Origin of the sequence: Chryseobacterium vaccae (assembly GCF_009602705.1) — a bacterium.
GTDB lineage: Bacteria > Bacteroidota > Bacteroidia > Flavobacteriales > Weeksellaceae > Chryseobacterium > Chryseobacterium vaccae.
Genome location: NZ_VSWH01000001.1, coordinates 2,364,530 through 2,479,872 on the forward strand (window position 1 = coordinate 2,364,530; position 115,343 = coordinate 2,479,872).

At 38.0% G+C, this 115,343-nt stretch carries 97 protein-coding genes and 1 tRNA gene (2 of these 98 running past the window's edge); 63 read left to right on the forward strand and 35 right to left on the reverse strand.

What is annotated here, in order from left to right; translation table 11 throughout:
* The 4 genes from FW768_RS10775 to katG form a co-directional block, all read right to left on the reverse strand.
* Nucleotides 1-1,987, reverse strand: the 5' portion of a protein-coding gene (locus FW768_RS10775) for a DUF6443 domain-containing protein (protein WP_153395301.1). The gene continues 1,493 nt to the left of window position 1, outside the view; 1,987 of the gene's 3,480 nt are visible here — the first part of the coding sequence; it begins with the start codon at nucleotides 1,985-1,987; its stop codon lies beyond the left edge, outside the window.
* A 5-nt stretch (nucleotides 1,988-1,992) separates the two neighbouring features.
* A complete protein-coding gene (locus FW768_RS10780) occupies nucleotides 1,993-5,292 on the reverse strand; it encodes an RHS repeat domain-containing protein (RefSeq protein ID WP_153395303.1) in 3,300 nt (1,099 codons plus the stop codon).
* 27 nt (nucleotides 5,293-5,319) lie between these two features.
* Complete coding sequence (locus tag FW768_RS10785) at nucleotides 5,320-6,864, reverse strand: T9SS type A sorting domain-containing protein (protein ID WP_153395305.1); 1,545 nt, start codon at nucleotides 6,862-6,864, stop codon at nucleotides 5,320-5,322.
* A gap of 322 nt (nucleotides 6,865-7,186) precedes the next feature.
* Nucleotides 7,187-9,463 (reverse strand): catalase/peroxidase HPI, encoded by a 2,277-nt coding sequence (gene katG / locus FW768_RS10790; protein ID WP_153395307.1) that lies wholly within the window; start codon nucleotides 9,461-9,463, stop codon nucleotides 7,187-7,189.
* Between the two features lie 348 nt (nucleotides 9,464-9,811).
* Between katG and FW768_RS10795 the strand changes: the two genes are divergently transcribed.
* Both FW768_RS10795 and FW768_RS10800 read left to right on the forward strand, forming a co-directional pair.
* Nucleotides 9,812-10,273 carry a heme-binding domain-containing protein gene (locus tag FW768_RS10795; protein WP_153395309.1) on the forward strand — a complete coding sequence of 154 codons (462 nt, stop codon included), beginning with the start codon at nucleotides 9,812-9,814 and terminating at the stop codon, nucleotides 10,271-10,273.
* 11 nt (nucleotides 10,274-10,284) lie between these two features.
* Nucleotides 10,285-10,698: a thiol-disulfide oxidoreductase DCC family protein gene (locus tag FW768_RS10800; RefSeq protein WP_153395310.1), complete on the forward strand. Its 414-nt coding sequence runs from the start codon at nucleotides 10,285-10,287 to the stop codon at nucleotides 10,696-10,698.
* 186 nt (nucleotides 10,699-10,884) lie between these two features.
* Here the strand turns inward: FW768_RS10800 and FW768_RS10805 are convergent, their stop codons facing one another.
* On the reverse strand, nucleotides 10,885-12,318 hold the full coding sequence (locus FW768_RS10805; protein WP_153395312.1) for an alpha-amylase: 1,434 nt from the start codon (nucleotides 12,316-12,318) through the stop codon (nucleotides 10,885-10,887).
* Nucleotides 12,319-12,496: 178 nt separating this feature from the next.
* On the opposite strand from FW768_RS10805, the gene FW768_RS10810 reads away from it, so the two are divergent.
* Together FW768_RS10810 and murA are read left to right on the forward strand one after the other, a co-directional pair.
* Entirely contained in the window at nucleotides 12,497-13,162 is a 666-nt protein-coding gene (locus FW768_RS10810) for a DUF4290 domain-containing protein (protein ID WP_153395314.1), read from the forward strand.
* On the forward strand, nucleotides 13,162-14,469 hold the full coding sequence (gene murA / locus FW768_RS10815) for a UDP-N-acetylglucosamine 1-carboxyvinyltransferase (RefSeq protein ID WP_153395316.1): 1,308 nt from the start codon (nucleotides 13,162-13,164) through the stop codon (nucleotides 14,467-14,469). Before FW768_RS10810 ends, murA begins: the two co-directional genes overlap by 1 nt.
* A 74-nt stretch (nucleotides 14,470-14,543) precedes the next feature.
* On the opposite strand, the gene FW768_RS23520 is transcribed toward murA, so the two are convergent.
* The 4 genes from FW768_RS23520 to FW768_RS10835 form a co-directional block, all read right to left on the reverse strand.
* On the reverse strand, nucleotides 14,544-16,463 hold the full coding sequence (locus tag FW768_RS23520; protein ID WP_185151966.1) for a DUF2207 domain-containing protein: 1,920 nt from the start codon (nucleotides 16,461-16,463) through the stop codon (nucleotides 14,544-14,546).
* Between the two features lie 3 nt (nucleotides 16,464-16,466).
* A complete protein-coding gene (locus tag FW768_RS10825) occupies nucleotides 16,467-17,021 on the reverse strand; it encodes a LemA family protein (RefSeq protein WP_153395318.1) in 555 nt (184 codons plus the stop codon).
* A gap of 140 nt (nucleotides 17,022-17,161) precedes the next feature.
* Nucleotides 17,162-17,473 carry an NIL domain-containing protein gene (locus FW768_RS10830; protein ID WP_153395320.1) on the reverse strand — a complete coding sequence of 104 codons (312 nt, stop codon included), beginning with the start codon at nucleotides 17,471-17,473 and terminating at the stop codon, nucleotides 17,162-17,164.
* Between the two features lie 505 nt (nucleotides 17,474-17,978).
* Nucleotides 17,979-18,638: a YiiX/YebB-like N1pC/P60 family cysteine hydrolase gene (locus FW768_RS10835; RefSeq protein WP_153395322.1), complete on the reverse strand. Its 660-nt coding sequence runs from the start codon at nucleotides 18,636-18,638 to the stop codon at nucleotides 17,979-17,981.
* A gap of 101 nt (nucleotides 18,639-18,739) precedes the next feature.
* Between FW768_RS10835 and FW768_RS10840 the strand changes: the two genes are divergently transcribed.
* A complete protein-coding gene (locus FW768_RS10840) occupies nucleotides 18,740-19,444 on the forward strand; it encodes a response regulator transcription factor (protein WP_153395324.1) in 705 nt (234 codons plus the stop codon).
* Nucleotides 19,445-19,496: 52 nt separating this feature from the next.
* On the forward strand, nucleotides 19,497-20,858 hold the full coding sequence (locus FW768_RS10845; protein WP_153395326.1) for a sensor histidine kinase: 1,362 nt from the start codon (nucleotides 19,497-19,499) through the stop codon (nucleotides 20,856-20,858).
* 22 nt (nucleotides 20,859-20,880) lie between these two features.
* Here the strand turns inward: FW768_RS10845 and FW768_RS10850 are convergent, their stop codons facing one another.
* Nucleotides 20,881-21,726 (reverse strand): EamA family transporter, encoded by an 846-nt coding sequence (locus FW768_RS10850; protein ID WP_153395328.1) that lies wholly within the window; start codon nucleotides 21,724-21,726, stop codon nucleotides 20,881-20,883.
* A gap of 415 nt (nucleotides 21,727-22,141) precedes the next feature.
* Here FW768_RS10850 and FW768_RS10855 point away from each other — a divergent pair, with 415 nt between their 5' ends.
* From FW768_RS10855 to FW768_RS10870, 4 genes are read left to right on the forward strand one after another with little or no spacing between them, the layout of a single operon-like run.
* Nucleotides 22,142-22,624, forward strand: coding sequence for an MgtC/SapB family protein (locus FW768_RS10855; RefSeq protein ID WP_153395330.1), 483 nt, complete (start codon nucleotides 22,142-22,144; stop codon nucleotides 22,622-22,624).
* 4 nt (nucleotides 22,625-22,628) lie between these two features.
* Entirely contained in the window at nucleotides 22,629-23,729 is a 1,101-nt protein-coding gene (locus FW768_RS10860) for an efflux RND transporter periplasmic adaptor subunit (protein WP_153395332.1), read from the forward strand.
* A gap of 26 nt (nucleotides 23,730-23,755) precedes the next feature.
* Entirely contained in the window at nucleotides 23,756-26,851 is a 3,096-nt protein-coding gene (locus FW768_RS10865; RefSeq protein WP_153395334.1) for an efflux RND transporter permease subunit, read from the forward strand.
* The gene (locus tag FW768_RS10870; protein WP_153395336.1) at nucleotides 26,841-28,109 is read left to right on the forward strand and encodes a TolC family protein; all 1,269 of its coding nucleotides are present in this window, start codon (nucleotides 26,841-26,843) and stop codon (nucleotides 28,107-28,109) included. The genes FW768_RS10865 and FW768_RS10870 overlap by 11 nt, the downstream gene beginning before the upstream one ends.
* A gap of 318 nt (nucleotides 28,110-28,427) precedes the next feature.
* On the opposite strand, the gene FW768_RS10875 is transcribed toward FW768_RS10870, so the two are convergent.
* Nucleotides 28,428-28,886: a DUF1801 domain-containing protein gene (locus tag FW768_RS10875; RefSeq protein ID WP_153395338.1), complete on the reverse strand. Its 459-nt coding sequence runs from the start codon at nucleotides 28,884-28,886 to the stop codon at nucleotides 28,428-28,430.
* A 486-nt stretch (nucleotides 28,887-29,372) separates the two neighbouring features.
* Here FW768_RS10875 and FW768_RS10880 point away from each other — a divergent pair, with 486 nt between their 5' ends.
* The 8 genes from FW768_RS10880 to proC all read left to right on the forward strand — a co-directional run bounded on the left by FW768_RS10880 (nucleotide 29,373) and on the right by proC (nucleotide 40,165).
* On the forward strand, nucleotides 29,373-30,578 hold the full coding sequence (locus FW768_RS10880) for a pyridoxal phosphate-dependent aminotransferase (RefSeq protein WP_153395340.1): 1,206 nt from the start codon (nucleotides 29,373-29,375) through the stop codon (nucleotides 30,576-30,578).
* A 27-nt stretch (nucleotides 30,579-30,605) separates the two neighbouring features.
* Nucleotides 30,606-31,082, forward strand: a complete 477-nt coding sequence (locus FW768_RS10885) for a hypothetical protein (protein ID WP_153395342.1) — start codon at nucleotides 30,606-30,608, stop codon at nucleotides 31,080-31,082.
* A 4-nt stretch (nucleotides 31,083-31,086) separates the two neighbouring features.
* The gene (gene murB / locus FW768_RS10890; RefSeq protein ID WP_153395344.1) at nucleotides 31,087-32,100 is read left to right on the forward strand and encodes a UDP-N-acetylmuramate dehydrogenase; all 1,014 of its coding nucleotides are present in this window, start codon (nucleotides 31,087-31,089) and stop codon (nucleotides 32,098-32,100) included.
* A gap of 137 nt (nucleotides 32,101-32,237) precedes the next feature.
* Nucleotides 32,238-34,988 carry a TonB-dependent receptor gene (locus FW768_RS10895; RefSeq protein WP_153395346.1) on the forward strand — a complete coding sequence of 917 codons (2,751 nt, stop codon included), beginning with the start codon at nucleotides 32,238-32,240 and terminating at the stop codon, nucleotides 34,986-34,988.
* A gap of 20 nt (nucleotides 34,989-35,008) precedes the next feature.
* Nucleotides 35,009-36,232, forward strand: coding sequence for a DUF4876 domain-containing protein (locus tag FW768_RS10900; RefSeq protein WP_153395348.1), 1,224 nt, complete (start codon nucleotides 35,009-35,011; stop codon nucleotides 36,230-36,232).
* Between the two features lie 27 nt (nucleotides 36,233-36,259).
* Nucleotides 36,260-37,780 (forward strand): DUF6850 family outer membrane beta-barrel protein, encoded by a 1,521-nt coding sequence (locus FW768_RS10905; protein ID WP_153395350.1) that lies wholly within the window; start codon nucleotides 36,260-36,262, stop codon nucleotides 37,778-37,780.
* Nucleotides 37,781-37,864: 84 nt separating this feature from the next.
* Complete coding sequence (locus tag FW768_RS10910; RefSeq protein ID WP_394349974.1) at nucleotides 37,865-38,932, forward strand: cytochrome-c peroxidase; 1,068 nt, start codon at nucleotides 37,865-37,867, stop codon at nucleotides 38,930-38,932.
* Nucleotides 38,933-39,361: 429 nt separating this feature from the next.
* A complete protein-coding gene (proC, locus tag FW768_RS10915; protein ID WP_153395354.1) occupies nucleotides 39,362-40,165 on the forward strand; it encodes a pyrroline-5-carboxylate reductase in 804 nt (267 codons plus the stop codon).
* Here proC and FW768_RS10920 read toward each other — a convergent pair.
* The gene (locus FW768_RS10920; RefSeq protein WP_153395355.1) at nucleotides 40,146-40,568 is read right to left on the reverse strand and encodes a VanZ family protein; all 423 of its coding nucleotides are present in this window, start codon (nucleotides 40,566-40,568) and stop codon (nucleotides 40,146-40,148) included. The two genes, proC and FW768_RS10920, sit on opposite strands and share 20 nt — an antisense overlap.
* 55 nt (nucleotides 40,569-40,623) lie before the next feature.
* Between FW768_RS10920 and lnt the strand changes: the two genes are divergently transcribed.
* Entirely contained in the window at nucleotides 40,624-42,255 is a 1,632-nt protein-coding gene (gene lnt, locus FW768_RS10925; RefSeq protein WP_153395357.1) for an apolipoprotein N-acyltransferase, read from the forward strand.
* Between the two features lie 455 nt (nucleotides 42,256-42,710).
* Here lnt and FW768_RS10930 read toward each other — a convergent pair whose 3' ends face one another.
* The gene (locus FW768_RS10930) at nucleotides 42,711-44,423 is read right to left on the reverse strand and encodes a T9SS type A sorting domain-containing protein (RefSeq protein WP_185151967.1); all 1,713 of its coding nucleotides are present in this window, start codon (nucleotides 44,421-44,423) and stop codon (nucleotides 42,711-42,713) included.
* Nucleotides 44,424-44,662: 239 nt separating this feature from the next.
* Here FW768_RS10930 and rpmB point away from each other — a divergent pair, with 239 nt between their 5' ends.
* The 6 genes from rpmB to FW768_RS10960 all read left to right on the forward strand — a co-directional run bounded on the left by rpmB (nucleotide 44,663) and on the right by FW768_RS10960 (nucleotide 47,116).
* Nucleotides 44,663-44,905, forward strand: a complete 243-nt coding sequence (rpmB, locus tag FW768_RS10935; RefSeq protein WP_002976757.1) for a 50S ribosomal protein L28 — start codon at nucleotides 44,663-44,665, stop codon at nucleotides 44,903-44,905.
* A 6-nt stretch (nucleotides 44,906-44,911) separates the two neighbouring features.
* Nucleotides 44,912-45,094, forward strand: a complete 183-nt coding sequence (gene rpmG / locus FW768_RS10940) for a 50S ribosomal protein L33 (protein ID WP_027373683.1) — start codon at nucleotides 44,912-44,914, stop codon at nucleotides 45,092-45,094.
* A gap of 20 nt (nucleotides 45,095-45,114) precedes the next feature.
* The gene (locus FW768_RS10945; protein WP_065722020.1) at nucleotides 45,115-45,264 is read left to right on the forward strand and encodes a DUF4295 family protein; all 150 of its coding nucleotides are present in this window, start codon (nucleotides 45,115-45,117) and stop codon (nucleotides 45,262-45,264) included.
* Between the two features lie 90 nt (nucleotides 45,265-45,354).
* Complete coding sequence (locus tag FW768_RS10950) at nucleotides 45,355-45,822, forward strand: RidA family protein (RefSeq protein WP_153395359.1); 468 nt, start codon at nucleotides 45,355-45,357, stop codon at nucleotides 45,820-45,822.
* Between the two features lie 9 nt (nucleotides 45,823-45,831).
* The gene (gene ftsY, locus FW768_RS10955; RefSeq protein ID WP_153395361.1) at nucleotides 45,832-46,785 is read left to right on the forward strand and encodes a signal recognition particle-docking protein FtsY; all 954 of its coding nucleotides are present in this window, start codon (nucleotides 45,832-45,834) and stop codon (nucleotides 46,783-46,785) included.
* A 70-nt stretch (nucleotides 46,786-46,855) separates the two neighbouring features.
* Nucleotides 46,856-47,116: a GlsB/YeaQ/YmgE family stress response membrane protein gene (locus FW768_RS10960; RefSeq protein WP_047386491.1), complete on the forward strand. Its 261-nt coding sequence runs from the start codon at nucleotides 46,856-46,858 to the stop codon at nucleotides 47,114-47,116.
* A 69-nt stretch (nucleotides 47,117-47,185) separates the two neighbouring features.
* Here the strand turns inward: FW768_RS10960 and sppA are convergent, their stop codons facing one another.
* Nucleotides 47,186-48,943 (reverse strand): signal peptide peptidase SppA, encoded by a 1,758-nt coding sequence (gene sppA, locus FW768_RS10965; RefSeq protein WP_153395363.1) that lies wholly within the window; start codon nucleotides 48,941-48,943, stop codon nucleotides 47,186-47,188.
* A 20-nt stretch (nucleotides 48,944-48,963) separates the two neighbouring features.
* Between sppA and folK the strand changes: the two genes are divergently transcribed.
* From folK to fmt, 5 genes are all read left to right on the forward strand, one after another.
* On the forward strand, nucleotides 48,964-49,380 hold the full coding sequence (gene folK, locus FW768_RS10970; protein WP_153395364.1) for a 2-amino-4-hydroxy-6-hydroxymethyldihydropteridine diphosphokinase: 417 nt from the start codon (nucleotides 48,964-48,966) through the stop codon (nucleotides 49,378-49,380).
* A 21-nt stretch (nucleotides 49,381-49,401) separates the two neighbouring features.
* A complete protein-coding gene (locus FW768_RS10975) occupies nucleotides 49,402-50,514 on the forward strand; it encodes an outer membrane beta-barrel protein (RefSeq protein WP_153395366.1) in 1,113 nt (370 codons plus the stop codon).
* A gap of 53 nt (nucleotides 50,515-50,567) precedes the next feature.
* Nucleotides 50,568-52,016 carry an OmpA family protein gene (locus FW768_RS10980; protein ID WP_153395368.1) on the forward strand — a complete coding sequence of 483 codons (1,449 nt, stop codon included), beginning with the start codon at nucleotides 50,568-50,570 and terminating at the stop codon, nucleotides 52,014-52,016.
* Between the two features lie 76 nt (nucleotides 52,017-52,092).
* Nucleotides 52,093-54,000: a RecQ family ATP-dependent DNA helicase gene (locus tag FW768_RS10985; RefSeq protein ID WP_153395370.1), complete on the forward strand. Its 1,908-nt coding sequence runs from the start codon at nucleotides 52,093-52,095 to the stop codon at nucleotides 53,998-54,000.
* Between the two features lie 176 nt (nucleotides 54,001-54,176).
* Nucleotides 54,177-55,121 (forward strand): methionyl-tRNA formyltransferase, encoded by a 945-nt coding sequence (fmt, locus tag FW768_RS10990; RefSeq protein WP_153395372.1) that lies wholly within the window; start codon nucleotides 54,177-54,179, stop codon nucleotides 55,119-55,121.
* Between the two features lie 81 nt (nucleotides 55,122-55,202).
* On the opposite strand, the gene FW768_RS10995 is transcribed toward fmt, so the two are convergent.
* The 4 genes from FW768_RS10995 to FW768_RS11010 all read right to left on the reverse strand — a co-directional run bounded on the left by FW768_RS10995 (nucleotide 55,203) and on the right by FW768_RS11010 (nucleotide 58,830).
* On the reverse strand, nucleotides 55,203-55,784 hold the full coding sequence (locus FW768_RS10995; RefSeq protein ID WP_153395374.1) for a Crp/Fnr family transcriptional regulator: 582 nt from the start codon (nucleotides 55,782-55,784) through the stop codon (nucleotides 55,203-55,205).
* 51 nt (nucleotides 55,785-55,835) lie between these two features.
* Nucleotides 55,836-56,390: a hypothetical protein gene (locus tag FW768_RS11000; protein ID WP_153395376.1), complete on the reverse strand. Its 555-nt coding sequence runs from the start codon at nucleotides 56,388-56,390 to the stop codon at nucleotides 55,836-55,838.
* A 246-nt stretch (nucleotides 56,391-56,636) separates the two neighbouring features.
* Nucleotides 56,637-57,758 (reverse strand): 3,4-dihydroxy-2-butanone-4-phosphate synthase, encoded by a 1,122-nt coding sequence (gene ribB, locus FW768_RS11005; protein WP_153395378.1) that lies wholly within the window; start codon nucleotides 57,756-57,758, stop codon nucleotides 56,637-56,639.
* A 67-nt stretch (nucleotides 57,759-57,825) separates the two neighbouring features.
* Nucleotides 57,826-58,830 carry an LLM class flavin-dependent oxidoreductase gene (locus tag FW768_RS11010; RefSeq protein WP_153395380.1) on the reverse strand — a complete coding sequence of 335 codons (1,005 nt, stop codon included), beginning with the start codon at nucleotides 58,828-58,830 and terminating at the stop codon, nucleotides 57,826-57,828.
* A 405-nt stretch (nucleotides 58,831-59,235) separates the two neighbouring features.
* On the opposite strand from FW768_RS11010, the gene FW768_RS11015 reads away from it, so the two are divergent.
* Nucleotides 59,236-59,676: a hypothetical protein gene (locus FW768_RS11015; RefSeq protein WP_153395382.1), complete on the forward strand. Its 441-nt coding sequence runs from the start codon at nucleotides 59,236-59,238 to the stop codon at nucleotides 59,674-59,676.
* Between the two features lie 45 nt (nucleotides 59,677-59,721).
* Here FW768_RS11015 and FW768_RS11020 read toward each other — a convergent pair whose 3' ends face one another.
* On the reverse strand, nucleotides 59,722-61,851 hold the full coding sequence (locus FW768_RS11020; RefSeq protein ID WP_153395384.1) for a helix-turn-helix domain-containing protein: 2,130 nt from the start codon (nucleotides 61,849-61,851) through the stop codon (nucleotides 59,722-59,724).
* An 82-nt stretch (nucleotides 61,852-61,933) separates the two neighbouring features.
* On the opposite strand from FW768_RS11020, the gene FW768_RS11025 reads away from it, so the two are divergent.
* On the forward strand, nucleotides 61,934-62,380 hold the full coding sequence (locus FW768_RS11025) for a hypothetical protein (RefSeq protein ID WP_153395386.1): 447 nt from the start codon (nucleotides 61,934-61,936) through the stop codon (nucleotides 62,378-62,380).
* Between the two features lie 155 nt (nucleotides 62,381-62,535).
* Here FW768_RS11025 and FW768_RS11030 read toward each other — a convergent pair whose 3' ends face one another.
* The gene (locus FW768_RS11030; RefSeq protein WP_153395388.1) at nucleotides 62,536-63,072 is read right to left on the reverse strand and encodes a gamma carbonic anhydrase family protein; all 537 of its coding nucleotides are present in this window, start codon (nucleotides 63,070-63,072) and stop codon (nucleotides 62,536-62,538) included.
* Between the two features lie 220 nt (nucleotides 63,073-63,292).
* Here FW768_RS11030 and FW768_RS11035 point away from each other — a divergent pair, with 220 nt between their 5' ends.
* Nucleotides 63,293-64,171 carry a NifU family protein gene (locus FW768_RS11035; protein ID WP_153395390.1) on the forward strand — a complete coding sequence of 293 codons (879 nt, stop codon included), beginning with the start codon at nucleotides 63,293-63,295 and terminating at the stop codon, nucleotides 64,169-64,171.
* 74 nt (nucleotides 64,172-64,245) lie between these two features.
* Nucleotides 64,246-65,298: a ferrochelatase gene (hemH, locus tag FW768_RS11040; RefSeq protein WP_153395392.1), complete on the forward strand. Its 1,053-nt coding sequence runs from the start codon at nucleotides 64,246-64,248 to the stop codon at nucleotides 65,296-65,298.
* A gap of 109 nt (nucleotides 65,299-65,407) precedes the next feature.
* On the opposite strand, the gene FW768_RS11045 is transcribed toward hemH, so the two are convergent.
* Entirely contained in the window at nucleotides 65,408-66,625 is a 1,218-nt protein-coding gene (locus tag FW768_RS11045) for a type IX secretion system plug protein (protein ID WP_153395394.1), read from the reverse strand.
* A 69-nt stretch (nucleotides 66,626-66,694) separates the two neighbouring features.
* Between FW768_RS11045 and FW768_RS11050 the strand changes: the two genes are divergently transcribed.
* Nucleotides 66,695-67,333: an MBL fold metallo-hydrolase gene (locus FW768_RS11050; RefSeq protein ID WP_153395396.1), complete on the forward strand. Its 639-nt coding sequence runs from the start codon at nucleotides 66,695-66,697 to the stop codon at nucleotides 67,331-67,333.
* 114 nt (nucleotides 67,334-67,447) lie between these two features.
* A complete protein-coding gene (locus tag FW768_RS11055) occupies nucleotides 67,448-68,029 on the forward strand; it encodes a hypothetical protein (protein ID WP_153395398.1) in 582 nt (193 codons plus the stop codon).
* A 73-nt stretch (nucleotides 68,030-68,102) separates the two neighbouring features.
* On the opposite strand, the gene FW768_RS11060 is transcribed toward FW768_RS11055, so the two are convergent.
* The 3 genes from FW768_RS11060 to FW768_RS11070 are packed head-to-tail and all read right to left on the reverse strand — an operon-like array spanning nucleotide 68,103 to nucleotide 73,292.
* Nucleotides 68,103-70,559 (reverse strand): TonB-dependent receptor, encoded by a 2,457-nt coding sequence (locus FW768_RS11060; protein WP_153395400.1) that lies wholly within the window; start codon nucleotides 70,557-70,559, stop codon nucleotides 68,103-68,105.
* 20 nt (nucleotides 70,560-70,579) lie between these two features.
* A complete protein-coding gene (locus tag FW768_RS11065; protein ID WP_153395402.1) occupies nucleotides 70,580-72,061 on the reverse strand; it encodes a trehalase family glycosidase in 1,482 nt (493 codons plus the stop codon).
* A gap of 1 nt (nucleotide 72,062) precedes the next feature.
* Nucleotides 72,063-73,292, reverse strand: a complete 1,230-nt coding sequence (locus FW768_RS11070) for an MFS transporter (protein WP_153395404.1) — start codon at nucleotides 73,290-73,292, stop codon at nucleotides 72,063-72,065.
* Between the two features lie 123 nt (nucleotides 73,293-73,415).
* On the opposite strand from FW768_RS11070, the gene FW768_RS11075 reads away from it, so the two are divergent.
* Entirely contained in the window at nucleotides 73,416-74,279 is an 864-nt protein-coding gene (locus FW768_RS11075) for an AraC family transcriptional regulator (RefSeq protein WP_153395406.1), read from the forward strand.
* Between the two features lie 406 nt (nucleotides 74,280-74,685).
* Here the strand turns inward: FW768_RS11075 and FW768_RS11080 are convergent, their stop codons facing one another.
* Nucleotides 74,686-75,240 (reverse strand): thioredoxin family protein, encoded by a 555-nt coding sequence (locus FW768_RS11080; protein ID WP_153395407.1) that lies wholly within the window; start codon nucleotides 75,238-75,240, stop codon nucleotides 74,686-74,688.
* Nucleotides 75,241-75,395: 155 nt separating this feature from the next.
* On the opposite strand from FW768_RS11080, the gene FW768_RS11085 reads away from it, so the two are divergent.
* The 4 genes from FW768_RS11085 to FW768_RS11100 all read left to right on the forward strand — a co-directional run bounded on the left by FW768_RS11085 (nucleotide 75,396) and on the right by FW768_RS11100 (nucleotide 82,331).
* Nucleotides 75,396-75,992 (forward strand): TetR/AcrR family transcriptional regulator, encoded by a 597-nt coding sequence (locus FW768_RS11085; protein ID WP_153395409.1) that lies wholly within the window; start codon nucleotides 75,396-75,398, stop codon nucleotides 75,990-75,992.
* A gap of 349 nt (nucleotides 75,993-76,341) precedes the next feature.
* Nucleotides 76,342-77,502 (forward strand): efflux RND transporter periplasmic adaptor subunit, encoded by a 1,161-nt coding sequence (locus FW768_RS11090; protein WP_153395411.1) that lies wholly within the window; start codon nucleotides 76,342-76,344, stop codon nucleotides 77,500-77,502.
* Nucleotides 77,503-77,538: 36 nt separating this feature from the next.
* Nucleotides 77,539-80,721: an efflux RND transporter permease subunit gene (locus FW768_RS11095; RefSeq protein ID WP_153395413.1), complete on the forward strand. Its 3,183-nt coding sequence runs from the start codon at nucleotides 77,539-77,541 to the stop codon at nucleotides 80,719-80,721.
* A gap of 197 nt (nucleotides 80,722-80,918) precedes the next feature.
* On the forward strand, nucleotides 80,919-82,331 hold the full coding sequence (locus FW768_RS11100) for an efflux transporter outer membrane subunit (protein WP_153395415.1): 1,413 nt from the start codon (nucleotides 80,919-80,921) through the stop codon (nucleotides 82,329-82,331).
* Nucleotides 82,332-82,377: 46 nt separating this feature from the next.
* Here the strand turns inward: FW768_RS11100 and FW768_RS11105 are convergent, their stop codons facing one another.
* Nucleotides 82,378-83,109: a LytR/AlgR family response regulator transcription factor gene (locus FW768_RS11105; protein ID WP_153395417.1), complete on the reverse strand. Its 732-nt coding sequence runs from the start codon at nucleotides 83,107-83,109 to the stop codon at nucleotides 82,378-82,380.
* A 4-nt stretch (nucleotides 83,110-83,113) separates the two neighbouring features.
* Nucleotides 83,114-84,160 carry a sensor histidine kinase gene (locus FW768_RS11110; RefSeq protein WP_153395419.1) on the reverse strand — a complete coding sequence of 349 codons (1,047 nt, stop codon included), beginning with the start codon at nucleotides 84,158-84,160 and terminating at the stop codon, nucleotides 83,114-83,116.
* A gap of 196 nt (nucleotides 84,161-84,356) precedes the next feature.
* Between FW768_RS11110 and FW768_RS11115 the strand changes: the two genes are divergently transcribed.
* Nucleotides 84,357-85,703 (forward strand): serine hydrolase domain-containing protein, encoded by a 1,347-nt coding sequence (locus FW768_RS11115; RefSeq protein ID WP_153395421.1) that lies wholly within the window; start codon nucleotides 84,357-84,359, stop codon nucleotides 85,701-85,703.
* A gap of 306 nt (nucleotides 85,704-86,009) precedes the next feature.
* On the opposite strand, the gene miaA is transcribed toward FW768_RS11115, so the two are convergent.
* Nucleotides 86,010-86,921 (reverse strand): tRNA (adenosine(37)-N6)-dimethylallyltransferase MiaA, encoded by a 912-nt coding sequence (gene miaA, locus FW768_RS11120; RefSeq protein WP_153395423.1) that lies wholly within the window; start codon nucleotides 86,919-86,921, stop codon nucleotides 86,010-86,012.
* A gap of 106 nt (nucleotides 86,922-87,027) precedes the next feature.
* Here miaA and FW768_RS11125 point away from each other — a divergent pair, with 106 nt between their 5' ends.
* From FW768_RS11125 to FW768_RS11140, 4 genes are all read left to right on the forward strand, one after another.
* Nucleotides 87,028-87,873 (forward strand): YicC family protein, encoded by an 846-nt coding sequence (locus FW768_RS11125; RefSeq protein ID WP_231128672.1) that lies wholly within the window; start codon nucleotides 87,028-87,030, stop codon nucleotides 87,871-87,873.
* 65 nt (nucleotides 87,874-87,938) lie between these two features.
* Nucleotides 87,939-88,502 carry a guanylate kinase gene (gmk, locus tag FW768_RS11130; protein ID WP_153395427.1) on the forward strand — a complete coding sequence of 188 codons (564 nt, stop codon included), beginning with the start codon at nucleotides 87,939-87,941 and terminating at the stop codon, nucleotides 88,500-88,502.
* Between the two features lie 75 nt (nucleotides 88,503-88,577).
* Complete coding sequence (gene nadA / locus FW768_RS11135) at nucleotides 88,578-89,597, forward strand: quinolinate synthase NadA (protein ID WP_153395429.1); 1,020 nt, start codon at nucleotides 88,578-88,580, stop codon at nucleotides 89,595-89,597.
* Nucleotides 89,597-90,097, forward strand: coding sequence for a hypothetical protein (locus FW768_RS11140; protein ID WP_153395431.1), 501 nt, complete (start codon nucleotides 89,597-89,599; stop codon nucleotides 90,095-90,097). Before nadA ends, FW768_RS11140 begins: the two co-directional genes overlap by 1 nt.
* Nucleotides 90,098-90,210: 113 nt before the next feature.
* Here the strand turns inward: FW768_RS11140 and FW768_RS11145 are convergent, their stop codons facing one another.
* From FW768_RS11145 to FW768_RS11155, 3 genes are all read right to left on the reverse strand, one after another.
* Nucleotides 90,211-90,411 carry a hypothetical protein gene (locus FW768_RS11145; RefSeq protein ID WP_153395433.1) on the reverse strand — a complete coding sequence of 67 codons (201 nt, stop codon included), beginning with the start codon at nucleotides 90,409-90,411 and terminating at the stop codon, nucleotides 90,211-90,213.
* Nucleotides 90,412-90,444: 33 nt separating this feature from the next.
* Nucleotides 90,445-90,615 (reverse strand): bacteriocin-like protein, encoded by a 171-nt coding sequence (locus FW768_RS11150; RefSeq protein WP_153395435.1) that lies wholly within the window; start codon nucleotides 90,613-90,615, stop codon nucleotides 90,445-90,447.
* A 187-nt stretch (nucleotides 90,616-90,802) separates the two neighbouring features.
* A complete protein-coding gene (locus FW768_RS11155; protein ID WP_153395437.1) occupies nucleotides 90,803-90,988 on the reverse strand; it encodes a bacteriocin-like protein in 186 nt (61 codons plus the stop codon).
* Between the two features lie 148 nt (nucleotides 90,989-91,136).
* Here FW768_RS11155 and FW768_RS11160 point away from each other — a divergent pair, with 148 nt between their 5' ends.
* The 7 genes from FW768_RS11160 (at nucleotide 91,137) to FW768_RS11190 (ending at nucleotide 96,815) form a co-directional block, all read left to right on the forward strand.
* Entirely contained in the window at nucleotides 91,137-91,493 is a 357-nt protein-coding gene (locus FW768_RS11160; RefSeq protein ID WP_153395439.1) for a hypothetical protein, read from the forward strand.
* Nucleotides 91,494-91,744: 251 nt separating this feature from the next.
* Complete coding sequence (gene folB, locus FW768_RS11165; RefSeq protein WP_153399870.1) at nucleotides 91,745-92,116, forward strand: dihydroneopterin aldolase; 372 nt, start codon at nucleotides 91,745-91,747, stop codon at nucleotides 92,114-92,116.
* A 36-nt stretch (nucleotides 92,117-92,152) separates the two neighbouring features.
* Complete coding sequence (locus tag FW768_RS11170; protein WP_153395441.1) at nucleotides 92,153-93,517, forward strand: DUF4403 family protein; 1,365 nt, start codon at nucleotides 92,153-92,155, stop codon at nucleotides 93,515-93,517.
* Nucleotides 93,518-93,544: 27 nt separating this feature from the next.
* Nucleotides 93,545-94,054: an RDD family protein gene (locus tag FW768_RS11175; RefSeq protein ID WP_153395443.1), complete on the forward strand. Its 510-nt coding sequence runs from the start codon at nucleotides 93,545-93,547 to the stop codon at nucleotides 94,052-94,054.
* Between the two features lie 60 nt (nucleotides 94,055-94,114).
* Nucleotides 94,115-94,185, forward strand: a tRNA-Cys gene (locus tag FW768_RS11180).
* A 1,100-nt stretch (nucleotides 94,186-95,285) separates the two neighbouring features.
* The gene (locus tag FW768_RS11185) at nucleotides 95,286-95,510 is read left to right on the forward strand and encodes a glutathione synthase (protein ID WP_153395445.1); all 225 of its coding nucleotides are present in this window, start codon (nucleotides 95,286-95,288) and stop codon (nucleotides 95,508-95,510) included.
* Between the two features lie 474 nt (nucleotides 95,511-95,984).
* Nucleotides 95,985-96,815: a glycosyltransferase family 2 protein gene (locus FW768_RS11190; RefSeq protein WP_231128673.1), complete on the forward strand. Its 831-nt coding sequence runs from the start codon at nucleotides 95,985-95,987 to the stop codon at nucleotides 96,813-96,815.
* A 504-nt stretch (nucleotides 96,816-97,319) separates the two neighbouring features.
* On the opposite strand, the gene FW768_RS11195 is transcribed toward FW768_RS11190, so the two are convergent.
* Nucleotides 97,320-97,775 (reverse strand): hypothetical protein, encoded by a 456-nt coding sequence (locus FW768_RS11195; RefSeq protein ID WP_153395449.1) that lies wholly within the window; start codon nucleotides 97,773-97,775, stop codon nucleotides 97,320-97,322.
* A gap of 286 nt (nucleotides 97,776-98,061) precedes the next feature.
* Between FW768_RS11195 and FW768_RS11200 the strand changes: the two genes are divergently transcribed.
* The 8 genes from FW768_RS11200 (at nucleotide 98,062) to FW768_RS11235 (ending at nucleotide 107,389) form a co-directional block, all read left to right on the forward strand.
* Nucleotides 98,062-98,613 carry a YMGG-like glycine zipper-containing protein gene (locus tag FW768_RS11200; RefSeq protein WP_153395451.1) on the forward strand — a complete coding sequence of 184 codons (552 nt, stop codon included), beginning with the start codon at nucleotides 98,062-98,064 and terminating at the stop codon, nucleotides 98,611-98,613.
* 52 nt (nucleotides 98,614-98,665) lie between these two features.
* The gene (locus FW768_RS11205) at nucleotides 98,666-100,306 is read left to right on the forward strand and encodes an LIC_10190 family membrane protein (protein ID WP_153395452.1); all 1,641 of its coding nucleotides are present in this window, start codon (nucleotides 98,666-98,668) and stop codon (nucleotides 100,304-100,306) included.
* Nucleotides 100,307-100,350: 44 nt separating this feature from the next.
* A complete protein-coding gene (gene aroC, locus FW768_RS11210; protein WP_153395454.1) occupies nucleotides 100,351-101,421 on the forward strand; it encodes a chorismate synthase in 1,071 nt (356 codons plus the stop codon).
* Nucleotides 101,422-101,437: 16 nt separating this feature from the next.
* Nucleotides 101,438-102,001, forward strand: a complete 564-nt coding sequence (locus tag FW768_RS11215) for a thioredoxin family protein (RefSeq protein WP_153395456.1) — start codon at nucleotides 101,438-101,440, stop codon at nucleotides 101,999-102,001.
* A 37-nt stretch (nucleotides 102,002-102,038) separates the two neighbouring features.
* Complete coding sequence (locus FW768_RS11220) at nucleotides 102,039-102,578, forward strand: TlpA family protein disulfide reductase (protein WP_153395458.1); 540 nt, start codon at nucleotides 102,039-102,041, stop codon at nucleotides 102,576-102,578.
* 87 nt (nucleotides 102,579-102,665) lie between these two features.
* Nucleotides 102,666-103,007, forward strand: a complete 342-nt coding sequence (locus FW768_RS11225; RefSeq protein WP_062697924.1) for a YkvA family protein — start codon at nucleotides 102,666-102,668, stop codon at nucleotides 103,005-103,007.
* A gap of 125 nt (nucleotides 103,008-103,132) precedes the next feature.
* Nucleotides 103,133-104,512, forward strand: a complete 1,380-nt coding sequence (pyrF, locus tag FW768_RS11230) for an orotidine-5'-phosphate decarboxylase (protein WP_153395460.1) — start codon at nucleotides 103,133-103,135, stop codon at nucleotides 104,510-104,512.
* A 54-nt stretch (nucleotides 104,513-104,566) separates the two neighbouring features.
* The gene (locus FW768_RS11235) at nucleotides 104,567-107,389 is read left to right on the forward strand and encodes a gluzincin family metallopeptidase (protein ID WP_231128674.1); all 2,823 of its coding nucleotides are present in this window, start codon (nucleotides 104,567-104,569) and stop codon (nucleotides 107,387-107,389) included.
* Nucleotides 107,390-107,558: 169 nt separating this feature from the next.
* Here the strand turns inward: FW768_RS11235 and FW768_RS11240 are convergent, their stop codons facing one another.
* Both FW768_RS11240 and FW768_RS11245 read right to left on the reverse strand, forming a co-directional pair.
* A complete protein-coding gene (locus FW768_RS11240; RefSeq protein ID WP_153395462.1) occupies nucleotides 107,559-108,329 on the reverse strand; it encodes a T9SS type A sorting domain-containing protein in 771 nt (256 codons plus the stop codon).
* 87 nt (nucleotides 108,330-108,416) lie between these two features.
* A complete protein-coding gene (locus FW768_RS11245; RefSeq protein ID WP_153395464.1) occupies nucleotides 108,417-109,205 on the reverse strand; it encodes a T9SS type A sorting domain-containing protein in 789 nt (262 codons plus the stop codon).
* A 150-nt stretch (nucleotides 109,206-109,355) separates the two neighbouring features.
* On the opposite strand from FW768_RS11245, the gene FW768_RS11250 reads away from it, so the two are divergent.
* Complete coding sequence (locus tag FW768_RS11250; RefSeq protein WP_231128675.1) at nucleotides 109,356-112,583, forward strand: hypothetical protein; 3,228 nt, start codon at nucleotides 109,356-109,358, stop codon at nucleotides 112,581-112,583.
* A gap of 86 nt (nucleotides 112,584-112,669) precedes the next feature.
* On the opposite strand, the gene FW768_RS11255 is transcribed toward FW768_RS11250, so the two are convergent.
* On the reverse strand, nucleotides 112,670-114,445 hold the full coding sequence (locus FW768_RS11255; protein WP_153395466.1) for a T9SS type A sorting domain-containing protein: 1,776 nt from the start codon (nucleotides 114,443-114,445) through the stop codon (nucleotides 112,670-112,672).
* 199 nt (nucleotides 114,446-114,644) lie between these two features.
* On the opposite strand from FW768_RS11255, the gene dusB reads away from it, so the two are divergent.
* Nucleotides 114,645-115,343, forward strand: partial view of a tRNA dihydrouridine synthase DusB gene (gene dusB, locus FW768_RS11260; RefSeq protein ID WP_153395468.1) — the 5' portion only. 297 nt of this gene lie beyond the right edge of the window; 699 of the gene's 996 nt are visible here — the first part of the coding sequence; its start codon is at nucleotides 114,645-114,647; its stop codon lies beyond the right edge, outside the window.

Here is a 115,343-nt window from a genome sequence, read left to right on the forward strand (position 1 = left end):
CTGTACTTCCTGTCTGGAGGGCAGCTGATCTTTTCAGTCTAGTGATATTTCCGTTCAGATCATATTCCGGGATTTCAAAATATTCTTTGGCCGTTTCATTACCCTGCTTCTGGTAAAAACCTGCGGAAAGACGGTTTAATCCGTCATAAACATAGCCATATCTTTTCAATGGTTCGTTTTCTTCGGTTAACGTTTTCCAGGATACTTCTGCGATATTTCCGTTGAATTTAGGCTTTACTTTTAAACTGCTGTAATCATTGTTTGGTGTTTCTTCTCCTTCTACCTGATTGTAGTTAATCTTATAACCAAACAGGTCATTACCTAAGTTACCAGGATCGTTGATCTGGGTCATCCAGCCTCTGATATTATACAGATAATTAATCGTCTGCAATGGTGATCCTGCATTGGTTCCTCCCACCTTCTTGGTTTCCAATTGAGACAGCTCATTGTAGCTGTTCTGGGCCAGAATCTCTTCAGGATTACTGTCCACCTGATGCTTATGAACGAGTAACCTGTTCTGGTGGTCATACGTGAAATTTTCTGTAATTACTCTTTCGGTATCGGTGCTTAGCCTTTTGTGCCGTGTTACACCTTTTTGAACAGCTCCTGCAAAATCAAGCTTAGATTCTGTTTTGGTGTAGCCTCCTAAATGATTAATCGAGTGGGTTCCGATCACTCTTCCTTTGGTATCATAATAAGAGTAATTTGTGGTCCAGTTATCATCTTCAATATTCTTCACCAGGCTCATCACAGCAAGACCTTTGGTACTTCTTCCATCTAAGGAAGGGGTATCAGTCAGAACAGTTTCTCCTTCAATAGATGTTGGAAAAGAAGGATTGAAGCTGTACTGGGGATATGTATCATAATAATTAACACTCAGAACTTTTTTAAGAGCATTAAAATAATCATTGGTATATTGCACCTGCATCCCGTCCTGAGTAAATCCTGTGGTATGCCTCTTTTCCACAATTAAATTAGGACCTGCCTGAGCCTGCATGCTGCTTCTGCTGCCTCCTGCAATAATTGCGGTATAAGCAACCCTGCCATAAGAATCATATTTGGTAAGCAGCCATTCGTTTTTCTGCTCTAAACTCGCATCCTGGGTAAGGACCAGACGGTCTGATTTATCATACACCATGTATTCCCAGCCTTTACCCGGAAGTTTCTTTTCTACCAAACGGTTTCTACCGTCATAACGGTACTGATAGCAAAGATTTTTGAGCGTGGCTTCATCCAGCGATGCCGCTCCGGAAGCTAATGGCGGGAGAACAAAAGCCAACTGATCATATTCATTATAAACATAGTAGGTGTCTGTATTTTTGATTTTGTTGAGTATTTTTCTGACTAAAATAACCTGGCCTTTTCCATTCTTGAATTCGATGGTCTTATTACCGTCTTCATCAATAATTGTGTTTTTATACAGCTGTGCAGCACCATAGCTTTCTACAGAACTAAACTCTGATTGGGTAGCTCCGTTTACCCAGGTCGTGGTGACGGTATATTTCCTTACGTCCCCGTCTTCAGAAGCATCATACTCAAATTTCACAGGTTTTCCTGCCCATGCTGTTCCTACCTGCTTCTGTTCAAGAATACGGTCTAAAGGTGAGTTTTCCAGGACTTTCTCAGCATAGATCTTTTCTGAGCCATAAGGTGTACTTGAAGCATTAGCCAGTGGATTGGGAACAATAGCACCGTTTAAGGTTCCTGCCTGGGGAATGGGAAGGTATTCTTTAATCTGCCTTCCAAACTCATCATACGTGATATGGGTAACCACATCTCTTCCCAGAGGAGAAGCTTTTACATTAACAACCTGTTTGGGCCTTCCAAGACCATCAACATACTGAACGGTTTCTAATGTTTTGGAAGGCTGGGTTCCGTTATAATCAAGGTAGGTCTTGGACTGGACGTAATTTTCTGTATCGGTAAGCTGAGCCTGGGCTATACCTGAGAGCAGCAGGGTACCTATCGGGAATATGTATTTTTTCATCGTTCTTAGTTTTTATAGTGGTATTGGTATTCTTTAATGATTCTGCCGCTCGGGTTGTGTTCTCTTACTTCTTTCAGCCTGTTCGCCGTATCATACAGGTATACTTCCCGGATTCCCGAAGGTGGTGTGATGCTTTTCACCCCGATTAATGGATCGTAGCTGTAAGTGGTGATCTGATAGCCGGATAATGAAGCATGAGTTCTGAAACTGTCCAGTGCCGCCAAGAGGTTCAGCTCAGCCTGTTCTGCCGATACGCCCTGAGGGGGAATATTGTCATTGTCTGACGAGGTGATGATACCGGTCACTAAAGAGGATGGAATATCGGTGTATTTAATGCCTTCTATTTTAGCGATCGGCTGGGTACTGTTATATCCCCAAATGATGGCGGTGGAAATTCCGTCTTTGGTGGTGTACTGTAACGGATTTCCTTTGGTATCATATTTATCATAGCTAGCATCTGTCGCTAAAGTATTAGTCTGAATATCCAGTGACTGCACAGAACTTGGGAATAAATGGGAAGGATCATTATACAGGGTTTCCGCCCTGGAAACGGTTTTATTATTTTTCTTCATTTCGGTTTCCAGAGGAGTACTGATCTGATTCGCTGTAATAAGGCGCTGATTTCCTTTTTCATAGGCATATTTATAGATGCTTTCCTGGGTTGTGCCATCTGCCAGCTGTGTTTTCTGCGAAATCAGATTGATCGGGCTGTTGATATTCGTGTCTGAATAATTGTAATCCGTTACCGTTTCTATGGTTTTATTGTTCTGGAAGTATTCCTTTTCCCGGGTCTGTTTTAATTCAACCTTGCCTCCATAAATTTTTATCGGGTTGTAATTAAACAGCTGCAGAGCCGGCACTGTAACATTAGGTGAATGTGAATGAAACTTCACAATATCAAAATCTGCTCCGAAAGCAATCTCATCAGCGGTTTCCGGAACATATCCTGAAAGGCTGTTCTTAATATTGCTGAAGGCATAGGTACTGGATTGTTCCTTTAAAACAGCGGAACCTTTTCTGATCACTGTTTTAATGGGAAGTCCCATTTTCCATTCATTGTAAGGGTCAGAATTCATGGCAAAGATGCTGGTCCCTCCTTCAGAAGCATTCGTAAAGAAGTGATCTACTTCTCCCAGGTCATTCTGTTCCGTTACTTTGGAATAGGTCACAATATCGGAAGAATTATAACTGATATACGAGTTTCCGGACGATGAAATTCTAAAATTTTCAACAATTACATCGTTTCCGGACATTTCAGGTATTGCCGGATCTGGTCTCAGGATTCTGTAAAAAGGACTGCTGAAATGGAATTTCCTGCGTAATGCTCCTGAGGAATTGTATAAGAACCTTCTGGTATTGCTTACGTTGGAGGCATCCACATCTTCAATCTGTTTTATTCTTAATCCTCCAACCGGTTTTTCTGTATTGTTGGTAATCATCTGATCATACGTCATCGAAATACTTACACTACAGCTGCATTCATTGACTCTTCTTAAAGTGAGTTTAATGGGCGTTAATGTCGGAATGATATCATACTGAACTCCGTTTCGGCTCATTGTCTTACCACCCTGGCCCTGCACAGACCAGCTGCCGGTACAGCTGCCCAGAGGTCCCTCATAATCAGGATCCATCCCGACAGGAGGAAAGCCGCTTGTATCATTAATACCGTTATAACATCCGTTGGCAAAGCCTACTTTGATTTTAACATTCATTTTATCCTGAAAATCAGCAGGAGTGAAGGTATGGAACATCTCCTTCGTTTCGTAATACTGATTAGCAGGGTTCTCAACCTCCATATAATCACTGATTAGGGTGGTAACGTAGCTAATCTGAGGGAATAGTCCTACAGAGGTGGTCACCACAGAGTTGCTTTCATATTCTAGTTTTCTTTCTCCTCCTGTCGGATATTTTATTTTCGTCAGAACCCCCATTTGAGCGTAAAGCGAGTTGGTATACCGGTCTCTCCCCGTAGGAATATTACTGATTGAATAAGCCGAAATCCCGTCTACATACCTTGGAATGCTGGTATTGGAGACCATGGTAGAATTAAAATATCCCCAATAATCATCACTATTGCCGTTTCTTGGCGGAAGGGCATAGCCGTCATTATAGGTGAATTCATAAAAGTTGTTCTCCAGGTTATTTTTTACCCTGTGCAATTTTAAGCGGTAATCTACATGGGTTTTTACATTGCTATCAGATTCAAAATAGCTGTATATAAAGGAAAAATCCCTGATAATCTTCCCGGCTTTATTTTTTACGATGATCCTTTTTAAGGCTACAGCCCCGGTATTGGAGTTCAGGTCTTTCCGGAACTGGCTGTCATCAGTAGTCATTTCTCCCTGATCCCCGCTGTACAGGAAATTAACTTCTCCATCCTGGAAGGTAATTTTGGTAATTAACTGTTCTGCATTATTTTCAGTGCTCTGAACGCTGGGCGGGTTTTCTTCCATAAATCCGTCTTCATAGACATAATAGGGAATAACCACATTCTTCAGCAGGTTCTTCGTCTCGTATTTTGTCTTTTCAATATAGCCCTGATTTTTATTGTACTCAAAACTGATTATATTATTTTTGTAGGTCTTCAGGTTATCTAACAGATAAAGATTGCTGGAGGTTTCTGCAAAGCTTCCGAGGCGGCGTGACATCACCATATTTTTAGGGCTTAATGCGAAAATATTTCCCTTGTTGTCAGTTACATTGATGGAAGAGATATCTGCCGAAATTTTCAGGTCTTCATGAGGAATGGTATAGCCTTTTCCTGCATTGACAATAAAGCTCCCTCCGGCTCCCGGTAAAGAGTAGCTGTACAGATCCGGCTTTGAATCTATGAGGTTATTATAGAACAGATCACTGGCATTATCGCTCAGATCATACGGGCTGTTGGAATAATAATTATGGGCTTCGGTATAATTTTTAAAATAAATCCCGGCTTTTTCATCATCCATTCCTTCAATGGATCTCATCACCCTGTTGGGAATGCTTAAGGACCAGCCCAGACCCGCTGAACTTGCAATTTCATTTTGCTTAACGCCTCCTGTATTGTATTTTAAGCTGATGGGAATACTTAAACCATCTACCTGAATGGTATAGATAGGAATGTCAATATTGACCTGCCCTTTAAAATAATCCACAGGGATGTTATCTACTTTGCCAAATGAATAGGCATCAGGACTTGTTGGGAATGACAGGATCTGTTTAGGTGCCGATCCGGTTGACTGGCCTATTCCGGCCTGTCCATAGAACAGTGCCCCTAAAAAAACAGGGACCAGGCCCAGAGCTTTTATATAATTCGTTTTCTTCATAATCAGTTTTTATTTCTTTATCAGTTTTTATTTCTTTATCAGTTTTGCATTCGCTGTTTTATTAGTATCGGTTTTAATCACTACTAGGTAAGCCCCCTGAACCAGTGGCTGGGTATTAATCTTAGTCACTTTATTCTTAGTTTTCACGTTCTGAAGCTGTCTTCCGCCCATGTCATACACCAGAATATCGGATTCTGAAAAGTCAACACCTATTTCTATGTAAGCATAATCGGAGACCGGATTCGGATAAATTTTGATGTCCTGTTTTTCGATGAGCTTATCCAGCTGACTGTCACCCAGTTTCACAATTTTCCAGTTCTCTTTTCCTAATTCCTCCGCACTGGTGCCGGCAAGAATGATCGAGCCATCTCTGTTCAGTTTAATATCCGAAAGTCTTTCTTCTTTCTTTCGGTTTTCTCCGGTAATATGCTTTCTCCACTGTTCGTTGCCCTCCTGATCCAGATACAGCATCCAGAATGTTTCATCATCTTTTTCTATTCTCCCTTCTGCCTGGGTGTAACCACCGAGTAATATTCCTTTGGAAGTTTTATCATCTGCGGAATGAATCACACTCATCCCCATCAGAATATCACGGTTTTTGAAGTTGTAGGATTTCTGCCATTGTTCTTCTCCTCTTTCGTTTAAAGCAACCAACCATAAATCAGTGCCTTCTTCTATGCCTACGGTTTTGTTGCCGGATCTCTCGGATCGGGATTCTCCGCCAATAAGATAACCTGTGGATGTTAAAGCAAGAGTTCTTAAATGATCATCTCCTTTTCCTCCATAATTCTTTTCCCATTCTACTTTTCCCGTTTTATCAAGCTTTACAATCCAGTAATCGCCTTCGCCGGAATTCTCCGTTTTCTTGTTTCCTCCAATTGAGCTTCGTGAATAAATCCCTATTAGGACACCGCCGTCTTTTGTCGGGATCATTTTCTCTACTTCATCTAATCCTTTTCCGCCTAAGATTACTTGCGAAAGTTCTTTCCCATTTTTATCCAGTCTGATGATCCAGGCATCTTTAGAGCCATAACCTTTGGAAGAGTTCTGAACATTACCTGCCACAAAGAATCCTAAATCTGTAGTCTGAACGACTGCTCTGGCTTCTTCATCGGAAGCGGTTCCTAATGTTTTCTGCCATAATTCATCCCCGAATTCATTCAGTCTTACCAGCCAGAGATCTGATCCGCCTTTGGATTCTTCTTTTTTGTCCAGTCCCTTACCTGAAAACGAGGTGCCTGCTATAAGGAATCCTCCTTCCTGCGTAGAAACAGAAGCGGAAAGATAGTCGTGATTTTGTCCTGAAAGGTATTTTTCCCAGACCTGTTCTCCCTGTTGGTTGAGTTTAACAAGGTGGAAATCGTAGCCATTGTTCTGCTTGTTAGCAGCTGGTTGTTGGCTTTTTGTTTGAATTGAGCTTCCAGTAATCAGGTATTGCTGATCGATGGTGGTGGTAATCTGGCTTAGGAAATCCTGAGTGGAGGATTTGAGGTCTTTCTGCCATAAGACTTCCTGCGCAGAAAAAGTAAAGACGCTACATACAGTCAGAGCGCCTGCATACATTTTTCTCATGTATTCATGTTTTTAAGTTAATATTAGTCTTTATTATTTCCCGCCGCAAATTTAACATTTTTTTAAGACAGCAGAATTCTTTAAACGAGACTTTATATCATTTATTTTGTTTTTCTTTTTATTTTTTTCATAAGAGAATCTAGATTATTCTCTTTCAGGCAAAGCTATAGCCTCAAAGCGACAGAACTTGTCGTATTATATTTCATTTTGATAAAAAAACAGTTTCTCAAAATACGTTCATTTTCCTATTCTATTTTAACAAAAATACCCCTGACCGAATGGCCAGGGGCATTGTATAACATCATCTCCGGTAGACAGATCTTTATTTCAGATCAAATCTGTCCAGATTCATTATTTTAGTCCATGCAGCGACGAAATCTTTTACAAATTTTTCCTGAGCATCTGCACTTCCATATACTTCAGCAATAGCTCTCAGTTCGGAATTGGAACCGAAAACCAAATCTGCACGGGTAGCTGTCCATCTTTTCTCTCCAGTAGACCGGTCGCTTCCTTCATAAAGTTCATTATCCGTGGAAACTGATTTCCACTGCGTTTTCATATCCAAAAGATTCACAAAGAAATCGTTGGTCAGTACACCTGGTCTGTTGGTGAAAATTCCGTGTTTTGATCCGTCAAAATTGGTATCTAAAGCACGCATACCTCCGATTAGTACGGTAAGTTCCGGAGCGGTAAGCGTCAAGAGCTGTGCTTTGTCTATCAGTAAAGACTCCGTAGGTACTGAGAATTTTCTTTTCAGATAATTACGGAAACCATCAGCGGCTGGCTCCAAATAGCCCATGGATTCTACATCCGTCTGTTCCTGTGAAGCATCTGCTCTTCCCGGAGCAAACGGAACTTTAAAATTATATCCGGCTGCCTTCACTGCTTTTTCTACCGCAGCACTTCCTGCTAAAACAATAAGGTCAGCAATTGATATTTTTTTCCCTCCGTTTTGAGCGTCATTGAATTCTTTCTGAATATTTTCCAATCCACTTAAAACATGTTGCAGCTGGGAAGGATTATTAGCTGCCCAATATCTTTGAGGTGCTAATCTTATTCTTGCTCCATTGGCTCCGCCACGTTTGTCGCTTCCTCTGAAGGTAGATGCAGATGCCCAGGCTGTAGATACCAGCTCAGAAACATTCAGTCCGGAATTTAAAATCTTTTCTTTCAAATTTTCAACATCTGATTCATTAACCAGTTCATGATCTACATCCGGAAGAGGGTCCTGCCAGATCAGTTCTTCAGCAGGTACATCCGGTCCCAGGTATCTTGATTTGGGTCCCATATCTCTATGGGTAAGTTTAAACCATGCTCTTGCAAAAGCATCTGCAAAAGCGTCTGGATTTTCATAAAAATGTCTTGAAATTTTTTCATAAACAGGATCAAGTCTTAATGAAAGATCCGTTGTCAGCATGGTTGGTCTGTGTTTTTTAGAAGGATCGAATGCATCAGGAATAATCTCAGCTCCGTTTTTGGCTACCCATTGATGGGCTCCTGCAGGGCTCTTAGTTAGTTCCCATTCATTTTCAAACAGATTTTTAAAGAAGTAATTGCTCCATTCGGTAGGAGTTTCGGTCCAGGTAACTTCCAGACCACTGGAAATTGCATCTCTTCCGCTTCCTGATTTATAGTTACTGCTCCACCCCAATCCCTGAAGTTCAATTCCGGCAGCTTCCGGTTCTTTTCCTACATGATCTGCGGGGCCTGCCCCGTGCGTTTTTCCAAAGGTATGTCCGCCTGCAATCAAAGCAACGGTTTCTTCATCATTCATCGCCATACGTCCGAAAGTATCACGAATATCTTTAGCTGCGGCAATCGGATCAGGATTACCGTCCGGTCCTTCAGGATTTACATAGATAAGCCCCATTTGTACGGCAGCTAATGGTTTTTCAAGATTACGGGAATGAAGATCACCATCTGCGTTGTCGTCCGTAGGAAGAACACCGTGATGCTCTACGACTCCTTCAGAACCGTGGGCATAACGAAGATCACCTCCCAGCCATGTTTTTTCCGATCCCCAATATACATCAGCATCCGGCTCCCATACATCTTCACGGCCTCCTGCAAATCCGAATGTTTTAAAGCCCATGGATTCCAGAGCTACATTTCCGGTAAGGATCAGAAGATCCGCCCAGGAAATATTTTTCCCGTATTTCTGCTTAATCGGCCATAAAAGTCTTCTGGCTTTATCCAGACTTACATTATCCGGCCAGCTGTTTAACGGAGCAAAACGCTGCTGTCCGGCACCGGCACCACCTCTTCCGTCTCCTACACGATACGTTCCCGCACTATGCCAGGCCATACGGATGAATAAAGGCCCGTAATGTCCAAAATCTGCCGGCCACCAATCCTGAGAATCAGTCATTAAGGCATGAAGGTCGTTTTTTACCGCTTCCAGATCAAGGTTTTTAAATGCTTCTGCATAATCAAAATCATTTTCCATAGGGTTTGACAGGGATGAATGCTGGCGCAGAAGATCTACTCTCAACTGGTTAGGCCACCAATCCTGATTCTGGGTTCCGCCACCGGCTACACTCTGTTTCATGGTTCCGTTATGGAACGGGCATTTACTGATGTCATTCAAATCTTTTTCCATTGTCGTTTAAATTTTATGTTGATTAATACCGTTTAATATTCTATATTCTCTGTTGTAAGAACATGACAAACTTACAACGCTTATTCAATAAACACAATCTATTAATTTTAATTTAAATGATAGTTAAAAACTATAATAATTCAGAAATTACTGATTCATCAACTGCTCTTCCTGCAAAAGACATAATCATGCAATTAAGTTAGTTAATTTTTAAAAACATCTGTATAAAAAGCAACAGTGAATTATCATATTTAGAATGATTCAAATGAATTTTTCTTATTTAAATTAAAAATAAAGACTGTTTCATAAAATTTGATTATTTTTATAGGAAACAAGCATGAAATTGATATGAAAAAAATACTTGTTATCTTACTCGTTGCCTTTATCATGATCCAGTTTTTTCCGATTGATAAAACCAATCCGCCACCCACTCCCGGCATGGATTTTCTGAATATCAAAAAAACACCGGAAGCTACTGCAAAGATCATCAGAACGTCCTGTTATGACTGCCATTCCAATGAAACACAATACCCTTGGTATTCCAGTATTTCTCCGGTCTCATGGTTTGTTAAAAATCATATTGATGAGGGCCGGAAACATCTTAATTTTTCTACCTTTGCAGTATATGAATCCAAGCAGCAGCTTCACAAACTGGAAGAATGCATAGAAATGGTTGAGAAAAAGGAAATGCCACTGGAATCTTATTACATAGGCCATCAGAATGCAAAGCTAACGGATGAACAGCGCAGGCAGTTGGCTGAATATTTCAAAAAAACAAAAGAAGACACAGAAATTAAGACTTCATTTTAAAATCAATCATCATGCAGGAGATCTGGGAAGATAAACATATTGTATTTTTTGACGGAGATTGCGGTGTCTGCAATTTCTGGGTACAATGGATCCTGGAAAGAGACCGGAAAGACCAGTTTATGTTTGCGTCCCTGCAGTCTGATTTCGGACAGAAATTCTTATCTGAACGAGGATTGAAGACGAAAGTGTTCAATACTTTATACCTATGGAAACCCAAACAGTATTATCTTATCAAATCCCGTGCAGTACTGAAGATAGCCAATATATTGGGGGGAATATACAAGCTGTCTGCTATCGGAAAAATATTCCCTGCATTTCTAAGTGATAAAGCCTATGATCTGGTATCCAGAAACAGAATGAAGCTCGCCAATCAAAAGTGTTTTCTTCCGGATGCGCATCAGAAGAAAAAATTTATTGAGGTGTGATAGTATTTTTCGCAGCATAGATTATTACTTTTTGTTTCCCACAGATCTCACGGATTTCACAGATCTTGGTGGATATTTTTTCTCGCAGATTTCGCGGATTTTTTGTTTGAAATTCAATATTAGATATAAAAAAGGATAAAGTAATTGACCTTATCCCTTTTTAATTTTACGATATTTGGATTGTTATTATTGATTCAGTGACCACACTGAATAACTATTCGGAGGGCATTGGATTTTCACCCATTTATCGCCCTGTGTAGTCGGATACCAGCTTGAATGGCCGGTAAAGTCTTTGATCTGCTGGCTGCTCCAGTTGGTTTCCACCCATCTTTCCTGCCAGCTTGATGAACTGTTGATATAAACAACCAGCCCGGGATTTCCATTGTAACCGTTTCGCCTGGCAATGTATTCATCATTATCTGTGTACAGGATGGATGTGGTTCCGGTTGCTTTGTTATTGTGGATCCAGATCAGGTTATTGAGCCTTTCCTTATTCAGCCATTCTTCATAATCCCTGTAGAAAACAGTCGGATAGCCTTCATGAGTGAGAATATAGGCATAGGCAGGCATTTTGTTATAAATAATGTCTGTATCGTGATTGGCGACAAAGGTTACTGCTTTGTACGGGTTTCTTTTCCACATCATATCATCGTTCAGCACGTTTAAGTTGCCGTTGTCGAAGGCTTCATCCATTTTATAATAGGCCGCGAAATCAAACACGGAACTGTTGGCATTATTCGCCCACCATTCTAAGGTATTAACATTGGAATCCCAAAGCTCTCCTACCGAAAATCCGCCTACATTTGTATTCCAGCTATTGACCACCCAAGGTCCGAAGCCTTTCACATAATCAAACCTCCAACCATCAAATTTCATTACATTTTTATAATATTTCCCTACAGAATCGTCTCTTCCCCACAGCCAGTCCTGTACATAAGGATTGGCATGGCACAGATCCGGAAATCCCCCGAAAGCACCTTCATCATTATTTCCATATGAATTTTTGTAGAAATCGTTATAGCTTCTTTTAAATTTTCCGGAGGAAATTCCTGAAAAATCAGTCCAGGTATTGGTTCCGGTAAACGGATTGGCTTCAGACTGACCGCCGCTGTTGTGGTTGATTACGATATCTGCATATACCTGCATATTTTCAGCGTGAGCTTTTGTAATCAATGCTTCCAGTTCTGTTCTTGATCCGAAACGGGTTTCTACACTTCCATTCTGACTGAAATTTCCAAAATCATAATAATCTGTAGGATCATAGCCCATAGAATAGGCTCCATTCTGAGCTTTTGATGCAGGAGGAAGCCATACGGCACCGATACCGGCATTGGACCAGTCGGTAAGTTTATTTTTAACCGTATCCCACCAAGTACCTCCGGCAGGAACATCCCAATAGAATCCCTGCATCAGTACGCTGCCTCCCGGACCCGCTATAAATTTTCCTGCTGTGGAACTGCTGCCTGTGCTGAAAGGCCTTCCGTCGTGATTAGTTACATTAACTGTTTTATCGTGTACTTCTGCTTTACGCAGATCTTCACCAACAGGTTCATCAATGGTCTGACAGGAATTGATCAACGTCAAAGCCAGTACAGAAAGGAAGAAATGTGTTTTTTTCATACTTATATTTTGTTTAATAATCTGATAACTAAATTACAATTTTATTAAACAAAATCTATGAAATGTGAAATATTTTCGAATTCATTCAAGAAAAGCGAGGCTACAATTTTCATTAAAAAATCATAAACTTTTAAGATTTTCAAAGCAATTTTTCTTTTAATCCATATATTTGCATACTATGGAATACAATACCCAAAAAACCCAGCTTCATATGCCGGAATATGGCAGAATTATACAACAGCTGGTTGAACGCTGCAAAGAACTCCCTACCAAAGAGGAAAGGAGCGAAATGGCAATGGCCATCATTGATTTTATGGGTCAGAGAAACCCTCAACTCCGTGACGAAGAAAATTATAAACATAAACTTTGGGATCATCTTTTTATTTTGGCAGAATATGATCTGGATGTAGAATCGCCTTATCCGTTTCCTACCAGGGAACAGCTTGCTGAAAAACCTAAAAGAATGGAGTATCCTAAACTTCAGGGAGATTTCAAATTTTATGGAAAAAGTATCCTTCAACTGATTGATAAAGCCATTGAACTGGAAGCAGGTGATGAGAAAGAAGCCCTGATTGAAGTGATTGCCAACAATATGAAGAAGTCCTATAACGTCTATAATAAGGAACACGTAACGGACGATGTTATTTTCCGCCACCTGAAAGAGCTGTCTGAAAACAGGCTGGACCTTACCGGAATAGAATCTCTTGAGAAAAGTAAGATCTATTATACCAATAACAACAGCAGGAACAACAAAAACAGCAATAGCAATAACAACAACAACAATAATAAAAACCAGACCAATAAAAGAAGGCATAACAATAACAATCATAAAAACAGAAAGTAATGAGTGGGACATTTCAGATACGAGGAGGAAAAAGACTGCAGGGAGAAATAACTCCACAAGGAGCCAAAAACGAAGCTCTACAGATTTTATGTGCGGTTCTGTTAACTGATGAAGAAGTAAGAATCAAAAATATTCCGGACATTCATGATGTCAACAGGCTGATCGAAATTTTGGGAGATTTTGGAGTAAAAGTGACTAAAAATGGCCACGGTGACTATACTTTCAAAGCAGATCAGGTTAATTTTGATTACATTAAATCTAATGAATTCAAAAAAGACGGAGCCAAACTGAGAGGGTCTATCATGCTGATGGGGCCTATGCTTGCCCGTTATGGTGAAGCTTATATGCCAACCCCCGGAGGAGACAAAATCGGAAGAAGAAGACTGGATACCCATTTTCAGGGGCTGGTAGAACTGGGTGCTGAATTCAGCTATGATGAGGAAGAATATTTCTACTCATTAAAAGCTAAAGAATTAAGAGGAAAGTTCATCCTTCTGGAAGAGGCTTCTGTAACAGGAACTGCCAATATTGTAATGGCTGCAGCTCTTGCCAAAGGAAAAACAAGAATCTATAATGCCGCCTGTGAGCCCTATCTTCAGCAGTTGTGTAAAATGCTGAACAGAATGGGTGCTAATATTTCGGGAATCGGCTCTAACCTTCTTACTATTGAAGGTGTGGATTACCTGCGTGGAACGGAACACACGATGCTTCCGGATATGGTGGAGATCGGATCATGGATTGGCCTTGCTGCCATGACTAAATCTGAAATCACGATTAAAAATGTAAACTGGAACCAGCTCGGTGTTATTCCGAATACCTTCAGAAAATTGGGAATTCAGCTTGAACAAAGCAACGACGATATTTATATTCCGGCTCAGGAAAATTATAAAATTCAGAAATTTATTGACGGATCTATCCTTACTATTTCGGATGCTCCATGGCCGGGATTTACGCCTGACCTGCTGTCCATTATTCTGGTTGTTGCTACCCAGGCCAAAGGAAGTATTCTGGTGCACCAGAAAATGTTCGAATCAAGATTATTCTTTGTGGATAAACTGATTGATATGGGAGCACAAATTATTTTATGTGATCCGCACAGAGCTACTGTTATCGGATTGAACCAGGAAACTCCGTTAAGAGGAACAACCATGGTTTCCCCGGATATCAGAGCAGGAAACGCCCTTCTTATCGCAGCTCTTTCTGCAGAAGGAAAATCTATCATCCACAATATTGAGCAAATCGACAGAGGTTACGAAAATATCGACGGAAGATTGAAAGCCATTGGTGCTGATATCGAAAGAATCTAATTGCCTTTAAGTAAGCATAAAAAAAGCGTTCAAAATTAATTTTTGAACGCTTTTTATTTTATAGTAACCCCGGCTTACCAGCCGCCGCCACCTCCTCCGCCGCCACCGCCACCGGAGAATCCTCCGCCACCGGAACCGCTTCCTGAACTGGAAGGCTGGGTAGAGGTAGATTGTATAGACTGAGTAAGGCTTGAATTCAAAGTGCTGGCAAAAGCATAATGGTTCATCGTTCCGCCATAATACCAGTTATTGTGGTATTCTGTAGATGTATTTTTTAAAACGTCATCAAATTTTTCACCCCAGATCTCATCAACGCCTAATACCATTGCAAATGGAAGAAGGGTTTCAAAAACCTGTGGAGTCATCTGAGGAGGATTATGGAATTTCAGCTGTTCATTTTCCGCGGCACCCATATACATTTTGAACCCATCGATCAGCGATTTTTTTCTCAGCTTTTCTTCTGAAGGTCTTTTTATCAGATACTGATAGATCAGTAAAGCAACAAATGTGAGGGTCAGGAACAGGTAGCATACATTGAAATTATTGCTTTCTACGGCATCATGCCCCTTATAAATCATAAATAAAGCTCCGAGGAATATATTAAACGGAATCGGTACCAGAAAGATCCAGTAAAGTCTTTTCGCTGTAAAAGCCGCAATAATGAATACGACTAAAAGAACAATATAAACAACTCCTCCAATCAGTAATTTTTCAATTTCAGGATAAATCATATAGCTCAGAACTAATCCAATACCATATACTATAGAACTTATAATCCATGGCAGAATTAACTTTGAAGTATTATTTCCCTCTTTCAGAAAGTTATCATTCTGAAATTTAAGGGTTTCTTTAAAATTACGAACCGCTTTTTCAATTTTAGAATTGTATTTTCCATCGAATGTAACCGAATTTTTATACTCTGAAAAAAGACTGTTCATCAGGTTGATCTCCTCTTTCGGAAGCGTTTCATCCGGCTCTTTTAATTTATCTAAAGTAAATTTTTTCGTTTTGAACATCCCTAATATTCCGGAATCCTCTTCTTCCACAATCTTAATATATCCTTTTACTGCAAGGCTGACAATAGCCGCTGTAAGGTATTTATTACTGAAACTTTCAGATTTGATATAGCCCATTGTAGCGGGAGACATATTTTCAGGAACGTTGAATTGCGGATACACGGTAGGTTTTTCAGGATCAATCCCATACTTCCTCCAGGTGGTATAATAATAAAAGATCAATCCGATAAATACGATAAAACCACCAATCAGAATGCCGTATACTTCAAGGAAAGTAGGTGGCGGAGGCGGAATCATCACTCCTTTTTTAAATCCGACCGCTACGGTAAGTCCTTCATTGGCCTTCAAACCGGAAGCACTCCATTCTATTGAATTTTCCGAAAGAACTTTAGCGGTACAGTTTTGGGAAGTACTGCCATAGGCTCCCGTATAACAGGAATTCTGAATAATTCCGGCCCCCTCGGGAAGCGTAACTTTAGCAGAGATTGAATCTACGTCAAAATCCCAATAAGTCCCGTTTACATTCCAGTAAAGCTCGTCATAACGGTCAAAGAAGCCAATCTGGTTCTTTACTTTATATTTTATTTCATAATCATAGGTTCCGGGATCAAGAATGACATCCTTGTTTCCAAAATATATTTCCAGATAATCATTTGAAATTTTCTCATGGTAATTTTCATCTGCTCCATTCTTTTTGACAGAGACAATATCATATTGTACCTTATGCCTTCTGTTATTGAGATGTCTGGATAAAGGCAAAGAACGGAATATCCCTCTTTTGATTTTGTCTCCCAGACTATATGCTTTGATATGTTCTGTAACGGTAACTCCAGACTTTTTATCCACTTCAATATCCGAGTGGAATGAAATAATCTTCTCCGGTCCGGCAATGGCCATCTGATCTTCCCTACCCATTTCATTCTGGGCAAAAGCGATGAAAAAAAACGAAATAAAGAAAAGCTGTAACAACTTTTTCATTTCCTAGAATTTTACAGTTGGAACTTCTCTATCGGCGATATTCTGCAGCTCAAAGAACGGATATTTTTCAAATTTGTATATATTCGCAACGATATTACTTGGAAAAGATTCTACCAGCGTATTATTTTCACGAACGGTTCCGTTATAATATCTTCTTGATTTTTCAATATCATTTTCAATGGAAGTCAATTCACTCTGAAGCTGCTGGAAATTGGCATTGGCTTTCAGATCCGGATATTGTTCTGCAACAGCGAAAAGGTTCATCATCGCCTGATTCAGATTTTTCTCTGCGGCTTCTTTTGCCTGAACAGAATCGGCTCCCACAGCCTGCGTTCTTGCCCTTGTAACACTATCAAGCGTTTCACGTTCATGGGTAGCGTATCCCTTTACAGTTTCTACAAGATTCGGAATAAGGTCGTGACGCTTTTTAAGCATAACATCAATACTGCTCCAGGCTTCCTGAACCAGATTTCTCAGTTTCACCAAACGGTTGTAAATAGAAACACCGTAAAGTAAAAATAATACGACTAATGCGGCAATAACAAAAATTGTGATCATAGATTTCATGTTTATAGAGTTTAAAAATACAGTTTTTTCCTATCATTAAGAAAAAACTAAAGGTACTTCTCCTTATCACACAAAAAGCATCCGGCAGAAAACCACCGGATACTTATGTAATTAAAACTATATGAATCTCCCTAAGAATACGTTCTGCAGAGATACTCTACCGTTGTACTCAAAAGTTTATTTTTATTCAGATAAGATTCCAACAACTGGTAATCTTCTGAACTCACATTAATATACAGCTGCACAGATCCGAAACTATATCCGTTTACATACTCTACGTTCGCAGACAAAACCCTGTGGCATATCCCAAATTGATGATAGATAACATTCATTAAATGTTCAAATTTCATTTTACCATTTAATTCTATTTCCAGGATCAATTCTTTTTTAGGCAGGTTGATTGTATTCTGTAAAACCTGCAGGTTAGCATTGGGTAGTCTCATCACTAAAGATTTTTGTGGATTAATATTATCAGATCATAGTGCTCTTTTGCGTTAAATCTGTGACAAAAATATAAAAAAATATTAGTCTACCAAATTAGTAGACTAATATTTTTTGAAAATTTTCCGATTTTATTTCTATAGTCAACAAAATCAAAGTTTTTATTCGTGTATTGATGGCAGATATAAATTACGTTATTTACCTATTAGCTGCATAGGTTTTGGCTAAAGCCAATGGACATTTTTTATTATTTTGGCGGACTAAAGTCCGCCTCTGTTGAATAAATTTGGCAAAATACATTAAACGATTTTTTAGGAGAGATTTTTGTTGATGTTTTTTATGATCCTCGTAGATTTTGTGGATTGAGCAGATCTATTTTTATCTCAATAAAAATCGTAGATTTTTTTAACTTATGTGAACTTCTATACTCAAAGCATTTAAACTTATTGATCTTAAGTGTTAAAATACTTTTATGCCTTTTGTAGTGAAAATTAAGAGCTATTGTTTTTATAATTCACCAATCCTAACCAGTTTTTCCGAAGCAGCCAGTCCGTTTGGATTACAGCCAGGTTCACCTTCCGGAACTTTCAGGTTTTTCTTCTGATAAAAATTTTCCCAGAATTCATTGGTTTTCCCTGTTTTCGGATCTTTAAACGTCATAGGCTCCAGTTTAAAAATATGATCATCCCTGAACGCCCGTTCAATATAATCAGAACAGTAGTAGGAATTTTCGTTCAGAATATAATCGAAATTATATGGCTTCCCCAACATAGCTTCTGCTTTTGTGAGGGCTGCGGGAATGGTTTTCTTATATTCAGGTTTCAGGCGGTAAATAATTACCCTCTGTCCGTCATCGGATTGATCTTTCAGAAAATATTTCAGTTTCTGTTTCTGAGAACCTCCTTTAGGGGCGGCATGAAGAACATACCAATGTCCGTTTTCATTTTCAGCGATTCCGATATGATCAAAAGAGGCTTCTTTTTGCTTTTGGGTAACATTATTGATGGCTCCGGAAAGTCCGGTTTCTTTGGCGGTGACAAAAAGTAAATCTCCGTTTTCAAGTTGTGTTTTCTTATAAGAACTACAGTTTATGAACAGCAAAATCAATAAGAACAGACTTCCTGTACTTACAATTATGTTCTTAAAAGATAATTTCAATCCCGGCATCAGCTTATTATTTCTTCGCCAAAATTACAAAATAGAATTCATTACATTTGTTGTAAATATTGATCTGCTCTTCAATTCAACCCAACATTCCCACGATTCTTATGCCACATATTTTATTAGTAGAAGATGACGACAGACTTTCCAGACTTATCACAAAAGGGCTTCAGGAAGCTGAATTTGAAGTAAGTATGGCTTATGACGGAATGACAGGTCTAAAACTAGCATTGCAAAAGGATTTTGACCTGGTTGTAACCGATATTGTCCTTCCCAAAAAAAGCGGTCTTGAATTCTGTAATGAACTTAAGGCTTTGAAACCTGATCTTCCAGTAGTTATGCTTACCGCACTGGGCACCACGGATGACAAGCTTGAAGGGTTTGATGCCGGAGCGGATGATTATATGACCAAACCTTTTGAAATGCGTGAGCTTGTTGCAAGAATCAGAGTTCTCTTAAAGCGCTTTTCACAACAGAAATACCAAAAAGTTTCTGTACTAAAGTATGAAGGTATTGAAATGAATCTGGAACAAAAAACAGTCAGCCGGAATCAGATCCCTATAAAACTGACCCCGAAAGAGTTCAATCTCCTGAAATTTATGCTGGAAAATTCCGAAAAAGTTCTTTCTCGCGGTGAAATTGCTGAAAAGGTATGGGAAACCCACTTTGATACCGGAACGAACTTTATTGACGTATATATTAACTATCTGCGAAAGAAAATTGATAAAGATTTTGAAATTAAACTGATCCACACCAAAGCCGGTATGGGATTTATCCTGAAGAAAGATTATGAAACAGGGGTTATCTCTTAAAAAAATCTGTCATAAAATATAAACTGCAAACAGTAAACCAACCCGATCAAAGATGAAAATAAGAACCAGACTTACCCTGCTTTTTACCCTGATCACGGCGATGCTTCTGGGTATTTACAGTTTTTCTATTTATTATTCATCGAAAGATGCCCGGGAAAAATCTTTTTACGGTGAACTGCAAAATGAAGCGATTGCCAAGGCCGATCTGTTTTTCCAAAGTTCACTGCCCGAACAGGAAATGCATCAACTTTACAAAAACAACAACAGAACCCTTAATGAAGTTCAGGTGGCTATCTATGACATCAACAATCAGCTTGTTTATCATGATGATGCCAAAGTAGATTATGTAAAAGAAAATCCGGAGATGCTCTCACAGATATTCCGGAAAAATACCATCACGTTCTTCTTGGATGACTTACAGGTTATCGGAATGGTTTATCGTTATCAGGGAAAATCATATGCCGTGACAGCTGCTGCTTATGATCAATACGGCTATGAATACCTCACCCATCTGTTGACCATCAGCATTATTTCTTTCATCAGCATTCTGATCCTGATTTATCTGGCCGGAATATTTCTTTCCAAAAAGACCTTAAGCCCTCTGAGTGGAATGGTAAATCAGATTAAAAAAATTACGGCAGGAAAGTTACAGTTAAGGCTGAAGACCACTCAGGAAAAGGATGAACTTAACGAACTGGCTCTGAGTTTCAACGGAATGCTGGAACGTTTGGAAAATTCATTTGATGCCCAGAAATATTTCGTTTCCAATATTTCGCACGAACTCAGAACTCCATTATCCGCTATTATTACCGAACTGGAACTGGCTTCCCAAAAAGACCAGACCAAAGAAGAATATCAGCAAACCATTCAATATGCATTGGAAGACGCCCGTAATATGGCTAAGCTGTCCAACAGCTTAATGGATCTTGCCAAAGCAAGCTACGATCCCAATGAAATCAGTTTTTCTGAAGTAAGACTTGATGAAGTTCTTCTGGAATCATACTCCAGAATAATAAAGGAAAATTTCCAATATAAAGTTTCATTGAATATTGAGGATACTGTAGAAGAACACCAGTTAATTATTCAGGGAAATGAATATCTTCTGCAGGTGGCTTTCAATAACCTCATCGACAATGCCTGCAAATATTCACCGGAACATACATGTTTTATTAATGTAATGACCAATAATAAAAAGCTTTATATCCGTTTTGTCAACACAGGAATTATCATCGCTCCGGAGGATTTGAAGCATATTTTTGAACCTTTTTACAGAAGTGAAACCTCCAGGAAAGAAAAGGGTCATGGGATTGGGCTTTTCCTTACTGAAAAGATTATTAACCTTCATGAAGCCCATATTTCCGTAACCTCTGATGCTGATAAAACGGTTTTCACAACCGTATTTGAAACTAGTTGAATGCAATCTTTTATTCTCCTACCTAATGTTTGGCCGCCTTGCCAAAAACTGTAGTTCCTATACTCGCCGTTATAACACAGGCAATAGAAACCCATTGTAAAAAAGTTAAATTTTCACTCAGGAATATGAATCCTGAAAGTGCTGCAAATGCAGGCTCCAGACTCATAAGGATACTGAAAGTCTTTGCCGGAAGCTTTTTTAACGCCATCATCTCCAAAGAAAAAGGCAATGCACTCGACAGGATGGCTACTCCCAGACCTTTTAAGAAAATCGTTGGTGTAATATTGAAAACAGCACCATCCCATAATGTAAAAGGAATGATGACAAGACTTGCAAATAACATCCCTGTAGTCACTGCGTCTTTTCCATCCATTATTTTAGCGACTTTTCCGCCCATGACAATATAACCTGCCCAGAATAATCCTGCAAGAAAGGCAAGTCCAAGGCCTAGCAAATCAATATGATTACTTTTCCAGGGAACAATGAGTAAAATACCGACACAAGCCAGTAATGCCCACACTACATCCAGCAGCTTCCGGGACAGTGCAATGGCAAGGAACAAAGGCCCGGCAAATTCTACCGTAACAGCTAATCCTAGCGGAATTCTTTGGATAGCCATATAAAAGATAAGATTCATCGCAGCCAGTCCTATTCCGTACATCGCACAATACAGCCATTTTTGTCTGGTAAATTCTGAAAATTTCGGACGGTTAATGATCATCAGCAAAACAGCCGAAAGTACAATCCTTAAAGTCACAGTTCCAATCGCTCCTATTGCAGGGAAAAGCTGTTTGGCAATGGAAGCTCCGCCCTGCACGCAGATAATGGCTAAAAGTGTGGCAGATATGGCTGTGTTTGTCTTCTTCATGGGTAAAATATATCTCTCTTTGAAAAATGAACCTCCGAAATTTACTGACTACTTTTCTTAAAAACATATCAGTGTCCAGAACCATTCCATATGAAATGATGATCGTTCAAAATTATTGAAAATTTAATTGTATAAATAATTTTTAATCCGAATTAGGAACAAAAACAATCAGAAGCCGGCATCATTCTTCAGCCCCGGAAACCTTTAAGATATGAAAAAAAACATTTTCCTAATGATTTTCTAATACTATTCTAAAGGTTTTCTAACTGTAAAAAAAAGATTTCATTTCTACTTTTGCGCAGTAAAAAATAAAGCATATGGACCCAGATCCTTACCGTCATTATCAATCTTTAAAGCTTTAGTTGTACCCACTTTTCCCGTACAGCTGAAAGGCTTTGTAAAAACAGGAAAAGTTATGAATACATTTGAATTTACCCTTCGTTTATTAGTTGCATTCTGCTTAGGAGCTGGCATAGGTTTCGAAAGACAGTGGCGTAAAAAAAACGCAGGTCTCCGTACCAATACCTTAGTTTGCATAGGCTCAGCAGCATTTGTATTAATTGCCGTCAGAATCGGTGGTGACGCTGCCGGGAGAATTACCTCCTATATTGTCAGCGGCGTCGGATTTCTAGGCGGCGGTGTGATTATGAAAGATGGTCTCACCGTCCGGGGTCTCAATACCGCAGCTACTTTATGGTGTTCCGCAGCTATAGGCGCTTTGTGCGCATTAGGATATTCTAAAGAGGCACTTATTACCGTTTTCTTCATTGTCTCTACGAATATATTTCTCAGACCTTCTTTATCCGGTCAGAAGAAAACCCGAAGTAAAAAACTGGTCATCATGAAGAAAAAGAACCATACAAAAGAAAAAATAAGCAACAGCACTCAATTTAATTAGCATCATGAAAAAAATAATCTTATGCAGCAGCATTCTCTTTACGATCTCCTGTAAGGACAGTCTTTCCCATAAAAATACAGATCAGGAACTCACTATCAAAAACGGGCAGATCACTGTTCCTGAGAACAACCCGGTTTTCAAAAAAATAAAAACTGAAACCGTTACGGAACAGGAACATAGCGATGGTATTGTTTCAGCAGGAACTATTCAGGCCATTCCTAATCGTTATGCGGAAATTGCCAGTCCTTTTTCCGGAAGAATTACAAAATCCTATATCCGTCTCGGTCAAAATGTTTCAGCCAACAGTCCACTTTTTGAAATTCTTTCCTCGGATTACTTTTCCGTTCAGAAAGACTATACAGATGCTTTGAATGAGGTACAGCTTGCAGAAAAAAACTACAGACGCCAGCAGGATCTGGTAAAACATGGAGTGGGTATCCAAAAAGAACTAGACGAAGCTGAAACTGATTTTAAAAATAAAAAAAACTCTCTTTCCAACGCTTCTTCTGCCCTGAAAGTATATAACAGCAAAGGCGGCGGCTTAGGAAGTCCTCTTACCGTAAGAGCTCCAATCAACGGAGAAATTATCTCCAACACTATTGTGAACGGACAATACCTGAAAAGTGACGCTGAGCCTGTCATTATTATTGCAGAACTCTCCAAAGTCTGGATTTCCGGAGATGTGAAAGAAAAAGACATTCGCTTTGTCAATACCGGAGATCATGTTTCGGTAAAAGTAAGCGCTTATCCGGGCAGGAATATTACCGGAACAGTGTATCATATCAATGAAATCGTAGACGAAAATACCCGGAGCATAAAAGTCCTCATCGAATGTGACAATCCAGACAGAAGCTTAAAACCAGGCATGTACGCCACTGTTAATTTCTCCACAACTCCGGAAAAAGCAGTGATGATTCCAGTTACTGCCTTAATGCAGAATGACCGTTCACAATATGTATGGGTAAAAACAGGTAAAAATCAATTTACCAAACGTTCCGTTACGACAGGGGAAACTGATCAGAAAACCACGAGAGTGATCTCAGGCCTGAAAGCAGGTGAAACCATCATGACCGAAGGCGCAATCTATATGCTGGATGCAAAATAATGTGAAACCCTACGAAATCAAGAACAATGAAGAAATTACTTACAATCTCTATGCAGAAAAGATGGCTGATGCTAGCCCTCTTCCTTTTACTCGGGTTCTTCGGTTACTATTCCTGGACCAGATTATCGGTGGAAGCTTACCCTGATATCGCCGACGTTACTTCACAAGTGGTCACTCAGGTTCCGGGATTGGCTGCTGAAGAAGTGGAACAGCAAATCACCATACCTTTGGAGCGTTCTCTTAACGGACTTCCGGGAATGCATGTGATGCGAAGCAAAAGTACATTTGGACTATCCATCATTACAATGGTTTTTGATGATGGGATTGATGACTATTGGGCAAGACAGCGCATCCAGGAGAGATTATCGGATGTAACACTTCCTTATGATGCCCAGCCGGGGCTCGACCCTCTTACTTCTCCTATCGGCGAAGTCTATCGATATATTATCGAAAGCAACAATCACAGTCTCCGGGAATTAACCGATTTACAGAAATTCGTGATTATTCCACGTATCAAGCAGGTTTCCGGAATTGCAGATGTCACCAACTTTGGTGGGATTACGACTCAGTTTCAGATTGAAGTGGATCCCCATAAACTCGAACAGTACGGGCTCTCTTTATCTGAAGTTACAGAGACCATTTCCAAAAACAATGTCAGTGCCGGAGGAAGTATGCTTCCCCGCGGAAATCTGGCCTATGTCATCCGGGGGATAGGTCTTGTCAAGGATTTAAATGATCTTGGTAAAATTGTGGTAAAAACCGAAAATGGCGTTCCTGTCTTTCTCAACGATGTAGGAACATTAAAATACGGAAACCTGGAAAGAAAAGGCATTCTCGGTTATACCGACAGAAAGAGAAACTATTCCGAAAGTGTAGAAGGTATTGTACTTTTATTAAGAGGACAAAACCCGTCACAGGTTCTGGAAGGAGTACATCTGGCGGTAGACGAATTAAATAATGAAATTCTTCCGGCAGGAGTAAAAATTCATCCTTTTTTAGACAGAACTGATCTTGTAGAAACAACCCTTCATACCGTTTCCCATACCCTTACCGAAGGAATTGTATTGGTCATCATCGTACTGATTGTATTCCTGGGAAGCTGGAGAGGGGCATTGCTGGTCGCTATTACGATTCCTATTTCTCTGTTGTTTGCTTTTATTCTGATGCATTTCACCAATATTCCTGCCAATCTTCTTTCCCTCGGAGCTATTGATTTTGGAATTATTGTAGACGGAGCCATCGTGATGCTGGAAACCATCCTGAAAAAAAGAGAAGAAAACCAGCAAGAATCATTGGAAGAAAAAAGCATTACCCAAAGGGTGATTGAAGTCGCTAAACCTATTTTCTTTTCCACCATCATTATTATTACCGCCTATCTTCCGCTGTTTGCCTTTGAAAGAGTAGAGAAAAAACTATTTACTCCAATGGCTTTCACCATAGGTTATGCCCTTTTGGGAGCGCTTGCAGTCGCATTACTTTTAATTCCGGGACTGGCCTATGTTATTTACCGTAAACCAAGAAAAATATACCATAACAGATGGCTGGAAAAAATAGCTGCTGCCTATGGAAACAGAATAGATCACATTATGCTTACACCCAAAAAAGTGATTTTGCCAATAAGCATTGTTCTGCTGTCCGCAGGAATTCTGTCTTATACTGTGGGAAAAGATTTTCTTCCTGAGCTGGATGAAGGTTCCATATGGCTGCAGGTACAGCTTCCTCCCGGTATTTCTTTAGTCAAATCAAAGGAAATGAGCGATACACTGCGTGCAAGAACCCTGAAGCATCCGGAGATTACGTATATGATGATTCAGGCAGGACGTAATGATGATGGAACAGACCCGTGGACAGCTTCCCATTTTGAAGTTTCCATCGGCATAAAGCCATACAGTGAGTGGCCTTCCGGAAAAACAAAAGCAGACCTGATTAAAGAACTGGCTGAAGATTATAAAGAAATACCCGGATTCACCGTAGGGTTCTCACAGCCGATGATTGACGGGGTCATGGATAAAATATCAGGAGCTCACAGCGAGCTGGTCGTAAAAGTATATGGTGAGGACTTCAAAGAAACCAGAAGAATTGCCGAAAACGTGCTATCCACCTTAAATAAAGTTCCTGGTTCTGCCGATCTGGCCATTGATCAGGAGCCTCCACTCCCCCAGTTACAAATCATTGCCGACCGGGATAAGATCGCACAATATGGATTGAATGTAGCGGATGTGGCAGACCTCATCGAAGTAGCTTTAGGTGGAAAAGCGATCTCCCAGATCTTTATCGGTAATAAAGTCTATGACATTTCCTGCAGATATACTGAAGACAGCCGTGATACTCCTGATAAAATCGGAAACCTGATGCTGACCTCAGCTTCCGGAGCAAAAATTCCGTTATCTCAGGTAGCAGAAGTAAAATTAAGTACCGGAGAAAGCACCATTACCCGGGAAATGAATAAGCGGCATCTTACCGTAAAGCTCAATTTAAGGGGAACCGATCTTTCTTCCTTCCTGAAAAAAGCTCAGGATAAGATTGAAAAAGACATTCAATATAATCATGATAAATACCAGATCAAATGGGGAGGACAATTTGAAAACCAGAACAGGGCTTATTCAAGACTCGCCTTTATTGTTCCTTTGGCACTGGCTATTATGTTTCTGTTGCTGTATGGTGCATTTGGGGATTTCAGACAGGCCTTGGTACTGATGTCGATTGTTCCTTTAGCTTTATTCGGGGGAATGCTGGCACTTAATATAAGGGGAATGTCTCTGAACGTGTCTTCTGCGGTAGGGTTTATCGCATTATTTGGGGTTGCCATCCAAAATGGGGTGATCATGATTTCTCACATTAACGATCTCCGTAAGAAAGGATATGCTCTGAAGCTCGCGGTAACTCAGGGAGCAAAAGACCGTTTCAGACCGGTATTAATGACCGCTACTGTTGCAGTCATTGGATTATTCCCCGCATCAATGGCTACAGGTATTGGCTCGGATGTGCAGCGTCCTCTGGCTACCGTAATCGTTTACGGATTGATGTTCTCTACTATTTTAACCCTCTTCGTGCTGCCTGCTATTTATTTTATAGCTGAACGCAGCAATGAAAAACAAAATCTGACATCACATGAAAATTAGAACTCATTTTATCATACTATCTCTCGCATTATCTAACATAGCAGGGATGGTAAAGGCGCAGGAAAAAGAACTTTTACGTTTCGATGAATTTCTGGGACTTGTCGGAAAGAGAAATCTGAGCTATGCCGCTCAAAAATACAATGTAAATATAACTGAGGCTTCTGTTCAAACTGCGGGGATGTTTCCGGATCCTCAACTGGAAGCAGAAACAGTCAATAACGGAGTGAATAAAAACATGGGTTATGTTTATGGGACATCCATTGGTTGGACCCTGGAACTGGGAGGTAAAAGAAAAGCGCGAATAAACCTCGCCAAAAATCAGTCAGAGCTGAGTAAAATACAGTTACAGGATTTTTTCCGAAATCTCCGGGCAGATGCCACTTTAGGATATATTGAAGCGCTGAAGTCTAAGGCTTTGCTCGAAGTACAGCAGGATTCTTATGAGAATATTTTGCAGCTGGCCAAGTCTGACAGTATCCGGTTCCGACTGGGAACCATATCACTGATTACTTCAAAGCAAAGTAAATTAGAAGCAGCCTCTTTGCTCAACGAAGTGTATCAGGCTGAAAGTTCCGAACAGCAGGCGTTGACAGGCTTATCTGTATTTCTTAGTGATAATGCAGTAACAGAAAGAGAAGTTTCCGGGGACTTTAATGCTTTCAACAGAAATTTCAGTGTTGACGACCTTTTGATCAAAGCATTGAATGAAAGAGCTGATTTACTGGCTGCCAGACAAAATACCCAGGTGGCCAAAAGCCAGATAAGCCTTGAAAAAGCCAACCGTAAAATAGATCTGGGCATTAACGCCGGTGCAGAACATCACACCGAAGCGACGAATGAAATTGCACCTTCACCCACAGTCAATGCGGTAAAACTAGGCCTTAGTATTCCCTTAAAATTTTCCAACAGAAGAAATGCAGGATTAAAAATTGCTGAAATGGTCCATTCTCAGGCAGAGGTTGAATATCAGCAGATTGAACAGGAAATACGGACAGAAGTCATACAGGCTTATCAACAGTATAGGGCTACTCAAAAACAACTGAAACAATTCCACAACGGAATGCTTACTGAAGCCAAAAGTATTCTGGATGGTATTACCTACAGCTATAAAAGAGGGGAAAGTTCCATCCTGGAAGTCCTTAACGCCCAAAGAACCTACAACGGAATAAGAAAAGATTATTATCAGGCGCTTACAGATAACGCCGTCGCCCTGATAGAACTGGAACGGAAAGCCGGAATCTGGGACATTGATTTCTAAAAACACAGATCAAAAAAAGTTCTGAAACATATTGCTTCAGAACTTTTAAAGTTTGTTTAAAATTATCCTGAATTCGGGTGAAGGAGTTTAAATATAAAAGGCTGGAAGATGGAGGAAGATGGAGGAAGAAGGCTGGAAGTTACTTTTAGTTATAGATACTGAAAAAAACCTGTAAAATCAAATTAGCTAAAAAAGAGGGCAAATTATTATTGATGGCCTTCAGAACCTCTCTCTTCCAGCTCCCAGCTTCCAAGCTCTGTTTTTATTCCGAACTGAGGTTAAAATTAAGATCCTTTTCTTTGAGGATATATCCGGGAATTATTTTTTTTTCAACCGGTCTTCATAAATACCAATCCATTCTTTCACCGTCATTTTTTTACTAACCTCAGCAATCAGTTCAAACGGAATATCATCCATTTTTTTGAACCGTACACAGGATTTCCCCATATCCAGTTTTCTTTTGGAATATTTAGGATATTCAGCGACAAACCAGTTCAGAAGTTCAGGTTCGGCATAGATTCCCATATGATAAAACGCGATAAAATTTTTCTGAGAGGCCAATCCCATAAAAGGTAAAGGTGCCCCGGGTGTACAGTGGTAACCCTCGGGATACGTTTCAAGAGGAACATCCCATCCTACCATCCCATAGCTAACACCTTCTTTAAATCCTTCCGGAAGATTGTCACTGATGGTATCGAATAATTTTCGGAAGACTTCCTGTCTTTCTTCAGGAATCTTTGAGATATAATCTTCTACGGAGCTGGCGGCGATCTGCATATTCAGTTTGTTTTTTTAGTTCCTCTAAAATAATAAAATTTATATTCTGATCTGAAAAATGATTCACAAAAAAGCAGCAGTACATTACATACTGCCACCAGACATTATTTACATTAAAAAAACTTATTTTTTGACTGCTTTTACAGCAGATTGAAACATGTTTCTGAATACATAACAGCAAAATATAATCCTGAATTCAACGCTTTCACAGCAGGTTAACTGCCTGCCTTTTCAAAAAAATATCAGAATAATTTGATTTTTACATTTTATATCAGCACTGTAAATTAAGAAAAAAATTTAACATAAAGTCAAAATAATTGAAATACAATTATTTATTTCATAATAAAATTCTCATATCTCCATTAAAAAAGCACAACAAGAGTTCTATTAAAGGAAAGAAGAATAAACTGATACAGCAGGTCACCACCTCTTAATTTTATTATTGAGAAATTAAATCCTATTTTTGTCATACAAATTTTTTGAACAATGCCGAATATTTCAAACAGAGCACAGCATATGCCGCCATCGCCGGTAAGAAAACTGGTTCCTTTTGCGTTAAGAGCTAAGCAGCAGGGAACTAAAGTCTATCACCTTAATATCGGGCAGCCTGATATTGAAACTCCGGAAACAGCCTTAAATGCTTTAAAGAATATTGATCTTAAAGTATTGGAATATGCGCTTTCTGAAGGTAATTTAGAATACAGAAAAGCCCTTACCGATTATTATCATACCTTAGGTTTTGAAGACCTTACACCTGATAATTTCATTGTAACCAACGGTGGTTCGGAGGCGCTTAACTTTGCTATTTCTACTTTATGTGATGACGGTGACGAAGTGATCATTCCTGAACCTTATTATGCCAACTATAACGGTTTCACCAGCACATTCAACGTGAATGTAGTAGCAGTACCGTCTACCATTGATACAGGTTTTGCTCTTCCTCCGATCGAAGAATTTGAAAAAAAGATTACTGAAAGAACAAGAGCCATCGTTATCTGTAATCCGGGTAACCCTACAGGATATCTGTATACCCGTGAAGAACTTCAGAAACTGGCGGAAATTGCTTTGAAATATGACATCGTTGTGATCTCTGACGAAGTATACAGAGAATATGTTTACGATGGAAAACAGCAGATTTCAATTCTTGATTTCCCTGAACTGAGTGAAAACTGTATCGTGATTGACTCTGAATCCAAGCGTTATTCTATGTGCGGGGTAAGAATTGGATGCATGGTAACCCGTTCTAAAAAAATACATGATGCCGCGATGCTTTTTGCACAGGCAAGATTAAGCCCGGTACTTCTGGGACAGATCGCAGCTACTGCAGCCCATCAGAATGACGGCGCTTACATCCGTTCCGTAAGGGAAGAATATACCCACAGAAGAAATATTCTGGTAGACCTTCTGAATGCTATTCCGGGAGTAATCTGCCCTAAGCCGAGAGGTGCTTTCTATTGTGTTGCTGAACTTCCGGTAGATGATACTGAAAAATTCGCGCAATGGCTTCTTGAAAAATACACCAACAAAGGTGAAACCATCATGGTAGCACCTGCAGGAGGATTCTACAGCGATCCTGAATTAGGTAAAAAGCAGGTAAGAATTGCTTATGTACTAAAAGAAGAAGATCTGAAGAGAAGTGCAGAAATCCTGAAAGATTCCTTAACTCAATACAGAAAGGAATTCAATCTATAAACCTATTTACAATATACAATACCGGCAATGAAAAATACGAGTCTGAACATCTTCTTCTCATGTCTTTTATTGCCGGTATTTTTTTCCTGTGATAAGAAGGTTCCTGAAAAGAAAACAGCAGTCCATCGTCCAGACGATATTGTTTTCATCAGTATGTCTCATATCGGTGGACATTTGGGCAACTACAACATTATAAAAGTGACCAGAGATTCTGTAAAAGCAGAACAAGGAATGACAGCCAACCAGACCCATAAGGAATGGAGCACTCCCATTCAGGCAGATACCTGGAAAAAGCTGACCGCTTCCATCAATGTGAAAGATCTGGATTATATCAAAAGTTCTCCAAGCCAACAGTCTGTGGACGGCATTGATGAAACCTTTCAGATCCGTACCCCGAAAAAATCCCATATTTATGTTAATTCTTTTGCAGATACAGTTCATTACAAACAGTTTCAGCAGCTGAAAGAACAATTAAATACCATTCTTCCTAAAGAATATCAATAAAAACATGCAAGAAAATTTTTCCTTAAAGCCTTACAATACTTTCGGCGTTGAAGCCAAAGCTCAATACTTTACAGAGATCACCAATCTTGAAGAACTGAAAGAAGCGATTACTTTTTCAAAAAAACACAATCTGAAACTTTTGTTTTTGGGTGGAGGAAGCAATATTCTGCTGACCAAAGACTTTGATGGTCTTGCCGTAAAAATTAGTTTAAAGGGAATTTCAGAAGAAGCCCTGAATGAAAATGAAGTTCTGGTAACGGCAAAAGCAGGAGAAAACTGGCATGAATTTGTGATGTACTGTCTGGAAAAAAATTACGGCGGACTGGAAAACCTTTCCCTGATTCCGGGAAACGTAGGAACCTCACCGATGCAGAATATCGGAGCTTACGGTACGGAAATAAAGGATGTATTTGTAAGCTGTAAAGTTTTGGATCTTGAAAACCTGGAAGTAAAAACCTTTGATCTTGAAGAGTGCAGATTCGGATATAGGGATTCTATTTTTAAGCAGGAAGGAAAAGGAAAATATGTTATCCTGGAGGTTACTTTTAAATTAACCATCAAAGAACATCATCTTAAGACGGAATACGGAGCTATCCGGTCTGAACTGGAACGTGAAGGAGTAGGAAACCCTACGATTCAGGACATATCCAGAGCGGTAATTCATATCAGACAAAGCAAACTTCCTGATCCGAAAGAAACAGGTAACGCAGGAAGCTTCTTTAAAAATCCAACAATTCCCCTTTCTCAGTTTGAAGAGCTGAAACAGAAATTCGAAAATATCCAAGGGTATCCGAACGGTGATGTGGTAAAAGTACCCGCCGGATGGCTGATTGAGCAATGCGGATGGAAAGGAAAACAGATAGGCAATGCCGCTTCTCACAAACTTCAGTCACTGGTGATTATCAACGCGACAGGAAATGCTTCGGGAAAAGAAATTTTTGATTTTTCCGGTGAGATCATCCATTCTGTGAAAGAAAAATTTGGTATAGAACTCGAACGGGAGGTGAATATTATATAACAACATCTGGATATTATATAAAATTTTACAGTCTACATTTCTGACTTTTGTCAATTATTTTAATTTATTCTAAATAAATTTTCTTCGCATTGGTATATTTTATACTTTTGCGCTCTGCTTATTTAGAATAAATAAAAATGGGAAGATTTTTACCTTTTGCTTTCTTTTTCGTATTAAGCTCACCGCTTATCTATGCTCAAAGTGAAAAACAGCAACTGAACATTACCGTTTTCAATGAAAATAATAAAGAACTTAACGGAGCCTCAGTTACAGTAGATGGTATTTCTGCTACCACAGACAAAAACGGAACGGCTTCTGTGTCAGTCTCAGATGGTAAACATCATATAAGGATCATTCATTCCGATTACCAGGAAAAGGAACTCAGCGTTACAATTACTTCAGGACAGAATATTACAGTACAGCTTTTACCTGTTAACAAACTGGAAGAAGTAGTGGTATTTTCCAAGGAAGGAAAAGGTCTTACCACAAAGTCTATCATTAACAGACAGGCTATGGAGCATCTTCAGCCATCGAGTTTCAGTGACCTGATGGAGCTTCTTCCCGGAGGGCTGGCAAAAACACCCACCCTAAATGTTACCAACAGGGCTACACTCCGCGAAAATACAAGCGGTTACTCAGGAAGTGAATACAAAACCTCATCTTTAGGCATTCAGTTTATGATTGATGACAACATCATCAATTCCAATGCAGACATGCAGGTTTCTGTGGATACCCAGCAGTTCGGCAAAGCCGGGGAATATCGTGAAACGGCTTATTCCGGGATAGATATGAGAACCATTTCTACCAATGACATCGAAAAAGTAGAGGTTATCCGGGGAATTCCTTCTGCGGCATATGGGGATCTTACTTCAGGATTAATCAAAATAGAACGTAAGATAGGCAGCTCTCCCCTTCAGGCCAGATTCAAGGCAGACGGATTCAGCAAGCAGTATTATGTAGGAAAAGGATTTAAGATCACGGACAACTGGCAATTAAGCGCCAGTGCAGATTTCCTGGATTCCAAGTCTGATCCAACGGACGAGTTTGAGAACTATCAGCGTATCACAGCTTCCATTCGTTCAAAAAAAACATCTACCCTTTGGTCAAGGCCTTTGGAATGGAGATCCAACATTGATTTTTCTTCCAATATTGATCATAAAAAATATGATCCGGATAACGGATATCCTTCAACGGATAAGTTTGAATCCAATAATCAGAAGATCAGCCTTACCAATAATTTTATCTATCAGCTGGATAAAAATGCTTTCTTCAATAAATTAACTCTGAACACGGCTATCCGCCAGGGGTTTGAAAAGATCGAGCAGAGAAAACTGATTCAGCTTTCCGGTCCGAGATCATTCTCATTAGCTACAGAACAGGGTGAAAACGTGGGATATTTTCCTGATTTGCGTTACATAACTGAATTTTCTACAGAAGGAAAACCGTTGGACATTACTGCTTTCTTCCAGGCAAACGGTACTAAAAAAACGGTGGGAATTACCCATCAGTACGAAGCCGGTCTGGACTGGAGATATTCAAAAAACAACGGAAGAGGACTTGTTTATGATATGAAAACTCCTCCGTCTGCAAATTCAGGAATAGAAAGACCCAGACCTTATAACGATATTCCGGCTTCAAGCCTGTTATCTGCTTTTGTAGGAGATCAGATGAGCTATTCCTTAGACCGTCATAAATTCACTTTATACGCAGGGTTGAGATTTTCAAAAAACATGGGCATCGATCCTTCTTTTGCCATCAGCAAAAAAGTTTTCACAGAACCCAGACTGAATTTCCAGTACAGCCTGCCTCACCTTACCATCAACAATTATCCTTTGAAAACGGATATTACATTGGGTTACGGACAGTTCTACAAACGTCCTACCATGATGATGCTCTATCCCAACAAAGAGTATTGGGACTATACACAGCTGAATTATTACCACAATGATTCGCAGTACCGCTATGTGAACTTCATGACATATGTACAGTCAAGAGAGAACAAAGACCTGGAAGCGGCAAAAAGTGTAAAAAAGGAAATCAGACTTGATCTGAGCTACAGAAACCATGATTTCTTTATGGCTTACTTTAAGGAAGATATGGACAATGGTTTCCGTAAAATGAAACACACTGCTGTACATACTTACAAACAATATGATGCGACGCAGGTGGATCTTTCCCAATGGGCCAACGGGCCGGATCTTACCAACGTACCTTATGAGCAGAAAAGCATCTTCGGGGAATATTTTGTGGATGAGAACGGAAGCCAGATTGTAAAGCAGGGAATTGAATTCGGATATACTTCACCAAGAATTAAGGCCATCAATACTAGGTTTACCCTTACCGGAGCCTGGTTTAAATCCCAATACAGAAATTCCGTTCCGCTTACTTTCAAACCTAATGCTTCCATTGGACTGGGCCCATTCCCTTATTATGGAATTTATAAAAATGATGACGGTTATAATAATTCCAATATCAACTATAATCTTTTAATAGATACTTACCTGCCAAGCCTGGATCTGATTGTTTCCGCTTCTTTACAGGGAAGTATTTATGATCACAGCAGAAATGACCGGAGAATTGCAGAACCTATCGCCTATTACGGAATGGACGGTGTAGTTCATCCTTTCACCGATGCAGACAGAACAGATATCTATAAACAATGGCTGGTAAGAAATGTCTCGGTTACCGATAACATGGACAAACTGATGACGTTTACCATCACAGGAAATATAAAGGTGACCAAAAGTATTTATAAAGCTTTAAGGACTTCATTATTTGTCAACAGGCTCTTCAACTACAGCTCGCCTTATGTTTTCAACAATGTAACGGTTTACAGAAAAGGAGCCAATACCCCGTATTTCGGGATGGAACTGAACTACAATTTTTAATACAAAAAAAAATAAATAAAATGAAAAAAAGAGTTTTACTACTAAGCTTAGCCGCTATGATGGCCACGACATTTACGGTAACATCGTGCTCAAGTGATGATTTCGGAACCTCCACTACTCAAACCGGGGTTTTAACATTATCTTTCTCGGGTGAAAATATTTCATCTTATACAAGTTTAGATCTTGAGATCAAAGAAGTAAATACAGGAGCCGTAAAAAGAGAAAATATTAAAAATCTTAGTTCCTACTCTCTTCCTTTACCATATGGTTCTTATAAAATTACGGTAAACGGTGCTGTGATCTCCGGCAACGAAGAAGTATCGGTGGGTGCTATGGCACAGACTGATATTGCCCTGCCTGCAACCAATCTTAATATTCCTCTGATCATCAAGAAATTCCACGATGACTTTATCATTGAAGAAGTTTTCTTTACAGGAATTAAAACGGCTGACGGGAAAAACTACAATTCAGGGCGTTATTTTAAATTAACCAATAATACCAAAGAGGTACTGTACGCTGACAAACTGATCCTCGGACAGTCTGAATTCCTTACTACAGAGGATAAAAACCCAACTCCATACAATGCGAACCTGTCATTCCCTGTAAAAGCGGTGATGGTACTTCCCGGTTCAGGTACTGAATATCCTGTACAGCCCGGAGATTTCATCGTTATTGCAGATAACGCCATCAATCACAAGGCACAGACGAGTACCGCGTATGACCTTCATAATGCCAACTTTGAGTATCCTTCTACTAACCCGGCATTAGGACAGGTAGATAACCCTTCTGTTCCGAATGCAAAAGTGATCTACTCACAGATGAATTTCAATATGTTCTTCTTACATGACCGTGGTTTTGAAAGTTATGTAATCGCCCGTTTCCCGTTCGGTGAGACTGAAGACAGCTTCTTACAGAAAAATAAATACGATTATACTTACCAAAACAGCGCTGGTGGAGTGACTTCAAAAAGTGCTTACTCTATTCCAAACTCATGGATTATTGACGGAGTAAACAACAGTGTTTCCGCAAAATTTGCCCACACCCTTACTTCTGCAAGCATCGATGGTGGATGGACTTCCGTAGGAACGATTGATAAAGATCCTACCCGTTTCGGAAAATCGGTAAGACGTAAGGTAACCGGGCAGATGTCTAACGGTAAAAACCTTTACATGGATACCAACAATTCCACGAATGACTTTGTGAAGGATTCTCAACCAAGTTTAAGAGACGGTATCGTTCACTAAGACACCGTCTGATATTAACAGCTAATTATGTTATATACCAAAACATCTTTCTGCCTTTTATTGATCGGGATTTCTTTTAATATGAAGGCTCAGGACAGTCTCAACCTTTTTAAAACCCTCAGTAACCAGTACAGTCAGGAGAGAGCTTTTAGAAATAATTACTACTGTAACCCGGCATCAATGTCGGGTTACAGTTCCTCCTCATTCTCAGAATTCGGGGTCGGTTACCACGACAATAAGGATAAAGCTTACCGCCAGCAGCTTGGAAACGGCAGTAAAGGACTAACAGTAGAAGCCCAATCTTTTCAAAAGCTGAAACCTAACCGTTTTGTCTGGGGAAGTGCAAAGTATCAAAATTTAAAAACAGGTTCTGTAAAATGGAACGAAACTTTAGATTACGAACGCATCGCTCCTTACATTACCGCAGATTCCGTAGGAGGAAAATTAAATCTTGAACGCTATCAGTTTGCCGGTGGCTACCTGCAGAACATGAACAGATGGACTGTGGCCGGGCAGGTAAGTTACTCAGCACAGATGGGCTACCGCTCAAAAGATCCGCGAATGAAAAGCACGACTTCTGATCTCCGGGTGAATGCCGGAGTGAACTACAGAGTGTTCAGAGAATATGAAGTAGGCGTTTTCGGTGAATTCAACAAATACACTCAAAACAATTCCATCCAGTTTCAAAGCCTGCTGGGAAGGCCTTATGTATACCTGATGTCAGGATTTGGCTTTTCCAATTACCTTTTTAATGGCGGAACCCGTCCTGCCAATACGTACGAAGAATTTGCCTATAAAGGAGGAATCCAAATTTCTAATAAACAGGGGAAAGATTTTTATCTTCAGGCTGCTGTGGGAAGATCCAATAATATTAAAGGGTATAGTGAAAACAACAGCTATTTTGACCTTTCTGATCTGAAAAATGAAACCTTTGAACTGGAAGGAGCCAAACTTTTCAACGTTGCAGAAAAGCACAGACTGGGAGTATCAGCCGGATATTCGGCATCCCGGAAAACAGGATCTGAATATGGTTACTCTATGAATACGGCTGCACTGAGCCAACTCTTCAAAAGAGAAGCTTACCGCAGAGAAAATTATACAGCCTCTGTCAAAGGTTTTTATCAGTATAATCAGGATACTTTTACCATCACGGCAATTCCTTTCTTTGGATATGAGGAGATCAAGGAACGCAGACTTTATCCGAATTCCGGGCAGAAGTTTGTATATTCCTATTTCGGGATCAATGCGGATTACCGTCAACAGATCAGTAACAGCCAGGTACTTACTTTCCAACCTTATTTCAATAAAAGGGCTGTCAATAAATCCATCAATGCTCTGAGTACAGCAGGAAATGCTGCCGTTGACGAATGGGTACTTCAGGATTATCTGTTCCAGGCCAGTGACATCAATACTTTCGGAACGGTGCTGAGATATGATTTCAAACTGGAAAAGCTGCCTGCCTTCTTTGTAAGCGCACAGTATCAGACGCAGAAAATCCAGAAAAAAAATAATAATTTTGCAGGCGCAAGTATAGGGATAACGTTTTAAGACATGAAAAGAGGAATATTCGGAGCTTTAGGAATCGTTGTATTTATTTTATTAAGCTTTACCCCAAAAGTAGGTCAGGACCTGATGGAAGTTCAGGACCCTACGATTGAGGATATTGTAAAAAGCTATAAAAAAGCGATTTCGGAATGGCCGAAACCCACCATCGATTACGGAGTGAAATGGAAAGAGTTTGCTCCTATTCAATTTGATTCCGCTTATTTTGCAGATCAGGATAAACCGGGCGTCATTTTAGGGAAAATGCTGTTCTTTGATCCTAAATTATCCCAATCCAATCAAATTTCATGCAGCTCCTGCCACGACCCGGAAATGGGCTGGTCAGACCGAAGACGTGTCGCTCTGGGAAATAATCACCTCCTGGGAAACAGAAATACCATGTCGCTTTATAATATTGCGGAAAGACAATCGTTTTTCTGGGACGGAAGAGCCAAAACCCTTGAAGAGCAGGCTTCCGGACCTCTTGCCGCTCATCATGAAATGGCCATGGATGTAAAAACCCTTCCTGCCAAGATTCAAGCTGTAAAAGGTTACACCCAGCTTTTCAAAAATGCTTATGGTGATGATAAAGTAACCTATGACAGAATTGTAAAAGCCATTGCAGATTTCCAGAAGACCATCAAAAGCCAGCCGAGCCGTTTCGATAAATTCCTGGAAGGCAAACACAATGCATTAACTGATGAAGAGATCTATGGGATGCATGTTTTCCGGACTAAAGCAAGATGTATGAACTGCCACAACGGTCAGTACCTTACCGACGAATCTTTCCACAATATCGGACTGACCTATTACAAAAGAAGATACGAAGATCTGGGTCTGTATAATGTGACTAAAAAGCCTGAGGACATTGGTAAATTTAAAACCCCTCAGCTGAGAGATCTTCTGCTTACCCAGCCGTGGATGCATAACGGTCTCTTCGGTGACCTGGAAGGTGTGGTGAACATCTATGACAGCGGAATGCACATGATGGACCCTACTCCTGAAAAGAAACAGCTGGACCCGAATTACCCTTCAGCAGACCCTTTACTAAAACCTTTAAAATTAACCCCTCAGGAAAAAAAGGGCCTCGTTGCTTTCCTTGAGTCCCTTTCCGGAACAAAATTTAAAATGAGAAGACCGGAATTCCCTGTGGAATAAATTTTAACAAATATAATTGAAGAAAGTCTGGGGTAACTCCGGACTTTTTTGTTTGATAAATCTATTCGGGGTTTTTAAATTTTGAAAGATGTTTAACTTCTTCATTAATTTATTTCTTTTGGTAAGGTTAATAAGGATTTCAAATCTGCGTAATGTGCAAAATTTGCAAGAGAAAAAAATATCCACACAGATCTGTGTTATCTGAGCAATCTGTGGAAAATCTTTTTAACTACAACAGGTACAAAAGTTTTATTGCCACGGATACAATAATAAATTTGTGCATTAGTGGCATAAAAAATTGATCATAAAAAGCTTAGCAAAGAATAAATTTCGAGACAACAAATTAAAGTAAATAAAAGAGTAAACTTAGAGTCAGATCTCCAACTTATGATGAAAAAACATTATTTTCGTTAAAAAATAACACAGTATATGAAAATAGCAATTCTGGGCGCCGGAAACATGGGGCTTTCCTTTTCGAAATCGTTTTTGAAATATGAGCTTATCAAACCTGAAAATCTTCACCTGATTACAAGAAGCCAGTCTAAAATTCAAAAAATAGCTGAAGAATTTCCAAAATCACAAATCTCCACCTTTGACGAAACTTTGGAGCTGGATGCCGACCTTGTTATTATCGCCGTAAAACCTCAGGATTTTCAATATACCACTGAAAACATCAGGTTTTCATTAAAGGAGAATCAGATGGTTCTTTCCATTATGGCCGGAATTACCATTGAAAAAATTCAAAACCTGCTGAATCACAAGCTAGTCGTAAGAGCTATGCCCAACTCTCCTACCCTTCTGGGCATGGGAATTACAGGATATACTGCTGCGGAAGGTATTTCTTTCAGCCAGCTTATCAATATTGAAAGACTGTTGAACAGCACCGGAAGATCTGTCTATCTGGAAAACGAAGACCTATTGAACGGGGTTACTGCCCTTTCCGGAAGCGGCCCTGCCTATTTTTATTATATCATTGATGCTATGATCAAAGCCGGTGTGGAAATGGGCATTGATGAAAACCTTTCCAAACTTTTCGTGAAACAAACCATGCTTGGAGCCTATCATCTGATCAACAATTCAGAAAAAAGCCTGGAGGAACTGATTAAAGATGTCGCATCCAAAGGTGGAACTACTGAAGCTGCCCTCAAAACATTTGAAGAAAACAGCTTTAAAGAGATCTTAAAAAACGGAATTTTAAATGCTGAGAAACGCTCTAAAGAACTAAACGGATAAACTTCCGTTCTAAAAAACGGCGAAACTGCCATCCGAGAAAAACACCGAAAGTATTCAGAATAATATCATCTACCTCAAAGATTCCCATTCGGGTAAAATACTGCATTGCTTCTACAATCACAATAGAGGAGATAAAGGTATACAACAGAGGTTTCAGATTCATCAGTTTCGGAAAAATCCAGCCCAGAAAGCCAAAAGGAATAAACATAATCACATTTCCTAAAACAATCATCACGGTATTCGTCCATACAATATTATCCCGGATAAACCACAATGTAGAAAAAACAGGTTCTATCCGGATCTGGTTATCCTCATACTGAAACCTGCCCATTCCCAGGAACATTAGATACAGCAATATAAGGGTGTAAGGAACAATTACAATTTTATATAATTTCTTTAACATCAGTTGCAAATTTATTCATTTCAAAAACATTAAATTTGTGTGTTAAATTAATTTAATGAAATACGTTCTACTTACGCTCATTTCAGCGATGCTCCTGTCCGTTTCGTGGCCAACTTACGGTGTTCCGTTTTTTATATTTTTTGCCCTTGTTCCGCTCCTGATGATGGAACACGGAATTTCCAAATTCTCCTCTTACAAAAGAAAAAGCTGGATGGTCTTCGGACTTTCTTACTTATGTTTTGTGATCTGGAATGTGGTAACAACAGGATGGCTGTACGGATCAAAGAACCCGGATGGAAGCCACTCACTGATGGCTGTTCTGTTTCCTGTTCTTGTCAACTCTTTTTTATATTCACTGGTATTTCAGTGCTATCACTGGTACAAAAATGCTCAGGGAACGTATTGGGGATTAGGATTCCTGATCGCGATCTGGATGAGCTTTGAAAAATTCCACCTGAACTGGGAGCTTACCTGGCCATGGCTGAACTTAGGAAACGTATTTGCTGAATACCCGAAACTGATCCAATGGTATGACACGTTGGGTGCCACCGGAGGAAGTTTCTGGATCCTGCTGATTAATGTACTGATCTTCTATACTCTAAGAACCTGGGAAGCCGGAAGAAAGAGAAAAGATCTTATCCGAAATTCTTCTATTGTAGCGGGACTGATCGTTCTCCCAATGATCATCTCCCTGATGAAATACAAAAACTTTGATGAAAAACCTTCAGGACAAGTGAATGTGCTAATGCTGCAACCTGATCTTGATCCTTACGCTGAAAAATATTCAAAAGACAGCATTACCATCCAGAATGATCTGCTGACCTTAGCTGAAAATAATTCAAAAGGAAAAATCGATTATTATATTGCTCCGGAAACAGCTCTTCCTGGAAGAGGATCCATTTCTGAGACCGCTTTTGAAAAGAGCGTGCTTTTAAATAACCTTAAAGGATTTTTAACTTTACATCCGGGAGCGGTTTTTGCCACCGGAATTTCATCGCACCGTTTTTATACTGAAAAAGAAAACATTCCGAAAGAAGCCTACCAGATCAATCAGGGCTTATGGGTGGAAAGTTATAACACAGCAGTACAGCTTGCTCCGCAGCAGAAAATCCAGGTGTATCACAAAGGGAAATTGGTTCCGGGAGTTGAAATTTTCCCTTATATGAGTGTTTTGAAGCCACTTTTAGGTGATGCGATGCTTAATCTCGGCGGAACTGTTGCCTCTCTCGGTACAGATAAAGAAAGAATGGCCTTTACCAACCCTTACAACAAAGGAAGAATGGCGCCGATCATCTGCTACGAAAGTATCTATGGTGAATTTACAACCGATTACGTAAAAAAAGGAGCCAATTTCTTAGGCATCATGACCAACGACTCATGGTGGGGCGTTACCGAAGGACACAAACAGCTTCTATCTTATGCCAGGCTGAGAGCTATTGAAACCAGAAGAGAGATTGCCCGTGCGGCTAATAGTGGTATTTCTGCCCACATCGATGCGAGAGGAGAAGTTACAGCTGATACTTTTTATGGAGATCAGACTACATTATTTGCCAAAGTCAATCTGTATGATACCATGACGTTCTATACCAGAGCTGGAGATCTGCTTTCAAGATTCTCCATCTTTGCTTTAGGATTTTTATTATTCTATTTTCTGATTGAAAAATTTAGAAACAGAACGAAGAAATAAAGTACGATTTTACTTTAAGCAACCTTAATGGGAAAATTTTGGAAAACGCAATAGGCGCAAGGGCTTAGGCCATTACAATGCTTTTAAGACGCAAGAAAACCAAAGATTTTCAGCTATTTACAAAATCAAATATCTGTGTAATCAGTGCGATCTGTGGGAAATTATTTTAACCACAACGAGACACAAAAGATTTTGACACTTTAGATTTAGGTATAAATACTTTACGCATTAAGATAAAGGTCTACGATTTTCATGTATTCAGCAGTGTAAAATTTTATCGGAGATAAAATCCTTGCGACTTTTTATACAGCTTATAAAGTAATTCTTGCGACCTTGCGCATCCCAACAAAAAAACTTTGGCATCTGCGAAATCAGTGCGATCTGTGGGAAACCGGTTTATAAAAAAAGAAAAGCCAGCTGGACGTCTGGCTTTTCTCATGATAGAATGATTCAGTTTACTTAATAATAAGTTTTTGAATGATTATTTCGTTTTTAATTTTTAATTGTAAAATATAAGTTCCTTTTGGAAGATGCGAAACAGTAATGGTCTGGTCCTGCTCCAAAGCAACATTCAGTTTTTTCCCATCCATTGAATACATTCCAGCCTCCGAAACTTTTTCACCTTTGATAAATACCTTATCTGATGCCGGATTAGGATAAACAGAGATCTGATTTCCGGTTTTCACTTCATGTGTTGCCAGTGTTCCCTGAACCGAAGAATCAGAATAAGCTTTGGAAGCGTCAATGGATCTTACACTCCAGTAAACATTCTGAACAGAAGAATCAAGATCCAGAAACCATGAAGGTGTTGTTACCATATATTTGGCAATATCTGCGGTTCCCGGTGCAGAACCTACCTTAATTTCATAGCGCAATGCACTCACAGGGGTTTTATCATCCGTGGCGCCATTCCATGAAAAATGGAAGCGGTTGCCATTTTTTGTAAGATTAAGGTTTGCAGGAGGTGTGGGTTTCTGGTTCACTTCCGTGGAAGTGTTTCTGAAAATTTTGGTAAGTGAAGGATAGCCTGAATCTGCCCAATCAAATCCGGCCAATAAAACATCCAGACGGTGGTCATTGTCAAAATCAAGTAAATTTACAAAACCAGCACCGCCTAAATAGTGCAAACCTGTAGGTATATTTTCAATAAATTCCTGATTGGAAGGATTGAATAAAAAAGTTTTTACCACAGCATTGGTATCTTCGTCATTTCCTGAAATAATAAAATCATAGAAGCCATCATTATTCAGATCTCCAACACTTATGGATGCATCTGCAATTTCTGGAGTATTGATCAACTGCTCAGTAAGGTGGCCGGTTCCGTCATTCATCAGAACGGCAAAATAAGGAGCATCATTCTGATCGGTTCCGGAAACCACAATATCCTGATAGCCATCTGCATTGAAGTCAGCAAAATCAAGTTTTCCGCTGGATAGAGCGGTAAAATCCTGTTTAAGTTCCAGGGTTCCTCCTTCATTTAAATAGACTTTAAACAATGGAGCACTTCCTGTATTTGTTCCTAAAATAACAAGATCCAGAAGATGATCATTGTTAAGATCTACCATTTTAAAGCTGCCATTCTGCGTTCCTTCCATCCAGCCTTTTGTCGGTTCAAAGCCATTTCCCGTATTCCGGTAATAATCAAGATCGTTGATAAATCCTGTTCCTTCAACATATTGTGTTCCGTTGATCGCATAGTCCTGTTTTCCGTCATGATCAAAATCAAATACTTCCATAGAACCATAAATCTTTCCGGGAAATTCAGTTTCTTTTACTAATCCGTTTCCTGTATTTTTAAATCTGTAATGCTTGTAATTGACTACATCCATATAACTCAAACCGGTAGAAATAATATCCAGCAACCCGTCATTATCAAAATCAATAAACTTAATATCTCCAAGATGCGTTCCGTTACTTCCAACATTTGCATAAGGCAATAATGATGTTCCGTTGTTCTTATAAATTTCATTATAAGAAACATCAGCCTGCCCGTCGCCATCTACATCTATAGCTCCATTGATCACAACATCAGGCTTACCATCATTGTTCATATCTGCCACATCTGCTGATCCATAGTAAAAGTTCTTCATACCTGTCTGAATTTCAGCATAATTCTGCGCCATAATCCCTACCGGAAGCAACGATAAAAGAATACAAATCTTCTTCATATTATTTTTATTTAGATTAATTAAAAACAAAGATAAAACATTTGAAACAGCTTCTCTGAGTAGGATAACATGAAATATATCACCATTATTGGGCTGAGTATCTCAAAATTTCGGATATTTTAAAAATCAAATTATTAATCAGCCAGTTATTTGCAAATATTTTCCAAAAGATTTGTCTATCTAAAAAATTCTTCGTTATTTTGCACTCTCAAATATTATACAAATAAGAACATCGAGATATGTCAAGAATTTGCCAAATAACAGGAAAGCGTGCAATGGTTGGTAACAACGTTTCTCACGCTAATAACAAAACGAAGCGTCGTTTTGAAATTAACTTATTAGAGAAGAAGTTTTACCTTCCGGAGCAGGATAAGCACGTTACACTGAAAGTATCAGCTCATGGATTGAGAGTGATTAACAAGATTGGAATCGAGGAAGCTATTGAAAGAGCTACTAGAAACGGATTGATTAAAAAAAATTAATAAATCATGGCAAAAAAAGGAAATAGAGTTCAAGTAATCCTTGAATGTACAGAGCACAAAGAGAGCGGTATGCCAGGAATGTCTAGATACATTTCTACAAAAAATAAAAAGAACACAACAGAGAGATTGGAATTGAAAAAATACAATCCTGTTCTTAAGAGATCTACCCTTCATAAAGAAATCAAGTAATTTATAAATAATAACTTACCATGGCAAAGAAAGTAGTAGCAACCCTACAAACTGGGTCTAAAAAAATGACTAAAGTGGTGAAAATGGTTAAGTCTTCTAAATCAGGAGCTTACGTTTTCGAAGAAAAAGTAATGAATGCTGATGAAGTAGATGGTTATTTGAAAAAATAATCCATACTTTATTTACAATATAAAAAAACTACTCATATTTTGGGTAGTTTTTTTGTTATCTTTGTTCACCGGATTATTAATCAGTAAACTATGAAAAAGATTCTTGTTCTGGTATTCACAGCAGTTTCTCTATTTTCATTCAGCCAGAAAACAACGGTTCAAACAGAATATAAAAGTTCGTCAAAAGTTTTCAGCATAAAAGGAGTATCGCAGGCAGTAAGTGTAGACTGTGGAAATTCAAGAATGGTTCTTTTATCCGGCCAGGTTCCACTGGATGCAGAAGGCAGTCTTGTGGGAAATAATATAGAAAAACAGACAGAGCAGGTTTTCAAAAATATAGAGAATATCCTGAAAGAGTATGGAGGTAGTGGGAAAGACATCATAAAATTAGGAATCTTCATTAAAGATATATCCAAAATATCAGACTTCAGAAAGGTTCGAGATTTATATATCAATACCCAAAATCCTCCGGTAAGCAGTCTTATAGAAGTAAGCCGCCTTTTCAGAGATGATATACTGATAGAAGTAGAAGCCACAGCTGTTGTTAAAAACAAATAAGAATAAACTATGAGTTGGTTTAAAAATATATTCAAGAAAGAAGAAAAAGAAACCCTAGACAAAGGATTGGAAAAATCCAGCCAGGGCTTCTTTGAAAAAATGACGAAGGCCGTAGTCGGTAAAAGCAAAGTAGATGATGAAGTACTGGATGACCTGGAAGAGGTACTGATTGCATCCGATGTAGGCGCCTCAACCACTATTAAGATTATCGAGCGAATTGAAGAGCGTGTAGCCCGCGATAAGTACGTTGGGGTAAACGAACTGGATACCATCCTTCGTGAGGAGATCTCAGGACTTCTGCTTGAAAATCCTCATGCCGGAACCGGAAATATTGACACCTCAAAAAAACCTTACGTTATCATGGTTGTAGGGGTAAACGGTGTAGGAAAAACAACAACCATCGGTAAGCTTGCCCATCAGTTCAAATCTGAAGGAAAGAAAGTAGTTCTTGGAGCTGCAGATACCTTCAGAGCCGCGGCTGTAGACCAGCTAACCATCTGGAGCGAAAGAGTGGGAGTTCCTATCGTTAAACAGAATATGGGATCAGATCCGGCTTCTGTAGCTTTCGACACAGTACAGAGTGCTGTTGCCCAGGATGCAGATGTTGTCATTATTGATACAGCGGGAAGACTTCATAATAAAATCAACCTGATGAATGAGCTTTCCAAGATCAAAAGAGTGATGCAAAAGGTAATCCCTGACGCTCCTCACGAGATCCTACTGGTTCTTGACGGTTCTACCGGACAGAATGCTTTTGAGCAGGCCAAACAGTTTACAGCAGCCACAGAAGTAAATGCCTTAGCCGTTACCAAATTGGATGGTACAGCAAAAGGCGGCGTTGTGATTGGAATATCAGATCAGTTCCAGATCCCGGTAAAATATATTGGTGTAGGCGAAAAAATGCAGGACCTGCAACTTTTCAATGGTACGGAATTTGTTGACTCATTTTTCAAGAAAAGATGATTTTAATCATGTTTTCCCTTAACTTAGCAAACAGATCAATTAAATATTAACAATTAAAAAATTTGCAACTATGGGAATTTTAACATGGATCTTATTCGGTCTTATTGCAGGAGCAATCGCTAAAATGATTATGCCTGGCACACAGGGAGGCGGATGGCTTATTACTATTATTTTAGGAATTCTGGGAGCATTCATTGGCGGTGCGATAGGAGTTTATGTTCTGCACTGGGGAGACGTTACTTCCTTCTGGAATCCACGCAGCTGGATCCTTTCCATCGGGGGTGCTTTAATCATTCTCTGGATTTACGGAATGGCCACTAAGAAAAGCTAACCATTCAATACAAAATAAAATCCCGGATCTGAATTTCAGGTCCGGGATTTTTTGTACAATATAATTTAGTTAGTTGATTTTAATCTGGTAAGGCATTTCCATTTTTACCTCAGACTGTAATTTTTTATCAGTGATCTGCTGAAGAATTTCATAATTGGCCTTTCCAATTTTATTTTTAATGACTCTTGCAGAAATCTCATCTTCATTCAGGTCTTTGAAGATCTGCTCAAACGGAGACATCTTTTTAGGATAAGAGGTTACATGATAGGAGGATTTCAAGCCTGCTTTCTGTGCTGCAAATTTCACGGCATCATTTAATGTTCCCAAATCATCTACAAGCCCAATCTGTTTAGCACGGGTTCCACTCCATACTCTACCCCCTCCTACACTGTCGATCTGCTCGAAAGTCTGTTTTCTGTTTTGCGTAACAAAGTGAACAAATCTTTTATAAGTTCCTTCCACACTTCTGGTGATCAGGCTTACTCCATACGGAGAAACTCCGTTCAATGCCGAATAATACTGTGAATTGGCATTGGTAGCAACAATATCTGAACGGATTCCGTTTTTATTGGCAATATCCTTATAATAAGGAATCACTCCGAAAACGCCGATAGATCCTGTAAGTGTATTCGGCTCAGAATAGATCTTATCTGCAGCCATCGCAATATAATATCCTCCTGAAGCCGCATAGTCCCCGAAAGAAACCACTAAAGGTTTTTTCTTTTTCAGCTGCTGAAGTTCAAACAGGATCTCATCTGAAGCATTTGCACTTCCTCCGGGCGAATTGATTCTGAAAACAACGGCCTTCACTTTATCATCATTCTGAAGATCTTTGATGTATTTAACGTATTTCTCAGAGAAAATTTCGTTATATCCATCTCCGTTATTGATCGCTCCTGAAGCATACAGTACAGCCACTTTTTCCCCGGATTTATCTTCATCTGCGTAAGAGCTGATATAATTCGCTACTGAAATCTTGTTCAGCTTTTCTTTTTCTTTCAGGCTCAGCTTAGATTTGATCATTTCATCATATTCTGTTTTCTGGATCAGTTTATCAGCAAGCTTATATTTCAATCCTAATTCCGGGATCATTCCATATAAACTGTCAACAACCATTCTGAACTGGGTAGTATCAATTTTTCTTGAAACAGCAATTTTAGTGGAAGTATTTTTCCAGATATCATTCAAAAGTGTACTCAGCTGTTCTTTATTCTCCGGAGAAATATCATTTCTCAGGAAAGGTTCTACCGCAGACTTGAATTTCCCATGACGGATCACTTCAATTCCTATACCGTATTTTTCAGCGAAATCCTTAAAGAACGTCACTTCAGTAGCAAGCCCTTTTAATTCAATCATCCCTGATGGATTAAGGTAGTATTGGTCCGCAACTGATCCTAAATAATAAGAAGATTGTGAAACAGCATTTCCATAAGCATATACAAATTTTCCGCTCTTTTTAAAATCTTCAATAGCATTTCGGATATCATCAAGCTGGGTAATTCCTGCATTCAGATAATCTGCCTCAATACTTATACCTTTAATGTTATCATCAGTCTTTGCCTTGTTTATCGCTTCCAGCACATCATACAGAAGAATGTTTTTGTTTTTGTCACTGATATTAAATAAACTCACATTTTCCTCAGTTGGGCTATCAATAATAGCAGTCTTCAGGTTAATCGTAAGAACAGAGTTCTTCTTTACCACTACCGATTTTTCACTACCCATCGAGCTAAACACAAGCATCATGATGAAAAAGACAAAAAACACAGCACATAATAGGACAATTGCCACTATATTTGCCAAGACATTTTTAAAGAAACTTCTCATAAATCAATCAATTTTCCAATATGTCGCAACATAAGGTCGTTTTGTTACTCGGAAGTAACCTTGGAGATTCAAAAAAAAATATAGAGCGCGCTCTCGAGAAAATAAGTGAAGGAGGAAATGAAATTTCACAAGTAAGCGAGTTTTTGACATCCGAACCTGTGGAATTTGTCAGTTCCAATATTTTTTGTAATATTGCATCAATAATATTCACACGTCTTTCACCTATTCAACTGCTTGATTTTGTTAAGAATATTGAAGTTGAAATGGGGAGAATTAATGATTCAAAATCATCTGGAGGCTATAGTGATAGAATTATAGATATTGACATCATTAAATATAATGAATTGAATTTCAGATCAGAAAGATTAGAAATTCCCCACAAAAAACATCTTTTTGAAAGGGATTTTTCTAAAATATTATTGAAGGATTTTATCTAAATAAAACATAAAACATATAGTATGAAATTAGGTTTATTATTATTGGCCACACTTCCTATCGCAGCTTTTGCTCAGGAAGGTACTACAGTAAGCTCGTCTACCGAGTATCCTAATACTTTTTCCTCAGGTTCCGCTAATGTAAAACCATTTGATAATAAGTCCAGACGTTTCAACGACTGGTCTGTTTCTGTTGGGGGAGGTGCCGCATTTATGGTTCATTCTGATCTCAGATCTTTTTATGACAAAAAGACAAACTGGGGTTATAATGCCTATGTAAGTGTGGATAAGCAAATCACCCATGTGTTTGGAGTAAGCCTTATTTATCAAAGAGGTGAGACCAAGCAGAAAGCCATGTTAGATGGTGCTGCAGGTATTGCAGCAGGCGTAGGTACTGCAACGACAAAGTATAATCAGGTAGCCTTAATGGGAGATGTCAACTTATCCAATTTATTAAGAAGAGTAGACAACCATTCTCCTTACAGATGGGCTTTCCATGGATATGCTGGACTTGGATTCCAGGGGTACAAAACATCCCTGCATGACAATGACGAGTTCAGATGGAGCAATACTCCAAAAAGAGTCCCTTTATTCATTGAACAGGATTTCGCTATCAATTCGTTATTCTATCAGTTCGGATTAGGACTGAAGTATAAAGTTTCCAAGCTTATTGATATTGAGGCCAGAACCATGTACATCATCAGTGGTGATGATGAATTTGACGGTGGCGGATGGGCAGATCCAGGTGATTACGACACCTCTAAGCCGGGAGCAAAGTATAACATGATCAGCAGCTCAAGATCAGATAATGCATGGACAGTGAATTTAGGAGTTTCTTTCAAAATCGGAAAACATCCTTCTCATTTGGCATGGCATGACCCACTTCAGGAAGCTTATTACAGAGCTAACGTTCTGGAAAATGCAACCACCGATTTCGTAGTATGTGAAAAAGGAGATGCTGATAATGACGGGGTTTGTGATGATTGGGACAGACAGTTAGATACTCCTGCAGGAGCAAGAGTAGATGGCGCCGGTGTAGCTCTTGATATGGATCTTGACGGCGTAATTGATCTTTACGACAAGTGTGTAACGGTTCCGGGACCTGTTGAAAATAACGGATGCCCAACTAACAAGTAAGCCACTTACTTTATACAATGAAATCATTTAATTAACTAAATAAAAAATACACTATGAAATTAAGTTTAGCAGTTGTTGCATTAGCACTGGCAATCCCTACCGCCAGTTATGCACAAGACTCAACAGCAGTTTCAACCGGACAATATCCAAATACTTTTTCTTCCGGCTCTGCTAACGTTTCCCCATTTACCAATCAGTCTAAAAGATTCAATGACTGGTCTATTTCAGCGGGTGTTGGGGTGCCATTAATTCAATCAGCAGATTTAACGTCTATCAAAAACGGTAACGGTAAAAATCTTTTTGGATACTCAGCATATTTAAGTATTGACAAAGCTATTACTCATGCTTTTGGTTTAAAACTACAATATGACAGAGGAGAAACAAGACAAGGATGGTTCAATACCAAAGATGCAGCACCTAATGACCCTACAGCTGTAGGAGCAAGAACTCAATATGATGCGATCTCTTTATTAGGAGATATCAACTTCTCTAACCTTTTGAGAAGAGTGGATAATCATTCTCCTTTCAGATGGGCATTACATGGATATGCAGGTATCGGTACTATTGCATACAGAGCCTATCAGAAAGATATGAAAGGACAAAGACTTGCTACAGAAGTTAAGCCTTTCAAACTGGGATCTATGTTTATGCAGGCTGGTGCCGGTTTAAAATACAAAGTGAACAGAAGAATTGATATTGAAGGTAGACTAATGTATGTAGTAACCGGAGATGATGAATTCGATGGTGGAGGTGACAAATACAGCGCAATCAACAAGCGTGAAGAGCAGGTATCTGACAACTTCTTCAATGCAACTTTAGGGGTTTCATTGAAATTAGGAAAACACGAATCTCACGTAATGTGGCATGACCCGCTTCAGGAAATCTATTACAAACTTGATGTTTTGGCTAACAAAGACCAGGATATTGAAGTATGTAAGAAAGGAGATGCTGATAATGACGGTGTTTGCGACGATTGGGACAGACAGCTTGACACTCCTGCAGGAGCAAGAGTGGATGGTGCCGGTGTAGCTCTTGATACTGACCTTGATGGTGTAATTGACCTTTACGATAAGTGTGTAACGGTTCCTGGCCCTGTTGAAAACAACGGATGTCCTACAACTCCAGCTCCAACAACCGGACCTGTAGTAGAAACAGAAACTAAACTGGAAGGAATTGAATTTGATCTGAACTCTGACAGAATTCTGCCGTCAAATACTCCAATCCTGAATAATGCGGTTAATTATATTAACTCTTCAAGCGGTTCTTACAGTGTAGTTGGAGCAACTGATACAAGAGGTACAGATGCTTACAACCAAAAACTTTCTGAAAGAAGAGCCAATAACGTTAAGAATTATCTGATCAAAAACGGTGTTCAGTCTGGTAAGATCAACGCAGTTGGTAAAGGTGAAAAAGACCTTAAATACCCGGAATGTGAACCTGCTACTAAGTGCCCTGAATGGAAAAACAGAGCCAACAGAAGAGTTTACTTTGAAGCTAAATAATAAACTTTTAGTAAATATATCAAAGCCGTGCCATGCACGGCTTTTTTTGTTGTAATACTTTCCTTAATTTTACCCTATGATTTCTCAGCAGGATTTTCAAAAATTAAAGTATGATACCCTAAAATATTTTTGGGGCTATGACGATTTCAGAGATTCACAGGAAGACATCATAGATTCGGTTATCAATGAGAAAGACAATCTTGTATTACTGCCTACGGGTGCAGGAAAATCACTTTGCTACCAGCTTCCTGCTCTATTAAAAGAAGGAACCTGTCTCGTGATTTCACCATTGCTGGCCCTGATGAAAGATCAGGTCAACCAGCTTAAATTTCGGGGAATTGAGGCTGAGTATCTTTCTTCTGAACTTGATGAATATGATGCCGAAACCATCTATGACCGTTGCAGAGACGGCCTTACAAAACTCCTTTATATATCCCCTGAAAGACTTACCAACAGCCAGTTTCGTCAGAATATTGAAGATATCCAGCTTTCTTTTATTGCAGTAGATGAAGCTCACTGTATTTCAGAATGGGGGCAGGATTTCAGACCCAGCTATCAGAATATAAAAGAGTTCAGAAAAAATTATCCTGAAATTCCATGTCTGGCCTTAACCGCTACGGCTACTCCCAAAGTTCTCGAAGAAATTAAAATCAAGCTTGAACTTAGAAAGCCTGTAGTTTTCCAGAAAAGTTTCAAGAGAGACAATATCAGAATCCTTACAGAAGAAGTCGCCGATAAATTCCAGCGTGTCTTTGATATTTTAAAATATACCCAGGATTCAGGGATTGTTTATGTTAGAACCAGAAAGGAAGCAGAACTGCTGGCCGAATTTTTGAAAAAAAACCAGATGAAAAATGTAGATTTTTTTCATGCAGGTTTAACGACAAAAGAAAAAAACACCCGACAGGCGATCTGGAACAAGAGTGACAACTATGTCCTCATATCCACCAATGCTTTCGGGATGGGAATTGATAAAGACAACGTTCGATTTGTCATTCACTACTCTCCTGCTCCTTCTCTTGAAAATTATTATCAGGAGATCGGAAGATCAGGAAGAGATGGTAAGGAAAGTTTTGCCTTTATGCTTTGGAATCAGCAGGAACTTATGAATTTTGATGACATTCTCAAAAATCAGATTCCCAACAAAGCTGAATTCCTGAAAATTATCAGCTACCTCTACTCTATTTTTCAGGTTGCAGAACATGAACTTCCGGAAAAGGTTTTCCAGCTTAATAGCCAGGGAATACAAAACTTCACCAGACTTTCCAGAGCAAAGATCAATAATGTGCTCAATTTTCTGCATAATCAGGAAATTATTTATTATAACGACAACAAAAGCCTCTCTTCTCTCGAACTTCTCATCAAACCCGATGAGATTGATCAGCTGGTACAAAAGGATGCTTATTTCGTTGAATTGATGCTGCGTACCATTTCGGGGATTACCACGCATAAAGTAATGTTCAGCGAGCAACAGGTAAGCAATAAAATAGGAACGGCTGTCCCCCTCATCAAAGAACGTCTGAAAGAACTTCAGCAGAAAAATTATCTGGAATATGTAGACGGCGCTCTCTCCAGTATAAAATTCCTTAAACCACGTGATGAAAGAGCGGTAAATGGCGCCTATTGGAAGCTTTTTGAGCATATTCAAAAAAACAAAATCCAGAAATGGGAAGAGATGAAGTTCTATGTTCAAAACAGCAGCCATTGCAAAATGAAACTTATCCTTACTTATTTTGGAGAAAAGAACGCCAAAAACTGCGGTCAGTGCTCTGTTTGTGAGAAGAATAAGCAGTCGATCTTCGGAAAAAACATTTCCCAGCAGATTATCAGTCTTCTGGCTAAAAAACCGTCAACCATTGAAGAACTCTCCATTCAGCTGAGCTATCATTCTAAAAATAATATTCTGGAAAATCTTATCTTCCTTCTGGATTCAGGAAAAGTAAGAATGTTGAATTTCAGGACATACGCGCTGAGTAATGAGTAATGAATGATAAGTAATGCTGTAATTGAGAATAAAGGAGGCAGACTTTCAATTATAAGATCAACTTTAAACTTTGAACATTAAACTCTCAGCCTTGAACCCTGAAATTTCGCTCATCATTCTCAATCCGTTCCATGCAGTACCCTGCAACTCTCGCCCCAAACTCTTATCTTTGCACTATGAAATCATTGAAAGTTGTTTTTTTAGGAACTCCTGAGTTTGCTAAAACATCGCTGGAAGCGATCCACCTCTCGAATCACAAAGTTGTAGGCGTTGTAACCGTTGCAGATAAAGCCAGTGGCCGCGGGCAGAAAATAAGCCAGTCCCCTGTAAAAGTATTTGCTGCAGAAAATAATATTCCCGTTTTCCAACCTGAAAAGCTAAGAAATCCTGAATTCCTGGAAGAACTGAGAAAGCTGGATGCTGATGTTTTTGTAGTGGTAGCCTTCAGAATGATGCCTAAAATTCTTTTTGAAATGCCCAAAATGGGGACATTCAATCTTCATGCTTCCCTACTTCCTGATTACAGAGGTGCGGCACCCATTAATTATGCCGTGATTAATGGTGAAGAGAAAACCGGAGCAACCACTTTCTTCATCAATGAAAAAATAGATGAAGGGAATATTCTTCTTCAGGAGGAACTTGAAATTCTTTTGGATGAAAATGCAGGAAGCCTCCATGACCGTTTAATGATCATGGGTTCCGGGCTTGTTGTAAAAACTTTGGATGGCCTTGCAGAAAATACTATCAACGAAAAGCCGCAGCCCAATACAGAACATCCTAAAAATGCGTATAAAATCTTTAAAGAAGATACCCGCATTAACTGGAATTCACCGTCAAAAACAGTTCATCAGTTTATTCTTGGAATGTCTCCCTATCCTGCGGCATTTACCACTTTAAAAATCGGTGAAGAAGAAAAAGGATTAAAAATATTTGCCGGAAAATTTGAGATTACAGATCATGTAAAACCTGCCGGAACTCTTGATATTTCAAAAAATGAGTTTAAAATTTACACACAAGATGGTGTTTATTTTCCACAGGAATTACAGCTTGAAGGTAAAAAGAGAATGACTGTGAAAGATTTTCTTAATGGTTTCAGAAACTTTGATGAAATAAGTTTGTAAATAAAAAGGGAGATGGATGATGGAAATCATTTTTCCCATTATATAAAACAAAAGCCGGTTCTTTTTTAAGATTCGGCTTTTTCAATTCTTATTCACAATTTTTCTGCGGATTCTGCTGATAAACTCCGGAGTTACGCCCAGATAGGCGGCAATCTGTATATTGGTCAGACGGTGAGCAATCCGTGGATAATCTCTAAGAAAATCCTGATAGCGTTCTTCTGAAGGTTTATTTAAATTATCGATGATCCGACGCTGAAGTGCAATAATAGACATCTGAAATTTGAGTCTCATCAATCTTTCAATTTCTGGAAGTTCCAGATAAAGTCTTTCTTTGTCCTCTTTGGAAATTAGCAGAATCTCACTGTCTTCAATCGCCTGAATATTGAGCTGTGAAGGAATCTGATTGATAAAACTGTCCATGTCCGAAAGCCACCAGTCTTCTATTCCGAAATGCAGAATCTGCTCATCTGCATTATTATTCGTACGGAATACTTTAAAGCATCCTTTCAAAACGAATCCTTCATGAGCGCAGACGTCGCCTTCTTTCAAAAGAAATTCTTTTTTATTAATCTTTCGCAGTATGAAAGCACTGCAATATTTTTCCAGTTTTTCCTCCGAAATCCCTATGTATTTCCTGATGTGTTCTTTTAAAGGCCCCGTCATGGTTTAAAAATAAAAAAAGGTTTAGAAAAATCCTAAACCTTATCGTTTTATTTATCTCAACTTATCTATTTTTTTCTTGATTATTATTGCCAACTGCTCCTTTCCCATCAAATTAAGAAAAAACAAACAGAATCCGTAATAAAAAAATAATCCCAGACAAAAGAAAAGAAAGCTATTTAAATCATGAATATGTTCAGATAATGGCCAAAATAACTTAACACCATAAATTATTGCTATGAAAATAATAATAAAGTAACTTCTGATCATCATAATCTGAGTTTTGCTAAGATTTACATACAGCTTTCCTTCCTCGTCTTCTTTTAAAAAACTGATTATACGATACAGCTGTTTATCCGTCACATTACCGCCTAGTCTGTTTTTAAGTTCCTGTATTTTCATAGCGAAACGAACACTCACATTTTTTCCGGTTACCAATATCAATTGATTCTCAATAGTAAGTTCTCTAAAAGGAGCAGGAAGATCATTTTCTTTGATCATTTTAAAAATCTTATCGTTATAGTCCGTTTCTTTTTCCTTTTTGTTAACCGACATTGAAAACATTCTGTCTAAAGAATTCATCAGAATTTCAAAAATTTCTTTTTTCATAGTAATATATTTTAAATAATTAAGTGTTTTCTAAGTTAGAACAAAAAACTTTTCAAAACCAAAACCAACTAAAAATCAATCAATTAAAATACAATCAAGAATATTTTCAATACAAAACAACAAACACACACAAATTTCATAAAACAAAAAAAATGACTTGATTTTTTCAAGTCATTTTTTCATCAAACAAGTTCAATAACAAAAATTCACAGCAAAGCTGATTCACTATTGACCATTCACTTATTATTACAGTTGAACCAATTCAGTCACCTCCACATCATAACCTCCAACCTGAGGTTTGATATTTGGGTTCTGAGTGATTACTTTAAATTTATTAATTCCGAGATTTTTCAGAATCTGCGTCCCGATTCCGTAATCTCTGTAATTGTACGCTAAAGTAGGATGCTGCTCCTGCCCGTCCTGATAGTTCAGGAACTGCTGAAGCTTTCTCAGTGTATTTTCAGAGTTGGAAACGTTATTGATGAAGATAATTGCTCCTTTTCCGGCTTCATTTACCATGTTGGTCACTTTTTCCAGTAAAGGTTTTTCACCGTTATTCAGTCTGGTCAGAACATCAAAATAAGAATCAGAAGACTGAACTCTTACCAAAACAGGCTCATCAACGGTCCATGCCCCTTTTGTTAGAGCAAAATGGATCTGATCGTTTGAAGTTTCCCTGAAAGCAAAGAAATCATAATCTCCGTAAGCCGTTTTTACTTTTCTTTCTTCCAGTCTTTCGATCAGGTTTCCTTTTTTAAGCTGATAATGAATCAGGTCTTCAATGGAAACAATTTTCATATCGTGTTTCTGTGCAAAAGCATAAAGATCCGGTAAACGTGACATGGTTCCGTCATCATTCATGATCTCACAGATCACTCCTCCTTCTTTCAATCCTGCAAGATGGGTTAAATCAATCGCAGCTTCAGTATGTCCTGCTCTTTTTAAAACACCTCCTTTTCTCGCACGTAACGGGAAAATATGTCCCGGTCTCATAAAGTCTGTAGGTTTAGACTTTTCGTCCATCAGAGCTAAAATAGTTTTGGCTCTGTCTCCTGCAGAAATCCCTGTAGAAGTTCCGTTTCCAAGAAGGTCAACTGATACGGTAAAAGCAGTTTCTTTAGGATCGCTGCTTCTGCTTACCATTACTTCAAGTCCTAATTCGTCGCATCTTTTTTCAGGAAGCGGCATACAGATTAGCCCTCTTCCGTGAAATGCCATAAAATTGATAATTTCCGGCGTTGTAAGTTCCGCCGCACAGAGAAAATCTCCTTCATTCTCTCTGTCTTCATCATCTACTACTATGATTATTTTACCATTTTTAAGGTCTTCAATAGCCTCTGGGATAGTATTTAATTTAATCTCAGACATGTTTACTTTTTATTTGTGCAAAGATACTCATAAAAATAAGCATCTGCCAATTAATATGGATGGTTTGTTACGCTTTGGATAATGAGTTTGCCGCCTCTCTGAAAATTTCATAAGATCTCAGTCTTTTCTGATGATCGTAAATATGAGAGTTAATAATCAGCTCATCTACATTGAATTTTTCCTGAAAATCTATAAGTTTTTTTTCAATTTCAGCCTGGTCCCCGATAAAGGTATATCTGAGTTTCTGAAGCACCATTGATTTTTCCATTGGTGACCATATTTCATCCATATCATCCACCGGCGGAGCAAAAGGTTTTCTGTCATTTCTCACAATGTTGATGAATGCCTGGAATAAGGTAGTTGAAATTTTATGGGCCTCTTCTGAAGTTTCTGCCGCCACACCATTAACGCATGCCATGATATAGGGTTTATCCAGTTGTTTTGAAGGCTGGAAATGTTCTCTGTAAATTTTAAATGCCATTTCCATTTGTTCCGGAGCAAAATGTCCCGCAAAAGCATAAGGCAGTCCTAATTCTGCGGCCAGCCATGCACTGTCTGTACTTGATCCCAGCATATAAAGTGGAATATCAAGTCCTTCTCCCGGAATCGCGCGAACCATCGCATCAGAATTTTCTTCAGAAAAATACCGTTGCAGCTCCAGAATCTGTCTTGGAAACTGTTCGTTAATAATGGCCGGGTTTCTTCCCAATGCCTGAGCGGTAAGCCCATCTGTTCCCGGTGCTCTTCCCAGTCCCAGGTCGATTCTTCCCGGAAAAAGAGACTCCAGGGTTCCGAACTGTTCGGCAATGATCAGTGAACTGTGGTTCGGAAGCATGACTCCTCCGGATCCTACTCTTATTGTTTTTGTTCCGTTGGCAATAAAACCAATCAGAACAGAAGTGGCTGAACTGGCAATACTTTCCATATTATGGTGTTCCGCAAGCCAGAATCTTTTATAGTGCAAACTTTCAGTATGATTTGCTAAAGACAAACTGTCCTGAAAGGTATCATGAATGCTTTTCCCCTGCTTTACCGGTGCAAGGTCTAAAACAGAAATTTCAAAATTTTTCATATTTTAAATTTTAGGTTTAAAACCAAACAAATTTAAAGCATAAAAACTGCATTAGTTACTTTTTGTAATTAATAAAACCGATCGATCACTTCAGTGAAAAACTATTGGAAAAATAGTTTTAGTTTCAAACTTTTATTTAAAGTAAAAATGCTTTATTAGCATTAATCATATATGAAACAAATGATTCCGGACTTGCTGACTAAATTCAAGACTTTTGCTAAAATATAAAACCCCTGTAAACTATGAAATCCAAAATATAACATATTAATTATAAAAAGTAACTTATATAATTATTCAGTTCAGGAAAAAATTATTGAATTCAATTTTGTAAATCAATTAAGTTTTTATTTGTAAACTCGTCAAAATACCTGAATTTTGTCATCTAATAACCAAACTGAAAACTATATGCAGAAAATAGTCCTCATCCTCATTTCATTTTTATTGATAAGCTGTTCTTTCAATCAGACTTTTTCAAACAGAGAATCTGATAAAAAGGATGCAGAGAAGATCTCAGAAAAATTCTATTGGGAAGAAAAATATGGCGGAAATCTAGACACTATTTATAATCTGTTCGGCGATAAATTCTTTGAAGTAACAGACAAAGAAAAATTGCTTAAGATCATCAATGCCTCTCAAAACGATATAGGACGGGTTGAAGAATATAATTTGGTAAAGTGGGAAACTTTGATTGTAAAAGGTTCTAATCCCAAAAGTGTATATATGCTGGCATATGAGGTTAAAAGAGGGACAAGCAAAACAGAAGAAATATTTTCTATGGAGAAAGACAAAAACGGAGATATTAAGATCGTAGGATACAGGGTCAATCAGGATCTTCTGACTAAATAAAAAACAGGCTGTTTCAATAATGAAACAGCCTGTTTTTTTTTATTGTTAAGCTTTATTTTTATCCTTCAGAAAATTATAATGATTAATCAGAATCCTGATCTCATTAAATTCAAAACTGCTCGGAAGTGCATTTTTCCAGTCACTCAGTGTTTCGTGAGGGTTTTTGTAAAATTCCGTTTCAAAAGCTTTGATTTTGTCTGAAGTAATTACTCTGGCAATATCCAGTAATCCCTGCTCGGCAAATTTAGCAAGATGTCCGATGACCGTTTCTTTTACCAGTCCTCTTTCCAGTGCAATTTCACCAATGGTTTTCCCCTGCTCAAATAACTGGAAGGTAAGAACCTGAGAAGGAACTTTAGCAATTTTCATGCTTATCTCCTTATCATTTTTTTCATCTAAAAGTTTAGTTTCCAGCAGGTAGGCTTCTTTCAGGCTGTTGAGATATTCCTCAATATCTTCCAGCCAGTTTCTGAATTCTTCGTTATACTGTTTCAGGCCTTTCGCCCCTTTGATTTCAGCATAAAATTCTTTCAGCGGATTAAAAACCTTATCACGGATCTCAACGAAAAAGAAGTTAACGGCTCCTTTCGTTTTATTTTCAATCTCAGACCATTCTTCTTTCTGCTCAATAAAATTGTTGACCTTCTGGGAAATCACTCTTTCCAGCTTTTCAAAAATTTTTCCGAGATTCACAATCTCATGTTTCAACTGAACATACAGCTGCTTGGTTTTAACGTGATCAATACTTTTTGTAGTAATAGAAAGCTGGTTCCAGTCTTCTACTTCCTTCAGAAACCACAGACAATTTACTGTACGAAGCACTTTTCTAATGCTGTAATCGTATTTTTCTTTATTCAGGATGGCTTCTACATTATCATTCGCAAGCGTATTCCCCTGAAACTGGAGAATTCTGTTATCTTTAAAAATAACATCAGGAGTAATCCTGGATTTTAAAACAATGCCTTCCAGGGTACGACATCTCGATAAAGCAACATATACCTGCCCTGCCGTAAAACTTTTCCCCGCATCAATGATCACCTTATCAAAAGTAAGTCCCTGACTTTTGTGAATCGTTACTGCCCAGGCCAGCTTGATCGGAAACTGCTCAAAGCTTCCCAATACTTCTTCCTGGATATTTTTTTCAGTATCGAGGAAATATTTTTTCTGTTCCCAGACTTCTCTTTTTACTGTAATTTCTCTTTCGCTGCCGTCCAGCACTACTTTAATTTCGTTTTCATCCAGTGCTGAAATTTCGCCCAGCTTTCCGTTAAAATATTTTTTCTCCCCGGAAATATCATTCCTGATGAACATCACCTGGGCACCGATCTTTAGTTCTAAAAACTGCTCGTTCGGATACTGGTTTTCTTTAAAATCACCAAAAAGTTTAGCTTCGTAGGTGTTGGGTGTTACTTTAATTTCAGCAAGCTTTTCCTGATTGATCTCATCCGCCATTTTATTATGCGAACACAGGTAAACGTAAGATTCGTTCCCCATGTCAAAATCGGGATCATATCTTTTGTTGAGAAGATCAAAATCTATATTGGCGGTATCTCCATCGCGGATAGCATTCAGAATTTCCAGGAAATCTTCATCGGATTGTCTGTATACTTTCGTTAATTCAATCGTTAGAAGAGGAATATCCTTCACTGCCAGGCTATCGAAAAAGAAAGGAGAATCATAGCATATCTTTAAAATATGTTCATCCCTTACCACTGGTGGCAGCTGATAAAGATCCCCTATGAACAGCATCTGAACCCCGCCGAACCGCTGATTATTTCGTCTGATGAAGCGCAGCGAAAAATCCATCATATCCAGAACATCGGCTCTGAGCATGGAAACCTCATCAATAATAAGAACCTCTATTTCTCTTAAAAGCTTAAGCTTATCCTTTCTGTACTTAAAATGGGGCATCAGATCGGCGATATTATTCGCTAAACTTCCGTCGATACGGTCCGTGGTTGGTAAAAAAGTTCTTAAAGGCAGCCCAAACATGGAATGAATGGTTACTCCTCCCGCATTAATGGCAGCAATTCCCGTAGGAGCCACTACAATATACTTCTTCTTCGTCCTTTTTACAAAATCATTGAGAAAGGTCGTTTTGCCGGTTCCTGCTTTCCCCGTAAGAAAAACACTTCTGTTGGTATGCTCTATTAAGTCAAAAAAATGATTGTTCATCGCTTCAAAAATACGGAAAATGAATTTGATTTTCTTACCTTGGCATAACTTTTGGAAATTCTCAAACAGAACATAATTTTTTATGAAAAAAGTTTTCATCCATATCCCGATATTATTATTTTGCACTACCATTACATTAGTTTCCTGCAATGCATCTAAAAATGCAGGTACTGATCTTCCTAAAGATATTTCCCAGAGACCTGCTGATGAAGACAGCCAAAGATATGATCAGGCCCAACTGGATAAATTAAAAGCCTCCATAGAATCTGAAGCATCTGAAAAATGTACTAATGCTTCGGACTGGACCTTTGCTCCAATGGGGGCCAAAGCCTGTGGGGGCCCGATGCTGTATATTGCTTATCCAAAAAAAATAGAAACTTCCATCCTGCCAAGGATCAATGTGTATACAGAAAAGGTAAAAGCATTTAATGAAAAATACAACATCACTTCCGACTGTATGATGATAATGCCTCCAACAGCAGTAAAATGTTCCGCTGGAAAGGCAATTCTTATTACGGAACAGCGATAGAAAAAAATCAAAGCAAAGGTTATATATCCCGTTGAATTATTCAACAACAAACTCGCTCAGGAGTTTATACTAAGGATTAAAACGAAAGCTCCGTCAATTGACAGAGCTTTTAATTTTTTTTATATAGTTTCTATAAAGTCTATAACGCTTCAATACTATCCTTCCACTTCTTTCACATTCTCCTTATACCATGAAGAATATTTCACATAATTATCTGCAATCCTATTTACTTCTCCCTCCAGCAGCTGTGCAGAGATATCTTTAATTTTTTTGGCAGGTACTCCTCCCCAAACTTCCCCGGATTTGATATGGGTTCCCTGCGTTACCACAGACCCCGCTCCTACAATAGAATTTTCTTCTATCAGGCAGTCATCCATTACAATAGCTCCCATCCCAATCAGGACGTTATCTTTTACCGTGCATCCATGAACAATGGCATTGTGACCAATGGAAACATTATTCCCGATATTCAAAGGGTGCTTCTGATAGGTACAGTGCAGCATGGCGTTATCCTGTACATTAACTTTATCTCCCATTTTGATGTAGTGAACATCCCCTCTGATCACGGCATTATACCAGATACTGCAGTTCTCACCCATTGTTACATCTCCTATAATGGTTGCTGTTTCCGCTAAAAAAGTTCCCTCACCAATCTGAGGCATTTTCCCTAAAAGTTCTTTTATGATTGCCATAATTTTAATTTGATAATTTGAAAATATATTAATTTGAAATCATGAATTCTGCCAATATCTAACGATTGTCTGAAAATATACGAGTTGAAAATATCGATTTCCTTCCATCTCTATACTCTAACTTCTAATTTTAAATGACTGTGATAGCAAAAATCTAAATTCAAATCTCTAAGTTCTAAATTCTAATTGCGTATTTTTGTATCTCAAATTTAACGAAAAAATGCGTACAATACTTATAGAACCAACCGAAAACCCGAAAGTGATGAAATTTGTTGCAGATTACAATCTGATTCCGGGGTCTTTAGAGTTGGACAGAAGTTCAGATATTTCAGAAATTCCAATGGCACAGGAACTTTTCAATTATCCTTTTGTGGAAAGAGTTTTCATTACTGCCAATTTTGTAGCAGTAGCCAAACAGGATACTATTGAATGGGAACATGTGGCGGAAAGTCTGAAAAATGTTATCGAGGATGAATTACTGGCTAATCCAAGAATTTATCTTCAGAAGAAAAAAGAGATGTACCAGATTTATGCTGAGATGACTCCTAATCCGAATGTGATGAAATTCGTTTCCAGCAAACTGTTATTAGAAGGTTTTGTGGAAGTAAAATCAAGAGAGGCTGCAGATGGAGTTCCATTAGCACAGGCTATTTTCAAAGAGTTTGATTTTGCTAAAGAAGTTTTCATCTCTGACAATTTTGTTGCGGTAACAAGAGATAATTCTGTAGAATGGCATGAAGTGATGATGGCAGTCCGCGCTTTAATTGCAGAATACCTTCAGAACGGAGGAGAAATTTCAAATCTTGAACCTCAAAAACATGAGAATCCGGTTGAAAAGATCATCAACAGAGATTATACCGAGGATGAGCAGAAAATTTCTGATATTTTAAATGAATATGTTGCTCCTGCAGTAGAAAACGACGGCGGGAAAATTTCACTGATGGAATACGATCAGGAAAGTAAAACAGCCAAGATGCTTCTACAGGGAGCCTGTTCAGGATGCCCAAGCTCAACAGCTACTCTGAAAAACGGTATTGAAAATATTCTGAAACAGTTTGTTCCTGATCTGGTAGAAAGAGTAGAAGCTGTGAATGGATAAACGTTGTAGCGTTTAAGCTAAAAACCTTCAATTTCCAATATTAACTGAAATATACATCACTAAAATAAAAAGTTTTGCAGAAAGAATCCCGAAATTCAAAGAAAGGAATTTTATTGGTCAATTTAGGATCACCCAGATCTACGGCAGTAAACGATGTAAAGGAGTATCTTGATGAATTTTTAATGGATGAAAGGGTTATTGATTACCGCTGGATCTTCCGTGCACTTCTTGTTCAGGGTATCATCCTGAAAACAAGACCTGCCAAATCTGCAGAAGCCTATAAAACCGTGTGGACGGATCAAGGCTCTCCTTTGATCGTTATTACTGAAAAAATTCAGAAAAAACTTCAGAAGCTGGTAGATGTTCCCGTAGAAATCGGAATGCGTTACGCACAACCAAGCATTGAAGCAGGAATTCAGAGATTAGTGGATCAAGGAGTTTCTGAAATCGTTCTTTTCCCTTTGTACCCGCAATATGCAATGAGTACAACAGAAACGGTTATTGAAAAAGCAGAAGAAGTACGGAAAAAGAAATTTCCTACCGTAAAAATCAATTATATTCAGCCTTTCTACAACAGAGATATTTACATTAATTGCCTAGCAGAAAGCATTAAGGAAAAGCTTCCTGAAAATTTTGATGCCCTGCAGTTCTCCTATCATGGGGTTCCGGAAAGGCATATTTATAAAACAGACCCGTCGAAGACCTGTAAAATTGATGATGCCAACTGTATCAACAGCCAGGTGGATACTCATAATGCTTATTGCTACAGACATCAGTGTTATAAAACTACTGAGGCTGTTATAGCTAAAATGGGACTTCCAAAAGAAAAAACCATCGTTTCTTTCCAGTCAAGGCTGGGGAAAGATAAATGGATAGAACCTTATACGGATGAAACTTTAGAAACCATTCCTGGAAAAGGTATTAAAAACCTTGCAGTGGTGTGTCCGGCTTTCGTTTCAGACTGTCTGGAAACGCTGGAGGAAATTTCAGTGGAAGGTAAAGAGCAGTTCCAGCATGCTGGCGGAGAAAACTTCCATTACATTCCATGTCTGAATGATGAAGACCGCTGGATAGAGGTTGTAAAGACACTCTGTGAAGAAAAGTTGAATGACTTTTATCTGGTTTAAAATACAAAGAACTGCCATATCAGGCAGTTCTTTTTTAATCTGAGAAATCTGTGGAAAACAAATGAGACGTCTTTATTGACATCTCTTATTATTTTAATAATTCAAAGTTTTATTTAGCTCCCACAGGTGTTCTGAATTCCCCGTATCCCATCAATCCATCATAACTTCGTCCGAAAGGTGCATAATATAGAAATGCCTGGTACAGGTTTTCTGTCTGCCAGAAATTTCCGTTGATCTCGCCGAAGTTCAGGCTGCCATTACTTTCTTTGGTGGCCAGAATGTAATTATAGAATCCTTGTTTCAGGAATATTTTAGCCACATATTTTTTGCTGGCTGCATCGTAATGCATCTGGTTTTCTTTGGAGGGGGTGAAATTATTAAAACCGCCCAAAACATAGATCTCTTTATCTGCAGGATCAGAATCCAAAGAAAAATAAACCCAAGAATAATCGGCCTCCCTGTCTGCATTTCTTTCCAGACCCAGGTCATTTCTTCTGTAATACCACGCACCGTTCACATCCGGCTGATACTGGTAGTTAAGAGGAAAAGCCCAAACGGAATGCAGATAAGTCTGATTGACACCGTCTTTTAATTCTGTGGCACGAACCATGTCCGCTGCCATATTCATATTTTTGTTATCGAAATAATAGAATTCATTGTTACCCGGGAAAGTAAGGCTCATTTGCTGGAAAAGCAGCTGGTTTCCTAATGTAGTACTTGGTTTCAAATTATTGACTGTTACATTCGGGTTGTTATTCTGCATCACATTAAGAGACATAGAATTCACATTGGAAGAAAGATCTCCTCCTTTTGAAACAACTTTTGCCTCTACCCTCTGGTTGATATTCGGATTTTTCGCATCAGCAATTCTTGAAATGTTCAGTGCTATCGTAGCCGCATCTTCCACGACATAAAATCTTCTTTTAAAAAGAGGTCTTTCAGCAGAATCCTTATAAACGATCAACTCAAAATTTCCGGAGATCTTCGGCTGTATCTTATCATTCGGAAATGTCAGCTTATAATGAGTATAAGGCTGAATGGTATTGAAAGAATACTGGAACTGATCCAGCAGTCCGTTCAGACTTCCGGTGGCAAATTCCGTAAAGAAAAGATTATCATCATTCCAGTTCCGGTCGTAATGTTTGATGGTATATCTGTAAATTTCGCTGGCATTGGTAAGATCATCAAATCTGAGAACCAGCTGTTCACCGAATTTTATTACCGGGGTTTCGTCATTGGTCTGTGGATTAAACAGCTGTATGCTCTGGATATTCTGCCCAAAAGCCAGTCCGCTCAAAGAAAGTAAAAATATGCGCAAAGTTTTCATTATGACGAAGATAACGAAAAATCGGGATTTTCTTAATAATATCGTACTTTTGAATAAAAAATATCCGATATGCTTCAGATTCAAGGTTTCGTATTCAATTTTGCGAGCGAAAACACTTATATTCTATACAACGAAAACAAAAATGCATGGTTAATTGATCCCGGAAATATGAGTCCGCAGGAAACCCAGGTGATTGATCATTTCATCACGGAAAACGGACTGCATATTCAGAAAATTCTGCTTACTCATGCTCATATCGATCATGTTTTGGGGCTTCAGTGGGCTTTTGATCAATTTAAAGTTCCGGTTTATCTGCACCAGGAAGATCAGGAAGTATTGGATATGCTTCAGGCAAGCGGGATGAGATTCGGGATGAATATCGATCCTGTGAAAGTAGAAACCCAATATGTTACGGAAGGTGAGGAACTTGATCTGGACGGAGAAAAATTCAAGATTTATCATGTTCCGGGACATTCTCCGGGAAGTGTGGTATATCACAATGAAAATCAGAAATTCATGATCTCCGGAGATGTACTTTTTGAAGGCAGCATCGGAAGAACAGATCTTTATAAAGGAAATTACGAGCAGCTGATTGACGGCATCAAAACAAAACTTTTCGTACTGGATCCTGAAACACAGGTTTTCTCCGGCCATGGAAATCCTACATCAATTGGTTTTGAGAAGCAGTACAATCCTTTTTTTAAGTAAAAAACTGAGTCCGGGTTAAGGAATTTAGAGATAAAAAGGCTTGAGGAGTGGATCAGATTACAGAGAAATTAAAAAACTTAAGAAAACCCGCTAAGGGGAAAAGTATTTAAAGAAATGGAAAATTCTATAAAAATAGGAAGTCATTATTACGATCTGAACATCAAACATTTCTGTTTTGAACGGGAACAGTCACTCAGTTATATCAATGATCTGCCCCTTCTGAACCAGTTTCTTAATCTGACCTCTGCCAGTTTTTCCTGTTCAAATCTCAATGATGAAGGGTTAGCTCATATATCCGATTGCTATAAAATTGAATATTTGGATGTACAGGACACTGAAATTACCAATGAAGGGATAAAGCATATCAAAAATCTGAACAATTTAAAATACCTCAGGTTAAAAGAAAATTCACAGCTTACCAACGACTGTATTCCGGATCTGGCAGCATTAGATTTTTTATTCGACTTGCAAATTCATGAAACATCAATTGATGAAGAGGGGTTGAAAAAATTTGTTGCTCTGAAAAATTTAGAAATTTACTGCTTCCTGGAAAATATCTGCATCCACGTACGGGACAACAATTATACATTTGAAGGACTTTTAGATATATCAAGAAAAATTCCAGACTGCGCTATTTTAGCAAAGGGTAACGGAGAATTCCTTAATGGTACATTTGATGGAAAATGGCGCCATTAGAAGATGGAGTAAAAAAAATAAAACCGTCAGTACATAGGTTCTGACGGTTTCCTGTTATAAAGAAATAGAAGTATTAAAAATCTAAAGTAATAGAAGCTCTGGCAGCAGCCCCCAAAATAGGTCTTGCCATTCTGATATTGGTTCCTGTTACCGTCTGTGATCTTGGATCTCCTTCTGTAATTCCAATGGTATTAAAGATATTGGTTCCGTCTACGGCAAAACGTATTTTTCCAAGCTGGTAAGACATTCCGGCCCCGAATTCTGTGAAAGAAGGCAGAATATTATCAGCTGTATTGCCTTCATTCTGGAAACGTTTTCCGTAATAGTTCATGCTTACATAAGCTCTCCACTCCTTGGTAATATTCACTGCCGGAGAAATATTGAAATAGAATTTAGGCATTCTTCTTACGGTGTTGCCGTCATAATCAAACGTAGTTCCGTTTGCATTTCTTCCTGTAAAATCCTTGTATTTCGGATTCTGAATGGTTCCGTTAAAGGTCACCTCAAGAATATTGTTGAAGAGTCTTGTATACCCTTCGATCTCTACTCCAAGGTTGGTGGTATTGGCGAATTTATTTTCAGAAGTTCCGTCTGAGAATACATCGGTGAATGAAAGATCTTTAAGCGTGGAATAGAAAGGAATTACCCCGATATCAAAGTTTCTCGAATAATATTTATAGCCTATTTCAAGCTGATTGGTACGAACCGGCTTGATCTGGTCCAGATTTGCCATATTGTTATAGTACGCTTCTTCATTCGGAGATCTGAAACCGTGAGAGAAACGGGCGTATACTGCATTTCCTCTGTTGATCTTATAGTTCGCAGCCATAGTATAAGATACTTTGTTGATGTCATAATACCAGTACGTATATTTATTCCCCAGAACCGCCATATTATCATCAGCGGTTGTAGTGGTGAAGCTGTGAGTTCCATCTGTGGTCAGACCTGAATTATTTAGGTTGGCTGTTGTTGTATTCACACCATATCCTTTATAGAAATCACGGCTGTAACGGATTCCTCCATTAAAACTTAAAGCTTCTGTAATATTGTAATCCAAGTTTAAATAAAGATCATTCAGACTTCCCTGAATCTGTGAATCTCTGATCAGGAAAGACATATCTTTAACTCCGTTATACGTTTGGGAATAGCCCACATCTGAGGGATCCATTGAAGGATTCACCAGGTTAAGCAGCTGAGGTCTGTCCGTAGCCGTTGTTAAAATATTGCTCCAGTTCCAGTATTGATGCGACTTCCAGTTTGATTTATAGAAACCGGCTGTTACATTTCCTTTATCAAATTTATAATTGAACTGAAGGTCATTCACAAAATTATTCATCTGTTTGTCGATCGCCCAGAATCCTAATTTCTGAATATATTCCGGATTGACAATAGCACCGGTACTTACGAGTGAATACTGATAGTTACTCATTCCCAGTCCGCCATCTTTTACAAGATCTGTTGCATATGCAGAAGCCAGTTTAGGTGCTCCTGCCGGAAACATTCCTGTATACTCCATGTTGATATTGGTGTATCTGGTTTTATTCAGGACGCTGAAATTATTTCCAAGATCATATTTAAACTCTGCTCCCACAACATCTACTTTCGGGTGGATTCCGTTTTCAAGATCTCTTTTAAAGAATCCGCCTCCGGCCTGTGGAATGCTCAGCTGACTGAGTGCTCTGTAGCTGTAGGTTCCATAATTGGCGTCAAATCCCGGAAACTCTTTCAGTTTATCTCCATCCTGGGTTAAAGGAATCGGGAGGTAGAATGTATTTCTGTCATCCAGCTTTTTATAATAAATTTTTGCATACCCTTTATCAAACACATACTTCAGGTTCATTCTGATCTGTCCACCGTTATTGGCCTTAAATCCTGTTTTTCTGATTCCGTTATCTGTTCTGTAAAAACCGCCTACATTAAAGAAAAGCTTATCCTGAATCAGAGCTCCTCCTACATTCACGTCGGTACGCATCAGACCATAGGTTCCGGTTTCCAGTTTAGCGGTTCCTCTAAAATTATTGGTTCCTTCTTTCGTAATAAAATTGATCAGACCACCGGGAGAATTGTTGGCATAAATAGATCCCGAACCTCCTCTTAATGCTTCCAGACGGTTCACTGTATTATCCACCCGGAAGAAATTATCCGCATTGGCAAACTGAAGGGCACCATCTTCAAAAACCGGAAGCCCGTCTTCCTGTACCTGAACAAATTCATAGGCTCCCGCAGAAGGAATTCCTCTTGCAAAAAGGTTATTTCCCACTTCCCCACCTGATGTTTCCACAGCAAACCCCGGAACTCTCTGCAGTAAAGCCGCTGCACTGATTGGGTTCTGCTTCTGAATCTCTTTGGCTGTAAAAGTAGAAATCGCCGTACTGGATTCTATTTTCTTTTTCGGGCCGGAGTTTCCGGTAATAACGATCTGGTCTATTGAAGAGGTCTTGATGGAATCCTGCGGAGTTTCCTGTGCATACACATTATTGAAATAAAGTGAAGCCGTGGCCACCATTAAAAATATCGATCTTTTTTTCATAGCACATGATTTTTATAGAGTTAGTTTTGTTTTAATTTAAGATAGACTCCGTTAGTCCATCCGAATCCGTCCTGATTCGGGTATTCTCCTCCTCCTGCAATCGTTTCCGTGTCTAATGCATTGTATTTTTCCATCAGTTTTCCCGTGTTTTTATAGACTCTTTCTACATTGGAACACCAATTATTTTTTATTTTTTCTGCCAGTTCATCAAAACTATAATTTTTCATGGCTTTAAAACCAAGCCACTGATAAGGAGCCCAGGCATTCGGAAGATCCCACTGCTGGCCTGAATTTTTGGTAGTCGTCACCAAACCGCCCTGATAAAGAAATTTCTCAGCAACCGCATTGGCAATACCTTCCGCCTGTTCCTGATCTGCAATTCCAAGGAATAAAGGGTAAAGAGCAGCAATATGTTCAGACGGTGTTTTTGTGTTTTTTTTAGTGTGATAATCTTTGTAAATCTTAGTGTTTGCATCCCAGAAATATTTGTTGATCATCTGTCTTCGCTTTGCTGCTCTTTCAGTAAAATAATTTTCTTTTTCTCCCAGATCCTGAAGTGCTGATGATTTTGCCAAAGTATTTTCCAAATGCCATAAAAGGCAGTTCAGATCTACTTCTGCAATGTTCATGGTTTCTATGGTCTGTATATGTTCTCCGTCCGCAAACCATCTGCTGGAAAAATCCCAGCCGGATTCGCAGGCACTTCTTATATTTCTGTAAAATTCTTCATCCGCTGCACTTTCCTGGTCTTCAATATCGATCAGATAACTTTCAGGACGTGGTGCGTTTTCTGCGTCATAGTAACGGTTCAGCAGATCGCCGTCTTTTGTTTTAACAATTCTTTTTACATTGGAGCCATGATCCAGCCATTCTTCACCATTCATCCAGAAAGCATATTCCTTTTCCAGCGTATCATGGTATCTGGTGTATATTGTTTCATCACCTATTGTTTCAAAAAGCAGTTCCAGCATCAGCGAAAAATACGGAGGCTGTGAGCGGCTCAGGAAGTGGGTACGGCTTGCATTAGGAACAAATCCTACATTCTGAATCAGATATGAACAGTTTTCCACAATATTTTCCATCATCTCTGTTCTTCCTGAAACCTGCAGCCCAAGCATAATGAAATAACTGTCCCAATAGAAAAATTCATTGAAGCGGCCCCCTGGAACAACATAAGGTTTAGGAAGTTTCAGTAAAGTTCCTTTTTCTTCGTAAGCATCACGGGTCAGCTCATCCCAGAGTTTCTCAATATGTTCATCAATAGGAAGGCGCTCTTCTCTTTGAATGGAAACCTTCGCCCCTAAAAAATCAAAATGAGTCATGACAAAATCTTTCAGGTCAAAACCTTGAGTTCCTCTCCTTTTTTCATATTCAGCATTGATCTCAGCCACAGGAAATACCGGGACTGCGTCGGTCATCATTTTCTGATCCTCAAAGATTTTTGATCTCTGCACATCATCAAAAAGAGCCTGAATTTCTTTTATATAAAGCTGTTTATTCATCTTATTTCTTAGGGTTTATTTTTAACTTATTCATGAAAATAGCTGAAATGATCAGCAGTGAAAGCGGGATCAATGAAAGATAAAATGCCTGCTGTCCACTGAATTCCTGGAAGACAAAGCCGGTAATCACAGAGCCAATCGTTCCTCCGACAGCCGAGAAAACGACGATCAAGCCGGACATTGCGCTGTGAAGGTATTTGGGAATGGATGCCAGGATCACAGAATTAATACTTGGATAAATAGGTGCCAGCAACCCGCCCATTAAAGGAAATAAATACACAACCAGCGGAGCATTCAGCCAGTTGGTTCCGGTACTGATGTGAATATTGTGGGTAAGTGGTAAAACCAACAGAATACTGATTCCAAAACCAATCACGCAAAAAGACACAACATAAATCCAGCTGAACTTTTTGGAAAAGAAACCTGAGAGAAATCTTCCCAATGCAAACGCTCCCGCCAAAACAGCTCCTGCCTGAATACTCATAGAAGTCGGCACTTTTAAAATTTCCTTATAGAAAGTAGGAGTCCAGGTCTGAAAACTCTGTTCTACCAGTACAAAAAGAAAAGCACATAACAGGAAAAACAAGACTTTCTTATAGCTGAAAAGACTTATACTGTTCTTCAGATCTCCCCACAGATCGGTTTTCTCATCTTTCGCTTCTTTCTCATCCAACTTTGAAAAGAACAGAAACAAAAAAGATAAAGTGGAAACTGTACCCAGCACCCAATATACATTCAGCCAGTGGGTAGATTTCGGATTGTGATCATCAATAAATAAACTGAAAAGGACATTTCCCATCAAAACACCAATCATAAAGAATCCTTCCAGATAGCCCATAAAGCTGGAATGCTCTTTATCCGTATCCGTCACAAGTCCAATTGAGGTGAAGACCGAGATTTTAATCAGAGCAAATGAAACTCCTACCACAGCAAATAACAGTTTAAAAAACCAGAAGTCATTGGAAAACGGCATAACAAAACACATACAGCTTACCATAAAAAGGGCGGCCAGCATAGAGTTCTTAATTCCTATTTTCGGAAGAAACGATGCAAGGATAAATGAACATATCGCAATCGGCAGGTCTTTAAAACCTTCCAGAATGCTCGCAGAAGATTTAGAAATTCCGAAGTTCTGCTGTACCTGCAAAATCACTGTTCCCACAGAATTCAGGAGAATGGCGAAAACAAAGTAATTCAGAAAAAGTACGGCTTTGATGTTGAAATTTTTCATGGAGATCATTTCTTGCCGGCTAAGATAGAAGCATTTGGGTTAACATTAATTTAACACAATAAACCAATCTTTGAACTATATTAATATAATTAGTATTTTTATTGAATAATTAAGATTAATGAAATGAAAGTCAGTTTTGAGAGAATCGTTCCGAGCGAAAAAAGCTCTTTCCGTACGCTTCATAACAACTCGCCGATCTGCGAGTTCAAATGGGAGTATCATTACCATCCGGAAATAGAACTGGTCTGTGTCATATCCGGAACCGGAACCCGGCATGTCGGTTATCATAAAAGCAATTATACGAATGGGGATCTGGTTCTCATCGGCTCCAATATTCCTCATTCGGGATTTGGCCTGAATTCTACGGATCCGCATGAAGAGATTGTGCTTCAGTTCAAAGAAGAGATCCTTCAGTTCCCGCCACAGGAAGTGGATGCTGTCTCCATAAAAAACCTGCTGGAACTTTCTAAATACGGCATCCATTTTCATCATAAAATCAAAAAAGCAATGCTTCCGAAATTAAAAATTCTTTTGGAATCAGAAGGCTACAAAAGGTATCTGCTGCTGCTGGAAATCCTTTTTGAACTTTCAAAATGTAAAGATTATGATCTTCTGAATAAAGAAATCATGCCTTACACCATCATTTCAAAAAATAAAACAAGGCTGGAAAACATTTTTACTTTCGTGGAAAATAATTACGACAAAGAAATCAGAATCGAAGACGCTGCCCGGCTGGCTAATCTTACCCTTCCGGCTTTCTGTAATTTCTTTAAAAAAGCGACCCAAATCACTTTTACTGAGTTTGTGAACCGGTACCGGATCAATAAAGCCTGCCTGCTGATGGCTCAGGATATGAGTATTTCGGAATGCAGTTACAGTTGTGGCTTCAATAATGTAACCTACTTTAACAGGATGTTTAAAAAATATACTGAAAAGACGCCTTCAGAATTTATAAAAAACTATTCATCCAATAAGGTCAATATATAATTTTTTCTAATTTAGAGTCTGTTTAAATCTCATTCTTAAACTCTTATACACCTGGTTATCAGATAAATTTTATTAACAAAACTCAATAGATCATGTTTGAAATTATTTTTTGATAAAAAAGATTAATGCAAGATTTCTATGCTATGCATAGGCAATATTGATTTTAAAGGAAGCAAAGGACAGAATCAACTCCGTTGATTCGATGAAGCGGGCATTATAAACCGCACATTAGCCTTATCTTTAAATCTTCTATTCCTGTTAAAAAAAGACTTCATAAATCTGCCAGATCTACCCAATCTGCGAGCATAAAAAATATCTCGATAAGCAAATGTTTATGCACAAAAAAAAGCTGCTCTTAAAAAGAACAGCCTTATATCTTGGAGGAAGTTAAATAATTAAGCTTCGGTTATTTCCATTTGATATTGCATCCCATGCTTGGTTTCTGAATTTCTTCCTGAGGTTCTCCTGCCAGAAGATTTTCAAATGCAATGATCAGGTCTTCCCCTGTTACATCTTTATTGTTTCCTGGTCTGGAATCATCCATCTGCCCTCTGTATACAAGATCAAGTTTGTCATCAAAGAAATAAAAATCCGGAGTGCAGGCTGCATCATAAGCTTTTGCAATGCTCTGGCTTTCATCAAACAGATAAGGGAAGTCAAATTTCCTTTCGATCTGGAATTCAATCATTTTTTCAGGAGCATCATCAGGATATTTTTCAATATCATTAGCGTTGATCGCGATGAATTCTATTCCTTTATCATTGTAATCTTCATACAGCTCGTTGATTTTATCGATTACGTGAAGAACAAACGGACAATGGTTGCACATAAAGATGACTAGTGTTCCTTTTTCTCCTTTCAATTCATCCAAAGATTGAATCTCATTGGTTTTTGACGGGTTCGGAAGCTCAAAAAACGGTGCTTTTGTTCCTAGAGCCAGCATATTGGAGGGCGTATTCATATCTTTTATTTTCTTTGTTCACAAAGATAAAGTTTCTTTTGATACAAAGCGAATCTGCTGATTTATAAACTTTCGTTAAATGTTAAAAGTAAAATATCATTTGGAAGTTATCACTAAAAGTTTGTAGTTTTGCTAACACTGTTAGTAATAATATCATGGGATTGCATGAACGTCGTCAGAGAGAGAAAGAATCTATCCGTGCAAATATTTTGCAGGCGGCTTTTGGTTTGGCTAAAACTGAAGGCTGGGCTTCCCTTTCGATGAGGAAAATTGCTGATGCTATAGAATACAGTGCTCCGGTAGTGTATGATTATTTTGAAAATAAGGAGGCTATTTTGTATGAAATTTCCCTGAATGGTTTTCATTCCCTTCATATTGAACTGTTAAAAGCCCAGAGAAAACATGATACTCCTGAAGAACAGCTTACTGCCATTGTAGATGCATACTGGAACTTTGCATTCAAAAACCCGGAATACTATCAGCTGATGTTTGGGCTGGGAATGCAGTGTTGTGGTAAAGGACAGATGAAGGAAGAATTTTCTTCGTTTCAGGATCTGATTTATGAGTGTACCTATAATATCATTAAAAAGAACGGATCTAATCCTGAAAATGCCTGCCATATGTCGCATGCTTTATTTTCTGCAGTACACGGACTGATCTCTATTATGATGATGCGTACGACTGATATTCCGTCTACGATGAATAAAACTACCCTGGACGAAACTGTTTCGGCTTTTATTAAGTCTTTGTAAATTTTTTTTGAATTAAAAATTAACACCGTTAGGAAAAATAACATCGGATAAGAACCGTTAAAAAACTCAATACTATGAAATTCTTAACCCAAATAATTGATTTCACTTTTTGTCTATCAATTTAACACTGTTAGAAAAATTAACACATAATTAATACACCTCATTATATATAAAATCAACATTTAAAAAACCACTATTAACAATTATGGAAATAACGATTTGACTCCTTTATCAGAAATTCTGATTTTTTTTACCCTATAAACTAACACTGTTAGGTAAAATAACAGGATTTACAAAAAGAACACTATTACTTAAATCTAACACTTCATTAAAAAAATTAAACCAACAAATGAAAATACCTGGAAAAATAAGGTTCATCGTACTTATATCAAGTATTATCCTTTTACAGAACTGTACCAAAGCAGCAGAAGGTTCCAACACGCCCCCCCCTGCTCCGGAACTGCCGGTTTATACCGTAATCTCCTCTCCTGCTACCACCTATCAGGAATTCCCTACCGCGCTGGAGGGTAAAAATAATGTAGAAATCAGATCTCAGGTAGACGGATACCTGGACAGAATTTATGTGGAAGAAGGTTCTTATGTAAGAGCTGGACAGCCTCTTTTCAAAATAGACTCAAGAAGTTATGGCGAACAGATGAACATGGCACAGGCCAATCTTCAGGCTGCAAATGCCAATATTGAAAAAGCAAGAGTGGAAGTAGACAGACTTCAGCCGTTAGTAGCCGCTAAAGTTGTTTCTGATGTTCAGCTTAAAACAGCAAAAGCCAATTATGCTGCTGCCGTCGCTGCTGCATCCCAAGCCAAAGCGTCTGTAGGAAGCGCCAGAATTAATGTGGGATTTACCACCATCACAGCCCCGGTAAGCGGGTATATCGGAAGGATCCCGTATAAAAAAGGAAGTCTGATCTCCAGAACAGACATCAACCCTTTGACCTTATTGTCTGATATCAGTGAAATTTATGCTTATTTCTCTCTAAGTGAACTGGATTTTATTGCTTTTCAGAACAAATATCCGGGAGCCTCTCTTGAAGAAAAGCTGAAAAATATGCCGATGGTAGAACTCGTTATTGCAGATAACAGCATCTATCCTGAAAAAGGAAAAATGAGCATCGTAGACGGCCAGTTTGATAAAACAACCGGAGCCATCAGCGTACGCGCAGTTTTCCCTAATACCAGCGGAGCCCTGAGAACAGGAAATACCGGAAGAGTACGCATGCCTCAACTGATTTCCAATGCGGTGGTTATCCCTCAGGAATCTACTTTTGAAATTCAGGATAAAACGTATGTATATGTCTTAGGGAAAGATAAAAAAGTCACCAGCAAACCTATAAAGATCTCTGGTAAGACTGAAAGCTATTATTTTATCTCGGAAGGACTTACTCCGGGAGAAAAGATCGTATACACGGGAATCGGGAACTTAAAAGACGGAGCTTCAATCCATCCGAAACCTATCTCGTCTGACAGTTTACTGAAAGCCAAACCTTTGTAGCCCGTAGCTGCAGAAGACTAAAAAAATAAACTTCCTATGTTAAAACAATTTATAGAAAGACCGGTCCTTTCAACGGTCATCTCCATTATACTCTTATTATTGGGGGCGTTGTCTCTCTTTAATCTGCCCATTGCCCTCTTTCCGGATATTGCTCCGCCAAGTGTTCAGGTAACGGCTTTTTATCCGGGAGCTAATGCTGAGGTTGTTGCCCGTTCGGTAGCAACACCTATTGAGGAAGCTGTAAACGGAGTGGAAAACATGACCTATATGACTTCCAACTCCAGTAATGACGGTACCATGACTTTGAGTGTTTTCTTCAAACAGGGCGCTGATCCCGATAATGCTGCCGTAAACGTACAGAACCGTGTATCCAAAGCCATGAGCCAGCTTCCCCAGGAAGTGGTACAAGCCGGAATTTCTACCCAGAAAGTTCAGAACAGTATGATTATGTTCATGGGACTGACCAGCGAAGATGCTAAACAGTACGATGAACTTTTCTTACAAAATTATCTGAAAATCAACGTTATTCCACAGATACAGCGTATTCCAGGAGTAGCACAGGCCCAGGTTTTCGGGACCAGAGATTATTCCATGAGAATCTGGCTGAAACCGGATAGACTGGCAGCCAACAGCCTTTCTCCACAGGAAGTTCTGGCCGCCATTAAAGATCATAACCTTGAAGCCGCTCCGGGACGTCTTGGCCAGGGAAGTAAGGAAACCTACGAGTATATCCTTAAATACAAAGGTAAACTGAATAAGGATGAAGATTATGAAAATATTGCCATCAAAGCCAATAATGACGGATCATTCTTAAGATTAAAAGATGTTGCCAGAGTAGAATTCGGTTCCTATACCTATACCGCGACCAACAGAGTGGACGGAAAACCCGTAGCAGGATTTGCTATTCTCCAGACTGCAGGTTCCAACGCAAACGAGATCCTTACGGAAATTGAAAAGCAGGTAAAAGTCATGGAAACTACCCTGCCGAAAGGAGTGAAACCTATTATTATGTACAATTCCAAAGACTTTCTGGATGCTTCTATTCATCAGGTGGTAGAAACGCTTGTGATTGCATTCATTCTTGTATTTATCGTAGTATATATTTTCCTTCAGGATTTCAGATCTACTCTGATTCCGGCTATTGCGGTACCGGTTGCCATTATCGGAACCTTCTTTTTCCTACAGCTGTTCGGATTCAGTATCAATATGCTTACTCTGTTTGCACTGGTATTGGCTATTGGTATTGTAGTGGATGATGCCATTGTTGTTGTGGAAGCAGTCCATTCTAAAATGGAACAGACAGGAATGCCCGTAGAAAATGCCACGATGAACTCGATGAGTGAAATTTCCGGGGCTATTATTTCCATTACCCTGGTGATGTGTGCCGTATTTATTCCGGTAGGCTTTATGCAGGGTCCGGCAGGAGTTTTCTACAGACAGTTTGCCTTCACTTTGGCTATTGCGATTCTGATCTCCGCAGTAAATGCATTGACTTTAAGCCCGGCTTTATGTGCTATTTTCTTAAATGATCCTCAGGGAGAACACGGTGAACACGGTCATAAAAAAGGTTTTGGAGCCAGATTTTTCAACGCATTTAATGTGAGCTTCAACAACATGACGAAAAAGTACATTTACAGTGTTAAATTTTTGATCAAAAATAAATGGATGGCTGTAGGCGGATTGGTACTCATTACAGCAATAAGTGTTTTTCTGATTAAAAAAGCACCCTCCGGATTTATTCCTACTGAAGATCAGGGATTCGTTCTGTATGCTGTGAATACTCCTCCTGGAAGTTCACTGGAAAGAACCAGCAGAGCCACAGAACAGATTGATAAGATTATTAACGGTGAAAAATCAACTAACCACCTTTGGGTAGCAGACGGAATGAACTTCATCAGCAATGCCAACGCTTCTCCTTATTCAGCCGGCTTTATCAAGCTTAAAGATTATGACAAACGCGGTGATATGAAAGACCCTGACCAGATTGCTGCAACACTGACAGGAAAGGTAAGCCAGGTGAAAGATGCCAATGCTTTCTTCTTCAACTTCCCTACCGTACAAGGGTTTGGTAACGTATCCGGTTTTGAATTCATGCTTCAGGATAAAACCAACGGTTCTTTTGAACAACTGGGAACAACAACACAGGCATTTATCGGAGAACTGATGAAACGTCCTGAAATTGCATTTGCATTTACCACGTATGCAGCCGGAAACCCACAGTATACGATTGAAGTGGATTCTGATAAAGCCAACCAGCTGGGAGTTTCAGTTACTGAACTGATGCAGACCATGCAGATCTATTATGGAAGCAGCTTCGTTTCAGATTTCAACAGATTCGGAAAATACTACAGGGTAATGGCTCAGGCGGATATTCCGTACCGTACCGATATTAACTCTCTGGAGGGAATTTATGTTAAAAATAAATCAGGAGAAATGGTACCGGCTAAAACACTGGTTACTTTGAAAAGATCTTTCGGACCTGAAACGGTAACAAGAAACAACCTCTTCAACGCGGTAACCATCAACGGAACGCCTAAACCAGGTTACAGTACCGGAGATGCCATCAAAGCAGTAGAAGAAGTAGCACAGCAGTCTCTTCCGAGAGGTTACGGCTACGAATGGACCGGAATTACCCGTGAAGAGATCAAAACAGGCGGACAGACCGTATTTATATTCCTTTTAAGTATCCTGTTTGTTTATTTCCTGCTGGCAGCGCAATACGAAAGTTATATTCTTCCGTTTGCCATTATTCTTACCATTCCGACAGGAATCTTTGGAGTATTTGCATTCACCGGATTAGCTGGTATTGATAACAATATCTATGTACAGGTCGGACTGATCATGCTGGTCGGATTATTGGCTAAAAATGCCATTCTGATCGTAGAATTTGCCGTACAGAGAAGAAAAGCAGGTAAAACTCTGATAGAATCTGCGCTTCAGGCTTCAAGATTACGTCTGAGACCGATCTTAATGACCTCTTTTGCTTTCATTGTGGGGATGCTTCCTCTGGTATGGACGCAGGGGGCTTCTGCAAAAGGAAATCATTCTATCGGGTACAGTACCGTTGGAGGAATGCTTACAGGAGTACTGTTCGGGATCTTTATTATTCCGGTAATGTATGTGATCTTCCAGTATCTGCATGAAAAAATGCCGAGCAGAAAGAAGAAAAGACTTCAAAAAAAGTTACAGCAGGAACAAGCTTTAACAGCTGCTCATTAAAATTAACTACCAATTTTGGAGAGAAAGAACAATGAAAGGTTTAATATTTAAATAGTTTTTAAATAGAAAAAAATCAGCGTTATCTGCAAAATCAGCGAGAGATTATTTTTTTAAGAATCTGAAAAAAACTCTGCCCAAACAATAAGATAGTTTCTCTCCAAAGTTTGTATTCAATTAAAGTTTATTAAACAACAACTATGAAACGAATAAAGAATATTTTTCTGACTTTTATATTGGCTGTGGCCTCGGTTTCGTGTGTGTCTAAACTGGCATACGCGGAGCCGGACCTTCAGCTTCCGGAAAAATTCCAGTACACGGCTACTGCAGATACAGCCAGTATCGCTAATCTGGAATGGAAACAGTTTTTCAGTGATCCTATGTTACAGGAACTCATTGAAAAAGGAATAAAAAATAATTATGATCTTCAGATCGCTTTAAAACAGGTTGCCGCATCTCAGGAGAAGCTTAAACAGGCAAAATATCTGCAATATCCGGATGTTGGCTTCGGAGTTTCGGGGCAGATCTCGAAACCTTCAAAGAACAGCATGAACGGGCAGAGCCTTAATCTGTTTTTAGGGCAAAGCCATGTGGAAGATTACAATGCGGCCTTCAATCTTTCCTGGGAAGCTGATATCTGGGGAAAGATCAAAAATCAGCAGGAGGTTTCAAGAATGCAGTATCTGCACACTTATGAAGGATCAAAAGCAGTACAGACCCAGGTTGTAGCAGCAATAGCCCAAGGTTATTATAATTTATTAATGCTTGACCGTCAGCTGCAGATCGCAAAATCCAATTTGGAATTAAGTTCAAGCACCCTGAATATCACCCAGAAAATGTGGGACAGTGGCGATACCACTTCTTTAGGAGTTCAGCAGGCAACGGCTCAGAAACAGTCTACAGAACTTCTGATCACTCAGCTGGAACAGAATATTGCCATTCAGGAAAATGCACTGAGCATTCTTGTAGGTGAACTTCCCAACAAGATCAGCAGAACGATCGAAATGTCGGATACTTCACTTCCGCAAAATATTTCAGCAGGATTACCCGCAGCTATGGTAAGCCGCAGACCTGATGTGCGTCAGCAGGAACTGGTTTTATTGGAATCCAATGCTATCGTGGGAATCGCGCAGGCTAATATGTATCCCTCATTAAAGATTACAGCTAACGGAGGAGTGAATTCTTTCAAGTTTGACAATTGGTTTCAGATTCCGGCCTCATTATTCGGATCTGTACTGGGAGGAATCACCCAGCCTATCTTCCAGAAAAGACAGCTGAAAACAGATCTTGAAGTGGCTAAAATACAAAGAGAAAAAAATGTACTGGCTTTCCGTCAGTCAGTTTTGAATGCAATGGGAGAGGTATCTGATGCGCTGGTTTCCAACGAAAGTTTAAAAGTTCAGGAACAGAAGGCTGTCGAACAGTCGGCAACATTGAAAGACGGGATCAAAAGTGCCCAGATGTTGTACAAAGGCGGTATGGCCAATTATCTTGAAGTAATAACAGCACAGGGAAATTCTCTTCAGGCTGAGCTGAATCTGGCTTCTGTAAAAAGACAACGCCTAAGCAGCATTGTAGACCTTTACAGAGCATTAGGAGGCGGTTGGAAGTAGTAAATTTAATTATATTGTTTGGAGTGCGGCCTTTCGGGGCCGCATTTTATTTATTAGTCTGCCATATCTTTAATTTTTCATAAACCTGATCACGATAGCTTAATCCAATAGGAATATTTTTTTTATTGATCAATGAAATGACATGCTGTTCCAAATAACTGATTTTATTCAGATTGACAAAAAATGATTTGTGTACTCTGCAAATATAATTCAGCTGCTTTAAGCTTTCCTCAGTTGAGCTCAGTGTTCCGTGAATCATCACTTTATCGTTTTCGGTATACAGGCAGATATAATTTCCCATCCCTTCAATATAAATAAGTTCTTTAGGATCAATCTTCACCAATCGCTTATCACTTTTTACATAAAAACAATCGTTATTTTCTTCCATTGTCACAGGAACAAATTTTTGTCTCGTCTCCAGAATTTGAGTTGCTTTTTGTACACTTTTAGAAAAGCGATCCAAGGAAATTGGTTTTAACAAATAATCTATCGCATTGTGATCGAAAGCTTCCAGAGCGTATTGATTGTACGCTGTGGTATAAATAATCGCAGGAGGATTATTAAACATGATAACAAAGTCATTTCCGTTGATCTCAGGCATTTTAATATCTAGAAAAATCAAATCGATATTTTTGTCTCTGTTTAAAAAAGCAATCAGTTCAAAAACATTATTACAGATTCCTTCCAGCTGTAAAACATCAAACCTTGAAATATGATGTACCAGAACCTCCTGGGCCAGTTTTTCATCATCTACGATTAAGCATCTTATTTTGTCCATTTTTTTATAATTTTATTTCAAGGATAACGTTAAAAACATCTTTGTACTTTTTTATTTCTAACCGATGATTTCCAGGGTATAATAATTCCAAACGTTTGCGGATGTTTTCAATACCAATTCCTCCGATTTCTTTCTTTTGCAGCTCTTTAAAACTATTCTCACAAACGAATATAAGGCTATTATGGCTACAGGTTAATGCTGCCCTAATATAAGAAGCTTCAACGGTAGAATCAATGCCGTGCTTGAAAGCATTTTCTATCAAAGGCAATAAAAGCATCGGCGCAATTTTAACAGGATCTTTTACCGAATGCTGGAAAGAAATACTTGCGTTTTCAGGCATTCTTAACTTTTCTATATCCATATACATATTCAGGATATGTATTTCGTGGCTAATGGCAATTTCTTTTTCCTGTGTTTCATATAGAGAATATCGTAAAATATCAGACATTTTTAAAATGACATCCGGTGTTTCTTCAGACTTTTTAAGAGCTAAAGCATACAGGCTGTTAAGCACATTAAAAAGGTAGTGAGGGCTTATTTGTGATTTTAACAAACTAAGTTCTGCTATGTTTTGCTGAGTTTTTGCCTCTTCTTCTTTTTTAATTCTCAATAAAAAGGTCTGTATAGAATAACCTATCGCCAGAATAAGCATCACAATAACGATTCCCGGAAAAACATCAAAATAATATTGATATTTTTCTACTTTTTCAGGAGCTAAAGCGGTAGCTGCGATGGGTGTAAAATCAACAAGTTCAGAGGTATTAAAATGATCATACAAGTACTTTAGATATTGCCCCAATATAATGACGAAAAACAAAAAAAGTATAATAACAATGGTTAAGTATCTTCTTATATTTTTGTCGCGGTTCAGCTTAGGGAGAAGCCATAAATTATTGATGTATGCAGGTACAAAAAGGAGTATATTATATAGAAAAATATAGCTTAAAGGGTAATTTTTATGATTATTGTTTGCCGAAACAAATAATATTAAAACTATAAATACTATGTTTAGCAGCAACCTAAGAAATTGATCCCCTTTTAATATCTTCATTACCTATTTTTATAAAACCTTAAATTTAAATATTTTTAATAGCGGTCTACCTATTTTTTACACCATCGTTTATTTTTTATGGACAAACAATATCATTTTAAACAGCAGACTATACGTCACGATTTTAGTCTCATTGGTCAAAAAACTGCTGAAATAAATCAAAAATGTTATTTTATTTGTTGCAAAATAATTAACAATGAAGAAAGTATATCTGATATTTATTTTGAATTTTTTTGGAATTCTGTCAGCACAAAATCCCAATTACAAAAAATCAATTGATAGTTTATTGAATTACCTGCAGGAAAAAAATGCTTTTTCAGGAAGTGTTTTGCTTCAAAAAAACGGAGAAACAATCTACACCGGAAATTTCAACAAATTCCCAAACAGTTCCAATGAATATCGAATTGGTTCAGTGACTAAAATTTTCACAGCAATTATCACATTTCAATTAATAGAAGAAGGGAAGCTTTCTTTAAACTCTAAGCTGAATCAATATTTTCCTAACATTAAAAATTCGGAAAAAATCACCATTGGAAATATGCTCAACCATACAAGCGGAATTTACGATTATTTGCAATGGGAAGATTATTACAGCAAAAAAAACAAAGTTTTTTCAAAGGATGAAATACTGAAGCTTATTAATCTCGGCAAACCCGATTTCAAACCGGGGGAAGATAGTTCCTACAGCAATTCCAATTATGTATTGTTAGGCTATATCATCGAAAACTTAACCGGAAAATCTTTCGAAGAAAATTTGAAGCAAAGAATTATTAATCAATTAGACCTGAAAAATACCTATTATGAAACTTCCGAAAGCGAATATGGCAAAAGGAATATTTCATATCTGTACAATGGAGAAAAATGGTTAAAAGAAACCGATACTCATCCCAGCTTTACTCTTTCAGCAGGTGCGGTTGTTTCCACCACTGAAGATATTACCAAACTAATGGATGCACTCTTCAATGGTAAGCTGTTTTCCAAAAACTCTCTTGCTCAAATGGAGACCGCCAATACAAAAGCATTCGGCTATGGACTACAAATTGCTCCATTCTATGAAAAAACAGGCTATGGACATACCGGCAGAATAGATGAATTTCATTCAACTGTAAGCTATTTTCCCGATGATAAACTCTCTCTGGTTATTTTTTCTAATGGAAATACGGTTAAGCTCAATACAATTGCCATCGGAATACTTTCCAAATACTATAGGAAAAAATATATTTATCCGGATTTCTCCAAATATGAAAGTGAAATTTCACCATCTACCGATAAGTTTACAGGTGTTTATAATGCAAGATTGGCTGGAGTAATCACTGTAGCTAAATTTCAGATTTCAAAAGCCGGGAAAAATCATTTATTTTTAAGCATGTATAATAATGGAAAAGAAGGAGAAAAAAGATTGTTAATCCCAAAAAATAAGAATATTTTTTATTCTCCGGAAAATGATGCAGAATTTGATTTTACATTCAATAAAAAAGGCAACGTAACCGGAGCTAAATTAACACAAGGCAAACAATCTATCAATTGTAAGAAAACGATGTAAAATTTGAGATTTGAGGTTTGAGATTTGAAGTTTTACTATTTAACCTGAATTCGGTTAAGGAGTTTAAGTACAAAAGCTGGAAGAAAGAGATTCTTATGGGTAAAAAAAATTGCTCAATCCGCAGTATCTGCGAGAATAATAGAAATCTTTGATATTTTAAATAAAATTTTAAGATCATAAAAGAGTAAAAAGACATCAACACTTATAGTATTGATAACCTTTATAGCTTCCCTCTTCCAGCTCCCAACTTCAATCCTTATCTTGATCATTTATTATGAAAATTTATTGTATCAAAATAAAAAACCTTTACATGATTCCCTTGGTAATATACTCAATTAATTCATCAAAGTCCTTCTGCGAATATCCCAATTGCAAATAATAAATATCGTCCGCTTTTCTATACCAGGTTAATTGACGTTTGGCATATCTCCGGCTGTTCTTTTTGATCTCCGAAACAGCAAATTCCAGATCCCATTCCCCGTCAAAATATCTGAAAAGTTCTGAATAACCAACCGTATTCAAAGCGGTTAAATCTTTAAATTTTTCCAGACCTTCCGCTTCGGCCAGTAAGCCATTCTCCATCATTAGGTCTACCCTTCTGTTGATTCTGTCATAGAGATCTTCTCTCGGAGCTTCAATTCCGATGCGAATCACATTGAAATCTCTTGAATCCTGGGAAACAGCAATCTGTTCTGAATATTTTTTATTCGTCTGCCAAATAACGTCAATGGCCCGTAAAAGTCTTCTGTGATTATGAAAATCTACAACAGCAAAATATTCCGGATCCAGTTCTTTTAAAATCTCCTGAAGTTTTTCTATCCCTTCATTTTCAAAAATCTCCTGAAGTTTTTTCTGATTATCTTCATCCGCTTCCGGCAGATCGTTCAGCCCTTCAATCACGGTTTTTTCATACATCATACTTCCACCGACAAGGATAGCGGTGTCATGATCTTTAAAAAGTTCGTTGAGTTTTTTCAGTGCATCTTCTTCATACTGTCCAATGGAGTAATATTCCTGAACCGAAAGATTACCGATGAAATGATGGGGCGCTTCCGCCAGTTCTTCTTCTGAAGGAGCCGCCGTCCCTATTTTCATTTCTTTAAAAAACTGTCTGGAATCACAGGAAATAATTTCCGTATTGAAATATTTTGCAAGGTCAATGGCCAGTCTTGTTTTGCCGATGCCGGTAGGTCCTACGACAGAAATTAAGTTTTTCATCAGCTCAAATTCATTATTTTATCGGTCAGATGGAATCTTAAGAGATTTCACAGTGCTAATTTAAATGTTTATCTTTGTACAACAATAAAAAACTATGATTTTATCAATGACCGGATTCGGTAGAGCCGAAGATGTTTTTGAAGGAAAAAAGATTACAATAGATATTAAATCTCTGAACAGCAAAAGCTTTGATTTGAATATCAAAGTTCCTTTACGCTATAAAGAAAAAGAATTCGATATCAGAAAAATTCTGAATGACAGAATTATCCGCGGAAAGGTAGACTGCTACATCAATCTGGAGAACCTTGAGGAATCCAATGATGTGAAGATCAATAAAAGTTTAATTGACTCTTATATCAATGAGCTCCGAAACATCGCTTCAGACGGCCCTGATTTTGAATACCTGAAAATGGCCGTACGAATGCCTGACGCTATTACTTCCAGACCTGACGAACTTACAGAAGGAGAATGGGAAGCACTGGCAAAGATTGTAAATGCGGCTGTTGACCGTTTCGAAGAGTTCAGAAGAACGGAAGGTAAAATCCTGCATGAAGAACTGGAAAGAAATGTTCAGAATATTGATAAATACCTTTCGCAGGTTATTCCTTTTGAAGAAGAAAGAATTGTAAGTGTGAAGGAACGTTATCAGAAAACGTTAAAAGAGTTTGAAAATGTTGATGAAACCCGTTTTTATCAGGAAATGGCGTATTTCACTGAAAAACTTGATATTTCAGAAGAAAAAGTAAGACTTACCCAGCATCTGAAATATTACAAAGAAGTAATGGACAACGAGGATTTCAATGGAAAAAAACTTGGTTTTATTTCACAGGAAATCGGAAGAGAAATCAACACTCTGGGTTCAAAAGCAAACCATGCTGAAATCCAGAAGCTGGTCGTTAAAATGAAGGATGACCTGGAAAAAATTAAAGAACAGACGCTCAACGTATTATAGACAAAAGACTTACAGACATAAGATCCCGGTCTTATGTCTATGATCTAACAATCTCTAAAACCTAAATGGATAAAGTAATCATATTTTCAGCGCCTTCAGGAAGCGGAAAAACTACATTGGTAAAACATTCTCTGGAAACTTTTCCGGAACTGGAATTTTCAATTTCATGCACTACACGGCAGCCGAGAGGCAGCGAAGTACATGCCGTAGACTATCATTTTTTAAGTCCTGATGAATTCAGACAGAAAATTTCAGAAGATGCTTTTGTAGAATATGAAGAAGTATATACTGATAAATATTACGGTACTTTAAAATCTGAAGTGGAAAAGATCTGGAAGCAAGGGAAAGTAGTGATCTTTGATGTAGATGTAAAAGGAGGAATCTCTCTGAAAAAATATTTCGGAGAAAAAGCCCTTTCAATCTTCATTGAACCACCTTCCATTGAAGAATTGGAACGAAGATTGATTTCCAGAAACACAGATGATGCAGAAACCATCAAAATTCGTGTAGCCAAGGCAGAAGAAGAAATGGCCTATGCTGCAGAATTTGACAGGATCGTGATTAACACTGATCTTGATGTAGCAAAAAAAGAAATAGAAAGTTTAATAAAAAATTTTATCGGAAATTAAAAGCCGATCGTCAGAAAAACTTAACTTCTGATGTATTGATCTATAATTTCTGTAATTAACAAAATTGAGGCTGATATGAGTACCGAAACATTAGAAAAAGCCAAAGCAGCTATTCCTGTGAGGGGATATCTGGATATTAAAGATATAATGATCCCTCAGGGTGAAGAATTGGTGAAAGCTATTCTTAAACTGAAGGAAGAAAAAAATGCTGTAATCCTCGCCCATTACTACCAGCCGGGAGAAATTCAGGATATTGCTGACTTTCTGGGAGATTCTTTACAACTTGCAAGACAGGCTAAAGACACCAACGCTGATATGATTGTATTCTGCGGAGTACATTTCATGGCAGAAGCTGCTAAAATCTTAAACCCGACTAAAAAAGTAGTTCTTCCTGATACGATGGCAGGATGCTCACTGGCAGATGGATGCTCAGGGGAAGGATTAAGAAAAATGCGCGAACAGCATCCTAATGCCTTAATTGCAACATACATCAACTGTAATGCTGAAACAAAAGCAGAAAGTGATATTATCGTAACCAGTTCCAATGCTGAAACCGTTATTGAAGCTCTTCCGAAAGACCGCCCGATTATCTTTGCACCGGATAAAAACCTGGGAAGATATTTATCCCAGAAAACCGGCCGTGATATGATTCTTTGGGACGGAAGTTGTGTCGTTCACGAAGCATTTTCCATGGAAAGAATTGCAAAACAGCTGGCAGAATCTCCTGATGCAAAATTAATTGCACACCCGGAAAGTGAAGAAGCCGTTTTAAAGCTGGCCCACTTCATCGGTTCTACCTCAGCCCTGCTGAATTATGTGGAAAAAGACGACTGCCAGAAATTCATTATCGCCACGGAAGAAGGAATTCTGCATGAGATGAGAAAGCGTGCTCCACACAAAGAACTGATTCCTGCTCTTGTTTTTGATGAAAGCTGCAACTGCTCAGAGTGTTTCTATATGAAAAGAAACACCATGGAAAAATTGTATCTGTGCATGAAATATGAACTTCCGGAAATTCTTATCGACGAAGAATTAAGATTAAAGGCATTGAAGCCAATTGAAGCGATGCTGGATCTTTCAAAATCAATCAAATAATGAAAAAACTGTTTTTCATTGCATGTTTGTTTGTTATCAATATTTGTTTCTCACAGACCTCTCAGAAAGAGACTGTTTTAAAGCAGGCTTATGAAATGAGACAGGCCTTTATGAATAAAAACTATGATGTTTTCAGCAGCTATGTTCATGAGGGAGTTATAAAAATGATGGGCGGCAAAAAGAAGATGATCAATGTTTCCGTAGCTGCAATGGATACCATGAACAAGCAGGGCTATCATTTTAAAAAAGTTGATTTTTCTGATGTCTCAGATATTATTACAGTAAAAAATGAGCAGCAGGCCGTTGTCCATCAAAAAATACAGATGGATACTCCTAAAGGAAATATCAATGCAGATTATTACATGATCGCTGTATCTGGTAATAATGGTAAAAACTGGAAATTTATAGACACTTCAGGAAAAGATATTCAGACCATGAGAAAATATTTTCCCAATCTGAGTTCTCAACTTGTTATTCCTAAAAAGAAAATTTCAAAATAAATAAAAGCACTGCGAAAACAGTGCTTTTTTAATTCCCCTAAATTAGTCTGCCGTAAAATAAGATTATCTACAGGCAAACAAAATAGTATAAATGCAGATGTTTACCATCCTGTTTAAGAAGTAACAGGACCTACGCAGGCAGGCATTAAGAAATATTGCGTTTTGCAACAATCAGACAGCACCGAATACTGCTGGCAGGTACGGGATGCTCCTGATCCGGGAGGCCCAAAAGTTGTTCCTGGAGGATAAGGACATCCCCCTGGACATCCGGAACCATTCATTCTTTTCAACTGTGATCTTGATAATTTTTTCATAATAATTTGTTTTTGGATTTATATTTTCCCGCATTACACCATAGGAGGATAGCAGGTTCCGCCCGGTTTTCTCCAGCATCCCCATGCACCGCCTCCACGGAAGCATACATACGCCGCACCACCGCAAGTCTCAATTTGAAATTCGGTAAAACCACCGCTGATCTTACTTTTCTCTTCTCTTGAAAGTTTTTTTAAATTTTTCATAATAATTCAGGTTGATTTATTTGTTCTTTGTCATACGAAAATGAAATCTTTTTTATTCAAAACAAAGCATCAATTAGCAGATGCAACGAGTTTTTAAATAAGTGCGTCACTTTATAAGTCTTTTGTAGAAATCCGATGAAATTTTTAAAAATCAAAAAAGCACTGTTTTCACAACACTCGTGTTAACCTATTGAGGAAAGCAGTCGGCATGTACCAATACTCTGGATTGGCAGCAGGCAGGCAACGCATGAAAAGCATCACAGGATCTTGGTAATCCTGGCCCGTAAGGTCCCGGAGGACAGTTTTCATAACATACATCACCTCCCTTAATTGACTTTAAACTTTCTCGGTTCAGTTTCTTTAAATTTTTCATATTGATCTTGTTTTAAGTTTGTATCTTAAAGATAATATTTATTTTTCAAAACAGAGTGAATAATTTTAAAATACTGATTAAAAGATGTATACATTTTTTCTATTCAGAGAAAACACTCTATTCTTATCATACAAATTGTCTGTAAAAAATGATGTTATTTCCAAATAATTTGGACACTTGCCCTGTAAAGCAATGGCATCAATATGAGAAAACAGATCCCGTAATAAGTGTTCCCAGCCGAAACTTTGGAATGTCCTCGCCGGACTTGTCGCTCATTTCAGAGGACTGCCTGCTGAATATTTTATTGCTGCCCTTAACAAAAATAGTCTTAAGCGGTTTTTACCCTTTCCAACGCCATGGATGTGGAAATCCAAGCAATTTTGTAAGAATTATGGAATTATTTAACCATCAGTCCAGTCTTCTGAAAAATAAAATTTTCGGATATTCCATAAGTGACAGCGAAACCCTTCAGACAATTTCTGATCTTTTCCACCATCATAATTAGCTCACAGATCCTCATGATGCTGTCGCATCAACACACTGGAAAAGTATCTGGGTAAAAATCCGGGTAAAAAAGGGATTATTTTAGGGACCGTACATCCTGTAAAATTTCCTGATGCCATAGAAAAAGCCACCCATACTATCTCAGAGATTCCGGCATCATTAAACCATCTGATGAAAATGGATAAAAAAACTACAGAAATAGCTCCGGATTTTGAAGAATTAAAACGATTTTTGCTGAATAAAAATAAAACAATGAGCAAAATATATCTTGAAGATATTAAAATATATGCCTATCACGGAGTGCTTCCAGAAGAAAACATCATCGGTACCTACTATATTTTAAATTCAGAGCTGCATACTGATCTATGGAAAGCAGCAGAAACCGATGATCTGAATGACACCATAAGCTATGCAGACATCAACGCCATCATCCATCAGGAAATGGCCATTCAATCTAAGCTTCTGGAACATGTTGCAGGAAGGATTATTTTAAAGATTCATGAAAGTTTCCCACAGGTTTCCTACATTAAGTTAAGAGTAACCAAAACCTCACCTCCTATGCAGGGAGAAATGAAAGGAGCCAGCATTGAACTGGAAAAAAGTTTCAAACCTGATAATCATTAAAAATTATTATTTTCGTTTTACAAAAAACATAAAACATTGAAATCCATCAAAATATTATTTCTTCTAAGTTTTGGCATCATTTTCGGCCAGACCAATACAGCCAGCCAGGCTCCTGTTTATAATTTTCCCAAGATGAAGTCCAGCATTACAATGCCGGTAACAATTCCTCTTTCGGAGATCAGCAATATGATCAATGCTACTGTAAAAGATCTGGTGTATCAGGATGATTCTTATACGGATAACAACAACGATCAGTTTAAGGTAAAGGTCTGGAAAACCCGTCCGATTCGTTTGGTAGGTGGCACCAGTCAGAATATACTGATCGAGGTTCCGTTAAGAATCTGGGCAGAGAAAGGTATTGGCACATTAGGAGTTTACTCCTATCAGAATACAACCTTTGAAACAGTGATGTCTTTTAATACCTCTATTACATTCAATAATAACTGGACCATATCTACAACTACCCGGCCTAATGGGTTCAGATGGGTAACCAAACCGGTACTGGACTATGGGAAGATTCAGATCCCCATAACCTCTATTGTTGAAAAAAGCCTGAAAGAACAACAAGAAAAATTCAGCAAAACGATCGACCAGCAGATGACTACCCAGTTGAATTTTCAGCAGTATGCTGTAATGGCGTGGAATGTTTTTTCTCAGCCTTTTAATATTTCAGAAGAATATAATACCTGGCTGAAAGTAAGCCCAATCAGCGTTAATATTACTCCGTTGAAATTTTATGGAAACCAAATCGATACCAATATCGGGATTGATGTGTATTCTGAAACATTTACAGGAAGTAAACCTGCAGCTACCCAGCCGATAAAAACTGTGGGCAATTTCACTGTATCTTCTGCACTGGCTGATCAATTTTTGCTTCAGACAACCGCCAATATTCCTTTTACCGAAGCTTCGAATATTGCAAGAAATATGTTTTTAAACAAAGAATATGATGTTCGAGGGTCTAAAGTGAAAATTAAAGACATCAGAGTATACGGCATTGATGACAGGGTGGTTATTGAAGCGGAAACCGAAGGATATGTCAACGGACGGGCCCTGATATCCGGTATTCCGGTGTATGATGATGCGAAAAAGAAAATTGTATTGTCTAACACAAAATTCAACCTTAAAACTGCCAATATCCTGCAGAAAACCGCTACCCTATTGTTTAAGGGGAAAATCGTAAAAATGATTGAAGATGAATACGGAATTCCAACCCAGGATCTGGAACTCGCCTCTAAAAAAAGTATTGAAGAAGCTTTCAACAAAGAATATTATAAAGGCTTAAAAATGAATGGAAAAGTATTCAGTCTGAAACCGGGAAAAATTCTCATGAATCCTTCAGGTATCACAGCTGTTATTGATACCAACGCATCCTTAAAATTAACGGTTAGCGGCCTATAAACTGATAAAAAACTAATACCTATAGCTATGAAAAAACTTTTTAAAATTATTGAGGACAATAAAGCCTCACAAGGTCTCAGGCTGGCTAATTTTATTATTGACCGGATTGTAGTATACGCTCTTTTTTTCCTGTATGGAACCTTTTCTGTACTTTCATACGAGTTATTAAGTATTGATTTTTTTCTGAATATTGCAAACAAATTATCTACATTGAGCAGATTTGAGGATATTTTGATAACCACAACAGTTTATTTTCTGTATCTGTTTTTCATGGAATATTTTACAAAAGGAAGAACCATTGGTAAATATGTTACAGGAACCAAAGTAATGAGTACCGACGGCACAATACCTACTCTGCAGGAATTTTTTATAAGAAATATTTCCAGATTAGTGCCTTTTGATATACTGTCTTTCCTGGGAAGCAACGGATGGCATGACAACTGGAGCGATACCAGAGTGGTGAATATAAAAAAATATACCCTTGATAAACAGCGCAAAGAGGAGATAAACAGCATGGGCACAAAAGAAATTGCTTAAAAAATTTTTGTTGAATCATATATTTTGCTATATTTGCACACCTAAAAATGGTAAAGACATGGTACTTTGGCCGAGCGGCTAGGCAGTGGTCTGCAACACCATCTACAGCGGTTCGAATCCGCTAGGTACCTCTTTAACCTCTAATCATCTATTTATAGATTTTTAGAGGTTTTTTCTTTTATTTCACTGAGTCTAAACTTAGCAAAGTAATACAAAAATCTTTTGTATTTCAAGGATAAGCGAAGCGGTCTTGTTTATCTTAACGTCCAAATTATTTATCCTTAGTTTAACTTAACGATTAATAAAAAAATACCTCCACAAGTTTTCAGTCCGGCACAATATTTTTTTACTCACTTGCTGATTTTTCAAATGATTCGCACTCAATCTTATAATTAAAATGCCCTCCGAAAACGGAAGGCATTAAAAAAGTACTAGTTTTTCATAGGACTGTAATATGAACTGCCGCGAATATACAATAAATTATTTATTGCATAATATGGTTGTAATCATAAAAACCTGTATTATCTTTTAATAAATAATGGCAAAGTTCAATGTTTTTATGCAATTTAATTAGAAAAAATCATAATGATTTCACAAAGAATATCTCCTTTAAATACAAAACAAAAAAATCCCCGAATTGCTTCGGGGATAAAAACTAATAACCATGAAAACTCAAATTAAACATGAGTTGCTACATTACATTGAAAAATCGTGCCAAACGTAAAAAAAACGGAAAATACTTTTTGTATCTTTCCTAAAAACATATACACTTGAAATTACTTTCGATTCTTACCCTATTGTTTTTTCGGGTGCTGCAACTGGCTCAGATAAGTGTCAATATTCCTTCACAAAAACAACCTTCCCAATGTGTCTCTTTGCTATGAATTTACTGATCTTTATCTCCCTACCCCTGAAATAAAAAGCCTCCTTTTTTATAAAGGAGGCCACAAGCATGTATAAAGTGATGAAAATATAATATATAAAGGATTTCAATTCAAAAGTAAGATAATCCCAATTCTCTATTTTATGACTCAGGTCATATGATAACGGTAGTCTTTCTCAGTATATTTGGACAACATCATCCCATTTCCATCATTATTATCTTTTTTTTAAACTCTCTTTACAGGAGAGTTTTTTCATTCAAACAAAACCAGCACAATAAAACATAAATAATATAAGCCCATTTGGCATAATTTATTCAATAACAAAACAAACCTTAAAACTTTACACCATGGCACACAGAAATTTCAAAAAAGAAGACTTTGAGAAAGATCAGAATGAATATCAGCTGGAATTTAAAATTGATGAGATTGGTAAAGGTCTGGACCTGATTGTTGAAAGAAAAAACAGACAGGGTGAATATGAAGTAATCCAGGCAGAAATTAAAAGACTTAATGATCTTATTTTTATCTGCTGGAGTGAACCGTTTGACGGAAGGGTAATCTATAATGAATAAAAATTATTCCATGCTTAAAAAATCTCCAATAATAAAGACCCAAAAAACACAAATGATGAAAGAAAGTTTTTATATCATGAATAGTAGATTCTGCCTATTCCTGTTTTCATGAGAATGGAAAATCCGTGATGCATTTTATATTTCTGATGAAATAATATTCCATCAAAAAAAGAACATGTATTTATCATTTATGCCATATTTATAACGATAGAAAATTTTTTACAACAGTTCGTTAATTATAGTTTATTTTTTTCTAAAATTACAATATTATATTAAGTACAATTCAGGTGCAATAATCTTCAATGAATCATTTTTATTTTAACATATTCATACAAATAATTCATTACAAAAAGTCAATTATCAATCATAATTCTTAAAAAATAATAAAAATTTATAAAATACACCATGATCCAGGTTATATTTTTCCGGTATTTTATTTCTTAGTTTTACAAAAAAATATTAATTCAATATATCGTGATAAGATTCTCTATACTTATAGCCAACTATAATAATGGGAAGTATTTTAAAGACTGCTATAACTCTCTGATCAGCCAATCTTATAGAAATTGGGAGGTTATAATTGTTGATGATGCCTCTACGGATGATTCTGTAGAAATAATTGAAGCGGTCATTAAAAATGATCCTCGTTTCAAAATCTATCATAATCCATCCAATCAAGGCTGCGGCTATACCAAAAGAGAATGCATGAAATATGCAACCGGGGAAATCTGCGCCTATCTGGATCCTGATGATGCTTTGTATACGGATGCTTTAGAAAAAACAATACAGGAATTCATCAACAACAGCGACATTGCAGCTACCTATTCCCAGATGATGCTGTGCGATGAAAATCTTATCCCAGAAAAGGTATATGCAGGAACCAAGCAAATCTATAACAGCCGCTATTTCTTTAATTGTCCTACTCAATTTGCTCATTTCTTCACGTTTAAAAAAGAAACCTATTTAAAGACTTCAGGAATTAATCCCGCTCTTAAAAGTGCAGTAGATCAGGATTTGTATTTAAAAATACTTGAGCACGGAGACGTAAAATATATTAAAGAACCATTGTACCTATACAGGCTTCATTCTAACGGCATTTCTCAGCAAAGTTCCAAGCAGGGAGCAAAAGAATCTTTCGCGAAAGTCATCCATGAAACCATGAAGAGAAGGGGAATCCGCAAAATTAATAATCAGAAAGTTCCCGAGACGTATACTAATCAGCAGGAAATCTATCAGCTTCTGAACTATCAGACTCAAAAGCTGCACAGGCTGATCAACAAAGTAAAAGTAACATTCAATATATAACAAAGAAGGCTTCCCAGAAATGGGGAGTTTTTTATTCTGTTAATACTCTTTTGACTATCCTCAGAGGTCATATTAATTTTTCCTGCCTTTCCTGATTATCTCCACAAAAACGGCCCCCTTTTCAGGAGGCCTAAAAACACAAATGATGAAAAAAATCTATTCAGAAAAATCCAAACAGAATTTCATGGACAATTCTTGTCTTATTTCTTTTTATTATACTTTCTCCAATAAGGAAAATCATAACTGTAGCACCAAAAGCCGGATTTATGGTTTATTTTCCTAAGGATAAAATAACATCCTAAAATAATAAGCATCGATAAAACAAATGCAATACTCAGGTTAAAAACAAATGAATAGTCAAAAGTCTCCATAGTTAGTAGTTTTTCAGTTTTTATGGCGCTAAATTTAACATAAATTTCCAAACAAAGTGAAATAAAAACTACAAAGACTAAAACTCAAGCCTGAGAATAACAAAGTTATTTAAATATTTCTTTGCCTACAAAGTTATTCGGACCAGGTTACAGGAATATACACGGTAACAAATCCATCATTATCTACCTGAGCATCAGATACAGTCATGGTAACAGAACCATAACCAGTCCATCCTCCTTGTCCCTGCATCGCAGAGAAAATATAATTTCCTGCCGGAATCCCCTCATAATATTGAGGCAGAGTCTGAAAACCACCACTATAGTAAGTATCATATACTTCACCGGTATCGATATTTTCGGCAAGAAAACTGCCTACATCATGATTCCCTGAAAGGATTTTGGTTCCGTTTTGAGATAAAAGCCCAAACCTAATCTTATACGATTTTGTTTTAGAAACTTCTTTTGCTGGATCTGATTTCTTTTCATTAGACTGAATCTGGACATCCGTAATATCATCATTGGATGAACACGAAAGGGCAACAGCCGACATTCCTGCCAAGGCAAGTGCCATAAAAATTGTTTTTTTCATAATAAAGTAATTTGGTAAAACAAAAATAATTCATTCATATGAACTGAATAAAAATCATTCATGAACTAATAATTACATCAGAATAAATAAAACAGATCCACTCCAAAATACTATGATCAACACGGGCTGAATCCTCGTTTAAGTCTCACTTATATCCAACACCCGATCAAAAAATTTACATTTTTTATCTTTTTTAACATCCTTTAACTAAAATTTGGCTTCATAATTGAAAATACAAACAAAGCAGAAACCGTTTTGGTGGAAACTACTTATTAAAATTTGAATTATGAAAAAGATAGTATTAGCAGGTTTTTTATCCGTTTTTTTACTAACGGCCTGCAAGAAAGACGAAAGGACAGCAGAAAAGTCTCTGGAACAGCAGAAACTTGAATTTCAGGCCAGACAGCTTGAAATAGAAAAACAGAAACTGGCTATTGAAAAAGAAAAGCTGGTATATGAAGCTCAGAAAAAGGCAGACAGCATTGCAGAAGATAAAAAATCAAAAACTGCAGCAGCCAATAATTCAAAACCTCAGATCATAAGAGAAACAAAAACCATATACAGAGACAGAGGGTCCAATTCCAATTCAGGAAGCGGAAATTATGCAAACAACGGAAGCAATGCTTCACAAGGTACAACCCAGCAGAAAAAAGGGATGAGTAAGGCAGCCAAAGGAACAATCATTGGTGCCGTAGGTGGAGCTGCTGCAGGAGCGATTATCGCTAAGAAAAACAGAGGTCTTGGTGCCGTGATTGGTGGTGTAGTTGGTGGTGCAACCGGATATACTATCGGTAGATCACAGGACAGAAAAGACGGAAGAGTACAGCCTCGTAATTAATATTTTTCACGATAACATGTAAAGATTGCTTATTTTTAAGCAATCTTTTTTTATGGTCCTACTTCTCTTTTCCTGTATTCTTATCATCCCGGTTCTGGCAGGCTGGGGGAAGATCACAGGATCTTTTTTCGGATCGCTGTATGAAGGCATTTCAGCAAATATATTGTCCGGAATATTAGGATTAAGTCTCATCTGGACCATTTTAGCTTTTTTTATTCCTATTAATATATATATAGAAATCCCCGTTATATTGACAGGTCTTTTCTTTTTTTTCAGGAATAAATTATATCAGTATTTTTATTATTTTTCAAAAAAAGACATTACCCTGATAGCAGGTATTTCAATGATTATCCTGTATTGTAGTTCTTTCTATCCTTATATATTGGATCATTTCGGATATTATGTCCCTACAATACAATGGCTTACAGAATATGGTCTGGTAAAAGGTATTTCCAATCTGGATCTTACCTTGGGACAAATGTCGGTATGGCATATTTTCCAGGCTGGATTTTCTGGCTTCTCAGATCCGTTTTTAAGAATTAATGCTCTTCTTCTTATCATATATGTAATGTATATTTTTGAGAGAAAAAGCTGGATACAATTATGCTTTCTACCAATATTGCTTCTTTTTTCACAATCACCATCTCCGGATCTTCCTGTGATCACCCTCTCCTTAATTATTCTGAATGAAATACTGACCGGAAATAAAAAGTCCAATCTTCTTTTTGCCTTTTCAGCTTTTGTTTTTGCGATAAAACCCACCATGATATGGCTTCCGATCCTGACTTTCTTCTTTACTGTTTTTACCCTTAAAACTAAATTCAGCAGTCTGATCTTTGGGTTTTCAATACTCCTGTTATTTTTTATTAAAAACATATGGACATTCGGCTACCCGGTTTTCCCTGTTGCTATTGCAGATCTTGGAATAGGATGGAAACCTAATCCTGATATATTGAATACTTCTTCACAATATGCCATTCAAAAAACATTTGATATGCAGTACTCCTATGAAGAAATTCAGAAGTTTACTTTTAGGGATCACGTTAAAAACTGGCTCACCTTAAAAGGGATTAAATCAAAGATCAACCTTCTTTTTATCATAAGCCTTATCCTGTTTACCGCTTTTGCTTTCTTTAAAAAGAAAAGGATTATCACCATAATCTGCCTGTCACTGCTGATAAAAAGCATATTTGTTTTACTTTTTTCCGCTCAGTACCGCTTTTTTATTGATGTATTTTTTGTAATATTTTTCGTAGTACTGTTTCAGTATTTTAACAAGAAAAGATCAGTATTTATCTTTGCAGCCGGCAGCCTGATTTTGATGTTCATTCTCACACTTCCCTCTTTTATCCAACAGTACATTCCTAGTTTCAGACCCGGAAGTTTTATGGCTGGATTTAAAAAAGAGCAATTGTATAAACCTTCTGTCTATCAGTATAAAAAATACAATACATTTGAAGTAGGAAACTTAAGGTTTAATATTTCCGAAAACTATCCTTTTAATTTTGACACTCCTCTTCCTGCGATTTCAGAAAGTTTCCTTTCAGACGATGTACATTCAGGAATTTTCCCACAGTGTATAGATGAAAAAAATATAAAAAAGGGATTCATCTGGAAAAAACTGTCCCCCAAAGAAAAGAAAGAAGCAGAAAAGGTTATTCATACTATCAAAAACACTGATAAACAGAACTAATGCAGAAACTTTATTATCTGAAGAAAAATAGGTAATTTTGTATCATGTTCAATACATTAGGTAATCTTCTCAGTCTTACAACATTTGGAGAAAGTCACGGCGCTGCCTATGGCGGCATTATCAATAATTTCCCGGCAGGTTTAACGGTAGATCTCGATCAGGTTCAGTATGAGCTTGACCGCAGAAAACCCGGGCAGTCCGCTATTGTTACCCAAAGAAAAGAAAGTGATACGGTAAAATTCCTGTCTGGTATTTTCGAAGGGAAAACAACAGGAACTCCTATCGGTTTTATCATCGAAAACGAAAATCAGAAATCAAAGGACTATGATCATATCGCCAATGCATACCGCCCAAGTCATGCAGATTTCACGTACGATCAGAAATTCGGAATAAGGGATTATCGTGGAGGCGGAAAATCTTCAGCCAGGGAAACCATCAATTGGGTGGTTGCCGGAGCACTTGCTAAACAGCTTTTATCAGACATTGAAATCAACGCTTACGTTTCTTCGGTAGGTGATATTTTCTGTGAAAAGCCCTATCAAGCCTTAGACTTTTCAAAAACGGAAAGCAATGAAGTACGCTGCCCGGATGCTGAAACAGCAGAAAAGATGATCGAAAGAATCAAAGAAATCAAAAAAGAAGGCAACACCATTGGCGGAACCATTACCTGTGTGATCAAAAATGTTCCTGTAGGAATTGGTGAACCTGTATTTTCCAAGCTTCAGGCTGAACTGGCAAAAGCGATGCTTAACATCAATGCCTGCAAAGGATTTGAGTATGGAAGCGGTTTTTGCGGTGCTAAAATGACAGGAAAAGAACATAATGATGCTTTCAATACAGATTTTACCACAAAATCTAACCTTTCAGGTGGAATTCAGGGTGGAATTTCCAATGGCATGGATATTTATTTCCGTGTCGCCTTCAAGCCTGTAGCTACGATCTTAAGACCTCAGGAAAGTGTGGATAAAGACGGAAATCCGGTTATCGTGGAAGGAAAAGGACGTCATGATCCTTGTGTTCTTCCAAGAGCTGTTCCTGTTGTGGAAAGCTTAGCCGCATTTGTACTGGCAGACCTGTTCCTGATCAACAAAACAAGAAATATCAATCATTTTTAATATAAAATACGGAGTAATGAAAAATTACTGGGACAACGGGATCTCTTTTGAAGAGTATATCCGTATCGGAAGAGAAAGACTGGAAAATCCTGCTAACGAACAGGAAGCCGAATATAAACAATATTATGAACTGGGACTTCAGAGAATGGACAGAACTTTAAAAAAGTATGTTCCAGATGAAGATCAGCTGAAAGAACTTGCTTCTAAAAACTTTGACGGAAAGATCCTGATTATTTCTGAAGCATGGTGCGGTGATGCCAGCGCCACAGTTCCGGCTCTTGTTAAATTCTTTGAAGGGCATAATGAAGTAAGAATTTTCCTAAGAGACAGCGATAAAAGTCTGATCAATCAGTTTCTGACCAATGGAACAGAATCTATTCCTAAAGTGATTATCCTGGATCAAGATTTTAATATAAAGAATTCCTGGGGGCCTCGTCCAAAATACGGACATGAGCTTCTGATGAAATATAAAGCAGATCCTGAAGGCTATCCAAAGGATAATTTCTATAATGATCTTCAACTTTATTATGCCAAAAACAGAGGTAAAGATGCTGTTCAGGAAATTTTAGAATTATTGTAACAGAATTTATTCAAAAGATAACGGTAAAAATCGGCCTATGAAAAAGAATATTATTTACCTCGTACTGATCGTCATCATTGGTGTTATTGTATTTATTCCGGGAGTAAGAAGCTACCTGAAAGACCAGTTTTTCCCGGTGGCTACCATTGAGAATGCAGTGCATGTAAGTGAAGAAGATTATGATATTGAGCTGAAAGGAATGAATGTTCCGGATACCAACCTTAAAAACTTCAGAAACAAAGCTGTTTTTCTTAATTTCTGGGGAACATGGTGCCCTCCATGCAGAAAAGAATGGCCTTCTATTCAAAAGCTGTATGATTCCCGAAAAGAAAATGTAGATTTTGTACTCATCGCAATGAATGATAAAGAGGATGCTGTAAAAAAATTCCTCGCAGAAAACAATTACAATGTTCCCGTATATATTGCGCAAAGCCCGATCTCTGAAAAGATTCTTCCCAAAGCTTTCCCTACTACGTTCCTTTTGGACAAAACAGGAAGAATCATCATTAAAGAAGATGCTTACAGAGATTGGAATACGGAAACTGTGCATCAATTCATTGATAACATTATCAAGTAATTTTTTTAACTAAATTTTATAATTAATTGGTACAAAATTTGCGAATTTTATAGCGTTGAAAAAATTTATTTAAAAACTAAACACAAAATGAAGTATTCAAAATTGAATCTTGCAAAAGAAGCCATTAGCCACAAAGGTTTCGTAAAAAAAATCCCTGACATTTTCAGAATGGTAAAAATGTGGAGAAAAGGAATCTATCCTATGAAATCCCTTGACATCATCCTGCCTTTACTGGGACTTTTATATGTGATCTCCCCTATTGATCTTCTCCCTGAATTTGCCATTCCGGTACTGGGCGTTATGGATGATATTGCCGTTTTATCGCTCACTATCCCAAAACTGATTAAAGAAGTGGACAAATTCCTGCTTTGGGAAGCTGAACAAAGGCTGAAAGGCACAAAAGTTATTGATGCAGAAATTGTAAAATAATCGCATTAGCAAAGAAAATATGAACCATTCCGAACACTTCCGGGATGGTTTTTTGTTGACAAATCAGTGATAAATTTTTAAGCCTTATTTCAAATCCTTAAATTTGCAGTATCTAATAAAAAATAATGGAAAGTAAAAAAGAATTCTTCTTAGAGTGCTATAAGCTGGGCATCATTAAATTCGGAAGGTTTACCCTGAAAAGTGGTATCGAAAGTCCGTTTTATGTAGACCTCAGACCTTTGGCTTCAGACCCTAAAATTTTAAAAAATCTTGCTAATTATTTATTGGAAATGCTTCCTCTGGATAATTTTGACCTGATCTGCGGAGTTCCTTATGCTGCTCTTCCAATGGCTACGGCCATGTCACTGGAAAGCTATATTCCATTAATCATTAAAAGAAAAGAAGCAAAGAGCTACGGAACAAAAAAACTGATTGAAGGAATTTACCAGAAAGGGCAGAACTGTCTTTTGGTAGAAGATGTCATCACTTCCGGAAAATCGCTTGTAGAAACAATTGCTGAAGTAGAGCAGGAAGATCTTAAGGTAGCTGATATTGTTGTGGTACTGGACAGAGAACAGGGAGGAAAACAACTACTGGAAAGTAAAGGTTACAGAGTACATACGCTTTTCAATATTTCGGAAGTATGCGATATTCTTCAGGAAACCGGAGAATTATCTGATGAAGAAGTGGCTAGAATCCAGGATTTTCTTCAGGGAAACCATATCCAGTTTGAAGAAAAAATCAGACCTTCTTATGAACAGAAACTACAGCAGACCCAGCATTCTGTTTCAAAAAAGTTACTAGAAACTGCCTTGGCTAAACAATCCAACCTGATTGCTTCGGCAGATGTTACAACCACTCAGGAACTTTTGGATCTTGCTGAAAAAGTAGGTCCGCATATCATTGCTTTAAAAACCCATATTGATATTATTTCAGATTTTGATTACGAAAAAACCATACTTCCTTTAAAAGAGCTTGCTTCAAAACATCAGTTTCTTCTAATGGAAGACCGCAAGTTTGCTGATATTGGAAATACCCAAGAGCTTCAGTTTACAAGCGGAGTTTTCAAAATTACAGACTGGGCAGATTTTGTGACCTCCCAGGTGATAGGTGGTTTTGAATCTTTAGATTGTTTCAAGAATGTAGGCGTAGTAGCCATTGTTGGAATGTCTTCCAAAGGAGCTTTAACTACTGCTGCATATCGTGAAGAAGCCCTTAAAGTAGCATTATCACATCCTAATGTAATTGGTGGAGTATCACAAAACCAGATTCCGGAAGATCTTTTATTATTTACTCCGGGGGTAAATCTTGCCGACTCGGGAGACGGAAAAGGCCAGCAGTATAATACTCCGGAGCACGTTTTCAAAATGCTTCATACCGATTTCATTATCGTAGGAAGAGGTATTTATAAGTCTGATAATCCAGAAGCAGCTGCGGTTACCTATAAAAACGAAGGCTGGAATGCTTATATCAATTCTTTACAAAAAAAAGAGATTCAGGGTTAAAATCCTATAAAATATATTCAAAATAAGTTTATATTTGGGCTTTATCAAAGGATATTGAAAAAGATCAGCATTTGCCTTATTTTGTTTTGTGGAATTGTACAGGTTTCTGCACAGAAAGACAGCATTTATATTGAGGCCAAACTTTCCGCCGACAAAAAGACACTGGAAGTAAACCAGGAAGTCGTTTATTATAATCATTCCGAGAAAGATCTTCACACGGTAAAGCTTCTGAATTGGGTTTCAGCTTATAACAAACAAAAATCAGCTTTAGTCTACAGAAAACTGGAAGACCGGAACAGTGATCTTCATTTTGCTAAAAGTGAAGAGTTGGGCAGACTTTTAGATCTCAATATCACAACTTCTGAAAAGCGGCCATTGTCAGTAAACTCTATTTCAGACGAAAGCATTTTTCTTCCTCTGAAAGAAGCATTAAAACCTGGTGAAAGCATTACATTACAGCTGCACTACCGGATGCAGCTTCCCAGTAAGAAGTTTACGGGATATGGCACAGACGGTAAAAATACAGCATTAAAATATTTCTTTATTGTTCCGGATCATTTTGATCCGGACAATATTTCCAAAAGGAGCTATAACGACATTGAGGAATCTGTAAGCTTCAATACTTTCTGGACTGTCAATTTTGACCTTCCACCAAATAGTTTCGTTGAAGGAAATCTACCACAGCCTCAAATGAATTCCTTTAAAGGTTACCTGGAATCAGATCCGGAATTTATCGTTTCGGAGAATGGTCTTCCTTCTATGAGGCTCAATGTAGATGGAGCAGATACTGAGATCAAATTCGGATATCCTTTAAAACCTGAGGAAAAACAAAACCTTGAGTTTTACCTGCCGCTTCATTTAAAATTCATTAAAGAAAAAATAGGCACCCTGCCCCAAAGTCTTTTTATTTCTGAAAAATTCAGATCTAAGGAAGATTTTTTCGGAAATAACGATATTACATTCTGGAACTTCAGATTTCAACTCTTTACCGATGCTGAAAAAACAGATCTTGATTATTTCGGGATCATTGCAAAAAAAATTCTTGATGAAAAAATCATCACCGACAAAGAAAAAGACCACTGGTTCAAGAATGGTTTAAAATCATATCTTGAGATTCAGTACCTGCAGAAATTTTATCAGGATACGAAACTTCTGGGAACCCTTCCTGAAACTAAAATTTTTGGAGTTAAACCTTTAAAATTATTCCATGCATCCAACGTTAAGCTTTTGGATCGATATGGATTAGCCTATCAATACATCATGTCCCAGAATCTGGATCAGAAGATCGACGAAAAATTCTCTGCATTAAGTAATTTCAACGATATGGCGGTCAGTAGTTTTGAAACGGGAAGTCTTTTCAGCTATACAGCAGATAAAATGAGTTATGAGCAGTTCAATACTGTATTAAGAGAGTATGTTTTACAGAATACCGGGAAAAAGATTGCTCCTGAGGGTTTTCTAAGTGAACTTACCAAAACGGATAAAACGTCCGGTTACCTTTCCGGATTTTTAAAACAAAAAAACAGAGTTGACTTCCGGCTTAAAAACATAAAAAAAGAAGGTGACCTTTTCAACATCAGAATTGGAAAAAATACAGATCTTCCTATTCCCGTAAAACTGGAAACCCAGACCACTGAAGGTGAAAAGAAAGCTTACTGGATTGAGACAGAAGAAAACGAAAGAATCAAAAACATAACACTTCCTGCTTCAGATGACATTCATAAAGTAACATTGAACAGTGGTTATATTTTTCCAGAGTCTAAATACCGGGATAATTTCCTGTATGCAAAAGGGTTATTTTCCAACACTAAAAAAATTAAACTCAAACTGATCAAAGATATTCCAAACCCGGAATACAATGAAATATATGTCAGTCCGAGAGTTCGTTTCAACAACACGTATGATAAATTTCTGTTTGGGATTAACCTGAAAAACCAGTCTTTTTTTGACCAGAAGTTCTTATATTCAGTAACACCAATGTACAGTTCGGGCACAGGAAAACTTACGGGTTCCGGAGCTGTCTCCTACTCTTTCCTTCCTGCTGAAAGTATTATCAGAAGTCTTACTTTTGGAGTTTCCGGTTCTTATTTCCATTACGATTATGGACTGGCCTACAGAAAAGGGTCTTTATTTTCCAGTATCAGCTTCAGGAAAGATCCCAGAAGTACGGTAAGCAGAAGCATAGGAATTTCGTACAATTATTTTGAAAGGGATCTCAGTCCAAAAATGATCGCTAATCAGGATTATGGTAAATACAATCTCTGGAGCTTCGGATATGGATACAGTGACAGCCAGATGATCCATGAAAAAAGCTTAAGCCTGAGTGCCCAGGGAATGGAAGATTTCAATAAAATAACTGCAGAAGGCTTTTACAGGTGGGAATTTGCTCCTAAACAGAAGTTGAGCTTAAGATTATTTGCCGGATATTTTGTAAGAAATGATACCCGTAACAATATGTTCAATTACGGTATATCAAGAGTATCTAATTATTCCTTTTCCTATAATCTTTTAGGAGAAAGTGCTAACAGCGGTATTCTTTCACAGCAGTTTATTTTGGCCGACGGAGGGTTTAAATCTTTTATTCCGGGATCGGTTAACCAGTGGATTACCTCCTTCAATGTAGATTCCAGTGTGTGGAAAATATTTCATGTGTATGCAGATGCCGGAATGTATAAAAACAAAAACCGTCCTACGCAGTTTATCTGGGACAGCGGCATCAAAGTACGGGTGATTCCTGATTTCCTGGAGGTTTATTTCCCGATACAGTCTTCATTAGGTTTTGAACCTTCTTTTAAAGATTACGGAAAAAGGATCAGATATACGCTGGTTCTAAATCTGGGATCAATTATTAATGCAGCCAGGAGAGGTTGGTATTAATATAGTCTTGAAGTTGGAAGATGGAAGTTATAGAAGTCGTATAATAAAAATCGCTCTATATTTTCGATTTACTTTACTTAAAAAAGTTCTAATGATTAACAGCTATAAAAAAATTCCGGCCGTTTCTTCGAAACGGCCGGAACTATATGGTCAAAAGAACTATTTTAAATTAGTCTTTTAAGATTTTCTGAGATACTGGTTCGTTGTTTACAGTTCCTGTTACGATGTAGTTTCCTTTTGCTAATTCAGCAACGTTTAATACTTCGTTGTTTTTAACAGAAGCAGTTTTAACTACCTGTCCGAACATGTTGTAAACTTTTACGTCTTTCACATCTGCTCCGAAAGCGATTTCGTCGTTCTTAACGAAAGTGTTTTTGATGATTCTGTACTTGGAAGGAGCCACTTCACCTACAGCAAGAGATCCTGCAGGTACTAGAGAAAATTCATCAAAGTTGGCCACTGAATTGTTATAAGCACGTACTTGTAATTGGAACTGAGTTGCAGCAGCAGGAGAAGTAAATGTTAGGGTTTTAAGTGTCCAAGTACTTACTTTAGCTAAATAGCCATTATTATTTCTCAGAGGATCCGTTGTAGCATCACTTGTCAAATATATTGGAGCATTTGCAGAATCTAGAAAACAAGACCAGATTCTTGCTCCGTTTCCGGATCCTGATGATTTATACCAGAAGCTTACTGTATATTGGGTATTCGCACTGATCGGGATATTCTGATAAAATCCGGTAGTTGCAGATGAAGCATATTTAGCATAGTTCGCACCCTGATAAGGGGCATCCGTTTCAACTGTAGGTAGAGTGTATGTAGCTACTGTACCTGCTGTCCAGTTACTAAGTCCGCTTTCAAAACCTGGGTTTTGAACTAAATTTTGAGAAAATGCAACAATACTTGCCGCAACTCCTAAAACAGTAAAGATTTTTTTCATTATATAAAGTTTTAATATTGGTTGTAAAAGTACAAAAAAACCATCACTTTATAAAAATGATGGTATATATTTAACAATTAATTAAAGTTACTTTTTAATAATTTTTTCAGAAACCGCTTTACCATTAATATTTCCTGTTACCAAATAAATCCCGCTCTGTAGATTATCTACATTTAAAGATCCGTTTTCAGCAACAGAAGCTGTCTTAACTAATAGCCCATTCATATTGAAAATTTTAACTTCTGCTTTTTCTCCGAAATAAATTTCCTGATTTACAGAAGTATTCTTTACAAACGCGTTTTTAGTTTTTTTAGTGTCTATTGTTGCTAAAGATCCGCTTGTTCCTGTCAGTCTCACATCATCTATTCTCCATTCAGTACTGTTGGTTCCTGTAAATCTGATTCTCAAGTTTGAAGTTGCCGGGATGGCTCCTGTAGGATTAATGTATACCCAGTTAGCAGTATTACTTCCCGTAGCTCTGGAATAAGAAAGAAGTGTCCAGCTGATTCCATCTGCACTTACCTCTATTTTCAGTTCATTATTGGCAGCTGTAGTACCTTTTCTCTGACCCAGGTAAAGCTGAATATTCTGATAATTTGATGTATTAATTCCTGAAATCAAAAAAGTTTCATTATTGGCATTAATCATTACATTGGCACCTCCTGATGCCTGAGTATATGCTCCGGTAGTTGAAACGTTTGTAGATCTTACATCTCCTGTACCATCATAAGTAACAGGGCTTCCGTTCTGAAAAGTGGTTGCTGAAATATCAGATGTCCCCGTACCCGATCCCATACTTTCAGAATAAATAGTAGTTTGTGCAAATACAGTTGCTGACAATAATCCTGTAGCAACTAACGAATAAAATTTTTTCATGATTGTAAAATTTAATATTTAATAATTTACACTGTAAAATTAGACCCATTTTTACGGATACAACAATAATTACATTAAATTTCTGTTAATAATACCAAACTGATTACCGTTAACATTTTTTAATTATTTTTACGAATTATTTTGAAAGATTTGCGGAATTTTTTTCTTCCATTTGTTTTGTTTTTCCTGGGCATATTTTCGGGTAATGCACAGGTATTCTCATGGAAAAACCCAAATATTCCTCAGGATTCAATAAAAAAAGACAGTATCCTTGCTGCCAGGTTTGAGCAGGATATTTTTGCAAAGGATACGTTGGACTTTATAAAGACCAACAACAAAATAATTGTAGACGAGGCAGTACTCGCCAAAAATGACAAAAAAAGATTTTTAGGAGAACTTAATTCTAAAGGTTCTATCATCCGGGGAATCACGTTTGGTAATAACCAGGGACAGTCTGTACAGAGTTCCATGGATCTTCAGATTTCCGGAAGATTATCAAAGGATGTTACCATTTTAGCCAGTATTTCAGATCACAACCTGCCTATACAGGCTGATGGGTATACTCAGACTTTAGAAGAGTTTGATAAGATCTACATGCAGCTTAATATTAAGGAGAAATCCATTATGAGAGCTGGACATTTAGATCTTGTGGAAGCTAAAAATTATTTTGCAAAATACCAGAGACGAAGTATGGGACTTCAATTCCAGACCGAAATTGGAAAAGAAAATAAAACCCTTGTGGATGTTTCTATGGGAGTTGCCCGAAGTGAATTCCACAGGGTTCGTTTTCAGGGAGTTGAAGGAAACCAGGGGCCATACCGCCTTACCGGGAAGAATGGTGAACAGTTCATCACGTTGATCTCAGGCTCTGAACAGGTTTTCATTGATGGTATTTTAATGAAACGAGGTGAGAACCAAGACTATATTATCAATTACAATACAGGAGAGGTAACGTTTACCAGTTTCAGACCTATTTTTCAGCAGAACTTCATTACGATTTCCTATAACTACACCAACAGGAACTACTCCAGATATTTATTCACCGGGAAGCTTGAGCACCAGAGAGAAAAATTCAAAGTAGGCCTGAACTGGTTCATGGAAAATGATAATAAAAATGCGCCGCTTTCTTTAAACCTGTCTAAAGAGGATGAACAGATTCTTGCTGATGCAGGAAATGACCCTAATTTAATGTATGCCCCTTCGGGAGTAGTTACAGAATATGATGTCAACAAAATTTTATACCGGTTAAATCCTAACGGAAACTTCTACGAATTTTCCACAGACCAGAATGAGACACTTTATCAGGTTTCTTTTACTTATTTCGGAGTTAATTTAGGGGATTATAAAATTACACAAACCACCAATAACGGCCGTGTTTTCGAATATGTAGGGGCTAATATGGGAGATTACAAAGCGGTAAGAAAGCTGCCTTCCCCTCAGAAATCCCAAGTATTTTCCCTTAACTCTGAATATCTTTTAAATGAAGGAAAAATAGGGGTTGATTTTTCACTCAGTAACTATGATGTCAACTTGTTTTCATCTAAAGATTCTGATCAGAATATTGGATATGCATACCGCGTTTTCGGAAATAAAAGTTTCACCAAAAATAGCTGGAAAGGAACTCCAAGTTTTGAGTATCAGTATATTGATAAGCAGTTTCATATTTTAGACCGGATCAACGATGTAGAGTTCTCAAGAGATTTTAACCTTACGCAGGAATTTAATCAAAGAACACAAAACAGATTTATCTTCAGCTTTTTAAATAAATGGAACAATAAGTCTACCTTAAATTACCGTATCAACTATCTGAATGAGCAGGATTCTTATAAAGGAATTAAAAATGATCTGGATTTCGGATGGATTAAAAATAAATTCTTTACCAAAGGAAACCTGTCTTACCTTAATACGAACGCAACCCTTCAGGACACCAAATTTATAAGAGGCGGGGTTTCTACAGAATACACTGGTAAAAAAGGAAGCTGGGCCATTGGAGGAAGCATGGAACATAACGAGAAGAAGTATAACGATACCCAGCTTATGGATGTTACCAGTTTCAGCTGGAAAGAACTTTTCGTACAAAAGAAAATTGGTGACAGTACAAGAACAAAGCTCCTTGCTAAAGTCTATATGCGAGACAACGATTCTGTACGCAACAACAGACTGGAAAATATGAACAATATTTTGGGAATTATGGCCGAAAGCCAGGTGATCAAAACAGACAAAACAACCTTAAATGTTTTGGTGCACTATAGAAAGTTTTTCTACCAAAGTGATGATGCTGATATGACCCGGAATAATGATTTCGTGGTTGGAAATATTCTTTACAATCAGCAGCTTTTCAGAAACGGGATGCGTCTTCAGGCATTTTATGAGCTTGGAAACGGACAGGAAGCCCAAAGGGAATTTCAGTATCTGAAAGTAACAGACGGACAGGGAGTTTATAAATGGACCGATTATAACGGAGACGGCATTCAACAGTTGGATGAATTTGAAATTGCAGAATATTCCGATCTTGCACAGTACATCAGAGTGTATACTAATTCTGTCCGGTATATTGCTTCCAATAAGAATAAAATACAGCTGGCCCTATTTGTCAATCCGTCTATTATTTTCAATTCGGAAAATGCTTTTTTAAAGCGATGGAATTTTAATATTTCATTAAATTCTCAAAATTCATTCTATAAAAAAGATAAAGTCCTTGTACTGAATCCTTTTGAAAAAAACAGTGATCAGATTCTTAAAAACCAGAATATTTTAACCTCCGTCCAGTTTAATCCTACTGAAAAATCGGGGTGGAACGGAAACTACCGCTTTATTACCAACGACAATCTCATCAATGCCAATTTCAGTAATGAAGAAAGGGAGCAGACTTCACATTTCCTGAATGTAGGATATTGGTTCAATAAAGAATTCCGGGTAGACTGGGAAAACTCTGTTCATGATATCAGAAACTCTTCACAGCTTTTTTCAACAAGAGACTACCGCCTGAACAATTTTGAAACTAAACCTAAGGCCACTTATAAATTTACGGATGCCATCCAGGCAGAACTCTCGTCTGCTTTCCGTCAAAAAAAGAGAGTGGATGGTGAAGAAATTCTGAAAGCGTTTGATATTACGGGAACCATTCAATGGGAGCGTAAAAAAACGTCTATCAGAGGAAACTTCTCTTTTATCAACAATAATTTCACCGGAAATAATTTCAGTATTGTTGGTAACCAGATGCTGGACGGTCTTAAACCGGGTAAAAATCAAGTATGGAGTATCTTTATTCAACAGGCAATTAATTCATTCCTTCAGCTTAACGTAAATTACGAAGGAAGAAATTCAGGAGACCGTACCATTCACATTGGAAGTATGCAGGTGAAAGCGAGTTTCTAATTTAGAATTTGTAGCAATTAAAAATATAAGAAACCCCTGATTCATCCAGAATCAGGGGTTTTATATTAAAGTTCAAATACTAAAATTTATCTTTTAAGGATTTTGAGAGTTTGGGATTCTTTATCCGAATTCACTTTTAGGATATACATTCCCGGAGATAACTTTCTCATATCAACGGAACCTTTTTCTGCATTTACTGTTTCATTTACTACTCTTTGTCCCATTGCATTATAAATTTCTATATTCCTGATTTTAGTATCATTGGTAATTGTTAAATAATCTACAACCGGATTTGGATAATAGCTGATTTTGCTACCTTTCGCCACCTCCTGAGTCGCCAAAACAACTGCTGTAAACTCATATCCTCCCAGATCTGGTGTTGTTGCATTTCGCGTATTTCCATCGGCATCTAAAGTTACTCCAGCAACAGGAGTCCCTTTATTATCAAGCGCTGTATTTCCAGTTGTTGATAAATGCAAATCTGTAGCGGAAACAAATACAGGCAAAACATTGATAGAATTTGTATTACTTCCAAATCCAGTCTGAATATCTGTTAAAGTAGCTCTTGCAGAGCCAATATATCCAAGATTAGTTCCTGATGAATGATAATCATTGTAATTAATATTGGAAAAGACCGTATTGGCAGCTCCTGAGTAAATGGTATATTTTTCTCCAGCCTGAGTTTGTTTGTTAATAAATAAATTATTTCTCACATCTACAGCTCCTGCAGCAGTAACAAGACTTCCAACATTAAATGCTGACGGCCTTCCTGAAACATTTTGATTGGTATCCATTACTACCGTATTATAATAGATTTTATAACCAGCCCCTTGATTAATGAAAATACCGTTTCCATTATCATTTACTCCTCCGCCTGAAGCATAACCGTAACCAGCAACATCATTGATGACATTATTATATACCAGCATATTAGCTGTTGCATTTGTGGAATTTAAATAAATACCAACAGCACCATATCCTGTAGGGTTAGGATTTTTAATATCCGATATTCTATTATTAAAAATAGTCCCGTTTGTTGCAACGGCACCAATTAAAATACCTTGAGCAGGGTTGGTGGAATTTGCTGGTAACATTACTCCTCTGATTGTATTTCCGCTTACTTCAAAGTTTTTAGCATTCTGTACAGCAATTCCTCTGTACAACATTTTGTCTGTTGCTACTGTAGAGCCAATAATATTGTTTTTAATGATAAATCCTGTATCTGTATTAGTAGCATTTCCTATCGCAAAAATAGCATTCTGAGCTTTCACAAAAGTGTTATTAATCGCAGAGAAATTATTATTAGATACTTCAGCTGCAGCTAACGTTGTTCCTGACACAATAATTGCTCCTACAGTTCCTGTAGGGCTGGATCCAGCAAAATTAATATTCCTTAAAGCAACATTTTCAGCTCCATCCGTAGCGGTGCACGAAACCCAAAGAACCACCGGTGTAGTACCTGTTGTAGCAACATACGTATTACTGATCGTTAAATCTCTTGAAGCTGTACCATTATTACTTCCATCAATTGTTACATTATCAGCACCGTTGAACTTGATGGTTGCAACAGTATCTGCACTGGTAATTGTAGCTGTAACTCCTGTTGCAGGTTTAATCAAAACGGATGTATAGCTTACCGCACCTCCACTGGCATTTAATATAGCAGTTGCTGTTTCTGTAGTATTTCCGGTAATACTTATCGTAATAGCCCCCTGATGTGTTCCCGCATTAACAGCATCGAAAGCGCCTTTTAATGTGGTATAAGTTCCTGTTGTTGTGCCGGCTGTAGCGGCAATGCTTACCTGCGCGTGAAGACCCGCAACAGCAAAGCTCGTCATTAAGCAAAATAGAGTTTTTCTCATAAGGTATTATTTTTTGTATTCTAAATATATGAAAATTATTCAATGAAATTTCAATTTAAATAAAAACAAAATACAATAACCACAACAAAACAACCAAAACAATAATAAAATAAGACGTTTTAACTAAATTGATAAATTCAAATAATATCTAATCATAAACTCTATCAGGACATAAAATAGAATTTTGTAAATTTGCGCCATGATAAAAATTGGCAATATAGGACTGCCGGAATTTCCGCTTTTACTTGCACCGATGGAGGATGTAAGCGATCCGCCATTTAGAAGATTATGCAAAATGCATGGTGCAGATTTGATGTATTCGGAGTTTATCTCTTCAGAAGGGTTAATTCGTGATGCCATCAAGAGTAGAAAAAAGCTGGATATTTTTGATTACGAAAGACCTGTAGGAATCCAGATTTTCGGAGGAGATGAAGAAGCTATGGCTATGTCTGCAAGGATCGTGGAAACGGTTAATCCGGATCTGGTAGACATCAATTTCGGATGCCCTGTGAAAAAAGTGGTTTGCAAAGGAGCGGGAGCAGGAGTTCTGAAAGATATTGACCTTATGGTACGTCTTACAAAAGCTGTAGTAAGCTCTACTCATCTTCCTGTAACCGTGAAAACCCGTTTAGGATGGGACAGCACCAGCATCAATATTGATGAAGTGGCAGAACGTCTGCAGGAAACAGGTATCAAAGCATTAACCATCCATGCCAGAACCCGCGCGCAAATGTACAAAGGCGAGGCAGATTGGGAACATATTTCCAGAATAAAGCAAAATCCTAATATTGAAATCCCGATCTTCGGTAACGGGGATATTGATTCTCCTGAAAAAGCACTGGAATATAAACAAAAATATGCCTGTGACGGAATTATGATCGGAAGGGCTGCTATCGGG

Bases quoted from the DNA above. Each gene is read 5' to 3' on its own strand.
- FW768_RS10780 (WP_153395303.1), bottom strand. From the start codon at position 5,292: ATGAAGAAAACGAATTATATAAAAGCTCTGGGCCTGGTCCCTGTTTTT.
- FW768_RS10785 (WP_153395305.1), bottom strand. From the start codon at position 6,864: ATGAGAAAAATGTATGCAGGCGCTCTGACTGTATGTAGCGTCTTTACT.
- katG (WP_153395307.1), bottom strand. From the start codon at position 9,463: ATGGAAAAAGATTTGAATGACATCAGTAAATGCCCGTTCCATAACGGA.
- FW768_RS10795 (WP_153395309.1), top strand. From the start codon at position 9,812: ATGAAAAAAATACTTGTTATCTTACTCGTTGCCTTTATCATGATCCAG.
- FW768_RS10800 (WP_153395310.1), top strand. From the start codon at position 10,285: ATGCAGGAGATCTGGGAAGATAAACATATTGTATTTTTTGACGGAGAT.
- FW768_RS10805 (WP_153395312.1), bottom strand. From the start codon at position 12,318: ATGAAAAAAACACATTTCTTCCTTTCTGTACTGGCTTTGACGTTGATC.
- FW768_RS10810 (WP_153395314.1), top strand. From the start codon at position 12,497: ATGGAATACAATACCCAAAAAACCCAGCTTCATATGCCGGAATATGGC.
- murA (WP_153395316.1), top strand. From the start codon at position 13,162: ATGAGTGGGACATTTCAGATACGAGGAGGAAAAAGACTGCAGGGAGAA.
- FW768_RS23520 (WP_185151966.1), bottom strand. From the start codon at position 16,463: ATGAAAAAGTTGTTACAGCTTTTCTTTATTTCGTTTTTTTTCATCGCT.
- FW768_RS10825 (WP_153395318.1), bottom strand. From the start codon at position 17,021: ATGATCACAATTTTTGTTATTGCCGCATTAGTCGTATTATTTTTACTT.
- FW768_RS10830 (WP_153395320.1), bottom strand. From the start codon at position 17,473: ATGAGACTACCCAATGCTAACCTGCAGGTTTTACAGAATACAATCAAC.
- FW768_RS10835 (WP_153395322.1), bottom strand. From the start codon at position 18,638: ATGCCGGGATTGAAATTATCTTTTAAGAACATAATTGTAAGTACAGGA.
- FW768_RS10840 (WP_153395324.1), top strand. From the start codon at position 18,740: ATGCCACATATTTTATTAGTAGAAGATGACGACAGACTTTCCAGACTT.
- FW768_RS10845 (WP_153395326.1), top strand. From the start codon at position 19,497: ATGAAAATAAGAACCAGACTTACCCTGCTTTTTACCCTGATCACGGCG.
- FW768_RS10850 (WP_153395328.1), bottom strand. From the start codon at position 21,726: ATGAAGAAGACAAACACAGCCATATCTGCCACACTTTTAGCCATTATC.
- FW768_RS10855 (WP_153395330.1), top strand. From the start codon at position 22,142: ATGAATACATTTGAATTTACCCTTCGTTTATTAGTTGCATTCTGCTTA.
- FW768_RS10860 (WP_153395332.1), top strand. From the start codon at position 22,629: ATGAAAAAAATAATCTTATGCAGCAGCATTCTCTTTACGATCTCCTGT.
- FW768_RS10865 (WP_153395334.1), top strand. From the start codon at position 23,756: ATGAAGAAATTACTTACAATCTCTATGCAGAAAAGATGGCTGATGCTA.
- FW768_RS10870 (WP_153395336.1), top strand. From the start codon at position 26,841: ATGAAAATTAGAACTCATTTTATCATACTATCTCTCGCATTATCTAAC.
- FW768_RS10875 (WP_153395338.1), bottom strand. From the start codon at position 28,886: ATGCAGATCGCCGCCAGCTCCGTAGAAGATTATATCTCAAAGATTCCT.
- FW768_RS10880 (WP_153395340.1), top strand. From the start codon at position 29,373: ATGCCGAATATTTCAAACAGAGCACAGCATATGCCGCCATCGCCGGTA.
- FW768_RS10885 (WP_153395342.1), top strand. From the start codon at position 30,606: ATGAAAAATACGAGTCTGAACATCTTCTTCTCATGTCTTTTATTGCCG.
- murB (WP_153395344.1), top strand. From the start codon at position 31,087: ATGCAAGAAAATTTTTCCTTAAAGCCTTACAATACTTTCGGCGTTGAA.
- FW768_RS10895 (WP_153395346.1), top strand. From the start codon at position 32,238: ATGGGAAGATTTTTACCTTTTGCTTTCTTTTTCGTATTAAGCTCACCG.
- FW768_RS10900 (WP_153395348.1), top strand. From the start codon at position 35,009: ATGAAAAAAAGAGTTTTACTACTAAGCTTAGCCGCTATGATGGCCACG.
- FW768_RS10905 (WP_153395350.1), top strand. From the start codon at position 36,260: ATGTTATATACCAAAACATCTTTCTGCCTTTTATTGATCGGGATTTCT.
- FW768_RS10910 (WP_394349974.1), top strand. From the start codon at position 37,865: ATGGAAGTTCAGGACCCTACGATTGAGGATATTGTAAAAAGCTATAAA.
- proC (WP_153395354.1), top strand. From the start codon at position 39,362: ATGAAAATAGCAATTCTGGGCGCCGGAAACATGGGGCTTTCCTTTTCG.
- FW768_RS10920 (WP_153395355.1), bottom strand. From the start codon at position 40,568: ATGTTAAAGAAATTATATAAAATTGTAATTGTTCCTTACACCCTTATA.
- lnt (WP_153395357.1), top strand. From the start codon at position 40,624: ATGAAATACGTTCTACTTACGCTCATTTCAGCGATGCTCCTGTCCGTT.
- FW768_RS10930 (WP_185151967.1), bottom strand. From the start codon at position 44,423: ATGAAGAAGATTTGTATTCTTTTATCGTTGCTTCCGGTAGGGATTATG.
- rpmB (WP_002976757.1), top strand. From the start codon at position 44,663: ATGTCAAGAATTTGCCAAATAACAGGAAAGCGTGCAATGGTTGGTAAC.
- rpmG (WP_027373683.1), top strand. From the start codon at position 44,912: ATGGCAAAAAAAGGAAATAGAGTTCAAGTAATCCTTGAATGTACAGAG.
- FW768_RS10945 (WP_065722020.1), top strand. From the start codon at position 45,115: ATGGCAAAGAAAGTAGTAGCAACCCTACAAACTGGGTCTAAAAAAATG.
- FW768_RS10950 (WP_153395359.1), top strand. From the start codon at position 45,355: ATGAAAAAGATTCTTGTTCTGGTATTCACAGCAGTTTCTCTATTTTCA.
- ftsY (WP_153395361.1), top strand. From the start codon at position 45,832: ATGAGTTGGTTTAAAAATATATTCAAGAAAGAAGAAAAAGAAACCCTA.
- FW768_RS10960 (WP_047386491.1), top strand. From the start codon at position 46,856: ATGGGAATTTTAACATGGATCTTATTCGGTCTTATTGCAGGAGCAATC.
- sppA (WP_153395363.1), bottom strand. From the start codon at position 48,943: ATGAGAAGTTTCTTTAAAAATGTCTTGGCAAATATAGTGGCAATTGTC.
- folK (WP_153395364.1), top strand. From the start codon at position 48,964: ATGTCGCAACATAAGGTCGTTTTGTTACTCGGAAGTAACCTTGGAGAT.
- FW768_RS10975 (WP_153395366.1), top strand. From the start codon at position 49,402: ATGAAATTAGGTTTATTATTATTGGCCACACTTCCTATCGCAGCTTTT.
- FW768_RS10980 (WP_153395368.1), top strand. From the start codon at position 50,568: ATGAAATTAAGTTTAGCAGTTGTTGCATTAGCACTGGCAATCCCTACC.
- FW768_RS10985 (WP_153395370.1), top strand. From the start codon at position 52,093: ATGATTTCTCAGCAGGATTTTCAAAAATTAAAGTATGATACCCTAAAA.
- fmt (WP_153395372.1), top strand. From the start codon at position 54,177: ATGAAATCATTGAAAGTTGTTTTTTTAGGAACTCCTGAGTTTGCTAAA.
- FW768_RS10995 (WP_153395374.1), bottom strand. From the start codon at position 55,784: ATGACGGGGCCTTTAAAAGAACACATCAGGAAATACATAGGGATTTCG.
- FW768_RS11000 (WP_153395376.1), bottom strand. From the start codon at position 56,390: ATGAAAAAAGAAATTTTTGAAATTCTGATGAATTCTTTAGACAGAATG.
- ribB (WP_153395378.1), bottom strand. From the start codon at position 57,758: ATGTCTGAGATTAAATTAAATACTATCCCAGAGGCTATTGAAGACCTT.
- FW768_RS11010 (WP_153395380.1), bottom strand. From the start codon at position 58,830: ATGAAAAATTTTGAAATTTCTGTTTTAGACCTTGCACCGGTAAAGCAG.
- FW768_RS11015 (WP_153395382.1), top strand. From the start codon at position 59,236: ATGCAGAAAATAGTCCTCATCCTCATTTCATTTTTATTGATAAGCTGT.
- FW768_RS11020 (WP_153395384.1), bottom strand. From the start codon at position 61,851: ATGAACAATCATTTTTTTGACTTAATAGAGCATACCAACAGAAGTGTT.
- FW768_RS11025 (WP_153395386.1), top strand. From the start codon at position 61,934: ATGAAAAAAGTTTTCATCCATATCCCGATATTATTATTTTGCACTACC.
- FW768_RS11030 (WP_153395388.1), bottom strand. From the start codon at position 63,072: ATGGCAATCATAAAAGAACTTTTAGGGAAAATGCCTCAGATTGGTGAG.
- FW768_RS11035 (WP_153395390.1), top strand. From the start codon at position 63,293: ATGCGTACAATACTTATAGAACCAACCGAAAACCCGAAAGTGATGAAA.
- FW768_RS11045 (WP_153395394.1), bottom strand. From the start codon at position 66,625: ATGAAAACTTTGCGCATATTTTTACTTTCTTTGAGCGGACTGGCTTTT.
- FW768_RS11050 (WP_153395396.1), top strand. From the start codon at position 66,695: ATGCTTCAGATTCAAGGTTTCGTATTCAATTTTGCGAGCGAAAACACT.
- FW768_RS11055 (WP_153395398.1), top strand. From the start codon at position 67,448: ATGGAAAATTCTATAAAAATAGGAAGTCATTATTACGATCTGAACATC.
- FW768_RS11060 (WP_153395400.1), bottom strand. From the start codon at position 70,559: ATGAAAAAAAGATCGATATTTTTAATGGTGGCCACGGCTTCACTTTAT.
- FW768_RS11065 (WP_153395402.1), bottom strand. From the start codon at position 72,061: ATGAATAAACAGCTTTATATAAAAGAAATTCAGGCTCTTTTTGATGAT.
- FW768_RS11070 (WP_153395404.1), bottom strand. From the start codon at position 73,292: ATGAAAAATTTCAACATCAAAGCCGTACTTTTTCTGAATTACTTTGTT.
- FW768_RS11075 (WP_153395406.1), top strand. From the start codon at position 73,416: ATGAAAGTCAGTTTTGAGAGAATCGTTCCGAGCGAAAAAAGCTCTTTC.
- FW768_RS11080 (WP_153395407.1), bottom strand. From the start codon at position 75,240: ATGAATACGCCCTCCAATATGCTGGCTCTAGGAACAAAAGCACCGTTT.
- FW768_RS11085 (WP_153395409.1), top strand. From the start codon at position 75,396: ATGGGATTGCATGAACGTCGTCAGAGAGAGAAAGAATCTATCCGTGCA.
- FW768_RS11090 (WP_153395411.1), top strand. From the start codon at position 76,342: ATGAAAATACCTGGAAAAATAAGGTTCATCGTACTTATATCAAGTATT.
- FW768_RS11095 (WP_153395413.1), top strand. From the start codon at position 77,539: ATGTTAAAACAATTTATAGAAAGACCGGTCCTTTCAACGGTCATCTCC.
- FW768_RS11100 (WP_153395415.1), top strand. From the start codon at position 80,919: ATGAAACGAATAAAGAATATTTTTCTGACTTTTATATTGGCTGTGGCC.
- FW768_RS11105 (WP_153395417.1), bottom strand. From the start codon at position 83,109: ATGGACAAAATAAGATGCTTAATCGTAGATGATGAAAAACTGGCCCAG.
- FW768_RS11110 (WP_153395419.1), bottom strand. From the start codon at position 84,160: ATGAAGATATTAAAAGGGGATCAATTTCTTAGGTTGCTGCTAAACATA.
- FW768_RS11115 (WP_153395421.1), top strand. From the start codon at position 84,357: ATGAAGAAAGTATATCTGATATTTATTTTGAATTTTTTTGGAATTCTG.
- miaA (WP_153395423.1), bottom strand. From the start codon at position 86,921: ATGAAAAACTTAATTTCTGTCGTAGGACCTACCGGCATCGGCAAAACA.
- FW768_RS11125 (WP_231128672.1), top strand. From the start codon at position 87,028: ATGACCGGATTCGGTAGAGCCGAAGATGTTTTTGAAGGAAAAAAGATT.
- gmk (WP_153395427.1), top strand. From the start codon at position 87,939: ATGGATAAAGTAATCATATTTTCAGCGCCTTCAGGAAGCGGAAAAACT.
- nadA (WP_153395429.1), top strand. From the start codon at position 88,578: ATGAGTACCGAAACATTAGAAAAAGCCAAAGCAGCTATTCCTGTGAGG.
- FW768_RS11140 (WP_153395431.1), top strand. From the start codon at position 89,597: ATGAAAAAACTGTTTTTCATTGCATGTTTGTTTGTTATCAATATTTGT.
- FW768_RS11145 (WP_153395433.1), bottom strand. From the start codon at position 90,411: ATGAAAAAATTATCAAGATCACAGTTGAAAAGAATGAATGGTTCCGGA.
- FW768_RS11150 (WP_153395435.1), bottom strand. From the start codon at position 90,615: ATGAAAAATTTAAAAAAACTTTCAAGAGAAGAGAAAAGTAAGATCAGC.
- FW768_RS11155 (WP_153395437.1), bottom strand. From the start codon at position 90,988: ATGAAAAATTTAAAGAAACTGAACCGAGAAAGTTTAAAGTCAATTAAG.
- FW768_RS11160 (WP_153395439.1), top strand. From the start codon at position 91,137: ATGATGTTATTTCCAAATAATTTGGACACTTGCCCTGTAAAGCAATGG.
- folB (WP_153399870.1), top strand. From the start codon at position 91,745: ATGAGCAAAATATATCTTGAAGATATTAAAATATATGCCTATCACGGA.
- FW768_RS11175 (WP_153395443.1), top strand. From the start codon at position 93,545: ATGAAAAAACTTTTTAAAATTATTGAGGACAATAAAGCCTCACAAGGT.
- FW768_RS11185 (WP_153395445.1), top strand. From the start codon at position 95,286: ATGGCACACAGAAATTTCAAAAAAGAAGACTTTGAGAAAGATCAGAAT.
- FW768_RS11195 (WP_153395449.1), bottom strand. From the start codon at position 97,775: ATGAAAAAAACAATTTTTATGGCACTTGCCTTGGCAGGAATGTCGGCT.
- FW768_RS11200 (WP_153395451.1), top strand. From the start codon at position 98,062: ATGAAAAAGATAGTATTAGCAGGTTTTTTATCCGTTTTTTTACTAACG.
- FW768_RS11205 (WP_153395452.1), top strand. From the start codon at position 98,666: ATGGTCCTACTTCTCTTTTCCTGTATTCTTATCATCCCGGTTCTGGCA.
- aroC (WP_153395454.1), top strand. From the start codon at position 100,351: ATGTTCAATACATTAGGTAATCTTCTCAGTCTTACAACATTTGGAGAA.
- FW768_RS11215 (WP_153395456.1), top strand. From the start codon at position 101,438: ATGAAAAATTACTGGGACAACGGGATCTCTTTTGAAGAGTATATCCGT.
- FW768_RS11220 (WP_153395458.1), top strand. From the start codon at position 102,039: ATGAAAAAGAATATTATTTACCTCGTACTGATCGTCATCATTGGTGTT.
- FW768_RS11225 (WP_062697924.1), top strand. From the start codon at position 102,666: ATGAAGTATTCAAAATTGAATCTTGCAAAAGAAGCCATTAGCCACAAA.
- pyrF (WP_153395460.1), top strand. From the start codon at position 103,133: ATGGAAAGTAAAAAAGAATTCTTCTTAGAGTGCTATAAGCTGGGCATC.
- FW768_RS11240 (WP_153395462.1), bottom strand. From the start codon at position 108,329: ATGAAAAAAATCTTTACTGTTTTAGGAGTTGCGGCAAGTATTGTTGCA.
- FW768_RS11245 (WP_153395464.1), bottom strand. From the start codon at position 109,205: ATGAAAAAATTTTATTCGTTAGTTGCTACAGGATTATTGTCAGCAACT.
- FW768_RS11255 (WP_153395466.1), bottom strand. From the start codon at position 114,445: ATGAGAAAAACTCTATTTTGCTTAATGACGAGCTTTGCTGTTGCGGGT.